Origin of the sequence: Paraflavitalea speifideaquila, assembly GCF_032395985.1 — a bacterium.
In the GTDB taxonomy this organism is placed as follows: domain Bacteria; phylum Bacteroidota; class Bacteroidia; order Chitinophagales; family Chitinophagaceae; genus Paraflavitalea; species Paraflavitalea speifideaquila.
The window spans coordinates 1,346,060-1,459,523 of record NZ_CP135920.1 but is presented as its reverse complement, the minus strand read 5'-3'; the positions used below and the strand labels follow the sequence as shown (position 1 = coordinate 1,459,523).

The window sequence follows — 113,464 nt, the reverse complement described above, 5'->3', positions numbered from 1 at the left end:
GTACTAACAGATGCAGAAACCCATTTAAAAATGATTTAATGGTGGAACTGTCGGCTGTATCCAGGTGCACCACAATAGAGGTAAGTTCTTTCAGCAATTGATCATCTACCTTGGGGCCTGCTGCGCAAGCTACAATTTCACCGAAATGCCGTTTTTTACTTCAGGTATCATCTCGCGGTACTTTTGCAGGTCGCTGGGCTTACCATCCGTCATGATGAATAACAAGGGCATCCAGTCGCCCTTCTGATCCGGGGTGCTTTTCAATACCTCAGCATCCACCAGGGTACACAGTAACTCCAGCGCCTGCCCCAGGTGGGTAGGACCGGATTCGGGTGTAGTTATTTCCGGAAGGATCAGGCTTTCCAGTTCTTTGAGGGGAAGGATATTATTCACTTCGCGGTCAAAGGTGATGATAGAAAGGTGTACAGATTCCAGGGCAAAGGGGTCCTGCCGCAAGAAACCGACGAGTGATTCAAGACCATTTTTCACAGCTTCAATGGGCTCTCCTTTCATGGAACCCGAGGTGTCCAGTAACAAATAAACCGGCAGTCGTCTCATGTTTGTTTTTATCCCTGGCCTAAAGGCCAGGGCAATACAAGTCCAGGGCAATGGTTGTGTCTATTAATTGTATTTGCCTAAAAACTGTTCGAGACCGCCGCTATGACCAATACCTACGGCTTCAAATTTCCAGTTGTCATCCTTTTTATAGATACGTCCAAACTCAACAGCGGTTTCAATAGAGAAATCTTCTCCCAATTCGTATTTCATGATCTCTTCATTGGTAGCAGCGTTAAATACACGAATGAAAGAGTTCCTTACCTGACCAAAGTTTTGTTTTCTGCCGGGGGCATCGTGAATGGTAACCACCACACAAATCTCCCTCGCGCCTGGATTGATCGTTGAAAGGTCGATATGAATGGTTTCATCATCACCATCACCGGCGCCGGTAGTATTATCCCCGGAATGTTGTACGGAACCATCGGGCGATTTTAAGTTATTGTAGAAAACGAAGTATTCATCGGTCAGGAGTTTCCTGTTTTCGCCCAGGATGAAAACAGAAGCATCGAGGTCAAAGCCTTGTCCTGTTTGCCCTTCGTTGGTATCCCAGCCAAGGCCTATGGTAAATTTGGGGAGGTCAAGTTTTGCTCGTTGTCCTTTTTGTAAGTTGATAGCCATATTAGATGGTTTTGATGAGTGATGGTTAATAGGTGCTGGAAGTTTGTTTTGTATTCTTCCATTTCATGATAGCCATTACTGATGGCAAGGTCTACCAATTGTTCGCGGAACAAGGGAGGTTGCTTGTCAATAAAGGCTGTAAAAGCTGTAAACCCGGTATTCAGTATATATTTTACAATACGGGTATTGACCTTAAAGTTTCCAGAATCGATGATGCTGACCAATTGGTGGATTGATTTGACGTAGAAATAGTTCAGGTCATTCTCAATCCTGGGATGGATGGTTTGTGCATCCAACTGTGCGAAGTATAAATAATAAGCCACTTCGTCTTGTAGTGAAAATTGTTTCAACAGGTTACGGATCACCAGTTCATGGCTACCGGTAATTTTAATATCATCAATAAAGATCAACAGCTTACCCTGCAGAAACTGGCTGTCGAGATGATATTTATCATTCAGGATCAGGTTGAGCCTGCTATCGGCATCAAGTTCACCATAATCCAGGCTATAGGTTTTAGAGCGATGGATCTTGGCTTCTTCTGCTACTGGTAAACGGTTGGCGGCCAAAAACGGTTAACGGTTTTCTTAAAGGCTGCAGCCATGGCATAAGAAGCCGTTGGGATGGCAAAATATGGGCTGGGCAGAATGACCAATTGTTTGCCGCTTGCCATCAATTCGCCGGCATGATGTTGGAGAAATCCATTGGCCAATGATTCACCATACGTTTCTGCAATATGACCATCTCCAAATTTGAAACGGCTATATTCGGCGGGATCAAAGGTAAAAGCATCCACCCCGTTATTTTATGCAACGAATACACTGAGCTCATCCTCTATATTTTTAAGGTCATGCTTTGATCGTTGATGAGAAAAGCATTGATCCCAAAATCCTTTGCCCCTCCTACATCAGTAAGTATATTATCGCCAATATGAATTACCTGGCGCCTGGATAAATGGCCTCCATGTAATTCGGTGGCCTGCTTGTACATCACTTCAAAAATGACGGGTGAGGGTTTTGAAGCCGACACCTCATCGGAATAGACCTGAAAATCCATATAGGCTGCTATTCCCGTGTTTTGCATCAGTTTTCGCAAGGTTCTTCCCTTGATATAACCCGTATTACTGGTTATACTGATAGTAAATCCCCTGTCTTTGAGTGCAGCCAGGATGGGGATAACTTCCCCGTTCAGTGGTTGTGCCGGATACTGAAAGAATAATTTTTCGCACTGCCGGTAATACTCCTCCAACTGACCATGTCTTAGTGCCGACATATCAATGCCCAGTTTATCGAGCGCCAGCATATACATTTCGAGAGAGTCGACATTTTTACCCACGGTTTCATTGATACGATTCACCAGGAGGTCTGTTTGCCGGAAAACCTTCACTACCGTATCAGGATCTACCTGGTGCAAGTTGAAATAAGCGCAAAAAAGTTTTGCCTTTTCTTTCTTAAAGTCTTTGTGCGACCTGATCAGTGTCAGCCACAGGTCGAAGGATATATGTTTTGTTTCTTTCAGCATGTTATACTACTACATTTACTTCGGGTGGCGGAGGCGGCAATTCGTTGAGACCAGTCACTTCCTGGCCGCCACTTTCTACTTTCTGGCTACCAGTGCTGATAGAAGCAGAAACCCATTTAAAGAATGCTTTGATGGTGGAAGAATCGGCTGTATCCAATTGTACTACTGTATCTGTAACCTGTTTCAATACATTGGTATTGGCGCCCTGGCCTGCAGCGCAGGCGATGACCATACCAAATCTCCGTTTCTTGTATTCATTCAATCCTTTTTGCCATTCATCGGTGGGTTCACCATCGGTCATGATGAATACCAGCGGTTTCCAGTCGCCTTTTGGTCGGCGGTGGTGCGGGCCACTTCGGCATCCACTCTTTGAGACAGGAGGTTCAGCGCCTCTCCCAGGGAGGTGGTACCTGCGGCCTGAAGATCCGGCATCTGGAACGTTGACAATTCGGTAAGTGGCACCAGTTGTTGAGCCGTTGTACTGAAAGTGATCACACTTAAATAAGCTGTTTCGAGGGCATAGGGATCCTGGCGTAAGGTGGAAATAAGCACCTGAACACCATTTTTCAATGATTCAATCGGCTCTCCGGTCATAGAACCGGAAGTGTCAAGTACCAGATACACAGGTAATCTTCTCATAATAATATTTTGAAAGTTATGCGTTCACGTATTGTTTCAGGACCTCTACAAAAGAGTCCGCTTGGTGCGGCGTACCCAAGGCGCGGAATTTCCAGCTTCCATCCTTGCGATATACTTCGGCAAATGTCATGGAACACATACCATTGAAAGAAGCATCACCGGATAGGTTGAAGCGGGCAATTTCCTTTCCACGGGAGTCAATAGCGCGGATAAAGGCATTTTCAACAAGGCCAAAGTGCTGGTTCTTTGCCGGCCCTGGTAAATAGCCACTACGAATACGATCTTTTCAAAGCGTGCATCGAGTGTATCCAGTTTAAACACCAGTTGCTCATCATCGCCATCACCGGCGCCGGTTCTGTTATCGCCGGTAGACCAGGCTTTACCGGATGGATGTTTGGGGCTGTTGTAAAGATCACATCGCCACCAATGAGTTTATCACCCAGGTTGGCCACCTTTCCATTGCTGTCTAACAAAAAGGCTACAGCATCCAGGTCATAATCCTCTTGTTTGCCGCCCAGGAGCTTGCCGAGGAAACCGCTTTTTTGCTGCTTTATGTCCCATCCAAGTCCGATGGTTACTGTTGCGAGATCAAATTCGGCACCGCCATCGTTTTTCTAAGGTCAATTGTTTGTCCTTTTACCAGGTTAATTGCCATAAATAAGGTTCTTTTTGTTTTATTGTTAGGGTTTAAACGCTGATTGAATCGCTGATTACGCGGATTTTCTGGATTTCGCAGTTTGCGCGTAATAGAAGATAAGCAGGTTTTTATTTAATGATTTGTCCTTTGTAATATTTACCCAGGAAATAGCCCAGGTCTTCCTTGTAACCAATACCAGAGGCTTCAAATTTCCATTTGCCATCTTTTTATAAAGGCGGCCAAATTCAACGCCGGTTTCAATGGAAAAGTCTTCTCCCAGTTCATATTTGGCAATTTCACTGCCATTGGAATTATCTACCAGTCTTATGTAGGAGTCTCTTACCTGACCAAAGTTTTGTCTGCGTGCAGCCGCATCATGAATGGTTACTACAAACAATATTTCAGTAATAGCAGGATCTATTTTTGTAAGATCTACAACCAGGCTTTCATCATCGCCACCTGCGGAATTGCCGCCGGTAGGGTCATCGCCGGTATGATGTACCGCCGCATCAGGCGAATCGGTATTACCATAGAATACAAAGAATCCTTCCGCGGGTATCACCCTTGAAGCATTGATCATAAATGCAGAAGCATCAAGGTCAAAGGCGGAACCAGTTCCTTCATTGGGATTCCAGCCCAGTCCTACACTGATGTTTGAAAGGCCAATGTCTATTTTCTGGCCTTTCTGTAAGTTAATTGCCATTGGTAAGATATTAGTTTAGATATCAGGGAAATTGTTACGGTTTGTCAAGGAAAAAAATGGCTTGCTGCATGACCATGTTCCCGGCAATAAAATATGGCTGCTAATTTCTGAGTATGTAATCGTAAGCGATGGCAGAACTATGGGTTTACACATGGCATCGATCAACAGGATACGCGCAAGCATATTTTACAGGGTTTATGGTGTATCAAAGGGTGAGACAAAATATAAAAAAATGTTACTCACAAGCATTAATATATGAAGAAATTATGGTTTTCAATAGATAAGCTTTTCCTTCCACGAATATTCGGGAGGTTTAGGCGGCGCCTGGGAATTATTAGAAGACAGATCGGTCATTCAGATTTCAACTGCCTGTAATATGAACACATACATAACAGTAAAATAATATTTGACGGGCAAATATGGCTTGAGATCATTGTTGTCATTTTCTACAATCCATGCCCATAAAGGTTTTTAACATTTTTATAAGGGCTTTAGCATCCTGAAATGAAGGATTAGTTGGTTTGTGAAGGGGTATTGCGCGCTGTAAGTTTGCATCATGAAACGAAGGATCTGATGCAGATAGGAAGTAACACAGTCAAGAAATAATAAAATATACGAATTATGAAAATCAAGATGAGGAATTTCGGAATGATGCTGATGGCAGTTATCGCTTTAACCTTAGCCTTTTCCAACAACACTTTAGCTAATGGCGAAAAAAATCCCAAAAGCTCTTCTATAGAACTTAAATTCATTGGTGAATACGAAAGCCAGCCGGTTTTTCAGTTGAACCTGAACAATGTGGAAGAAGATGAGTTCTCCATCACTTTCCGGGATGAGTTTGGTAATGTGTTGTATAGCGGCAAAGTAAAAGGAAGTAATATCTCAAAGAAGTTCATGCTGAATACGGAAGAAATTGGTGATCATGTGCTGCATGTTGAAGTGAAAGCAAAAAGAATGACAAAGCGGAAATATATCAGATCAACCGCAATCGCAGTTATGTTGAAGAAACGGTAGTCAACAAGGTTAAATAATTTCAGTTATAGTTTTCGTTTATGTGTTTGAATACACCGGACTGCACCGGTGTATTTTTTTGTGTATTAGCGTACGATCAGGGGTTGCCTTTTATACACTACATTGGGCGCCTCCTTCATGGTCCAGCTATCGGCCCATCCTTTGAACTGGTTGGCCAGGTATGGATAGGCCATCATGAGGACGGCTTTTCCGGAATGGATATTGACACGGACCTTGCTGTGGTAACGGTATGTTTTTTCTCCATCGGGTGATTGGAGATTTTCAACCCATTGAGGCGTTATATCATTCATGGTACGGGGCACCGAGCTGGATTTCAATTCGGACACAGAAGATGGGTCGTAAGCAAATTGAGCTTTGTAAGCTTCTGTTTCATCATACAGATCTTGCAGGTATGATTTATCGAGTAGCGAGTCGAATATGATCTCACCAGTTTCATACTGACCGCCATGGGTGATCTCGTGTATAAAATTAGCGGTTGAGCCTACGGTTAATACAATACGCTTTCTGTGGGTATCATAAGCAGTTGAACCTTCGGCTTTGGATGAAGGTTTAAGAATGTATTCAACATCACTTTTTCCAGTGTATTGACCAGGTCAAGTACTTTATCCAGGCTAGCCATGCGGGCTTTGAGGGAATTGATCTCATGCTGGATCTTTTCTTTGTTGCGGTTGTACTTTTCTTTTTCGCCGATGACATAGTACAAACTGTCTCTTTTATTTATGATCAATTCCTTATGCCTTGACCATTCATCAAGACACAAGGAATTGATTCCTTTAGGGGCAGGCGATGCCAATGGGTTGGCATCGGAATGATCACTAACAAATCGAGCATTAGCCATTGAGGCAAAGCCGATAAGGTTCATGATTAGTACATGAGCGTGTAGCCTGGACATAGACCAAGGTTTAATGGACATGACAATAAGGTTATTTCACCGTGCTTGGCACGGTATAGCATATAAAATTTAACCGGGAAATGATTTTACAGGTGAGTTTTCAAAGTCTGTACGGGCGGTGTAATACCAAAGGTTGGTTGGTGTGGCTTGTCTGCTACTAAGAAGCTACTATCAGGTGTAAAAAAGCGACTGCAACGTTAATAAGTTTTTTCAGGAAACCCAAATAATATGCATTAAAAATGCCATTTATTTGATCTCAATTAAGTAGGTATTTGGTTTACTAAGGGTAAACATGGAGGGGCAAGGGGCAGGTAGTAAATGGCGAGTGGGGCTTTGGCTTTGAGGGGCGAATGGGTAGTGGTTGCGTATTGAAGACTATTTTATGTCGCCATTGTCTCAGTTTGTATCTTTAAAGCATTCTTAATTAGAAAGTTGTCGTCCGTGAGTAAAGTTATACCCAATTTAAAATATGCTAAGAGAAATTGATCAGTACTTTCTGGAGAAAGAGGAGCCGGTAAAAAGTTATTTACTGGCCTTGCGCGAATACCTGCTGCATTTTGATCCAAAAGTCACGGAAGCCTGGAAATACAAGATGCCTTTCTATTGTTATAAAGGAAAGATGTTTTGTTATCTATGGGTACATAAGAAAAACCAACAACCTTACCTGGGCATTGTAGAAGGTAATAAGATCTATCACCCACAACTGATCATTGAAAAAGAGCGCGTAGGTAGATCCTGTTGTTTGACCCGGAGAAAGATATACCTATCAAAACTATAACGGCTATTTTGAAGCAAGTGTTGGCACTGTATAAGAAGGGGGCGTAATGTATTGTGAATCGTGAATCGGCAATGAATACAGCTGTGAGCTACGAGCTGCGAGCGAATACAGTTGAGGAGTTTCGTGAATCGGCGGTCGGCAGTCGTTTGATTCGAATTGATTGCTTATAGGTGATTGACTTACTTTTCAGAAAAAGAAAACAGGGCAGCAAGCTGTCCTGTTTGTATAATATGCGGGAATGATTGCTGAAAGTAGTGTGTATCCTTATCCGATGATACCTGTTGCACGCTTTTGCACAAAATCCCAGTTAATCGCATTCCACCAGGCGGTAATATAATCCGGACGACGGTTCTGGTATTTGAGGTAATAGGCATGTTCCCATACATCCAATCCCAGTAAGGGGAAGCCCTTTTTCTCGGCCAGGTCCATTAGAGGATTGTCCTGGTTGGCGGTGGATACAATGGATAATTTTTGTCGGAACCCACTATTAACCAGGCCCAACCACTGCCGAAACGGCTTTTGGCAGCATCGGTAAACTGGGTTTTGAAAGCATCGAAAGAATTGAAGTCTTTTTCAATGGCTGCCAATACTTTACCAGTAGGCTTAGCTCCATCTACAGGGGCTTTGAGGGTTTGCCAGAACAACTCATGGTTATAATGGCCACCCGCATTGTTGCGCATTTTGGCGGAATACTTAGAAATACCCGACAGGAGGGTTTCGAGGGAGGTAGTGTTTTTATCAACTTTTTCGGCCACAACAGCATCTGCCAAGTTCTTGGCATAGGTAGCGGCGTGTTTGGTATAATGGATCTCCATGGTGGTAGCGTCAATAGCCGGTTCCAGGGCATTGTAAGCATAAGGCAATGGTTGCTGCTCATACGGTGTTGCCAGGCCCGATCTTACAGCAGGAGGCTGATTGGAGGCGGTAGCCAGGGCATCCAGCACAGGAAGGGACAAGGCTGCTGCCAGCCCTGCCTTACCGGTGGTGAAGAGGAAATCCCGGCGATTATTGGTCTTGTTTGCCATAGTATTAGGTAGTTTTTAAGTTTGAAGGAACAATATTACAATGAATGTAGTTCGGGACGACAAATATATTGCTGGTACTAATACAATTTTAATACCTGATTATCAGCTAAGGTCTGATATTAACCTGATAAATAGCTCCCGTTAACAAGTACTTAATTCGTGAATGGTGGGCCGGCGCCCGACCAGCAGCTATTGCAGCTTGGCGCCAAACTGGCCCATACTGTAATAAAAAGACAGGCGGCACATATTCACCTCTTATCCATGAAAAGCCCAGTGTCGAGGTATAGGTATATACTTCAGCAACACACCTATTTACTACAATCTTTCTCCATTACCGAATTGGCCAGGTACCTTAATTTAAGTAGAGACACTGGGCAGGGCCAGACTGGCGCTAATGAATGAAAGCCGGTCCATTTGTGATTGAGATCACGAATGCAAACAGGCAACTCGTATATTTTTGGTTTCCATCAAAAAACAAGTTATGGTAAGTTCAGCATTTTCCTATTTTGAAAAAGGAAATGGCCGGCCTATGATCCTATTGCATGGGTTAATGGGCAGTCTTAGTAATTGGACCTCCGTTGTGTCGCATTTTCATCAGCGATACAGGATATTGATCCCTTCCTGCCAATACAAAAATATTCCGGATACAAGGCGCTTGAATTTCTGCTTGAATGCCTGGAAAGTTGGATTGAAAATTTAAACCTGTAAGGATTTTGTATTGGTGGGTAATTCCCTGGGGGGACATCTGGCAGCGAGGTACGCACACAAACACCCCAACGTGTAAGAAGCTTAATTCTGACAGGAAGTTCCGGGCTTTATGAAAACAATATCAGCACAGCTTATCCCAAACGGGGTAATTTTCAATACATCAAAGAACGGGTAGAATACACATCTTTGATCCAGCGGAGGCAACGGATGAGTTGATCAGGGAGATATTTACCATAACCACCAATCTGCGCAAATGCCTTTCTGTAATAGAGATGACAAAGGCTACCCAACGCAATTATATTGGTGATCAATGTAAAGAAATCAAAGTACCTACACTCATCCTCTGGGGGAAAAACGACAGAATAACGCCACCAGCTGTTGCGGAAAGTTTCAACCGGCTGATTCCGCATTCAACCTTACAATGGATTGACAAATGTGGACATGCGCCCATGATGGAGCAGCCGGTGCGGTTCAATGCGCTATTGGAAGAATACCTTACAACGTTGCCCTTGTTGGAGCCCGCTGCCACTGCCATGGCCATCAATAGGACATGTTACCGGCCATTTTTCCGGTGAATGTGGCCTATAACCGGCTGGTGATGGTGAAAACCAGTGGAGGAGGTTTTTCAGGAAAAGGAAGGTATTGTGATCAGGCAGACGGTGTTCATAGTCAACAAAGTAGGCTGGCAGCCTTTATTTACCCGGAAACAGTATTTTATTTCCTGGGGAATGTTTTTAGAGTTTGCTATTTGAGATTTTCCTCTTATTTTTGCGATCCCTAAAAGGAGAGGTGCCTGAGTGGCCGAAAGGGCCGGTTTGCTAAACCGTTGTACGAGCTTAAACTTGTACCGAGGGTTCGAATCCCTCCCTCTCCGCTGAATGACTGCTATTTCAAGTAGCAAGCTTTCAAACCGGTAAACAAAGTTTCTCTTACGGTTTAGGCCGGCAGGGTAACAGGAACGGGAAGTAGCGCAGGCCGGTAGCGCACCTGGTTTGGGACCAGGGGGTCGCAGGTTCGAATCCTGTCTTCCCGACTTATGAAGCCTATAATTAATTGATTTTCAATTTTTTATAGGCTTTTTTGTTTTTGGTGTTGTCGTTTTTGTTGTCGAAAATTTTACTTTACTCACTTTGGGGGCTTTTATCGGTTGCAATGTCTGCCACTGATACTTCATAATATTTGCTCAATCGAATTAAGACAGTATGCCTAACGCGCGGGGCTAATCCCCTTTCGATTTTTATAAGGTACTTACGTGAAATTCCCACAGCCGCAGCCACTTCATTTAGGCTTTTGATTTAACTGCCGTAACATATATAAATTCCTGCCAATGGTACTGGATACCATTTTGAGCATATCCTCCTTTCCTTGGTCGCTATTAAAAATCTTACTTACGGTATGTTTAAAATTCAGGTAAGTGATATAGTCAGCATATTTGCGCTCTGCCACTCGCATCAACTCTTTGACCCGGTCAAACAGTATTTGAACTTTGCCAGCAGGTATCTCATAACTTTTGTTAAAGCTGTGGTTTACGTAAGCAGTATTCAGCAAATTAAAAAGTTCAATTTCATCATCATTTATTCGGGGTAAGACGCATGTCAGGTTAATGCTAAAATGTTCTATTAGTGCCAATAGTCTAATAAGGTTATTGGAAATAGAATGATAGCCGGTATATGCCTGTAATAGGGCCATGCAGGAATACCGGGCTGCCTGATGTAACTCAAAAGCGTTTGTTGAGGCTTTCCGCCTTCTATTTTGTTAGTAGCCGAAAGAAAAAAGCGTTGAGCCATACGAAACGATTTATACCAGCTATTTTGTACTTCTTTTATCAGTTCCGCTCCATTGGGTGCTTCCGGGGCACTGCCAATGGCAGGCCCGTACTGTCATACAGTAATACACCCTTATGGTATAAAATGCAAAAAAAAGCGGTTCCCCTGCGCTATCGCTTTGTTTACTGCTCCTACCTTGTGTACTACGCCTAATATCTTATATCCTGATTGAGTAGCCTGCTTTTCAGCCAATTTGATAATTGCCTCTTTGCCTTGTTTTTCGGTTTCTTTCATTATTATCAAAAGATCGTAGGTACATTTTCCGCTTTCCATATATTTACCTTCATTCATAAAACAACGCCAATCCTGGAAAGCTGTACTACGGTGGCCGTAACAAATTATTTTTCCGGTTTAGCAGCCTGCACAATTTTTGTACCAGTTCGTTTAATTGGTTTTGTTGCTTCTTAGGTAAATGACTAAAGGTTGTCAGCATAATGGTTTTTGTTTTTGTACTGTAAATAATATGTGTAAACTGTGCTATTGTGAAACCGGTGGGTTTTCTGCATAAAAGCACCCGCCGTTATACACTACATGCAGGGCGCTAATAATTTCGTGGTAGCTGTGAATGGCTTTTATGATCACCCCTTCAATCCCTATTTGTTGGAGCTTACTAACTGGTATCCTGTGACTAAACTGCGTGTTGATGACCACCTTTATACCTGGGTAATGTTCCTTTATCCAACGGGCAACATCCAGGCTTACCGGCCTGCTTGTTTTGTAGTTAATAATCGCTATATCCGGCAGATTGGTGGGGTTTGCTTCAATCAACGCTATCCCGTTTTGGCCTTCTCCTATAATGACAAACCCGCTTTTTGCAAAACCATGATAAGCGCCTCCCGGTACAGGTCGTGGTAATCCTGTACCAGTACCTTTATCGGGTCGGGTGTATTGGTATCAGGGGTTTTAGTTTCTGGTTGCTGAAGTGTCCGGTGATCTGTTTTGAATATATTACTGCCCATGTGCGTGCTGTTTGGTTAATGCCAAATTATTAGCACAGGTCAGGGATACCTAAGTTTTAAATGTTTATCTTAGCGACTACAGCGTGTTTTTAGCGAGTGTACTACTTTAAAATAAATCTATATTTGTACTATGACAACAACGGATATGCCTAATAAAATACACCACGGTAGGAACATCAAACGTTTCCGGGAAATGTTGGATATGAAACAGGAAGCATTAGCGATAGAATTGGGTGGCGATTGGACACAAAGGAGGGTTTCACTGTTAGAGCAAAAGGAAATTGTTGAACCGGAAATACTGGCAGAAATTGCCAAAGCATTAAAGGTGCCTGTTGAGGCTATAAAGAATTTTAATGAGGAAGCTGCTATCGTAAATATTCAAGCAAACTATGAAGGTTCAAATACTCATGCCGCAAATGTTATTGCCGGAACAGGAAATTATCATAATTGTACCTTCAATCCAATGGATAAGTATGTTGAAGCAATAGAAGAAAATAAAAAACTGTATGAGGCACTGCTAAAAAGCGAACGGGAAAAGATTGCACTACTTGAAAAGATACTAAGCGATAAAAAGTAAAGGAACTGAATGAATAAAAAGCCACTGTTAACCGCTAACAGTGGCTTTTTGTTGTCTGCCCTTACCAGGGTACCCGGTTACACCTTTGAACCGGGTACCCTGGCAGCTTTCAGATAATTGTACACAGTGGAACGACTTACCTTTAAAGCCTTGCTAATTTCGGCATAGGATAAACCCAACTTTTGAAGATCAACCACCCTTTGCTGCATTGTTTTGGGTTTGGCGGTGGCGGCAAACTCATAGGTACTTGTCCAGCGTTGTACTGTCCGTTCGGAAACGTTCAATAGGATAGCCGTTTCTTTGGCCGTTAATCCCTTCAGGTAGTATTGATACGCCTTACCTATCAACCCGCCTTTATCTTCAAAATTTGAGGTTGCTATGTCGTTTTTAAAGGCATTCTGTCTATTGGGCATAATCTTAACCTTAAATGGTACTAAAATGTAGTTATGAACGTCGTAAACGGGTTGCGTCACATTGGCGGTTATACTGTACTGTATTTACTATACACCCCCGTTATAGAAACTAACCGGTTATACCCTTCATGTAGGTGTATTTGTCAATTGTCCTTTCAATTCCTACCAGGGCATTGGATAAATTGTAAATATCCATAGCCGGGGTGTTTTTGTCTTTTGATATAGCCGCCAGTCGTTTTACCATGCTGTCACGTATGAGCAGGTAATGACTGATCGGCAATGACTTTTTCCATTTACAAATTGTTTGAACGGATACCCCTAACTTTTTGGCAATATCCCGTTGTTGCATTCCTTGGCCTTTCAGGATCGCATATTGTCTTTTTAATGGTTCTGTGTTCTTTTTCATTTGTATGATTTTACAGATTAAACAATAAATTTTGAAGATTGGTAAACGATTGTAAATACCCCTTTGCTTGTTCACCTTCCAGGTTTACCGGCAACTCATCCCGGCGTGTTGGCAATATGGCGATACATTGTACCCGGTCAAACCACCCGCGGGGTAAGTTTGGTAGTTCTGACGGGTGTATTGTTTGGGTACTGGTATCCGTACCGTCTGTGTAGGTTACAGCAATAAAGTTGTTTTGCTCCATAGCTTTTTATTTTTCTTTTTAAGTCCCGGCGTTGGTTACTGTTCTTATTCCGGCATGACCGGGCAGCTTTTCCACCTACATAATTGGCAGAACAAAAACGGCTATCCTTTCTTTGATGGCTTATATCCTTTCCGCAGGTACAACAATGACGGATAGGCAAATCTTGCTTATGTGCAATTTTTGCACTTTTATATTATCGTTTGGAGTAATGCAAAAAGTTGTATCCGCATTGCCGGTAATACCCTGTGTACCGGGTAACCTTTTCACCTGACATTCAAGCGGTGAAATAGTGATTATTTTACCTGCTTCGCTTTTCCACCCAGGACGGTGAAAAGGTGTACTGTTTGCTGCTTCCATCCAGGTAGTAAACAAGCTTTCCCAGGTATTGGTAAGTAGCTGCTTCAACACCTGCCGGGTGTCAAATTTTGCGTACCTGTCAAAAGGGTAGCGAGCTTTTGGCGTTGCCGGTAGGCTTTTTCCTTGGGTATATGCTGCCAGTTTTAGGATTGGACAGGTATAGCCATTGTTTTTGCTCCCGGTCGGTCATGGTGTTAAGGTTGGCGCTGGTATCCGTCCAGATAATTGTATCCAGGGCAATAAACAACACTTGCTTTGCGGCGTAGGCTTTGGCTGGTTCGGTAAGGGCTGCCAAAGTGGTTAACTGGTAATCTTTCAGGAACCGCATTTTGTTTACCTTCACTTCCAACCGCAAAACCTGCCCGCAATCCACCCCGCTTTGTGCCGCTTTGTCGTATAGCTTCAGTTCATAGTCATTTAAGGCACAGATAAGCCCTTTATGCACATTGCGCTTATTGATCGCGGTAAATGGTTTCCCCTTATACGAAACGGCATTTTTAAGCACTCGCAAAGCTGGAAAAGGCAGGACTATGTTTACCCCTATTTCCAGGCCATGTAGTTCTGCTTGATCGGGCGGCATTTCAAACACATCGCAAAGGCTGTTTACGGCGGTTTGCACATCTTCCATAGAAAAGCGTCCGGCGTTGTCACTGCCTGCATTGTACCACTTATGCAAACTACCTTTTACGATAAAATTGTAACCGCCGTTTATTGATGGTTTGTAAGCCAGGTTTAACCCTCTTAGATGTGCCGTTTTGCAGTCGTCAACCCTTTTGCCGGTTTGCTCATACACCAACACTTCCCAACACGGCAAAGCCGCAAGGCTGCCGGTTTCGTCGGTTACCCGGAAAAGTGTATTGATGCCGTCAAACATTGGAAAGGGTTAACCAGGTTAAAGGGTTGTTTTTGCTTTTTGCAGGTATTCCAGGGCAATGCCTAATAACTGGCCGATAGTGTAATGATTCATTAGCAGATCGGGCGCAGGTTGAACGGCTACCAGCTTTAAAAGGTTTTCAGCAGCAGCGGCGCAATAATCCGGTACTGATGCCACGAAAGCAAAGCGCCGTATTTTGTAGGTATCGGGGTAGTCCTGCAATACTCAATGGTTTCTTTGATCGCTTCCAATTGGGTGCAATGATCAATTCCCAATTGCATGACCGGTGCATAAGCATCCAGGGCGGTCACAATGATCTGCTCCTTTTTTGCCAGTTGTTTTACAGTGTGCTTACTCATGCCCTTTCCTCCCTTTTCCCTGCCAGGGGTTTACAGGCGGCTAATACTTCCGCTTTTTTGTACCTGGTTTTGTTGGCAATCTTGTAGGCGGTAAGGATACCGGCATTTGTCCAGGCATGAACCGTTGGCAGGGATACACCAAATAATTCACCGATCTGCATACGGGTAAGAAATTCCGGGTCGGTAACCGGTTCCGTCTTGTTGATGGTAGAAAGTTTGCGGCTTACAATATCTTCCACCGCATTTAACAGGGCATTTGCGTTGATGCCTTCAATCTGTACTACGTTTGTTTGTCCTTTCATAAAAAAATCAATTTTATGAGGACAAAGCAACGATGCCGGGAAAAGAAAAGCCCGTAAGTTACGGCGTAACCTACGGGCAAAACATAAGCCGGTAAAGGCTTTTAGCTACATATAATTTTATCTGCTATTTATCCGGCAATAACTTTTGTTGAAAAAATTCATTGATTGCTTTATTCATTTTGAAAGTAAACAGGTCACGGGGTTTCCTGTCCTGCAATTCGTTTTTGTTGATCTCATGCCTGGATAGATCAACTGGCTTTCCCTTGTATTCAATAATGCTTTCAAAGGCTTTGATGATTTCCGTTTCAGGGATACCGGCAAAAGCTGTCAAGGAAAGGGACTTTATCAGTTCGGACAAGTCCTTTTTATCTGCTTTCCAGGCTAACCGTTTTAAGGCATTCCCTGGGTAGTGGCAGCGGTTTCCTCTTTGTGTACCATTTCTGCAATAGTTTCTATTATTTTGGAAAACTCATTTTCTGTGTAGTATGTTGGCCGTCTATACACATTTTTGCTTGTCCTTCTTTGGCATGAAAAAGATAATACCTCCTTTCATTTTCCCCCTGTATTTTGCAATACTCATTTACTATTTTGCCAATAAACAACAAGTCTTCAGTTAACCGTAGTTCGTTTTCGCAATGACTTATTAATTGCTGGTCAGGCTCTACCTTTATGTCCTTTTGTTCTACAGGATGCCATTTACCGTTTATGGTAAAACCCTTAACCAGCGGCTTTGTGTATATATCCGTTGTAGCATACTCTTTTTGTTCAGCTATCAATTTTAATAAATAGCTCTTTCGGTCGTTCAAATCCTTTATATCCCTGGCTTTAAATATTTGGGGCTCAACGGATACTCCCGAAACATCCCCTTCGCCCTCTTTTGACAAAGAGCTTTCCGCTGAAATCTTAGTAACCGTACTTTTAGGCTTTATGCTGTCCGCTACTTTTTCAATATCAATCATAGTAAATACCGTTTAAAGGGCGCTTAAATTATTGGTTCCAGTGTGTAGGTGTTTTTGAAGTATTTCCGCATATTCCAGCGCAGATAGTTTTATATACTTCAGGAATACGCTTTCTTTCTTATGGCCTGTGATCTTCATGATTAACTGTATGGGAATACCCTGTTTTGTCATATTGGTAGCAAATGACCGCCGGGCGGTATGGCTGGTTACCAATTGCCATTTTTCCAAAACACTGGCAACTTTCTCGCCTCCTTTGGTTTGCTGCTTTTCTATCGTTTCGGTGATCTCTGCCAGCTTGCAGATTTCTTTTATGTACTGGTTAATCTTTTGATCGGAAATTTTGGGCGGGGTTTGGCCGCCGTATTTGGCTATGATGGTTTTAACCGTGTTGTGTATGGGTATTACAACCCTTTCCCCTGTTTTACGCTGGTACAAGTCTATATACTTGCCTTTAATGTGGTGCGGTTTGATATTGTTGTAATCACTTACCCGTAAGCCAGTGTAGCAACCGATCATGAATAAATCCCGTACACGGTCTAATGTATGATAATGAACTTTTACCGTCTTTTCTTCGCCGTTCTGTCCTTGTTGTATGGTAATGTATTGGGTTCGGTCAGAAAGATCAATTCCGGCAATGGTCTGTAGTTCATTTTCGGTTAAATAAACATCCTGTGGGATTTCCCTGGCCACTGTAAAACGTTTGGGGTTGATGGTATCCAGGTCAATACTGATTTTTCGGCAGAAGCAGCCCTTAGAAACTGCCGGAAATTATCAATGTGCTTTGCTATGTTATTAAGGGAAAAACTTTTGACCGTAGTTAAATAATCCCGGAAATCTGTTAGGGTAGATACATCTATATTATCAAAATCCAGCTTTTGCCGGTTTTCTTTTTCAAACTCTTTTAAGCAGGTAAAGGTCGTTTTGTATTCCTGTATTGTTCTATGGCTCAACAGGCGGCCTGTTTTGGGGTTTATTCGGGTAGGGCTGGTATCAATGTAGCGTTGCAACCATTGTGAAAAGCTGGGCTTGCCCATATCCGTTTTACCAGTCCATTTATCCAGTTCAGTTTTTAGTAACTGCTTTGTTACCGGCTTACGGTTAGTTATGGTTTGCTCATAGATGCTTTTGGCAGCGGTTTTTAATGTTCTTAGGTAGTTGTTGATAATATCCCGGTTGGGTTCGTCAATAACGTTGCGTACTTCGCCCGCTTTTATATTCCAGTATTTGGGCAACACACTGTATGGAGTAGGATAAACAAACTTTTCAGTATTAAACCGACAGATCAAATATACCTTTTCGGCCTTCTTGCTTTTCTGCTTTCTAAGGTTGTACCGGGTGTTGAACTTCATGGCACTAAATTTAGCCAAAGTTATCCCGACGTAATTAATGTTGTCGTTTTTGTTGTCATTTTATCTTTTCTTCTCTTAATTTGGCTTAATCTAGTTTAATTATAAAAACATGTATTTAATTCATAAACAATTAAATATGAGTGCTATTAGAGCCTGTTTTGGGGGTCTTAAAAAAATGTCAAAAAAGTAGGTTCACGTGCTGTCTTCCCGACTTGACTTGACAGGAGGCCATAATAAGCCTCCTGTCTGTCTTTAATACCTCCTGAAACGCTGTCCAGTTGCGGCGTAGTATTTTTTCTCTATATTATCCAGATACTGCTGGATTTCTATAAGGTTATTTTCCAGCTAAGGTCTATCGGTCATGCCAGGGAATCCGTTGGCTGGCCATATGCTTTTACGCATACAGCCAGGATGGACATCATTACCAGAACTCTCGTGTGACTGAAAATCAATAATTGGGTCAATGCTCCCGCTTTATGAGCACAGTTGTATAGCTATCGGGCTTTATAGCGGGAAATATAGAATCGGTTACTTTAAAGCTGACGACCCTCGTTTCAGGCGGCAGGGTGCCATTGTTATAATCCTGGGGCGGCACCCCGGCGCAAACGAGTGTGGTGTGGGTGCCGTGGGCATTGCTGCTGACAATGGATAGGGTGGCTACCTTCGAATTATTATCTACTACGCCGGTAATGCTGGTTACATTCAGCGCCCCTACTCCATCCTGCAGCCAGGTAAAGGTGCAGGAGCCATTCACAGATATAACCGGATTGGCCGAGGGTGCTTCATTCACAATATTGTCGGACGATACGGTGGTGCCTTCAATACCCACACTGCAAGTGGCCGCATCCGAGTAATCGTAGTTGAAGAGACCTACGCCCAGGGTGCGTTGTATTTTCATGGCAATGCTGAACAATGACTTATCGGTGATCCGTATATTTTTGTTGATGATCATTTTATCGAAGGTCTTATCATCGTAGTGGAAGTGCCGGCCGCCCGTAGGAGTTATTTCTACAGAAACGGTAACAATTTCGGGGAAGGTGACTTATTGGGGGCACGATAGTGGACATCCTTTTCTGCCGGCTTATCGAGGGTCCCTATTGTGGCATTACCCCATAGGCCGCATTCACATACCATTTGACGTTTACCCGGGCATCGGGCAGAGGCAAAGGCACCAGGTCATCGATACCGACATACGGAATTTCCTCGAGCAGATCGCCCACTGTGATCACCTGCATTTCAATTTCTTCTTTGGGTTTGACCGTAATGGTATTGGTGAAGGAATTGCCGGCAGGTTTAATTCTGATCATTTCCACGAGGCTCCAATCGCTGAAATGGTTTGTTTCCACCATAATGGTCTTATGGACAGTATCCAGGGTAAATTGGCGTAAGCGTTTCCAGATACCCGCTTCATCCTGGTAAGCAATACCCAATAGTTCGGGAATACCGTTCATCCCTTGCTCCTGATAATGAAAGCGGAGGTAGACCGGTTTTTGAAAGTGTATGCCTTCCGGCAATAAACGGTAAGCCTGCATACCATTGGGGCAATAATTGCTGATGGGCTGAATGGTTACCGTGGTACTGACGCTCAATGCACCGGGCGGGAAAACAACTTCGAGGCTGCCGCCGGGAGCAGTAAGCATTCCACCACTACCATCTATTGTGGCGCTTACCGGCACACCGGCAGCCACACCTACCGGAGTAGGTATGCCTTTATGGTCTTCAGCAGGAGTAATGTCATTACCTTTATGACAGGCGCACAACAGCCATGCAACACCTGCCATCATAAGGAGGCTGTAATTTATTGTTCGCAACTTCATAGCTATATAGTTTTAAATACATTAAAGACGCACCAGGGGGCAATCAAATGCACCGTTCTCTACCGTCACTTTTGCCGGTAGCATCAAAAGCGATGAAAGAGAAATTACCCTTGATCTGGTAGCTGATGAAACAGTAAGGGTGCCGCTGCTACCGGTAACGGTAGAGCTGAAAGAACCGGAAGTGGTATGGCCAAAATTGGCCCACACGCCGGTGCCAAAAGTAAAAGTGCCGGCATTGGAGAAAGATTGAACAGCGAGGGTGAGCGCGGCACTGTTATCGGCCTTGATGGTAATGCTTAAAGCATTGGCTGAGGTGAGGGTAGCGCCCGCTTCGCCGGAAGTGAAATTCACTGCTGCATTGTTTTGAATGGTGTACTTGCCGGAAGTAGATTGGGAGCCTCCGGTATCATTGCCGGAATCGCCTCCCTTTTGCAGGCAAAAGCTACGGGAAGGATCAGGCCACTGAGCATGATCCTTGTTAAGGACTGTGTAAGTTTCATGATAATTCATTTTATGATAATGATGGTGTTGATGCATGGGTATGAATCATTGAAATACTATTTTCCGGATGGAATTGTTACCGGCATCGGCTACATACAGGTTTCCCTGTGCATCCATCGCTATTCCTTGTGGAGAAATGAATTGTGCCGTAGCACGGGACCGCTGGCCGGACTGATATCATCGGTCTGTGCCGGGCCTGAAGCTGCGCTTTTTCCGCAAGAGGATAAAGTAAAGTCGCCTTCCATCAGTATCAGGGTATAAATTCTCATATTGATCGGTTTGTTTTCATAACGTGATCAGAACCTGTAGCCCAGAAAAACTGCATTACAGCATTCTTTCCTTTCAGGTCCATATTGAAAGGAAATGGCATTGGGGTGGTAGATGAGGGGGTAAGCAGTTTGCTTGTACACATTCCCCAAACTGAGATTGTACCGGCTCCCGATGAGCAGGCCCTTGAAAGGATAGATCTCAAGCCCACCTGCAAAACCATACTCAATGCGGTTATAAAAACTCATCACATCGTTGCTGCCCTGTGCGTCTTTCTTTGTGCTCCTGGCATTCAGCAGAAAGCCTATCTGTGCGCCTGCCTGCAACTGAACAACCCTGGCAATGGTAAAAGTGGTAAGCTGAGGAAGGAAAATGTATTGCTGTTTCACGTTCTCTGTTTTTCCATCGGTCGTAAAAGAAAACCCCTGCTGTGAGAATACCAGCTCTGTTCTGTATCCGAATCCCCGGAAAGATGGCGCATAAAACCCTGCAACCATAAAACCGCTTTGATTGCCCGGTTTGAATGAAGTGGTGGTACCGGTCACTGTAGAAAAGTTGAGTCCGGCCTTCAATCCAATACCCAATCCCTTCTTTGGAGATCCCTTTCCGCCTGTCGCTATGGGGTTCGATTGAGCCCATACACCTGCGTAAAAGCAGTTGTAATGAAGAAGAGCAGGAAGGTTATTTTTTTCATGTTGATCATTATTTAAAGATTACCTGAATTTTTTTCATTAGTGGGCGGCTGCCCTGATCCGCTTTTGCTGCAACAACTGTCGTAATGAAAAAATATGCATGGAATAAGCAATAGGGATCAATATACCTGGCAACAGGATGAACGGGAAAGTGATAAACAGGTTATTGGTCGGCCCGTTGGTAAAATATTGAAAGGGGCCTGGCAAGGACAATACAGCCATGACCAGGAGATTGATGAGCAGTAATAGTCCCAGGATATTCCAGGCCACGGCGACGGCAGCAGGCCAGCTCTTACTATCAAAACAACAATATCCAATCAGCGGTGCGGTGATACCCGCCATGATGTCGAAATCGCTTCCCTCAAAGGTCATTTGCCGAGGCAGATGGTCTTCAATAAGCGCCATCCACAGGATGATGGCTACCCAGATGCGGAACGACTGCATATAGATAAGCCAGGTGGGTGGTATGATATAAAGCATCCTGCTGAAGGACTTTGAAAAAGCGATGATCAACACTGCCGGTAAAGGCAGGAGGAATACCAGCACAGGTAGAGGCACTTGTTCGGACAGGGCGGCAAAAGATCCATTCCAGGACAATATGGACAGCAGCAGCAGCCAGCCGGTTACGATGATCAGCACATTGCGAAATATGGCCTTCCGCCTTCTCTCCTCATAGCTTGTACGCCTGAGCGCCTCATACAATCCCCAAAAAACAGTGATGAGACAAGACATCGTCAATACCAGTACCAGAAAACAAATGATCATCATGTAACATTTATTATATCACTCAGAAAATCAAGTAAGACATGAAATGACAAGACAAAACTACAGGCGCATACGAAGCAAGCCAAATGCATGAAGATGTATAAAAAGCGATACGTTTACTGAAAATACCGCAACCATGTACCACACTGTCACCTGCCCTGCCATAAAAAGAGGGCGTCTTCTATGTAGAATACCAAGCCCTTGTTGGTTATACGGGGCAGAATTACACCTTTTATCCCTTGATAAGATAGTACTTCACCGGGTGTTTGCCAATAATACCATATTCCTGAGATTAGTTGATCATATGGTACTTCTTCAAATGAATCAATAGCGTATCAGCGGGCAATCAAATGCGCCGTTCTCTATCGTTACCTTGCCGCCGCTACCATTGAATACCACGAATGAAAAAGTGCCTTTTATCCTGTTATTGGTAACGGAGGTAACAACCAGGCTGCCATTACTTCCCACACTGGTGGATGTATAATTTCCAGCTGCACTATGTGCAAAACTAACCAACGCGCCTGCACCTATGTTAAAAGTGCCTGAAGTTGTGAAAGGCTGTACACCAATAGTCATAACGGCGCTATTATCTGCCTTAATGGTTAGATTCAGTATCTTATCATTATTGCCAAGCGAAGCGCCGGCTTCGCCCGATGTAAAGTTGACGGCAGAGCTATTTAGTATAGTATATTTGCCGGAAGCGCTTTTAGTACCATCTATATTGGAATCGCCCCCGCCGCTGCTTTTTTACAGGCCAGTGTTGCAGAAAGAACAAATCCGCCAAGGATGATCGCAGTTAAGGAATGCAAAAGTTTCATAATAAATTATTTAAAGTTGATAAAATATGGTGTTGGCAACGCATTATTAATACCTGTCATTGTCTATTTTTCCATGATCATGGCACATCCAATGCGCGGACCGGAATTGCCGGATGGCTGGGTCGTATAATCATCCACGCCACCATGTACAATGATGCCGCGGTGCAGAATGTTGGTAACAGAATCCCCGCCAATACTCCAGAGGTTGGATTCTATCATCAACCTTCCCCGGCCATTGGCATCCAGTGGGATATTACCGATATCACCGGCATGGAAAGCACTGCTGCCCCATTGGCCGTGTGGTTTACCAGTAGGATTCCAATGACCATGTGCACCATTGCCACCATCGCCACAGTCGCCATGTTCATGAATATGTACCGCCACGCTTTGGTCGGCCCTGGCCGGCACAGTGACGGTGAGGTCAAGCATTATCTTTCCATTGGCCAGCTCACTAAAATTGAGTACGCCGGACACTGCCGATCCACTTTGGATGGGAGTGATTACTGCAGTAGCTGTTTTCAGCTTATGGCCGTCTTTTTTACAACGAGTATGTAGTATGACAGACCCCATGACAATACTTGTCAAAATCACCATCCTTGCGGGAAATACGTTTTTCATGTTGATCAAAAATTATAATACAAAACTACAGGCTCATACGAAGCAAGGCAAGCGCATGAAGATGTAAAAACAATACGATTACAGAAAACACCGTAAACATGTGCCACACAGCAACCTGCCCTGCCATAAAAAGACCTCCCACCGGGGAGATCTTTTGGTTACACGGGGCAGAATTACACCCTTTATCCCTTGATAAACTCTTGCGTATAGCAGCGCGCCAGCGTGCTTTATTGTTTTATGAATTTCCCTTTCAGCAGCAATTCACCATCTGAGAGATGAATGATATACATGCCCGGCTTCAGTGCCAGTACATCTATTCTGACGGGCAATTGGTTGTTGACCACCTGGTGCTGTACCAGCTTCCCCAGTGCATCATATATACTAACGGCTACCGATTCTTTTTGCCGGGATATACAATATTGATAAAACCGCCAGCAGGATTGGGTGACAATGAAAAGACCAGTTCTCCAACATTGTTCCTGATGCTTATGATGGGTGATAAAGTAAATCGTCCATCGAGGTCTACCTGCTTCAGCCGGTAATAAGCCATTCTATTCAGCGGCTGCCCGTCAGTAAATGCATATTCATTCCTGCCGGCAAGATTGCGGGCTTCTACCTGGGCTATTTTGGCAAACCTGACCCCATCAGCACTTTTTTCAATATCAAAATGCGCCGTATTGACCTCATTATCCGTTACCCATTTTAGATCAACCCCGTTGTTGGTTCTCCTGCCTGTGAAAGAAAGCAGGTGCAGTGGTAAAGTATTTCCTTTCAGGAAGGAAGCGATTGCCGTGATGCTCCAATCGTCTTTGGAACGAAGGAATAAAGTATGGTTGCCATCCGGTAAGGCAGCTATATTGGCAGAGAATACGAGATCAGCAATGTTAATGCCGGGCGTAAGGGCAACAGGCGTTCCATTTCCAAAACCGGGATCGCTATCGAAGAAGTATTCAGCCAGCACGATATTGCCCGGCGCTGCTGGTAAGGCAGGGTAAACAGGATCCTCATCCACCACAAATTCCTGTATTGCAGTACCTCCCCATCTACCAGCCGCATTGAAGGTGCGCAGGTAGAGCCGGTGATTGCCCACGCTCAGGGCAGCACTGTTTATCCCGGCCACTACGTTGGGCAGGTCAATAGCCGGAGCAACAGGAATAGCGATGCCATTGCCAAAACCGGGATCGGCATCAACAAAGTATTCCGCCTTAATGATATTACCCGGTGTGACCGGTGCAGGATATGGGGATCGTAGTTGACGGTAAACTCACTAATATTGCTGATGCTCCATATTCCTGCTGAATTTGAAGTGCGGATAATCAACTTATGTATGCCAGTGCCTAAGGCAGGAGTATTGACTGTGGTTATCACATCCTGAATATTGGCTGCTGCTGTAACAGGCACGGCCGTACCCTGCCCAAAGCCAGGATCGGTATCGGCAAAGTATTCCGCATAGGTAATGTTGCCAGGTGTTGGGGTTGCAGGGTAAGGAGGATCGAAGTTCACGACAAATTCTTTTACCTGGCAAATGCTCCAGCTACCTGCTGCATTCAAGGTCCGAAAGTATATACGATGCATACCGTTGCCCAATAGGGCGGTATTGACAACAGCCGGCATATTGGCAAGATCCACAGCGGCCGTTACCGGCACTTCTGCCCCATTGCCAAAACCGGGATCGGTATCAATAAAATATTCCGCTTTCACTATATTGACCGGTACACCTGGCGCCGACGGATAAGCAGGGTCCTGCGCCTTGACGAACATTGACGCAGCAAGGAAGACGGAAAGCAACAAAAATAGCTTCATGCAACTCCTGTTTATGGTGGCCGTTAATTATTATTTCTTGTGCTGAAGGTCACATTCATGGAAGAACTGCCGGAAGGAATGCTGGCAGGTACAGTGAGCAGGTAAATAGAGGGAATGGCAGGTATGCCAGATAGCTTATAAGGATCATTGCCTCCAAATGCACCGCAATCGGGCGTCAATCCACCAATGGTTACACCGGCAGCGAAAGCTGGAGAACCCGCTTTAAGCTGGTACTTTCCATCATCGCTGCCGGTAAGTGTAAACACATTGATTCAGCCATTCCCAATTGATTGCCTATAGCGCCACCCGGCAGCGTTTGGGAAGCAAAGGTGAAGAGGTTGTTCTTTACATTACAATTGGTAAGGGTAGCACCGGAGGGTGATACCACAATATTGTTGGCAAAATAGGCATTGGAAGTGTTGACAATGACTTTGAACACATTGTTGCGGACAATGCACCCGGTAGTACTAAAATTTGAAAGGTTTATGGGGTTTCCGGGGAAGATAAAAAGACAGTTCTCAATGACACAGTTGGACAAACTGCCTCCTGTTATGGAGAAACCGGAGGTGCAATAACATTTACGCAGCGCCAATCCATCATGGTTGCCCGCAGCAAAATACATAGCCTGTATTATACAGCTTTCAAATACAAGATCCCAGGCAACTGCACTGGCGCCAATACCATTGCTGCCGGTGAACTGGATGCCCATAAACTTTGATCCATTGGCGCCATTGTTAATGGTCAAACCATTTAACTGGCTGGCATTAGTATTGGCTTGCAATCCTGCGTTACCACCTGCCAGGGGATTGAGCAAGTAGCCCGCACCAATGATGATCAGGCGTTTGGTCAAGGTGGCACTACCATAGTTGGTAGCGCTGGGCTCTATGTGGAGGGTATCGCCATTGACGACAGATGCTGCACTTACAGCAGCCGCAAGGGTGGCAAAATCAGCGGTGACACCGGCATTGTTGTTGACCCGCCATATCTTGGCTTCGGCACACAAAGCACTGATCATAAAAACAGCAAGCGGCAATAGCTTTTTCTTAGTTGGCATGTTAAATCGATTGAAGGATCAATAATTTTTTAGCAGTTGGAGGTCATGCTTTTGATGGTGTAAAACTATACCGGATATTGTATGCCGGCAAGCGCATAAGCATGTATGAGTATTCAAAAGGAGTTGGTATTTGCAGGAAATATGTGACACACGGGGGCAGTGAGCTGTGCGTGCGTTTGCTTCAAAGGCACAAAAGCCAGGCTGCATACTTCCTGCAGGGGGCAGGTTGCACCAGGAAGCGCCTATTGTTTCTCATAACAAATAGCCGTTGAAGCACCGGTATTCCAACATAGGGTGAGCGCCTGGCTATCGGGGTTGGGCCTTAGGGCCCAGGGAAGCTTTCTTTGCGTGGTTTTATCTTTGTTTGCCGGTTGGCGGAAGGGTGGCAGCCATCCTGTATAATGCTGGAGCCAGATTGAATATCGAACACCAGCAGGGCGCCATCGGTGGTAAGCTTCCCTCTTTCTGTTATACCATCCAACTGGCAGCAATTGCCACTGCAATGGTTGTTGACACGGGTATGTATGAACTGCCCGCTGGCGAGGATGGTGATGGAACCACTGTTGGTAAAAGAAGCGCCCACCGGCTGCTGACCTGGTCTTTTTCGGCCAGCACACCATCGGATCTTTCCACGTACCTACAAGGTCGGCAAAGCTCCGAGCACGGGTTGCCGCTATCCTGTCGGGATGAGCCTTGTCATACATTTCTATCAGCAATATACTTACCGCATCTTTGTTTTCCCTGCGCATCGATTCAACAATTACCAGCTGGCTGCTGCTGCGGAGGGATTCGAGCTCATCCTGTTTGCCAAAGTAACCCAGGTTGTCCATAACACGATGAATGGCGGCAGCATCCTTTTTTATCCAATATTCGTTCAGTCCCTTATGCAGGCGATCGAACTGTTCCTTGCCCAACTTTATTTCCAGCATCACTTCGAAGATAGCAGCGTACTGTTTGACCATTTCAGGAGTAAGTGCTGGAGGAAATTTATCGGTATTGGCTGCCTGGCCCCAGGCGTTGGTGCCTGTTATGATGAATGCCAGGAGGTAAATAATATACCGTAGAAAAACAGATGTGTGCATGGCGGTTGTTTTATATCATAAAGTTCACCGATATGACACGACGGTACAATGGCATGAATATGTGTGAATACGGAAATTGGGCGATCTTATCCGGGATTTATGTGGCACACGGGGGCAGCCGGCAATCCGCAGTCGGCAGCCGGCAGTCCTTTGCTTCGAAGTAGCTTACAGCAGCTTATCTTTAAAAGCCTTGGCTACGGCTTCGGATTTAGAATTGACATGGAGCTTTTCGTAGATCTTTTTTTAATGTAGGAGCGAACGGTATCGATCGCAATATACATTTCGGCAGCGATCATTTTATAGGAATACCCATTGACCAGCAGTTGGAGCACATCGCGTTCCTTCTCGGACAGCTTGTACTCTTTGGATGGAGGATGCATTTTGGAAAACATCTGCAATATCTGCGTGGCGATGGAAGATGTCATAGGCGCTCCACCGGCATGTACATCCTGGATGTATTCCAGCAGCTTGGCCGGCGATGTTTCTTTCAGTAAATAGCCATTGGCCCCCGACCGGATAGCGGCAAAAATGTTCTTATCGTCATCAAACACGGTAAGCATGAGTATCTTTACTTCATCGTTTTGTTCACGGATCAGCTGCAAGGCCCGGATGCCATTCGTACCCGGCATGTCGATGTCCAGCAATATTACATCGGGCCTGAGGGCCGCCACTTCGCTTACCACATCATTGCAATTCTTAAAAGCGCCTACCACTTCCAGGTTGGGCGATCCGCCCATGAGAATGGTAAGCCCCTCGCGCAGAGAATTATTGTCTTCATACAATATGATCCTGATCTTTTTCATATCCATACATTTTATGTCACAGGTACTTCTAAAAGCACTTTGGTACCTCTGTTCTTATCGGATGTAATGATCAGGCTGCCCTTGAGTGCAGCGGCCCGTTTTTTCATATTTCCCAATCCGTTGCCATTGTCCATCGTGGCGGCATCAAAACCAATCCCGTCATCCTGAATGGCCAATACAAGGGTAGCATTTTGCAGGCTGATGTCGATACAGGTATTGGAGCAACGGGCGTATTTCACCAGGTTGTTTATGGCTTCTTTGAAGATGAGGAAAAAGTCGCGCCGCGCCTCCATATCGAGCTTTACGTCCTTCACTTCTTCCTGTACCTGGAAGTTGTATTCAATGTTCTTAGGTTCCAGTACGCCTGCGGCAAACTCCCGCATCCTGGCTGTGATCTTTTGCATTGAATCGTTCATAGGATTGATACTCCATACAATATCGCTCATGCTGCGCATGAGCCGGGAACTGTTTTCGCTGATGGTCTCCAGGTACTCATTCTTTTTATTGTCGCGGCCATCAGGCTGCAGGATAGCCATCTCACTGAGTATTTTGATATTGCTGAGGGTAGATCCCATATCATCGTGCAGGTCCCTTGCAATCCGGCTGCGTACTTTTTCCATGGCCAGCAGCCGGTTGACCCTGAAGCGGTGAGCCATGTACAAAGCCATAATGGCACTGCCTCCTACGATGGTATAGAACCACCAGGTGCCCCAGAAAGGAGGTCTGATATAGATATCAAAGGATGTGATGTTCCTGGTGCCTATGCCCTCGCCATTCTCGCATTTTACTTTGAAGGTGTAATGCCCGCCCGGCAAATTGGTATAGGAAGTAAAATGCCAGTTGCCTGCATTGACCCAGTCCTTATCAATGCCCTCCAATTGAAAATAATAAGTGATATTCCCTTGTCGGTATAGCCAAGGGATGCGAAGGAAATGGTTATAAAATTCTGCATATAGCTCAGCCGGACGGGCCGGTGCTGTTCCAGCAGGGAATCGATGATCCAATGCTTATTGAACACCTTGAACCCTGTAATGCGTACATCGGGCGGCACTTGCGGCCCGGCCAGGCTATCGGGATGGAAGCAGATAAAATCACTGCTGGACCCGGCCAGAAGGTTGTTGTTATGCAACCGGTAAGCCACTGTGGCATTGAAAGCACTATTCACAATACCATCTTTCAGCCCATAGGTATTGATCTTCCTGCTTTGCCAGGTGACCTTGATAAGGCCTACCCCAGAGCCTGCCCACAAGTTGCCGTTCTTATCCTTCTGCACACTGACGATGCTGTTTTCAGGCAGCCCGTCCAGGGTGGTAATGGCCTGAAAGGTATTGTGCCGCTTATTGAAGATATTGATCCCAAAGGAGGTTGCCAATACCAGGGTAGAATCATCATATTCTAATATGTCTGCTACACTATTAGCCGTGATGGCCGCCGAGCCTGTATCCTGCGCCTTGTATACGGCCATGACAGCACCATTGCGCTTATTTATTTTAAGCAGGCCACTATTGTTCGTGGCCATCCAAAGCTGGCCCTGCCGGTCTGTCAGCAGCTTATAAATATTACCCCATACTTCCCTTGCCGGGTACAGGCTATCGGTAAAGCGCAGGAACTGGTTTGTGTGCAGATCCCATTTTACGATCACACCATGCTGTGTACCAAACCAAATATTACCTTCCCTGTCCTCTGTCATAGTACGGATGGTACGTTCATCAAAGGCATCCGGCCTCAAACAGACGAATTGTGTTTTACCTGCCCGCTTTATCAGCAGGCGACCCAGTTGGCAGCCCACGAGTATATCTCCCTTGCTAGTCTCGAGCAGACACCAGGGACGCCAGTAATTATCATCTTTGGTAGCGGGCAATGGCAAAGATCCGGTCCTTTTCAAAGTGCTATCGTAGGTAGTAATAAAATGCTCCCAGGAGGCCACCCATATATTCCCATTGCCGAGCTGCAGGAAGGCGGTAATATCACCATCAGCCGGCTGGCCGGTGGATGCCGGGATCAACCGCTGCACAGTGATCTTTTGCCTGTCAGGATTGCATACATACAAGCCGCCGGAAGTGCCCAGCCAGAAATTATGCTCACGGTCCTCCACTATGGAAGTAACGACTACTTCATTCCTTCCTTTTTGCGTGTCCTGTATAGGGGTATTATCCAAAATGAATCCTTTATCGGATCGTACAGATCAAATACATCTCCCCTCAGCCATAGGCGGCCTTTGCCATCCTCAAAGTACTGGTGGTTGAGGCGGGGCTGCGGGTTATAGCCAGTCAATACCCCAGTAAGAAGATCATACCGACTGAAGCCGGGTACGTGCTGCGCCATTGGCCAGGTATTGATCCAGAGGGTCCTCCTTTTGTCGATGTATAATCCATATACGGTACAGTTATAAAGGCTTTTTCATTGAGGACAGGGATGGACCTGGGGTTATAGGCATAACTATATATTTCCTGATGCTGTACATCATACAGCATCAATCCATTGCTGGTACCTAACCAATAATTACCAGTTTGCAGGTCTTCCTGTATATGAAGTATTGTGCACCGGGTAGCAGGCATAAAATGATCGGAGGATACAAAGGCCTGTTGCTTTGGATCGTATCGGAACAACCCCTGCATGGAAACGGATAGCCAGATGGCTCCTTTACTATCCTGAAAAAATCAAATACTTCCGGCAGTGTATAGGGTGGATCAGTCAATACCGTCACCTGTTTAAAAGTAAAAGTTGCAGGGTTCAATATAACCACCCCTGCATTGGTAATGATCCAGATCTGGTGGTCCTTATCTTCCAAGAGTTTGTAAATGATATCTGAAGGCAGGCAATTTTTACAGCCCACACTGGTGCGCCAGTTAACGAAGCCCTCGCCATCGTATCGCTGCAGTCCATTATTGGTACCCAGCCAAATAAAACCTTTGCTATCCTGCATGACAGCACTTACCAAATTGCTCAACAGTCCATCATGGATAGTGAGGTGCTCAAAGATAAAACGGCCGGGTTGGGCAGCAGCTCCAACATTTACCCAAATGAGTAGCATGAATATGAGGCATTTCCGCAAGATTGGCGAGGGTTGATACCCCAAAAGTAGACAGTTCCGGCAGGAATTAAGCCAAACCGGGCGAAATATACATATTTATGTGGGTAGGTCCGCGGCTTTAAATATTTGGCATTTGTAAGTGGTTACTTGCCGGTTAATGTTGAAGTGTTTCATCTTTCTAAATCCCCACGTCACGGATTTTGCACAGCGCGATCGAAATTGATCCCCCATCCCGACCATAAAAATGAACCCTTCAAGTCGTTGGATTTGAAGTGTTTTTAAATTAAAGGGATTTATTACAATTATATTCTGATGACAATTCATTGTTTTATATGACACTATGAAGGCTCGAACTAAGGAGAACATAAGCAAAATAGAGGATAAAGTTCTACGATGCCGAAAATGATCGCGTTCTTGTTTTCCTTTCTAGCAACTTTGAATTGAAGGCTACAGAAATAGCCCAACTTTACAAGCATCGATGGAAAATCGAATTGTTCTTCAAATGGATCAAACAGCATCTAAAAATAAAATCCTTTTGGAGCAGATCGGAGAACGCTGTGAAAATTCAGATTTGGATCGCCATTTCAGTGTACGTCCTAATTGTTATCGCAAAGAAGAAGTTCCAGTTAAAGCAGTCCTTGTATGAAATCATACAGTCAGTAAGCATCTGCATTTTTGATAAGGTGCCATTACATGAACTGTTCGAGAAACCAATACAACAAAATTTCAAATAGCAAAATGACAATCAATTGAAAATGTTCTAATTAAGACGAAACGTTAATGAGTTTAAGTAAAGTGATAAGAAAACAGGCGAAAAGAAATCATAGGTGATTACTGTAAAACTTCCCCATTATAACATGTATTGAGGTATTATAGAACCAGGTGGGTACCTGTCTAGCCTTTGGAAGAGAAATTGCAGGAGCGTTGCTTACCTCAGATTACTGATCATTGAAGCTAATAACATTTTTGTTGCAAACTTACTGGTAAATACGGAATAACAAAATGCTTGCTGGTAGCAGCCTTAATCCTTGAAATAATTGCTGGCGGTTCGTGTTTTGTTTACCCAGCAGCCAGTTTTGACTCGCAATACATATTCGCTTAACCCCACTTCACGGCTATTGGGCGCCCAGTCGAAGGTATAGCCTAACCGGGTCCATGGGTAGTGGAAATCGGTAGCGCCGGTAAGCGTATGGTAATACGCATAAATGATATAATTATTGAACCAGTTGGCATAATAGGGAGAGGCATCGCTGATCAATACCTCATTGGCAGTCGTAGTGCGAATATCCGGATTGCCGGCCGGGCGCTGCAAGCTATCCACCGGCACCCACATTTCAGCAATATGCGTATTCGTACGGCTGTTTACGGGTGGTAAACCCAATAGCTGGCATATACGCGTCAAAGTATCGGCAGCGCTTGCTTTAAAACTACCGGCAATACGCATTTTCATTTGTTGGGGAATAAATAACCAGGCTTCTCCCAGGTGGTGGTGATGGAATCGCCTTCGGGATAGCTGGAGGGGAAACGCATAAAAGTAGCCATCAAAACATATTGCTTACCGTTCACTGTTTTCCATTGTAACCTGCTATTGAATTCGAAATAGGCCACAACGTGTCGATGCTTTCTATGTTTTCGGTAATCATGGCATCAGTAATGGCATTGGCATAAAGCTGGTTCAGGTCTGGCACCGGAGGGAGGATGTCCTTGTCTTTTCTACAACCTTCAAGGGCAATAAGTGATAGAATAGCAAACAAGGTTATTAGGTGTTGGCACGTTAATCGTTTCATTTCTTTGATTAATGTTAAAAGGTTATTGGATGGTTTTTCTTTAAACAAAGACGCCGGTAAGCTGGCCGTCATATAACATTCTATTATAATAACAATGGAATTGGTTAATGGTACTAACGAATGTTGAACTTTATTTTGAAATATCCCCTAAATCATACGCTTACTCGTAGTTGAATAGGTTGTCATTGGCGCAGAAGCAGGCTTTTCGCCAGCCTTAACGATGGTGTGGCAGAAGGGAAGGATATATAGCCCTCTGAAAAGGTGGGCAATTCAAGTAAGAGGAAGGTGATCAAGCTTATCTAACGTTGCATAAAACACTTAAACGGCTATTTTGTTTTACCGAATATACATTTGGAGGGTTGCAACCTATTCAAATAGATTTGTGGCAAAAATCATGGAAACTGTAACAAGCAAGGTTGGAGTAGAAGAGGAAAAGCAATTGATCCAGCTTACTCTTAACGATTATCTTCAAGGCCGTCCGATATTAGACATCGAAAGACTCCGGGGCGCCTTTCACGCCGATGCCTACATCAGGACCGTAATAGAAGGAAAATTGGTTCAGTGGACGCTGCCGCAATACCTGGACCTGGTTGCCCAAGCAACAATACAGGAATGCCAGCCCGAACTCCTTTCGTATAGCTGGGACGGAGACACCGGGTCAGCCCAGGTGCAATTGACTTTTGGTACTTTTCGGTTCATTGACCGGTTTAACCTGGTAAAGCTAGATGGAAAATGGCTGATCATGGATAAGGTCTCCTATCGACAGGAACTGTAAGAGGAATAGCATTTGTGCATATCCTCTATTCTTTGTTGCACACAAACCTTACTCCCAATAGCCATGTTTTAAAAACATAAGAGATTGAAGATTATTGCAATTGCGTAAAGTCCGGTTGGACAATGGCCCAATTGCGCCGACCCCAAAAAAGCGATTTCGTAAGAAGTCGCTTTTTTGTTTTTATATCCCTCCCCATTCAGGGGCTGCCCTCAATGGTACCTTGATGAGTCCACTGTTCTTCCTCTTTGGGTCCTCATTGCTTCCTCGGGGCCCGAGGCTCAATTGAGGAAGCATTGAGGAGGACCCGAGGAAGCAAAGAGAACAAATGATGTTTTTGTGTTGTTCGTCCCTGGATATTTGCTGTTCGTCCCAAGGTTTGGAGATGGTCGTCCCAAATTTCCTGAGTTTTTGAGGAGAAAATGTTGTTCGTCCCAGGTTTTGGAGAAGCCCGTCCCAGGTTTCCGGGGAGACCGACCCAAATTTGAAAAAAAAAAGAGACGGAAGCTGGTGTAGATTTGCTTTATCAGTCACTGCTGTGGCAAAACAACTTTAGAAAATACTATAGGAGATTTATTCTATCTTTTAGCATACCATGATTATCGATCAAGATATCGCCCGATTGCAATTCAGTCTTTCAGATAGCTGCAGGGAAACCGGCAAACTTTCAAGTGCCCGGCAGCATATACTGGAAGCCAGAACGGCTTTTGAAGCGTTGAATGAGCCTTATTATTATGCCAGGTGCTTTGAACGTATTGGGATGATTGACAGCCTGCTTGAAAAACCGATCATGCAGCTGCGATCTTTGAAGAATATTGCCTATTGTCTGAACAGCTTGCAGCATCGGATCACGCTAACCTGAGCTACAAGCGATTGGTAGGTACGGCCTATGAAAAATTAGGTGATATGCATTCGAGTTCCGGAGATAGGGTAAAGTCATTGAATTACTTCGAAAGAATGATTACGGCTTTTTACAGACATCGGAAATGAATATCCCGATGATGAGGAAGCAACCAATGGCCTGGCCGTAGCCTGTTCCAAAGCTGGTTATATCTGCAGACAACTTGGGTGGTTAGAACGTGCAAATGGCCTGTTCAAAAAAGGTCTTCACCTTTTCATACAATTATACAAAAGTGACAAGGGTAATAATTCGTTTACCCATGGGGTGGCAATCCTATGCCAGTATCTTGCAGAACTACATATTACGATGGGACAAATTGACAAGGCATTGCCTTACGCACAACAATTTAACCAGTTAGAAGAAATTCTGCATGAAGCATTCCCGGATATGGTAGAATATACCGCAGCACTCTCCATCTCTTATCAGTACCTCGCCAACATTCATCTTGCACACCATGAGCTGGAAAATGCCAGGATTGCTTATGAAAAACACCTTGCCTTGCAACAGGATATCTATGCTATCGACAACAATAACGTAGACTATAAAAATAGTTTGGCTATTGCCTGTTCTAAATTAGGACAGGTCTATCTTTTATTAGATGACCTACCCAGGGCGCATGATTATTATCAACAGTACCATGATTACGAACAGGAGTTATGTTCGGCCGTTCCTTTGAATATGAACTTTAAAAGAGAACTGGGCGCATCCTATGAAAAGATTGGTACGCTTTACCTCCTGGCGGGAGATGGTAAAAAGCCTTTTCAGCGTATAATAATATGCGGCTTATTTACCGCGAATTACTTGATCGGTTTCCCGGCAGCCTGGCCTACACCCATGGCCTGGCCATTGCCTGGCAATTTGTTGGCAACGTACACCTGGAAAATAGGGCATTAAGCAAAGCGAGGAAAAGTTACCAGGAATTCCATAAGCTTTCCCTGCATACATACCAGGAATCGCCCGATGATGTCAGTTTTAAATATAGTTTAGTCATTGCCTGCGAAAAACTGGCATTGATAGAAACAGCTTTGAAAAAACACGATAAGGCCAGACAATACCTGAAAGAAGGTTTAACATTGATTGAAACACTTTGCAAGTTATCACCGGACAATAAAAACTATAAAAATTCATTGCAGTTATTCACCGACCTTTCAGCTATCCATGGTAATCGATCCTGATATTGCAGCACTACAATTCAAACTTTCGGATAGCTACCGGGAGACGGGGAACCTTTCGGGAGCCTTAAAAAGTACATTGCAAGCACAACAAGTATACGAAGGATTGAAAGACGATTACTTTTTTTTGTGCTGCCTTGAACGTACAGGAATGATAAACAGCCTGATGGGGAATACCGCTAAAGCTGCTGAGAATTATGAAGAATTGAATCATCGCGCTCAGGAACTATGTTTCTCCTATCCTACTGAACAGGGTTACAAAAGGCTGTTGGGGGCCTCATTTGAAAAATTAGGCGAAATGCATGCCCATGCAGGGGATAGAGAAAAGGGGTTGTATAACTTCGAACTCATGCTGCAGGCTTTCAGAGAGCTTACAGCGGCATATCCTGACGATGACGACAATATCGTTCGCCTGGCTACTGGCTGCTCCAAAGTCGGTTATGCTTACAAACAGCTGGACAGGCTGCAGGAAGCCAATGAGCTGTTTGAAGAAGGCCTGTCCCTTTTTGGCAATTGCTTGAAAGGTATAAAGGCAATTACTTTATGACACATGGGCTTGCAATCATGTGTCAGTTCCTTGCAGACCTGCAGTTTACAATGGGAAATATTGAACAGGCGCTCTCGTTTGCGCAAGAGTTTAACCAGTTGGAGCAGTACCTATACCAGGAATGCAGGAATGTGGTTGCTTACATTGATGGCCTGGCCATATCCTATCAGCTCCTCGGTAAAATACACCTAAACCGCAATGAGCTGGAAAATGCCAGGGATGCTTTTGAAAAGCAGCTTGCCTTGCAGGAAGAGGCGTACACTGTGGATAAACAAAATATGGATTACAAAAAAGGCGTGGCAACAGCCTATTCTAATTTAAGCCGGGTATATGAGTCATTAAATGACATGCCCAAGGCGAATTATTATTACCAAAAGCACCTCGATTACGGGCAATAAAATTGTTTTGAATTAGCTGCTGAATTGTAATGCTTAATTTGTCACGCTAAAGTTGCCTGCTGCTTTTAGTTCCCTTTTACTTTTTCAAATACTTCTCCTCGTAATCTTTAAGCTCCACGTCGTATCCTTTCCTGTCTACAAAGACAGAAGGATTATACCTACTGCCAGGTTTGTGTTTAGTATGAAGTCCAAACTGACTGGCATGTGATGCGAGCCAAATGTCGAACGATAAGTTTTTCATAGCTTTTAAGGTATAAGCGTAATCATTGGCAATATGGGGATAGGCCGGTATCTCTGAAAAGTGTTTATCAGTAACTATACTCGGCATATTAGCGATCAATACCCTATAGGCGTGTTTTGAATCTTTTACATCAAACAAAAAGCTACACGATCCTTTGGTATGTCCCGGATGGTTAAGCATCACCAGGTGCATGCCACCCAGCCTTATGGTATCTCCATTGCGTAATACCCGGTCAACCTTTACCGGAGCAAATAGCGGGTCGCTGCCACCCTGTTCGTAATCCGATCGTCCGCCATCAGCTGTTACTGCGGAGTCGCCTTCATTCACCATCATGATGGCGCCTGTCGCTTTTTTTTATGGAGGCCATTGCTCCCAGGTGGTCGTAATGTGCTTGTGTGTTTAAAAGTATCTTGGTATCAGCAAATTTAAAACCCAAGGCCTCGATATTAGCCTTAATCATAGGAGCAGAGGATGCCAATCCTGTGTTGATGAGGATATTTCCCTGGCGCGTTACAATTAGGTAACAAGCCAGATCGTAAGTGCCCACATAATACAGGTTGCCGGCAATTTGAAATGGCTTATAAGGTTTACTCCATTCAGGATTGGTATTGGCTGGTTCAACTATTTTTTGAGCAGATGCCCAACAAATGATACACAATAGCGTGAATAACAGTAGGCTTTTCTTTACAAACATATAGGTACAAGTATTGACGATGAAATTCCAATCTATGTTTTATTATTGAACCAGAGATGGCGGCCGGCACCATTCTATTATAGCTCAAGGTGGTCTACCAAGGTATTATCCCGAACTTGTATAAAATTAATTATTTGACCATCGACGTCATAATCATACGCTACGATAACCTTGTCCAATTGGTAACTGTCTACCAGGAATTTTTGTTTAAGATGTCCAGGTAGCCTTCGTATGTTTTTACCGGCTTACCTGCCTTTTCAATAACATCCTCTCGCTTATACGAGAAATTAATATCCAATGGCAAACGACTAATTAGCTTCAAGGATGTTGGATAAATATTAAAATAAGAAAAGATCGGGTTCCCCTGTCAATAACAACATTGTCATCGCCGTCATATTCTGCCGTATCGTTCGTAAAGCCTAACTCAACTCCCGTTTCTTCAGAAACCATATAATCGCTTTCTAAAACATTGTATTCAGTTAGGTCAGCAAAAGTGTTGGTCAAGAAAGCCAGGAATTCCTGATCAAGCAAACTTGCACCAAACCGGTTTGCAAAATCATTGTAAGTCAACATAGGCGGCCTATTAGTGATATTGTTATTTGAAAAAGAATAAAAGAAAGTAGCTTTCCCCCTTCTCCCTGTAAACCTACTGCTGATTTTCCACATAGGCTTTGAATTTTTCCAGCACACCGGTACAAAATATCCGTTGCTCTTGCTCCGGCAATCCTGCCGTTGGTTCAAAGGTTTCTGTTATGGTGGTTCCTGCCCCTACAGCGGCAAACACATTCACCGTTTTCCTTCCATCCATCAGGGTGTAGCTAATGCTGTGGTGACCCTGTATGGCATCATAAACGCCCTCAAAAGCGAATCCGGCGCTCCCATCCTTGGCCTCCATCATAAACAGGAATCGCCCGCCCACCCGCAGGTCGTTCTCCACCCTGGAATTGGTCCATTCGTCCGATGGCTGGTTCCATTGCATAATATGCCGGGGTTCCGTCCAATAATGCCAAACCGCCTCTACGGGGGCATTCACAAAAATTTCAACAGTAATGACTTGTTTTTCCATAGTACAAAACTAGCCCGGTACGCTTTTGGGCAAAGGGGGAAATGCTACAAACTAAGGGAGGATTTGCGGCAAAAGTGCGACCTTCAGTCATGGATTTCTATTAATTACCCGGGCAAGCAGCCAGGTATTGGGTTAAATATTTCTTATGCCGCTACAGTTCAATATACCCCAGCAAAAAGGGCCTTTTACAATAATCCCCTATCGGATCATGACCTTCATTCCAAAGTATTGGTTGAAAGTACGGAAAGGATCAATCTGGAAAAAGCAGGAATGATATTTCAAAATTGGTGTTTTGAGGGTTTCAGGCTGGCCAATAATACCCTTACACAGGAACAGCCTACTACCTATGCCATCAAAAATGATATTGATGCGGTGAAGCTCTACTTCAACAGAAAAGGTCATAGCAAGATCAAATATCAACAGTTAGCCAAAAGCTTTTCGCTATGGGGTGGGCAACACAATATGCTTTATACAAGTCAACTGGATAGCCAGCTATCACATATCGACAATCAGTCGAATATGTTTTCGTTGCAAATTAGCCGGGACTGTTTCCTAAACCTGATTGAAGAAGGCAGCATCACGCTCGATCCCTTTACCAACCAGGTAGTCAATGGCAGTGCAGCCTTATTTTCCAATGAATGGCTCCCCATGAATGCCGGCATTGAAAGATGTATTGATGATATCCTCCAATGTCCTTTTGCCGGCGATATGAAAAAATTGTACCTGCGTTCAAAGACAGTAGAATTATTCATTTTGTTTATTCAGGCCAGCGCAGGTAAGCAAGACGGTAAAGATCGCTTTGTAACCAATAGTTCGGACAGGGATAAATTGTATTTTGTAAGAGACTACCTGGTAGCACATTATGCGCAGCCGGTTTCGCTTACTGGCCTGTCGAAACTAAGTGGGCTCAATGAATTCAAGCTCAAAAGGGATTCAGGGAATTGTTTAATACCTCGGTCATGGATTTCCTGATCAGCTACCGCCTTGAACAGGCCAGGGAATTATTAAGAAATACCTCCAAAAATATCAATGAAGTGGCTTATGAAACAGGCTACTCCTCCCTTCTTATTTTAGTAAGGCCTTTAAAAAGAAGTATGGTTCCTGTCCTACTAAAAAATAAGCCGTTTCCGGCTACCTGCCATCCTCCCGATTGTACCGGTTTTTATCCCGATCTTACCATGCAGGCAGGGTGAAATAAAGCAGTTTTGCGGCATTATTATTACCGTAAATGTTTAATCAGGCTATGCATGATAAAGATATAGTAAGTGTTGAAAAAGTTAGTATCAGGGAAGCCAGTGAGGCCGATATTCCTGCTTTATCGAAAATGGCCGGTAAGGCGTTCCGGGATGCGTATACCGGAAAAATGCCGGAAGATGACCTGTTGGCTTATATAGGAACGGCCTTTAGTGAGGCACAATTGCTGATCGAGTGGGAAAACAAGCAGTACCTGTTCCTCCTGGCATTTTATGGACAGGAATTGGCCGGGTATGCGAAGATCAGCACCAAGCCAAGGCCGGAAAGAAAGGAAATAGACAGGTATATTGAGTTAGACAGGTTATACCTGCTGGCCACGTACCAGGGCCAGCGAATAGGGACTCTGTTGATGGAGCATTGCATTGACTATGCCAGGGCCCATGATTTTCCATACCTGTGGTTAAATGTATGGGAACACAATACTGAGGCTATTAAATTTTACTACCGGTGGGGTTTTGAACTGGTGGACTGGTCGATCATGATGCGGGGCAATGACCCACAAAAGGCATTGTGGATGAGGAAAAAGATACCTACGAATATGAGCCGGTAGCTTCTAAACAATTATCAGATAAAACTTTTACGTCAAGATCTCCTGCTTTGAAGCTTATGGGGCTGACCAAAAAGGTCGATACCCCCCAAAAGAAGAAAATTATATGGCCCGCCCTGGCGGGCTATATAATTTTTAGAGCCAGTAAGTTTTTCGGGTATTTATGAGCTTGTGTAGAAGATCAGGGAGTAAAGCTACCCTTGAGAGCCTGTTTTTGCAGTCAGGAAGCCTTTTGGCACCATTGAGATATACCTTTCGAAGGTTATGGGCCATGGCTACCAGCGCAATCTCTGTTTTTACTTTGCGCAGGCCACGCAGGTGGAAGCGACGGAAGCCCATATTGTGCTTAATGTCGCCAAAGCAACTTTCGATCTCTGTACCGCGTCGCTTTTTTAATGCCTGTCCCAGTTCTGTGTGAAGATTCTCCCGGGCCTGTTGCTTATAGGCTTCAAGCTTTTCATTCACCTCTATCTTCCGGTTGTACCCTTTGGTGGATTTGCAGCATTGTTGGTATAAGGGACAGCCAGCACAATTGTTACACTCATATAGTCTCACTTCAGACTTGTAACCGGTTCTTTTATGCGTCTTCTGATGTTTGCCTTTAAAAACAAGCAGCTCATTATTGGGACATCCGTAACTGTCGGTTACAGGGTCATAGGAGAAGTTCTCCTTTAGAAAAAGGTTTTTCTGGTACCCCTTTGTTTGTTCCTTATGATAAAGTGGGAACTTCATATAATTCTCTATCTCATTTTTCTGCAACAATTCGTAATTCTGTTCTGTACCAAAGATGCTGTCCGCGATGATCCTGTCCGGTTTGCAGGGCTGTTGTTGCTCTATCTGCTGCAGGTGACCTTCAAAGCAAACACCATCATTGGTTGTCTGGTGAACACTGATACCGGTAATAAACTGCTCTTCACTGCCAGCCATTATATTGTAGGCAGGGAGAACCTCCACTTTGTTTTTCATCATCATGGCGCTGGCATCAGGGTCTGTTTTGTTGTAGCCACTGCGCTTGCCGGCTTTGGTGATCTGGTTGTTATACTTGTCTATTTTATGTTCAGCCTCCTTTAGCTTCTTTTTCAGTGTCATTGCCTTGCGACGCTTTCTTTTGGCTGTAGTTGTACGGATCGTATCATTCAATTCAGCTACTTTCTCTGCAATGGCTTCCCGTGTAATAAAGGACGCCTTTCCATGCTCTTCCAGGTCTGCTGTACCGTAAGTTGTTTCTTCCTGCCTGTTCAACTCATCGATCTGCTTAAACAACGACCGGCAGTTTTCTATATTCTTTGCGCCATAGCGTTCTGCATTCTTCTTCCATACCATTTTGTGTTGATTGGCATCGGCCCGTAAGGTCGTGCCATCACAGAAATAGTTCTCCAGTTTTATGTATTGGTGGGCTACCAGGAATTCCAGCATTTCCTTAAACAGGATCTCTATGACTTCTTTGGCCTTGCTGCTACGGAAATTATTGATTGTCCGGAAGTCAGGCCGGCTCATACCACTGAGCCACATAAAATGTATATCCTGGCCGAGTGCTTTGGCTATTTTACGGCCAGTGTAGATCTTGACGCTGTAGGCATATAATAACACTTTCAGCAGCATCCGGGGATGGTAGGAACTAGTGCCGCCGCCTTTGTACAGATTAATTAAGTCACTGATATCCATAGACTCTACAACTTCGTTGACTACCCGGACAAGGTGCTTTTCGCCAATTAATTCTTCCAGAGAAGGGGTAGCAATAAAGATTGTTGCTGATTGTATTGCTTAAATATTACGGAAGTCTTTACTTTAGCCATTGTAATTTTTGAGTGTGGTAACTTAAAATTACAAAACAGCCCTTACTCTAAAAAGTAAGGGCTGACCTTTTGGGGTCAACCCTTACTTCTTTAAACAAACTGATCTTTTGGGTCAGCCCCTTGACTGTGTTATTTAGCAGGTAATGCTTCCACTATTTTGTCAATCATATCGCCCATAGACCTGTTTTCAATCCAACGTACTACCGCTACCAGGTCATGTTCGGGGTCTACATAAATGAAATTGGTACCATTGCCAATATGGATAAAGGCGCTTGCAGGTGCTTTGGCTGCCATTTTATGATCGGTATTCAGGAACCAGTTCATATAGCCATAAGAGGTATTGGCTGTAGTGGGGGTTAATGCCTGCTTTACCCATTGCTGGGAAATAAGTTGTGCACCATTCCAATTGCCTTTGTGCAAAGTCAGCAATCCAAAACGTGCCATATCATACGCATTGATATACATACCGCCGCCCCAGTGGCCACCACCACTTACTGACTGTACTGGCATCCCATCCAATACAATCCAGGAATTGGTATATCCCATCCAACGCCAGGTAGTGGATGCCCCAATAGGGTCCATCACCAGGTTTTTAAGTACCTGTGGTAAAGGTTGCCGCCAAACGCTGGTAGCAGCCAGGGCCAATGCATTCACGCGTACATCATTGTATTTCCATACTTTGCCAGGCGCATTTCTTGGCCGGGTACGCCAGGTAGTATAATTCCCCTCGGGCCGGTCGGCCCAATCGGGCTTACCCCATAAGGTACCTTCCCAATCACTGGTTTGCCGCAACATCACCTCCCAGGTCAATGTACGGTTATGAGCTGAGGTAAATGGCTGCAGTACTTCCGATGCTCCGCCTGGATGATATACTTCAATGGGAGGCATATAAGGGGCTATAGTATCCAGCACGTTTTTGATGAACCCCCGATCTACGGCCAATCCTACTACTGTTGACAAAAAGCTTTTGGTTACACTATTCGTAATATCAACCCTTGATGGCTCCCCCATTCGGCTACGATATAACCTTTGTAAATGATAATACCACTTGGATCGTCCCGGTCGGCCAGTACTCCTACCGGTTCACTGTAAGGTTCTTTGCCGAATGATTGCTCCTGGGCGGCTAACATATTGCGGAGCTGTTTCGATTCATTGCGCAGAGCAAAGGCGATGGCCGTATCGATCCGGACAGGGTTCAACCCAAGAGCGGCAGGTGCGCGATGTTCCCAGCTTCCAGGAGGAGGGAAATAAGGTTTAATAGTCTTTTGAGCGTGGCTTGCTATCCCCATCAACAGCAGGGCCGCCATTAACAATTGTTTCATAGACTTAAAAATAAACCAATCTTTCAAGGAAGCCACCAACTTTATCCCATGCCCTTGTCACAGGACAAAGCAGCCATTTGTCTGATGTAAAAGTCATACACGATTATAAAAATATAGCCATGAATAACAAAAAAAATCAGGAGAGACAGGATCATTTACTGGACAGCAACAGGCATTGTAAGTGCAGTGATGGTATTCAGCATCATCAATTTTACTTTCTTTGATGGGTATACTTACCCCGAAGGGGCTTTCAATCATTTGCACTTACCGGCCTACTTCAAAACGGAACTCACCATCGCCAAAGTGTTAGGTGTATTGGCTCTGTTGCTGCCAGGCATCCCCAACGGATAAGGGAGTTTGCCTATACAGGATTTGCTATAACGTTGGTATCAGCTGTCATTGCACATTCGGCAGTTGGCGACGGCATCATGTATATTGTTGACCCCTTACTATTTCTGGGTGTTTTGATCCTGTCCTATATTTATTTCGTTAAATTGAAAGGACACACGCATTCATCAAGCTCCCTATTGAATGGCTGTTTTCCAAATAGGTGAAACTAATCCCCGGAAGAGATCATGCTGTATAACCGCAATTAAGGAAGTGTATTATTTTACACGTACGTAGGTCTCTATATTGATCCTGTCTACCCCCAGGTTTTCAATTTTCTCAATTCCTTTTTGGATCAGGGTATCGCCTGAGATAGTAACGGTGAAATGAAAGGTGTTGCCTTCCCATTGTCTTGCCGTACAATAATCCAGGTGTTCGGTATAAAGGCTATCAGTGAGGGTATAGCTGCCGCCGCCGGAAGAATAAATAGCCGCAGAATCTTTACCCTTATGAAGGTCATGGTGTAAAAAAGAGAAATGCGTATTATTAATGATCTTGATAAACTCCTGGCCCTTGGTATAATCAGTCGTCGTCGTGTTACCCTTTTCAACAAGTGTTCCTGAAAGCAATTTCCAGGTGCCGGTGATAGAAGCCGCAGTTGGCTGTTTGGGGTCAGGCACTGCCGTATTTTGACAGGCGATCAGGAGGCTGGTGCCCAGGATAATCCCGGCGCATTTCATAATGGCAGTTCGGTTTAGGTTCATGGCCTAAATTACAAAGTAATATGGATTAAAAAGTAAGCGGAGATAATTAATATGATTGAAATCAGAGGTGGTAGCTTACGCCCAGGGTAGCATAGATATTATAGAGGGGAAAATCCATGCCCTTAAATGAAGACGGGAAGATAGGGCGCAGTCCCCAACTAAGTTGAGCAGTTGCAGACAATCGTTTGCTTAGCCGGTATCCCCCGCGCTATAAATGCCCATATCAAAAGAATTAACTTCCTGACCAAAATCAAAAGTGGCCATATCAATATTTACCTTTTCACCGGTAGGGCCACCGTTGCGAATATAGCCATCAGTAACATTGCCCTCGAAATCGGAACTAAACAACCAAGCAAAATACAAACCTAACCTGGCTTCCCATTTTTTTAAAGCGGTAAACGGCATATACCGGAATGGTTATATAGGCATTGTTTACGCGGGTTTCATTATGGCCAGAGAAGGTTCCGGTAAATTCATTGGTTTGATCACCATCTTTTACCGAAATAATGGTAGGAAAATAGATCACTGTGCTCCGGGTTCCCATTCCTTTGAAATCAAGTTTAAAAGCTGCCCCGATGGCCCATTTCTTAGGGAGGTAATGAATGTACTCATACCCAACGGAAGGACTGAACCGGGGCCAGAAAGCATTTATCTTCCGGATGGTATTGGGAAAAGAAATAGGGGCTGTACCACCAATATTAAATCCTCCCAGGATATTGCTTTCGCCTTTACGCGCATACGTATTTTCATCGGTTGTAGGCTGTGCCGTTGCGCAAAAGGCTGCTACAATAAACAGACAGAGAAGGGTATTCCTTTTCATAATTCGTTTTAATAGATAATATTCAGACTGTCAACAACCAGCCGGCTGCCAATAGCACCCTGGTAAGAATCACCATACTGGCTGGAAGAAACTACAATGGCCAACATGTGCTTGCCGATGAGGGGCAAGGAAGAGTTGTATTCAAAAGGTAGGTCAAAGCGGGTAAACTGTGAGTGGTCGTCAGTTGTTTTTAGCCGGGCAACGGCAACAATACGATCGGAGGTATTGATATTAGTAGCATCGAGCCGGGTATTGCCTTTGAAAAGTACGGCATAGATGGAACAGGAATCACGTATACCGGGAAGGATAACACCTTCTTTGTTTTGGAAGTTCGGGCCAGCAGTATATTTGAAATATCCTGTAAACCGCTGGGGCCTTCCTCCAAAGGGCTGCCCGAATTGAGTAGCCTCCAGTGGTTTTATTAGGGCATTGGTAGAATTAAAAGTACCTGTAAACAAAGAGCCAGCAAACAATTTAATGCCTGCCAGTCCCGACAGCGCCGTTCCCTTCAGGGTTTCTAATTCAGCTGCTTTGGCTCCGAACCGGTGATCGGTAGTCGAGCGGGTAGGATAAGCTGAAGGATCTTTATTCACGCCCGATAAGGCCACACCGGGGTTGCCGGAAGTCCATGGCGAGCTGCCATCTTCTTCAAGCAGGTATTCATATTTGTCTTTATCCTGTAGGCCCCAGTGTTCAAAATCAAACTTCCATTTACCTATAGAAGCAAGTTCTATCCGGTAGGTCTTGGTATGCGCTCCATCTTCGGAGGATACGACATATCGAATGGTATCATCCGTAAAATGGATGGATTCGCCGGAAGCTGGCTGTACACGGGATCCTATGGAGGTGGTGATCACCGGCGCCAGCCCATCGGCATAAGCTTTATCGGTAAGCTGTAAAACAATTCTACCATTCACCTGATCAATGAACACATCACTTAACAGGAGTTGTTTATCCACGGTAAAAGATTCGATATCGGCCTCCGGATTTAGGGGAGGGTCTTTGATACAGGAGGCACAAGCAAGAATAAGCAGGCTGGCTACTATGGTTCGGTACATCAGCATAACAATTTATGTTATCGGAATAAGGACCGGTTGCCAGTTCAGGGGAATACTTGGTATACTAAGTTCAGCTTTTTCTCCATTATTACTGCTTTTGCTCCTAAATTCGGAACCATATATCAAATCCATGATCACTCGCACTACGGTTGTTGCTTTGCTTACCATTCTTATTAGTTTACCGGCCTTAAGCCAGATCAAAGGCACTCTTTGGGATGTACCGGCTATTTATCAAACACCGGCTTATGAAACCATCAGCAATGGCGATTCGGCCAGTGGTATCGTATACAATGGATTAAACTACCAAGGCACCATACAGCGTGTATTTGCTTATTGTGCCACACCTGGCACCATCAGTGGTAATAAAAGCCTCGACCACCAGTTGCCAGGTATTGTATTGGTACATGGCGGAGGTGGAACAGCTTTTAAAGAATGGGCCATTCAATGGGCCTGCAGAGGGTATGCTGCTATTGCAATGGACCTGCGGGGAAATGGCCCTGGCAGGATACACCTGGATAATGGCTTTGAAGAACCAGGAGGTAAAACACCTTACTATACCATTACTACTTCGCTGCAGGAACAATGGATGCACCAGGCTGTAGCCGATGTGATACTGGCGCATAACCTGCTGCGTAACCGGCCCGAGGTAGACAGTAACCGTGCAGCCATTGCAGGCATTAGTTGGGGAGGCATCATTACTTCATTAATGGCAGGGGGTTGATAACCGGTACAAAGCAGCCGTACCGGTGTATGGATGTGGTTACCTGCATGAGAGCAGTGCCATGAAAAAGAGCTGAACCTCTTATCGGCAGCCAACCGGCAAACATGGGTTCACCAATACGATCCTTCCAATTATATCAGCAAAGCAACCATGCCGGTACTATTTGTGAACGGAACGAATGATGGTCATTTTTATTTAGACAGTTATGCCAAAACCCAACAATTGGTAAAGGACAAGAACATTTGTGTGAAAATTGGCCTTAAACACAATCACCGCTATGGTTGGGAAAATGAAGAAATAGCTGCATTCATCAATAGTTACCTGAATGATACACAGCCCCTGGCGCTAATTAAATCCTATCAGGTTACAAAGAAGGGCGTCAGTGCTGCCGTACAGTCAGGTGTACCACTTACCACTGCCTACCTATGTTTTACTACTTTACTACCGATACAACCGCCTTGTTGAAAGATAAGGTATGGCAATCGAAGCAGGTTGTTCTCAACGGGCAAGAGATCCAATCGCCGCTTCCGCCAGTCGGCATTTTGATCTGGTTCCTGGCTGTTACTGACAGCCGGGGGTTGCAAAGCTCGGGTGAGATCCGGTTTCAACGGTACCAACAATAGGATGTCAACACCCCTTTTAAGGCAGAGGCAAATTAAAAAGTCCCGCTTTTGGAAGAGCGGGACTTTTAATAAGCAATTAATATTGTTGTCACATGGCGGCAAGCTGTACCTTTGCTGCAGCTCCATAACGCTTTCGCGGAAAGTACTGTCAGTATCCATGAGGTCTTTAACAGTTTGGCAGGAGTGGATAACCGTGGTATGGTCACGACCACCAAAATGTTCACCAATTGTTTTGAGGGAATTCTTGGTAAAGGCTTTGGCGAGGTACATGGTAATCTGCCTTGCCTGCACAATTTCCCGTTTCCGGTCTTTTGCAGCAATTTGTCGTAGGATACATCGAAGTATTCACAGACCATTTTCTGTATGGTTTCGATGGTGATTTCTTTGCTACTTGTTTTCACAAAATTACGGAGTACGCGTTTAGCAAGATCGAGGTCGATTTCCCGCTTATTTAGCGAAGATTGTGCCAATAATGAGATCAGGGCGCCTTCTAATTCCCGTACGTTGCTATTAATATTATAGGCCAGGTATTTCACTACTTCACGTGGCATTTCGAGGCCATCGTTCTTCATTTTCCTGTCCAGTATTTCTATACGAGTTTCATAATCAGGCACCTGCAGGTCGGCACTGAGGCCCCAGCGGAACCGGCTCAATAAACGTTCCTGTACGCCTTCCAGGTCTTTGGGCGGCTTATCGGATGTCAGGATCAGTTGTTTACCGCTTTGGTGGAGGTGGTTGAAGATGGCAAAAAGGCATCTTGTGACTTTTCGGCCCGGTTAAAGAATTGAACGTCATCAATGATCAGTACATCTACGAGCTGGTAGAAATGGATAAAATCGTTGATGGCATTGTTGCGGCTATGGTCCTGGAACTGATTAATGAATTTTTCGGAGCTTACATATAATACTACTTTATTGGAATGCAAACGTTTAACATCATTTCCAATGGCCTGGGCCAGATGGGTTTTGCCCAAACCTACGCCACCATATATAACAAGTGGGTTAAAGGAACTGGCGCCGGGTTTTTCCCCTACGGTTTTACCCGCACGGCGTGCTACCCGGTTACTATCGCCTTCTACGAAATTTTCAAAAGTATAGATAGGATTCAATTGCGGATCAATCTGCATCTTTTTCAACCCCGGAATCACGAAGGGGTTTTTAACAGGATTGTGTATGATCAGCGGGAAATCCATTTCATTACTGGAGTACGTTTTGTAACCATGAGTAGGGATATCCATAGTTAATGGCTTATTATTGTGATTACCACTATCTACCATGATCCGATACTCCAGTTGTGCTTCTTTACCCAATACCCTGCGTAACGTCTTTGCCAAAAGATTCACATAATGCTCTTCAAGGTATTCATAAAAGAACTGGCTGGGAACCTGTATCACCAACACATTGCCCTTTATTTCCACAGGTTTTATCGGCTCGAACCATGTTTTGAAATGTTGCCACTCAACGATGTCCTTTATTATCTCCAAACAATTGATCCAAACTTTATCAAAAGACTTTGTCATTATGCTAACAGCAGTTTATTATGTTGAGTTAAGATTATTCAGAACTAATCATGCCGCCTTGAACCGTGTTTTTCTATGGATGTTGGATAAAGCTATACTTCCAAAAAAAAGTTATGCAGGGGGCGAATATCAAAATTTTTTATTGAATAAAAATTTTTTATTCCCTTGTTTTTTCAATCTCACATACAGTCACATGCTCTGCAAATATGCTGCCTATATTTTTTAAAAGAATAGGTATGAATCTTACTGTTCGCTATTATATACAACATGCCTGTACCACAATCAGTTCTTAGGGTTTTAATCGTTTTTAGTGCAATTGAATTGCATCAAAAACAAGCGAACAGGTAAAATAAGTAAGTGGTGCCAACTTATTTTATTACACTACACCCATCTATACTATTGCTACTGGCGATACAAGGTTTTAATAACCGGTTACTAGCACCGGTAAAAGGTTGAGCCGACCATTGAATAAAATTTCTACACTGTACTGGTATTAACTTCCGGGTGGTTTTGCAGGAATTCCGTATGAAGAAAGTAAAGGATGCCATATGGGAAAAAAACGCTTTCTTCATATATAAGTTGTGATGCTATTGAAGATACAAATTATTTGATACGGACAGCATATTGTACCAACTTTTTTAGCCCGCTTATTTAAAATATTTTTTTGTCATTTACCCTTCATGTACCAGAAAAAAAGTTAACTTCTTACATACCCACTTCCGGGTATAAGTACTCATTTTTTTCACCGGTATTTCCCCCAGTCATACATCTCCACACAGGTTCTACAACCACACATAGAGCATGCTTGTTATAGTAATGTTTCTATAATTTTCAGGGCTGAACTTATTATATATAGCTATTTTTGCGCTTCAGCTGGAATAGCTGTTTTTTGACAATTTTGTAATCACCAGATTTTTAGGTTAACTGCCTAACATCATGCAACAACAATGTACACTCAAGCTGCTACCCGCCGAAGCAGCCAACTCCTCTATCGTGCAGCAATATGCTGCTTCCCATTTTGGTATTCAGCCTACAACGATCACAGGTTATCATGTACTCAAACAATCGATTGATGCCAGGAGTAAACAACCCTGGATACTGCTCACCATCCGTGTGTTTATTAATGAGCCGTTTCAGGAACGGGCTGTTCAACAACTAGCACTGAAAGATGTGTCTAAAGTTCCCCATAAAGTGATCATTGTGGGAGCAGGGCCCGCGGGCTTATTTGCAGCACTCAAACTCATTGAAGCAGGTATTCAGCCCATCTTATTGGAACGTGGTAAAGATGTACGCTCCCGCCGGAGAGACCTGGCTTTGTTGAATAAGGAAGGGATCATCAACCCCGAAAGCAATTATTGCTTTGGTGAAGGTGGTGCCGGCACCTACAGCGATGGTAAATTATATACGCGCAGCACCAAACGGGGGATGTAAACCGTATCCTGAATATCCTCGTACAATTTGGCGCCGAAGAAAAGATCCTGTATGATGCCCATCCGCATGTAGGCACCAATAAGCTGCCCCAGATCATTACCGCCATGCGGGAAAAGATAACGGATTGTGGCGGCTTGTTTCTCTTTGAAAAAAAAGGTGACTGACCTGGTTATTACGGATAACTATATAAAAGGAGTAAAAACAGCCGATGGGGACCTGTTTGAAGGCGATGCGGTGATCCTGGCCACCGGTCATTCGGCCCGTGACATCTTTGTATTGCTGGAACAAAAGCAGCTATTGATCGAAGCCAAACCTTTTGCATTGGGTGTACGCATTGAACATCCACAGTCATTAATTGACAGCATTCAATACCATTGCGTGGTCAGGGATCATTTGCTGCCACCTGCTTCCTACAGCCTGGTACAACAGGTAAGTGAGCGGGGCGTGTTTTCTTTTGCATGTGTCCCGGTGGTATCATTGCGCCGGCTTCTACAGATGCCGGCGAACTAGTGGTCAATGGATGGTCGCCCTCTAAGCGCAATAATCCCTTTGCCAATTCGGGTATGGTAGCTTCGGTAGAGATGCAGGATATTGCTGCTGCTACCAAAAACATGGATATAAAATCCAAGAGTCACGTGCAAAATCCCTTATCGGCTATGTATTTTCAACAGGCGGTTGAAAAAAGGCTTATGAATATGGTGGTGGCAAATTTGTAGCTCCTGCCCAGCGGATGGCCGATTTTGTTGACCAAAAGGTATCCACTACCTTGCCCGATTGCTCTTACCTGCCCGGCCTGCATAGCGCCCCGCTCAACGAAGTACTCCCCGGCTTTATTCATCATGCACTCAAAAACGCCTTCCGGGAATTTGGCAAAAAAATGAGGGGTTATTTTACCAATGAAGCGGTGGTGGTGGCTACGGAGTCGAGAACTTCTTCGCCGGTACGTATTCCCCGGGACGCTCAAACCCTACAACACCCACAGGTAAAGGGGTTATACCCTTGTGCCGAAGGCGCCGGATATGCGGGCGGTATTGTAAGTGCGGCTATGGATGGGGAGCGGGTAGTTGCCGAAATTGTTAAGGTATTATAACAAATAATTAGTCTTTCTGTAATAAATCGGCCTTTTTGGCTACTAAAGAGCCGGTTCTTTTATCTTTCCGGCCTTTGGGCCCATTCCAACTTAAAAACCGTAATACATGAAAATACTGGAGGTAAAACACCTTAAGAAGTATTATGCTACACAAAAAGCTGTAGACGATATCAGCTTCACCCTAGCTCCCGGCAGCATTTTTGGCCTCTTAGGCCCCAATGGAGCCGGCAAAACCACCCTAATACGGATGCTCACCGGGATCACCTTTCCCGACGAAGGAGAGATCATCTTAAATGGCCGCCCTTTTAATCCAACCAATGACATGCTCCAGATCGGGTACATGCCCGAAGAAAAAGGGTTGTATAAAAGATGAAAATTGGTGAGCAAGCGCTCTACCTGGCCCGCCTGAAAGGCATGGGTAAGTTGGAAGCTATGGAAAAATAAGAGAGTGGTTTACCCGTTTTGAAATGCAAAGCTGGTGGAATAAAAAGGTGGAAGACCTCAGTAAGGGCATGCAACAAAAACTGCAGTTTGTAACCACGGTACTGCATGAGCCCAAACTGATCATCCTGGATGAGCCACTAAGCGGTCTGGATCCGGTGAATGCCAACCTGATCAAAGACGAAATATTCCGCCTGGCACAAAATGGCGCCAGCATCATCTTCAGTACCCACCGTATGAAAGAGGTGGAAGAGATCTGCGATCATATTGTACTGGTCAATAAAGGCAAGAAGATCCTCGACGGTACAGTAAAGGAGGTAAAGCAACTATACAAGGAAAACTTATTCAGCATCAGTCTCGATACCATCCCCGAGCCTATTATTACCAATGCTTTCGAGGTAGTAAAACAAGAAGCCGATCATTTGCTGGTTAAAGTAAAAGAGGGCCATATCCCTAATGAGGTATTGCAATATTTCCTGGCAGCAGGCGTAAACATAACAGCCTTCTCAGAACAATTGCCATCCTTGAATGACATCTTTATCCGGGTGGTACAGGATACCCCCACTGCCAGACAATTTGAAAAATTAACTGCCTAAAATCATTCTATGAATAAGACCTGGATCGTTGCTCAACGCGAATTCAACAGCAGGGTAAAGAAAAAAACCTTCCTGCTGAGTACCATATTATTACCACTCACCATTTTTGGTTTCTATGCTTTCATGATCTATTTCTCTGTACAAGGGAATGACAACCTGGAAATAGCTGTTGCCGACAGGGCCAATATATTCAAAGGCAAACTGGAAAGCGACAAAGAGGTTAAGTTTGTTTTTGTAGATGATAGCAGCAAAGCCAGCCTGGAAGAGAAAGTAACCAATAAAAAATCAGCGGATACATCCTGGTACCTGCTACCTACAGCCTGCTTTCATCGGATACGTTGAATGTTTTTATGGTAAAACAATTGGCATGATCAGCCAGGAACGCATCGAACGGCGTATCAACAAAATATTGGAGCAAAAGCGATTGCTGGCGCTCAATATCACCCAAACACAGCTGGACAGTGCACGACGCAATTCTTCGGTAGAATTCAAGGCCCTTTCGGGAGAAAAGGAAAAAACAAAGCCGGTCTTAGTTATGCAGTTGGATTTATTGCAGGGTTCCTGATCTATATTATACTGTTTATCTATGGCACCATGGTAATGCGTGGTGTAATGGAAGAAAAGGTAAGCCGTGTAGCCGAAGTGATCGTAAGCAGTGTGAAACCATTCCAACTGATGATGGGCAAGATATTTGGTATTGGTGCGGTAGGGTTGGTACAGTTTATTATCTGGATCGTGCTTAGTATTGGGATTACAGCCCTGCTACCCCTGATGATGCCTGGCGCTGATGCCAGCACCATACAAAACGTGCCCGGCGCTCCCGGTGCAATGGGCCAGGCAGCCCAAAGTGGCGCGGCTGCAACCATCATGGCCAACCTGAGCCAGATCAATTTTGCGCTCCTCCTTCCTTGTTTCCTTTTCTATTTCCTGGGTGGCTACCTGCTTTATTCCTCTCTCTTTGCTGCTGTGGGCAGTGCCGTTAACGAAGACCCGCAAGATGCACAAAGCCTGATGCTACCCATCACTATGCCCATCATTTTTGCTATTGTGATTATGACCAAAGCGGTCAACGATCCCACCAGCAACCTGGCGATATTTGGCAGCCTGTTCCCTCTCACCTCTCCCGTAGTCATGATTGCCCGGATTGCCCATGGCGTTCCGGATGGTGTAACAGTGCTTGAACTGATATTAAGTATGGTGTTCCTCATTGCAGGATTCGTATGTACCACCTGGCTGGCCGGTAAGATCTACCGCACCGGTATCCTGATGTATGGTAAAAACCTACCTGGAAGGAAATGTGGAAATGGGCTTTTAGAAAAGCATAAACCGGTAAATGGTTAATAGCAAGTGGTAAGTAGTGAGTGGCAACTGGTGTGTAATACACCCTGCCTCCTTACTTACCACTTTTTTTTATCCATGCAAGGCAGACCATTCAACCTTAACTCATAATTCAAGGCCCCACTGGCCAACTACACCAACCACTCACTTTTTCGGCTATCTAAAACAAGTCAGGACATGGAATAACGTCTATTTACCTTTATTGCTCAACCCAATTCATTCCTCATGAGAAAATGGCCCTTCCTTTTTGTTATTAACTGCCTTTGGCAGCCCCCTGCTGGCCCAAACCACGGTACAACGCGACCCCGTTATTGAAAAGATGGTAGGGGAAGTAAATGCTGATAGCCTTAAATCTTATATCACGCGTATGGTGGCTTTTGGCACGCGCAATACCCTTAGCAACCAAACCGATCCCAAACGAGGTATCGGCGCCGCCCGCTTATGGGTATTGAATAAGTTCAATGAGTTTGCCCGGCAATCCGGAGGCCGGTTTAGCGCCCTGATCGATACCACTACCCTGCCACCCGATGGCCGCCGGGTAGATGCCCCATTGTTATTGGGCAATGTTGTGGCCACCTTAAAAGGTACGGACCCGCAAGATGACCGGCTCTTTATCATCAGCGGACACCTCGATAATATGCGCACCAATGTGATGGATCGCACCGGCGATGCGCCAGGCGCCAATGACGATGCCAGTGGCGTAGCCGCCGTTATTGAATGCGCCCGCATTATGAGCCAGCGCAGCTTTCCCGCTACCATTATCTTTATTGCAGTGAGTGGCGAAGAGCAGGGCCTGCTGGGGCCAAATTCATGGCTGATAAGAAAAAGAAAGACAGCTCCTATATTGAAGCGGTACTCAACAATGATATTATGGGCAGCAATAACAGCAGTGAGACCAATATCATCAACAATACCAAAATACGGGTATTCAGTGAGGGGTTGCCCGCCTATGAATTGGATAAAACAGCCAACAATATCCGCAACCTTGGATTGGAAAATGATGGAAAGGCCCGTCAATTGGCCCGCTATGTAAAAGAAACGGGTGAGCGGTATGTAGACAATCTTGAATTAGTACTCATTTACCGCAATGACCGTTTCCTGCGGGGCGGCGATCATACCCCCTACGTACAAAATGGCTATGCAGCCGTGCGCATTACCGAAATGAATGAGAATTTCTTTCACCAACACCAGGATGTACGGGTGGAAAATGGCATTCAATACGGAGACCTGATTGAATTCATCGATTTTGAATACCTCCGCAAAAACACGGCGATGAACCTTAGTAACCTGGCCAACCTGGCCAAATCGGCCGGTATGCCCCAGGAGGTAAAAATAGAAGTGCGCCGGCTTACGAACTATACGCTGCTCAATTGGAAAACGCCCAAATACGGAAAACCCAGGGGGTACTATATATTAATGCGGGAAACCAACTGGCCCTTTTGGCAAAAGAAGATCTATACTACCCAAACGAATATCCAGCTCCCTTACTCTAAAGACAATTACTTCTTTGCCGTTCAATCCGTTAGTGAAGATGGCAACGAAAGCCTGCCGGTAGTACCGGGGTTGAGAGATAGTCCGGAAGTCAGTAAAGTCGGAAAGTCCGTAAGCACCTTTGATTTAGTTGAAGTTACTTACGGACTTTTTATTTTCCTGTCTTTCAGACTTCCGGTCTTCCGGCTTCCGTCTTCCGGACTTCCGGACTTCCGGACTTTCCTTATTTGTTAAAAATTTCTTGCTGCCCGTCGTCCCATGCAACAATTTACGAAACTCGTCGTATATTTATACGAAGCATCTCGTATTTCATAACCCGCCAAAATATTGTATACCATGCGACGCTTTAGAAAACATTTGCATTGGGCAATTCCAACACTGGGATTAATGGCTGTTATTGCCCTGGTAGCCTGGAAAGGCAATCCCCAACAGCCTATAGCCGGTCAGCAACCCACCGCCGACACCATCCCTGCACAAAGAAAAAAAGCCATCCGTGAAACCGATGAAAAGGACCTTGACAAAGAGATCCGTAAGTTGGACGAAGCCAAAGAAAAATGAAGGATGTGAACTGGGATCAGATCAAGGAGAGCATGGAACAGGTGCGTAAAAACATCAACACCGAACAAATTCAGCAGCAGATAGAGCAGGCCATGAAGCAGGTTGATATGGAAAAGATTAGCCGGGAAGTGCAGGAATCATTGAAGAAAATTGATTTTGAAAAGATCCAGCAGGAAATCAATGAATCAACCAAACAGGCTTATGCCAGTATAGATAAAGAAGGCCTTAAAAACAAATGGAAGAAGTGAGGAAGGAGGTAGAAAAGGAAGTAAACAGCATAGACTGGAAAAAGAAATAGAAGAGACCCAAAAGCTCAACAAGAAGGAGCTACAAAAGAATTGGAAGCCTCCAATAAGGCCATCAAGAAAGCCATGAAAGAATTGGACGAGGAAAAACTGGACTTAAGGAAAACGATGGACGAGGCACTGGAAGGAATAGATAAAGCAAAAGTGGAGTTCAAAGGCTACCAGGAAATGATCTATAGCATGGAAAAAGAAGGATTATTAAGCACCAAGGGTGACTATACGATCAAGTACAAAGAAGGCAACCTGACGATAAATGGTGAAAAGCAACCGCAGGATGTTGTAGACAAATACAAGAAGTATTTCAGCCATGAAAAAGTAACCATCCGGAAAGAAGATGGTGATATGGACATTGATTTCGATTAAGCGCATACAATCGCGCGTGAAGGTAACGGGGCTGCTAAGGCCCCGTTTTTTATTTGTATAGGCTTGGGGCAAAAAAGCGGCCCCGCTAATGGCGGGGCCGCTTGAATATATTTATTTAAGGTTGGATCTATTCACTGTCCATCATACGCAGGGGATGGAAAACATCGCTTTCATCATCCGCTCCCTCATTGCTGATATCAAAATTCAACTTCAGGGGAACGCCTTCTTTCAGCGTAACACCCTCTTTTCTATAGGTTTTATACCCTTTCTTCTCCAGGATGATGATTAGTTCGCCTGCTGGCATTTGGGGCACTTTAAAATTACCAGTAGCATCGGTAACAAATTCCTTCTTATCCTGACCTTTGCCGGATATAGAAACAGTTACGCCCTGTACTGGTTTTTGCTGCCCGATTCAGAGACCATGCCGGAGATGGCAGGTTCAGGTTTTCCACGGTCGTCATTGCCGTTATTAGCTTTGGTTAACAAGGCAAGAGGAAGTATTGCTATAAGCAACAGAAGTTTTTCTTTCCTCTCATAAATTAGCATTTAAAAGGTTGGCAAAGTTTGGTTGTGCCACTCATCACAGGATTCAGGTGCCCATCCTTTATAAAGACACGTAGCCCATAAAGAATGTTGCATATTTCTCTAGAAAGTTACTCATTCTTTGCCAGACCTATTTGCCGGTCATGTAAAATAATACAGTAAACTTATCAAGATTCGCCCAGGTCAATTTCCGTATTGTCGCCAATATTCAGGCTGCGGCTTTCCCCTTTCACTTCTGTATCACTGCCAATGAGGGAAGTAGTCAATACAATATCATACAGATCAGCAAAAGACCCTATGATAGAATCCTTGATAATGGAGTAATTGATGGTCGTTTTTTCACCAATGGTTACATTGGGGCCAATGATGGAATTTTTGATATTACACCCTTTAGCTATACTTACTGGTGGGATGATGATGGTATTATCGAGGCTGTGCTCGGGGGCAATGATACCACCAAACTTTTTAAGCAGGGTAGCGTTCGATTCCAGCAGGGTTTCTTTCCGGCCACAGTCGAACCAGTTTTGCACCTTGAAAGCCTGGAATTTGGCACCTTGGGTGATCATACATTCCAGGGCGTCGGTAATACTGAACTCGCCCCGGCTCATCACCTGGTTGCGGATATTATTTTCGAGGCAATTAAACAGCAGGTTGGTTTCTTTGATGCGGTAGATGCCAACCAGGGCCATATTGATTTGGGTATCTGTGGCTTTTCCACAACCCGGCTGATAAAGCCATCCTCGCCCATTTCGGCTACACCAAAGTTTCGCGGGTCATCCACCCGCTTTACGCCCAGGGCGGATCCCGGCATGTCCAGCACCTGCTGTACATCGTATTCGGCAATGGTATCGCCCAATACTACAAATATCTCATCATCGGCTACAATGTTGCGTGTAAGCGTAATGGCATGGCCAATACCATGGCGTTCGCTTTGGTACACAAAATGGGCTTGTAATCCGGGATATTTTTCCTTTACGTAATCCTGTATCTTCTCACCCAGGTAGCCTACAATGAAAATGAATTCATTGATACCGGCTTCTGTCAACTGATCAACAATTATACTCAGAATTGTTTTTCCTGCAAGAGGAATCAGTGCCTTGGGTTGTGTGTATGTATGGGGACGTAACTTAGTGCCTGCACCAGCTACGGGGATGATCGCTTTCATTTAAAAACAAGTAGTTTGTTTTTACCAAGCCGTGAAAATAGGGAAAATTCTTCGTACACCTATTTTTGTATAAATGCCGCCTAACAATTGGCAATTTATTTTCCCTTTCTGGCAATTTTTATCTATCAATCTCTTTACCTCATTTATGGCAATTGAATTACTTTTGCGCCATGCAAAAGATACCTTAGTTTTTGACCTCATCAACCAGGAACTTGACCGTCAACGCAATGGCATAGAACTCATCGCCTCCGAAAACTTTACTTCCTTACAAGTAATGCAGGCCATGGGTACCGTACCCACCAATAAATATGCTGAGGGATACCCCGGCAAGCGTTATTATGGTGGCTGCGAGATCGTTGACCAAATAGAGCAGCTGGCGATTGACCGGCTGAAAAAGATATTTAATGCAAGCTGGGCCAATGTGCAGCCTCATAGCGGCGCACAAGCCAATACGGCGGTATTTGTAGCCTGCCTGAAGCCCGGTGATAAGATCCTGGGCCTCGACCTGAGCATGGGCGGCCACCTGACCCACGGAAGCCCTGCCAACTTCAGCGGCAAAAATTACGTAGCCCTGCATTATGGGGTGAAAAAGACACCGGCCTGGTAGATTATGACCAGCTGGAATCTATTGCCCGTAAAGAAAAGCCCAAAATGATCATTTGTGGTGCTTCGGCCTATAGCCGCGACTGGGATTATGCCCGCATCCGCGCTGTAGCCGATGAGATCGGCGCCCTGGTGCTGGCTGATATTGCCCATCCTGCCGGCCTGATAGCCAAGGGTTTACTCAACGATCCGTTTGATCATTGCCATATCGTAACTTCTACTACCCATAAAACTTTGCGCGGTCCCCGTGGCGGTATCATCATGGTACGTCATGATTTTGATAACCCCTTCGGTATCAAGGATCCCAAGGGCAATACCCGTTCCATTACTTCTCTGCTCGACCTGGCGGTATTCCCCGGCATCCAGGGCGGACCGCTGGAACACGTGATCGCAGCCAAAGCGGTTTCCTTTGGAGAGATCCTCACTGATGAGTTCCTGACCTATGGCAAACAGATACTGACCAATGCGCAGGCAATGGCCAAATCATTGGTGAACCGTGGTTATGACCTGATTAGCCAGGGCACCGATAACCACCTGATGCTGATTGATCTGCGTAATAAAAACCTTACTGGTAAAAAAGCACAGGAAACCCTGGATAAAGCGCATATTACGCTCAATAAGAATGCAGTTCCTTTCGACGACAAGAGCCCCTTTGTAACCAGCGGTATCCGTGTAGGCGTACCAGCCATCACAACCCGTGGTATGAAGGAATCGGATATGGAAACTGTGGTGGGATTGATTGATAAGGTATTGACAAATGCCGATGATGAAAACGTCATCAAGTCCGTAAAAGGCGATGTTCAGGCATTTATGAAGCAATTTCCGCTCTATCCCGAATTAGGATAAACTTACAAAAAACTACAAAGGTGAGCCCCAGCCTGGCTGCACGACAGCCCCACAGGGCGCCCCACCTTTGACATATTACTACCAATGGCAGGTTGCTTTCCTAAGCGGCCCGCCATTGCTCTTTTAGGGAAACCACCTATTTTGTAATATTCATTTTGATTACCCGACTAATGAATAAAATCTTACAACTATGTTCTCGTTTGGATTGATCGGTTTATTATGTCTCGTATTATGGATATGGGCACTGGTAGATATTATCAATAGCCGTTTCCGTGAGGATAGCACCAAATTAGTCTGGGCACTTATCGTTATTTTCATTCCCTTCATTGGAACCATCTTGTATTATATCATTGGCAGGGAGCAAAAAATATCTTAAGGCATTTCAGGCTGTTCCAGGTTTCGTATGGGTTTTCATGTTGTTCCAACTTCACATATCTACCACCTTCAGAAAGCCCTGCTTATAACTTCTACCCAGGGGTAATTCGTGTCCCTCAATATTGATCAGGTCATTATTATAGCCCGATATTCGATCGATGGCGATGATATAGGACTTATGGATGCGCAGGAATTTATTCTCGGGCAGTTTTTCTTCCATGTAACTCAACCGCTGATAGGTGATCACGGGCTTATCATTAGTTACGATCTTCACATAATCCTTGATGCTTTCAATGTATATGATATCCTTCAGGAATACTTTCTTCACCTGCTTATTCTCTTTAAAATACATATAGGCTTTATCAAAAGCATCAGGCTGTTGTTGTCCAGGCATTTCAGTTTGCCTGAATAAAATATATTGATTGTACTTGGCAATGGCTTTCAGGAATCGTTCAAAAGAAACAGGCTTTACAATATAATCCAATACGTCCAGGTCAAACCCATCGGCTGCAAACTCGCGGTAAGCGGTAATAACAATCATCTTGGGGCGGTCGTGTAGTGAGCGGATCAGGTCAAGTCCGGTCATTTTAGGCATTTGAATATCCAGGAACAGGAGGTCTACTTTTGTTTTTTGTAAAACCCAAATGCCTCAATGGCATTGCTGCACCGGCCCACTACTTCAAGGTCGCCTACCCTTTCAATATAGGTGGTCATCAGGTCTATAGCCGGTGGTTCATCATCTACCAACAGGCACTTTATCTTCATGAGCAATCGTTTTTATTTTAAGCACCGCTAAAAAGGTTTGGTCTTCTTCTATACATTTAAACTCATGTTTGCCAGGATATAATATCTCCAATCTTCTTTTAACGTTTTCCAAACCAATACCATTTCGGGTTCCATTGTACTTCCCGTTCGATGACTTGCTGTTCTCGGCCTTGATGATGAGCCAGCCATCATTGGCCAAAATATCCAATCGTATCCAACAGGTATCAATTTCATTGCTTACCCCATGTTTAAAACAGTTCTCCACCAGGGGTAACAGCAGAAAAGGAGAAATACCTAAATGCCGGGTATCATTCAGCACATTCACTGCAATATCCAACCGCTCGCCATACCGTATCTTCTCCAATTCAATATAATTATTAATGTATTCAAGCTCCTGTTCCAGGGGATAATGGTTTTACGGCTATCATACAACGTATAGCTCAACAGAGAGGAAAGTCGGTAGATCAGATCGGATGTTTTGGGGCTGTTCTGAGTAGAAAGGGAATAGATATTATTCAGTGTATTGAATATAAAATGTGGCTGTACTTGCGATTTAAGCAGTTCCAGTTGCGCCTCTACCTTATCCTGTTTATACTCCTGCGCCAGTTGCTGCTCCTTATACCATTTCTGGATGAAGTAAAACATGCTATAGAGGGCAACAATGAGGTAAGTACCTACAATTTCAAACAATATTTTGACGGGCAGCAGAAAAGGCTGCATTTTCATCCAATTGGGCGTATAGGTAGCGTAAAGAATGTAATAATTAATATATCTCCTCGTAAGTCCAAATACCAGCATACTGACAATGAGCCATAGCCAGAATGCTGCTTTCCTGCCCTTGAGGTATAGTTTTTCGATCAACACAAATAGGGTGAACAGGGTGGCGCACAATACCAGTGGGGTTAATAAAGCTGCCGAAACCAGGTTTCTTTCATACATACTATCATAAGCAGCATTGGCCAGCCATTCGTACAAGAAGAAGCAGGTCCAGAAAATGATATTCGTCTTGAGCATTTTATTCTTAAACATCCTGGGGCTTTACTTGCTTAAAGTTACCAAATTGTCAAGCCCTTGTTCCACTTTATTCGACAAACGGCGTACATCGAAAAATAAGACAGGAAGCCGCTTATTATCTGGTAATCCTGTAATACATCTAAAACCTGCAGAAGACGGCAAAAAGATGTTGTTATTTTATCTAGTCAAATTTTTAACATCGGTTACAGTGCAACATAAGTATGAGATGCGCGTCATACTAACAATTATCAAAGTATAGCCATGAAACACAACACCCTCACCGGCACGCTGCTGCCGGTCATTCTTATCTTGCTACAGGCTTGCGCCGCTAGCAAGGTAAACAGCAGCCACCAGCTTGTTAGTTCGGCGACAGGCTCGTCGGACATTGTTACTACGCCTGCGGGCGATGCCATTTACCGCAATGATATACATATCAGAGCAGTAAGGCATTTCAAACAGACTTTTCCCGAAGCACAGGATGAACGATGGTATATCATTCAAAATGGATTTATGGCGAAGTACAAAGTAGGCGATACGCAGGTGCGCCTTGACTATGATCGCCGGGGCAATTGGTTGTATACCATCCGCTACCTAACGGAGAAAAAGCTTCCCCGCGAAGTAAGGGCACTCGTTAAAAGTACCTGGTACGACCATACGATATGCAGTGCCGAGGAGATCCAAACGAGTAACCAGTTCATTTATATCCTGCACCTTAACCAGGGCGACGACTGGAAACTAATCCGTGTAGCCGACGGCGAAATGAGCGAGATCATTCCTCCGGGCAAGGGAGAATAATACCGGTTTTTTGTTTGTATTATAAAATGGCGAAAAAAAAAGTGGCAGGAGTAGTTACCTGCCACTTGTCATTTTTGGATACCCCTCCGCGAAAGAGGGGGCCGCTATTAAAGTGTTTACTAATAAGAGGTTATTTATACCAAACGGATTACTTATTTTTGAGATAATAATATTTTCCCAAATGATCCAACGTATACAATCTATTTGGTTATTACTGGCGGCAGCGGCCACTTTTTTTTACCCTGAAAATTTCTTTTTACAGCGGTAATATTATTAAGGAAGGACAGCCCAGCCAGCGTGCCGAGTTGGTCGGTACCGACAATATACTGTTGACCATTTCAATTGTAGCAACAGGGCTCCTGGCTCTGGTGGCCATTTTCCTTTTCAAAGACAGGAAACTTCAAATGCGGCTTGGACTGTTGGCCCTCCTGCTTTCCTGTATAAACCTCGTACTTTTTATATACAGGTAAAGAAGTTTGTTCCCGGAGAAGGAAACTATAGCCTGACTGCTGTGGTAGCCATTGTGGTACCCATCTTGCTGATCCTGGCTATCCGTGGTATTTACCGTGACCAGAAACTGGTTAAAAGCCTTGATCGCCTCAGGTAATCACTTCCCCAGCTCTATCTCGTAAGCCGTAAAGGTCCTTTTGTCTTTAATGGTGGTAATGACTTTCAGCCGTAATTCGCGGGAGCCATTGCTATAGAGTGTATGTTTGGCTTCATCAAAGGCAAACTCGTTCGTTTTGTGGTAATTATTGGCTAATAAATAGGAAGAAATATCGCGGTATTCATTCTTATCATACGTGCGGTAAGAGATCATGCGACCCTGGATATTACCAACTGTGGCATCCATTAAACTAAGGGAGCGCACCGTTGTAGGGGCATCATCCAGGCGGCTAACGTTGGAATATTGGAAGAGGGAACTGGCAGAGTCGACCTCTTTCTGCATAAGGAGGTAGCCCTTTTCTTCAAGGTAGTATCAATTTGCCAGGTGCTCCAGTCGAGCATCTCAATTAAGTCCGCTACCCCCACCTGCGGGCCTTTTACCTTGGGCACAGTGGTAGAGGCGCCAGCCTTTTTCTGGCCAAAAGGCACCCTAATCTGGGCATCCAGGCTACCCACAGCTCCCAGTACAATTACCAATAAAAGTAAGTAACGCATAAGCGATCAACTTTGCTGCAAAGAACGGTGATGAAATGTTAAAGCAGTATGAAAGTGCGGAAGGCAAGACCGGCTGTCGGGAAGTCCGAATGCCAAATACAAGTCCGTAAGACCGAAAGCCTGGAAGTCGGTAAGGGAAACTGCTTTTTAGGGGTTGTTCTTTCGGACTTCCGTACTTTCCCGACTCTACAAAAACCTTCCCGTATAGCTCACTTTCACCTTTTTCAGGCCAGCGGGCACACCGGTATACACCAAATTACCGCCCCCATCTCCCGCCTCGGGGCCCAGGTCGATGATCCAATCGGCACTTTTGATCACATCTATATTGTGTTCAATAACGATGATGGAATGTCCCTGGTCTATCAGTGCATTGAAAGAAGTCAATAACTTTTTGATATCATGGAAATGCAACCCGGTGGTAGGCTCATCAAAAATGAACAAGATATGTCCTTGTGCTCTCCCCTTACCCAGGAAGGAGGCCAACTTTACCCGTTGCGCTTCACCACCCGATAAAGTATCGGACGACTGGCCCAGTTTTACATAACCCAGGCCCACATCGCTCAGCGGCTTTATTTTCTGTATGATATCTTTTTCAGCTTTAAAAAACTCCAGCGATTCATCCACACTCATCTCCAGCACATCATAGATGTTCTTGCCATTGTATTGCACTTCCAGCACCTCTTCCTTGAACTTCTTTCCGCCACATACTTCACATGTAAGGTGTACATCGGCCAGGAATTGCATCTCTACTACTTGCTCTCCTTCTCCTTTACAGGTATCGCAACGGCCGCCATCCACATTGAACGAAAAATGCTTGGGCTGAAAGCCGCGCATCTTACTCAAAGGCTGTTTGGCATAAAGGTCCCTGATCTCGTCATACGCTTTGATATAAGTAACCGGGTTACTGCGCGATGATTTGCCGATGGGATTCTGGTCTATCATTTCTATCTGCGACAGATAATCTACATCACCCGTGATCGCTTTGTGCAACCCTACTTTATCAGCAAATTCACCTTTGATCTTTTGTAAACCGGGATACAGTATTTGTTTTACCAACGTGGTTTTACCACTGCCGCTTACACCACTTACCACACAAAGGGTATTCAGCGGAAACTCGACTGTTAGGTCCTGCAGGTTATTCTGCCGCGCCCCATCTACCTTAAGAGAGCGGTTCCAGGTACGTAGCTTTTTAGGTACTTCAATTTGTAGATCACCTTTCAGGTATTGGCCTGTAAGGCTTTTAGGATTGCTGATCAGCGCATCATAATTACCGGCGGCCACTACTTCGCCACCCAGGTGCGAAGCCAGCGGGCCCATATCAATAATATGATCTGCCTCCCGCATCATCATTTCATCATGCTCTACCACTACCACTGTATTACCCAGGTCACGCAGCTCTTTCAATACGCGGATCAGTCGCTCCGTATCCCTCGAATGCAACCCAATAGATGGTTCATCCAGGATGTACAAAGAATCGGTGAGGTTACTTCCCAGTGAACGGGTAAGCTGGATGCGCTGACTTTCGCCACCACTTAATGAATTGGCCAGGCGATTCATCGTTAAATACCCAAGCCCTACATCCATTAATGTCTTTAACCGGTGGTTGATCTCAATCAGCACCCGTTTAGCTACCTGCTGGTCATACTCACTAAGCTTCAACTGGTCGAACCACTGTATCAAGTCCTTTACGGGCATTTCACACAGCTCTCAATATGCTTGCCGCCTACCTGCACATACAGGGCTTCTTTGCGCAGGCGATATCCTTTACAATCAGGACATTCCGTGCGGCCCCGGTAACGCGACAGGAGTACGCGGTATTGTACCTTATATAAGTTCTGCTCTACCTCTTTGAAAAAATCATTGATACCCTGTACACCGCCGCTACCTTCCCACAACATTTTGTATTGTGCCTTGGTGAGGTCTATGATCGGTTTATGGATAGGGAAATCAATCTTTTTGCGCCCTTAATGAATTGCTCTTTCCACCAGCCCAGTTTCTCCCCTTTCCAGGGAGCCACTCCTCCTTCATATACACTCAGGCGTTTGTCGGGAATAACCAGGTCGCTATCAATGCCCAATACCTGGCTAAAACCTTCGCAGGTAGGGCAGGCGCCAAATGGATTATTAAAGGAGAACAGATTGGGAACTGGTTCTTCAAACTGGATACCATCCAGTTCAAACTTATTGGAAAAGGAAAGCTTTTTAGTGCCATTCACTTCCAACTGAAGAGCGCCTTCGCCTTCATAAAACGCTGTACCCACCGAATCCGCTATCCGATGCTGATCGTCCTCATCAAAATCCTTTACCACCAACCGGTCTATTAATACATAAGTGTCCTTGGCAGCTTTCCATTTGGGGTCTTCCAGTAGGTCCTCAATCCGCAACACCGTACCATCATAGAGACGCGAGAATCCTTTCTGCATGAGGATGTTCAATTCTTCCTGGGCATTGCGGTGGGTATGCTGCCTGAAAGGTATCAGGATCAATACCTTGTCGCCTATGGTAAGTTTCGACATGGCTTCTACCACGTCTTTTACATCATCTTTCTTGACTTCCCGGCCCGACACGGGTGAGATGGTTTTACCTGCCCGGGCATACAGTAACCGCAGGTAATCATACACCTCTGTCATACTGCCTACCGTAGAACGGGGGTGCGGGTTATTACCTTTTGCTCAATAGCGATGGCAGGACAGAGGCCTTTAATAAAGTCCACATCCGGCTTCACCATGCGGGCCATAAACTGGCGGGCATAAGCACTAAGGCTTTCGGCATACCGGCGCTGCCCTTCGGCAAACAGGGTATCGATGGTCAGGGAAGATTTTCCCGATCCCGAAACGCCGGTTACTACCACCAGTTTATTACGTGGAATTTCAACAGAAACATTCTTCAGGTTATGCACCCGGGCACCTTTGATAAAAATGTTATCAAAGGCTTTCAATGGCCGGATGGATTTTACGGTGTCGTTTTTTTGCTGTATCAGGCATAAGAAAGATCACAAAATTATTGCAATGTGGGGAACTATTTCAGATAACTTATTACAGTTATATCAGAATACTGTAATATATATTTTCTCTAATAAAATCACTTGAGAAATGTCAATAAGTATAACCATTTACCAATGAGTCCATAAAAAGTTTAAAAATTCTCTTAAAGTTTTGTTTTTTGAAAAAGGCTTTATCTTTAGTTGGTTATTTGTACAATAAATTGGAAAACTAAAATTTTACTGCCTATTGACGTTGTCACTTCTACACAGAAAAGCCGTTCAAAAATAAAATCCATTCAATTTAAATATCCTATCACCTTCAAAACCGTAGAAGTTTATGAATTTACTACGCAAAAGACCGACCATGAACTCATCCAGGATTTCCAGGATGGAGACCTGTATGCACTAGAGACCCTCGTCCTTCGTCATAAGGACAAAATGTACACTTCAATTTTATTCCTGGTAAAAGACAAATATCTGGCCGAAGATATTTTCCAGGATGTTCTCATCAAGATTATCGACACAATTCGTGGAGGCCGTTACACAGAGGAAGGTAAATTTTTACCCTGGGCAATGCGTATTGCTCACAACCTGTGCGTAGATCATTTCCGTAAGGTGAAGCGTACCCCATCCATTCGTACGAGTGATGACCGCGACATTTTTGAAGTGATCAACTTCACTGAAGAAGGTGCTGATATGAAAATGATGAAGAAACAAAGTCATGACCGCGTTCGCCAAATGCTCGATCTTTTACCCGAAGATCAACGCGAAGTCATTATTCTCCGTCATTACGCAGATCTGAGCTTTAAGGAAATCGCTTCCCTCACCAATTGCAGCATCAATACTGCACTGGGAAGAATGCGCTATGGGCTCATTAATCTGCGCAAAATGATGATGCAGAAGAAAATCGCCTTATAATATTAATCCTCGTCTCTTGGCAAAAGTTTAACGGTGACCGTAAAAATGGGAACGGATAACTAATTAGCTTTGTACCCAACCAAAATAGAGACTGGAAAGATATTGTCATTCTGGCCCTCCCTCCGACCTTTGTATGATGACATTGCTTGCTAGCCGGAAGGCTGGAACAGAATGACGCCTAATTGAAATCCCCGCTGGTAGAAGAGCGGGGATTTTATTTTTACCCCCCTCAAAACAAGTCAAATTTGTCTCATTTTTTTCAATCCGGAACCCTGTATTCTTCGTACTTTAGTGCATGGAAAACGAAGTAAAAGAACCCGCTGTGGACTACAGCAAAAGAAAATATACCATCGGGGAGTATCTGGAATCAGAAGCCCGCTCTGATATTAAACGAGAGTACTATCAGGGTGAGCTATTTGCTATGGCAGGGGCTGCTGTTCAACATAATATGATCGCCTCCAACCTGTTGATCGCACTAGGAATACGACTTAAAGGCAAATCCTGCCGCCCTTTAACAGCGACCAACGTATCCATATACCACAAAATACCCTGTTTACTTACCCGGATATTTCCATCGTTTGTGGAGAGATCATAACCCTGAACGACGACAAATACAATGTACTTAATCCTTCCATCATTATAGAGATACTTTCTCCCACTACCAAAAGTTATGACAGAGGAAACAAATTCAATCTTTACCGGGATATACCATCACTAAAAGAATACATCCTGATAGATTCAGAGTCAGTAAAAATAGAGTCCTGGTACATTAATCAAACCAGCCATTGGGAACTCCAGGAGTATCAACAACCAGTCGAACACCTGCCCATAAAAACAATAGAACTATCCATACCCCTCGTGGATATTTATGAAAGTACCGGCCTTCTCTAAAATAGCAAAGGGCTCCGAAGAGCCCTTTATTCATTGATACTATCACAATAACTTTCTAACCTTTTCAACCAGGATACACAGCTACAATACCTTACCCGGTACAACAACTATGCTTAATCCAATGGCTTTTACCGTTGCACTACCACAGGCCGCTGTACCTTCCGAAACGCTTCCAGTCCGGCCTTTAGCCACTCAGCATATTCCTCTTCATCGGGCGTATATCCCACCGGCCTGGTCAACAACTTTTCATCGGGCGAAATAGCCACATACAACGGCTGGGAAACACTGGTAAAGTTGACACTCTGTAAAGTGGCAAAATAATCGCCCACCGTTTTGATCTCCTTCTTCGAGCTATCGGGGAAGGTGTGAACAAACCGATCATCAGCCGGCAACTTGGCCCGGTCATCTACATATAATGACACCAGTACATAATCCTTTTCAATCAGCTCCTTGATCTCGGGTACTGGCCATACATTCTCTTCCATCTTACGGCAGTTCACACAAGCCCATCCCGTAAAGTCAAGCAGCAAAGGTTTGTTTTGCGCTTTGGCCAGTTGTAATCCCTTCTGGTAATCATTAACCACCTGGGCTTCTACTCCTTTAAAAGCATGCTTGCCATAAATACTATAGGTAAGCGGTGGTGGAAAGCCACTGATCAAAGCGCGGTTGGCATATTTGGTGGTGGTCAATCCCGGTATCAGGTAAAGTGTGAATACAGCTACAATGCCTCCCAGTGCCAGGCGGACCTTAGTGAGTTTCGGCTTCCCTTCGTGTTTGAATTTCAGGATGCCAAACAGGTATAAGGAGAGTAGGATGCCAATGATGATCCAAATGGCAAGGAAGGTTTCTCTTTTAAGGATACCCCAATGCTCAACCAGGTCCGCGTTGGAAAGGAATTTCACGGCCAATGCCAGCTCCAAAAAGCCCAATACGATCTTCACCGAAGTGAGCCAGCCCCCGAGCGGGGCAATGATTTTAATAAACTGGGGAATAATGCAAATACCGTAAAGGGTAAAGCCAACGCCAATCCAAAACCTGCCATCCCCATGGTAAGCTGCATAGCACCGCCATCCGTAGACAAGGAACCCGCCAGCAAGGAACCTAATATCGGCCCCGTACAGGAGAAGGATACCAGCGCCAGCGTAAGTGCCATAAAGAAAATACCCACCAGGCCTCCTGTGCCTGCCTTTGAATCTGTTTTATTGGCCAATCCACCGGGTACCCCAATTTCAAACAACCCAAAGAAAGACAAAGCAAACACCACAAATACCACAAAGAAGAATAAGTTTAACCAGATATTGGTAGAGATCGTATTCAATATTTCCGGGTTATTGGAATCCAGGAAGTGAAAGGGAATACTCAGGATCACATAGATCAGTAGGATGAAAACCCCATACATCACCGCATTGAAAATGCCTTTTGAACGGGTAGGCGATTGTTTGGTAAAGAAGGATACCGTGAGTGGTATCATCGGAAACACACACGGCGTCAACAAACCGATCAAGCCACCCAGGAACCCCAGGATAAAAATGCCCATCAGGCTTTTGGAACGATCATCTTCAATACCGGTTCCTCCTACCGGGCTTACCGGATTGTTTAGATCAATCGCGGTTCGTTTTAATTTTTGGAAGCTTCGGCAGAGGCCAAAATGCCTCCTGTTTGTACAGCGATATTACCCGTTGCATCAACCACAAACAAGAAGGGAGCATCTATCGGGCTGGGAATCTCCTCTCCTTTCATGATCGTATACGTAACCGCTCCGCGTATCTTTTCAAACCCTTCCTTCATAGTAATATTCACCACAATTTCAGCCTCCTGCTCCAGGAATTTGATCTCCATATTGTCCAGCAAGGGTTCTTTCAGCTGCTGTAGTTTTCCATTCTCTGTCACAGATTGAACGGTAACATTGGCAGTAGTAGCACTATCAAAAACGATCCTCGTATTCAGTTCATCATCCTTGGCCGTAGTGGAAAAAAGCCGCCAGCCGGGTGTAACCAATCCTTTAAACGACAACACATATTCATGAGCTCCTTTTTAGAAGCATTGAATTGCCATTGTACATGAGCAACTGATGTGGAATCCTGGGCAAACAATCCATTTAAAGAAAGGAGGATAAATAGCAGGGGCAGGTAAAATGTCTTTATCATGTGTTTCACTGTGGGAGAAAAAAAACAAACGAGTTCCTATAGCAGGAACCCGTTTGTCTTGATCAATTATATTAGATTATCATATACTAATTATCCGCCGATGTTAACAGAGAAATCAACTTCTACAGGGGGCAAACATTTCTCATCATTACATACCATAAACTCCACTTTGCCAACCAGGTTGGTTTTTGCACTTCCTTTCACTTTCACCTTTTGTACAAAACTCACATTCTTTTCATAGTAATTCACTACGCCATCCCACACATCTTCTTTCTTCTTAATGAGCTTACCTACTTCTTTGGGAGTGCCGTCTACAACAAGAAGCGGGTTCTTGTTAAATTTTATGGCGGTTGGTACAGGGCCATCTACACCTACATTCTGCGAATACATATGCCAATCGCCATTGATATTGGCGGTGATATAAACTTCGTAGGTCTTATCTGCGATTTTCTTAGCACTGAAATTCCAACTAACAGGCTTCTCCTGTGCCCAGGCACCCGCAAAACCAATAATAGCCAAAGTGAGTAATAAGTATTTCTTCATGATGAGCATTTCTTAATAAAACACAAAATACGGAAGAAACGACTAAACTGATCTGCTAATTATTATTTAAAAATTAACTGGAGCAGCGGCTGTTTTGGCCGCATTGGCTTTGGAATGTATTAATAATGAGTTTATTATAATACGTCCATCAAGATTGCCGAGCGCTTCGCTCGTTGCCCTTTCGGGGTGAGGCATCATACCAATTACATTACCGTTGGCATTACGAATACCAGCAATATTACGTATAGCTCCATTGGGATTGGAAGCAGACGTAAAAGCACCTGTTTCATCGCAATATTTATAGATCACCTGGTAATTGGCTTCCAGTTGATCCAGTACATGGGCTTCGGCATAATAGCGGCCTTCGCCATGCGCGATGGGTATTTTCAACGCTTTATCAGGCGATCCTACGCCTTTGATGAAGATGTTTTTGCTTATAAACTGTTGATTGGCATTCCTTAATAATACACCGGGCAGTAAATGCGCTTCGCACAATACCTGGAAGCCATTGCACACTCCCAACACCTTACCGCCTCTATTGGCAAAATCAATAACACTCTGCATCATGGGGCTAAAGCGTGCAATAGCGCCGCAACGCAAATAATCCCCATAAGAGAAACCGCCAGGCAGTACGATACAATCATCTGTAGAGAACATGCTAAGGTCTTTCTCTTTGTGCCAAAGCATGATAACTTCCTGATTCAGATCATTTTGCAGTGCATCCTGCATATCACGATCACAATTGGAGCCGGGGAAAACTACTACACCAAACTTCATTATAGGTATAAATTTGAGGAAGGACAAAGATACAAAAGAATAGGGAACTGATTGACGATTCACGCCCCTACTGCGTCCAATACCCAATATACATCGCCCATCCAAAGATGATCCAATGCATTACCAGGGGGAAGATCTTTCCGGAAGGATAAAAATAAGCAGCAGCATGAAAGGCCGTGAGCGGCACTGCACACAATAACCAGTTTACATAGTTATTACCGCCATTAGCAACAATGATCAGCATCGAAACGATTAGGAATACCAACAACAGGCTCCAGCTTTTACGCACCTGGATCAACATTTTGGTAAGGTTATTCTGAACGAAGAAACCACCGATGATAAAAGGCAGGATCAACAATACGATACTCACCGTAACCGTGATAGAAGAAGGCATGGCCGGCAGGTTAAAAGAGATATTCGGCTGTAGCTTTTTCCAGTCCCACTTATTGGTGAGGTACAGCAGAATAGCCAGGAAATAGTAGGGGGTAGTAAGCCCCAGCAACCCTATCAGCCATTCCCTCACCCGCAAGGGACGCATGATAAATAAAGACATCAGCAGGAATAAGGAAAACACGATGGCCGGTTGATACATCAACGTCACAATGCCCATAATAAGACCCACATTAAAAATGGCCGCCCCCGGCTTGCTGGCATTGTATAGGATGCTTACCCGGTAAAATACCCAGATCAACAGAGAATTGATGAGCAAAGGAGCCGAAAAATGGTTCCATTCAATAAACAGCGAAGTGATTAGCATATAGGCCATTCCAGCCAGGTAGTTGGGCTTGGCCATCATTTTTGCTCACTGCATATCCGGTTGAACATTATGGCCTGGCTATACAGCAGGAAAAAAAGCGATCAGGGAGTAAATAATGGGTGGCAAATGCAAAGGCGCCAGGAAATCAAGTAACCATATATACAGGAAATGATCATCTGGCTGCCGCAGCGGTGGCATGGGATGCAATAACATCCCGAATTTGAGTATAAGTCCGTAAATCAGCAACACCAATATGTTGCCGGTATTCTTCTGTTTAAAAAGGCCTGTCACTGGATATGGATATAGAAGGGTTTAGAAATCAACTTTGGCAAACGTAAGATAATTACGGTATTGACATGGTATTATAATAGAACGTGCACTGATCTGTTTGCCATAACGGGGCATAAATTCAATGGCCCTGTCGAGCCCCTTCAGCGTAGGCCGCCGGGTGATCTGTCCGTCGGGCGCTATGCTCTGATCGTTTAACAACAGCGTGCGACGTTCATACAGGTTAAACAAGAAATGCAGCTCCCCGCCCGTATTCATTACCTGGTGCGACACCAGGCCTTCACTCTCGTCGTCAAACTGGCTCTTGGGTATCACATTGTTCCACTCCATATTTCCATCCTTATCAAAGGAAAGGATCATAATATTTTCTGCATGATAGCGTGTAGCCTGCGAATTACCCCACCGGTTCCAGGGCGATCCCCAGGAATTATAATACGGCGAATAGTAATAATAATCCATCGGCGAAGACCAGGGGTTATTCCAGGAATAGTAGTCCCAACGGTTAAACGCCCCTCCGCGGGAAGTGGTGTACATCGACTCCGCCACCATGATATACCCTCCATCCTTCTTAACGATCATATTCTTGATGAAATAATCATTAAAAGCCAGTCGCAGGTTGGCGTCAGGTCCTTTGGCCAGCCTGCGCAGGTCATCTGAAAAAGATAGCATCGACTCCCTTAACAGGGCATCCGTTTGCTTATCCCAGATCACCGTATACAAACCTTCTACATTACCCCGTTTCTGTTTATAATACAATGCCGTAAATAAATAACGCCGGTTTGTATTATCTATTTTGATCTTCACCTCATCCAACACTTTTTCCCCTGTTTTAAGGTCCGTAATGCTGAATTTTTCCTCATCGGCTTTTTCCGGATCAGCCGCACATCAGAAATATTATCGCTCCCATTCTTGCGGATAAACTTGCCAAATACCATATCCCCGTCATTATCTACCAGGAAGTCCGTAAAGTAGTCATTGCGCTCTTCCATCGCCAGCTGCATCCGGTGCTTTTGCAACATTTTCAGGTCACTATTGAACAACATGGTGGTAAACAGGAAGTTATTGGGGTTACGGCTATTGATCTTGAATACCATGATCTTTTGCTTGTCATCACTAAAAACCGTGGTATAGATCTTATTACTGGCCGACCAGCCAATGCGGGTAGTATCCAATTCAATGGGATCAGTAAGCCTTTTGGCTTCTGAATTCAACTTTACCCCCATACAATAAACAATACCCCGGCGCTGTAACTGGTAGATCATCCACACATGATCGGGATAAGGCACAAAATCAACATTGATCCAGCGATCGTCCATATAATCCAACTTTACCCGCTCTACCAGCTTCATATCGTTATCATATACACTGATAGCATTATCCGACCGGTTATTCTTAAATACCAGCATATTAGCGCCTACCTTACCTATAATTTCAAAATTGGTACGGCGGCTATCGTCCCGCTCCGACTCCGAATACGAAATTTTCTGTGCTGAAGATACCAGCGGAAGCCATGCTACGATCAGGACAACGGCCAGCAACCTGCCTATAAGTGGATATTTCATCATGGTGCTGCAATGCATTAATACATTCTTACATGCCAAATTAAGCATTGTAATACGCTCACCCAAACTTTCCATACAATTTTAAATATTTGGTTATCGTGGCAACTGTTAGTGAATGAAAGCCTTTGGAAATCCCTAAAAATCCGGCCCTCCCTTACTAAGACGAGTCCCCGGCCCAAAAAAGCTGTCAGCAATTCCCCGTCCGGGAAATTGATCTTAAACAAATGATGAGCAAGTTAAGTTTATTGCACAAAGCCCTACAATAAAACATTACCTCAATTCATTTTTTTACGTATACCTTTGTTCTGCCGGGTTCCTGTAACCCGGCATTGTAATTGATGATATTGTTAAACCCTTTGAAACGGGATAAGCTACTCAGACGTGGGCAAATTAGATAAAGTTACCGCCGCAACCTTACTCATTGCGTTAGGAATCATCTACGGAGATATCGGCACCTCTCCTCTCTATGTATTGAATGCGATTACCGGAGACAGGATGATCAACGATAAGCTGATACTGGGTTCATTATCCTGTATCATCTGGACTTTGACCCTCCAAACCACCATTAAGTATGTAATCCTGACATTAAAGGCCGATAACCGGGGAAGGAGGCATTTTTTCCTTATACGCCCTCGTACGGCGGCAAAAAAATGGCTCGTTATCCCCGCCATGATAGGAGGCGCTGCCCTCCTGGCCGATGGCATGATCACCCCTCCTATCTCCGTTACCTCCTCTATTGAAGGTTTACGCAATATCGATGCACTGGGAGTAATACCCGATTCCACCATCGTTTATATCGTACTGGGCATCATTACCGCCCTGTTTTTCCTACAACAATTTGGCACCGCCTCCATCGGCAAAATGTTTGGCCCCATCATGTTCTGCTGGTTCCTCATGCTGGCCGTACTCGGCGCTGCCCACCTGTTTGATGATTTACATATTTTCCGGGCATTCAGCCCCCATTATGCCATAGAACTTCTCACCACCTACGAAGACGGTAGAGGCTTCTGGATATTGGGTGCCGTTTTCCTTTGTACTACCGGGGCCGAAGCCTTGTATTCCGACCTGGGCCACTGCGGCAGGGCCAATATCCGGTATTCCTGGATCTTTGTGAAAACCTGCCTGATCGTTAACTACCTCGGACAAGGCGCCTACCTCTTATCCACCTATGGAGGCCAAAAGATCACCCGCGACATGATCAGCCAGGGATTTAATCCCTTTTACGCCATCATGCCCCATTGGTTCCTCATTCCCGGTATCATCATAGCCACCGCTGCAGCTATTATTGCCAGCCAGGCCCTCATCAGCGGTTCCTTTACCCTTATCAGCGAAGCCATGCGCCTTAACCTTTGGCCCAAAATGCGCATCAACTATCCAACAGAGGAAAAGGCCAATTGTATGTGCCAGGTATTAATACCATTTTATTCCTGGGCTGTTGTGGTATCGTACTCTATTTCAAGAAATCATCTGCCATGGAAGCCGCCTATGGATTGGCCATTACCATGTGTATGATCGCTACTACCATCCTATTTGCTAATTTCCTGGTATCTAAACGCGCCAAACCCATTCTAATCTATCTATTCCTGATCGTATACCTCAGTATCGAACTATCTTTCCTTTTTGCTAACCTCGATAAATTTCCCCACGGAGGTTTTGTAACCCTCATCGTGGGCGGCGGGTTATTTGCCGTTATGTATATCTGGTACCGCAGTCGTAAGATCAAAAACCGCTATGTGGAATTCGTACGGCTCGAACATTATATCCCACAGATCCAGGAATTGAGCAACGATAAAACCGTACCCAAATACGCTACCCACCTGGTATACCTTACCAGCGCCAATAACCCCAAGGAAATTGAGCATAAGATCATCTATTCCATCCTGAATAAAAACCCAAACGTGCCGATATCTACTGGTTTGTACACGTAGATACACTGGATGACCCCTATACTTGTGAATACAAGGTAGACCATATCATCCCCAACGATATCATCCGCGTGGAATTCAGGCTCGGTTTCCGGATGGAACCCCGCATCAACCTCATGTTCCGCAAAGTAGTGGCCGACCTCGTTGCCAATAAAGAAGTAAACATTACCAGCCGCTATGAAAGCCTGGAAAGAAACAATGTAGTAGGCGACTTCCAGTTTGTCGTCATGGAAAAATTCCTTAGTCAGGATAATGAGCTACCCATTTTTGAGCGGTTCATCATGAAACTACATTTCTGGATCAAAGAATGGAGCCTTTCTGAAGAACGTGGCTTTGGGCTGGACGTGTCCAATGTAACCGTCGAAAAATTCCCACTGATCGTGGCGCCTATTGAGAACCCCGGCCTCAGAAGGATACACGACCCCGAAGAACAGTAATAACAGGATGATCCTTCCTGATTGATGATGAAAGGCTTTAGCTCGAATCCCCCAGCTAAAAGCTCGTAGCTTTATTGTATCTTCAGGTAAGGCTACTATTATCAATAAACCAAAGCAACCAACTATATTGCCTGCTTTTATATGGTATATACTCATTGCTATTGCTACCCTCACCATTGCTGCCTGGTTGCTGCAGGATAAATTTATCTTTAAGCCCGAACGCTTACCAGCCGATTTTAAGTTTAAATACGATGTTCCCTTCCACGAATTGTTTTTTGATATAGCGCCCGGCATACGGATCAATGGATTGCATTTCTTTCGCAATAACCCCAAAGGCTTGATCCTTTACTTTCATGGCAATAGCCGCAGCATTAAGGGATGGGCAAGGTATGCCCGTGATTTCTATCGCTATGATTATGACGTGGTCATGGTCGATTACCGGGGCTTTGGCAAAAGCACCGGCAAACGCAGCGAAAAAGAAATGCTTTCCGACATGCAGTTCGTTTACAATACCTTACTGCAAGAATACCCCGAAGGCCATATCATTGTATATGGGCGCAGTATTGGCAGCGGCTTTGCCTGTAAAATAGCCGCTGATAATAAACCCCGCTACCTCATACTCGATGCTCCCTATTATAATTTTCGCAAAGTTGTCACCCGATTCTTGCCCATCCTGCCTGTAAGATTGGTGTTAAGGTACCACCTGCGCACCGACAAATGGATAAAGTATGTAAACTGCCATACCTATATCCTGCATGGCACCAGAGACTGGCTCATCCCCATTCGCCATAGTGAAAGACTGCAGGCCATCAATCCTTCCAAAATCACCCTCATCCGCATTCATGGCGGAATGCATAATAACCTACCTTCGTTTCCCGAATACCACAATTTCATCCGTGATATCCTGCAATATTGATTATCAGCGGTAGAACAAAAAAGGAAACCAGGAACGTTCCGGGAGCCATTCACTAATGACCATTCACAGTTTTCATGAAGAAAAAAATCACACGCTGGTTAAGCATCCTGTTAATGATCTATTGCATCATAGGCATCGCCTTGTACTATGGCCAGGATAAAGCCATGTTTCATCCCGAACCACTGGACCCCAATTACAACTACAATTTCCATGCACCGTATAAAGAGGTCAATATTCCCTATGCCACCGGCGTAAATATGAATGTGGTACAGTTCACCACCTCCGATTCCCTACCCAAGGGTGTCGTATTGTATTTTCACGGTAATAGGCAAAACATAGGCCGCTACGCACAATACGCGCCTGCCTTTACCAAACAGGGATATGAGCTATGGATGATTGACTATCCGGGCTATGGCAAAAGTACCGGCAAATTCACCGAGCAACATTTATACGACTGGGCCCTTACTTTCTATAAATTGGCCCGCGCCCGTTTTAGCCCCGATAGCATTATACTGTATGGCAAATCAATGGGTACCGGTATTGCCACCCAGTTAGCAGCTGTGCGCGATTGCAAAAGCCTGGTTTTGGAATGCCCATATTACAGTTTTCCTTCTATTGCCGGCGCCTACTTTCCCATTTATCCCGTTGAGCGGATCATTTGGCTCAAAATACCCACCTGGCAATATATGCAGCAAGTAACAGCCCCCGTAACTATTTTTCATGGCACCGATGATGGCGTTATCCGCTACAGCAATGCCGAAAAATTGAAACCCTATCTCAAACCTATTGACCAGTTCATCACCATCGATGGCGGGAGCCACAATAATCTTAGTGAGAATCCTGTTTACCAGCAAAAGCTCGATTCCTTGTTGAAGTAAGGCAAGAATAGCATACAAAGTTGAATACCTGTTTACAAGCCTCCAAAAGAATACAAAACCCGGCCTGTACTTTCTGTATTCTGTCTCCTGTATTCTGTATTCTCTATACTGTATTCTCTAAATGGGCACCACATTTGAGCTCTTGTTCTTTCGCACCTTCTCTGGAATAGCATTGATGATCTCTTCTTTCAACACTTCGATCAATCGCTTTTTCACAAAATCACGATGTACCACAATACTTACTTCCCGCATGGGTGCCGGCTTTTGAAAATGACGTATTAGTTGTAAACGTTTGCTATCCATATCCAGCGTGGTCAGTTCTGGCAGGATGGTAATACCATCATTCAACTCTACCATGCGGCGCAGCGCTTCTATACTTCCCGCCTCATACTCAAAATGAGCGCTCATTTCACTCGACTTGCGCAACTCACACAGGTTCACGATCTGTGAGCGGAAACAATGCCCTTCCTCCATCAGCCACAATTTCTCGGGGTCAATATCCTGAGCCAGTACATAGGTTTTCTTATAAGCTACATTTTTACGCGCCACATAGGCCAGCAGTTCTTCATAAAACAACACATGCTCTTTGATACCTTTTTCCTGCAAAGGCGTTACTACAATACCCACATCAATACGCCCTTCCCTAAGCCTCGTAATAATATACTCCGTAAGCATTTCCTGCACGATCAGCTTTACATGCGGATACTTTTTGCTGAAGCTTTGTACAAACAAAGGCAAAAGATAGGGCGCCAAAGTGGGTATGATACCAATCCTCAATTCACCCCTTAGTATCCCCTTCTTGTTTTGTACAATTTCCTGGATCACATTCTTTTCCGCCAGTATTTTACGGGCCTGCTCAATGATCTCCATCCCCGCTTCTGTAGGAACTACTGGTTGCTTGCTGCGATCGAAGATCTTAACCCCCAATTCCTCCTCCAATTTCTGTATCTGCATACTAAGCGTGGGCTGCGTCACAAAACAACGATTGGCAGCCATGGCAAAATGCCGGCACGCATCCACAGCTACCACATATTCCAACTGAACAAAAGTCATAAATATAGAAGCTCTCTATGAAAGAGAATTTATTGATCAATAGGATTGATCAGCAAAGTAAGTAAAAGGTCATACCGAACCAAAGCATCCGGTATGACCTTTACAAATATTAACAGCCAACATTTGTTTGAACACGCCATTAATCCCACCAATCCCAATCACCCCAACGATGCAATATGCTGTATGCTTTATGCTTTATCCAATATCCTCCTACTCCTCCAACATCACTTTCGTTTTGCCCACTTTCAGCTTATAACCCACACCCACCTTCAGCGCATAATTTTCTTTTTCGTGACTCACCGGGAAATTATAACAGATGGGATAATCGTATTCTTTTACCAGGTCGTGAATAATTTCATAGACCGTCTCGCCAAAAGGCCTCTCAGTATCTTTGTTCTCTGAAAAACCACCAACAATAAGGCCCGCCAGCTTATCCAGCTTGCCATTTCGCTTTAACTGGTACAGCATCCGGTCAATATTGTACAGGTATTCTCCAATATCTTCCAGGAATAAGATCCGGCCCTTGGTTTTGATATCCGAAGGTGTGCCAATGCTATGGGCCACTAGCGATAAATTGCCGCCTACCAGTTCCCCTATCGCTTCTCCTCGATGATTAAATTCATGTACATCACTATGATACCGCGCCGTTTTGCCCTCCAGCGCTTGCTTCAACGATTGAACATACTCATTGTTAAACCCTTCATCATTGAAAGCTGCCGCCATCGGCGCATGCAACGAAGCTATCTTATAATTGCTATACACGTGCGAATGCAATACCGTAATATCACTGAACCCCACGATCCATTTGGGTTCTTTTTTAAATACTTTGAAGTCAATCCTGTCAATGATCCGGCCCATACCATAACCTCCCCGGCCACACAAGATGGCTTTTACTTCCACATCATCCAACATGGCCTGAAAATCACGTAAGCGTTCTTTATCTGTACCCGAAAAATAAGTAGCAGAATCACTGCCCAGGGTTCTGCCTACCTTTACCCGGTAGCCCCATTGTTGCAGCGTATCAATACAAGTTTGCGCTTTGGCCGCAGCCATATAACCCGATGGGCAGGTGATGCCAATCGTATCACCGGGTTCAAGATAGGGAGGAGTTTTAATCATAAATCGTAGCTTTTAGCAAATACACTTTATTTCGACTTCAAAAATACTTCACTTAAAAATACTCCGTCTGTATTTACCGTCAACTCATGCACCACCCCACACTTCAGCGCAAAATTATTCTTCTGATGCCCTACCGGAAAATCAAAGCACACCGGGTAATTAAACCCTTTTACTTTTTCCAGAACAATATCCTGTAGGGCCCGGCCAAACTCATCACCCGGATCATCCGGCTTTATTTTAAACCCACCTACGATCAACCCTTTCAGGTTCTCCAGTTTGCCTGTACGCAGCAGGTTCCAGAACATCCGGTCAATACTATACAGGTATTCCCCGTATCTTCTACAAACAAGATCTTGCCATCTGTTTGAAGGTCCGATTTACTGCCCGCCAGCGTTTCAATCGTCTTCAGGTTACCGCCCACCAATACGCCTGTAGCAGCACCCTGTTTATTAAAATCCGAAGGCCCTATCGTATATTTCATCGTTTCACCCGAAAGCGCCTTTTTAATAGAAAGGATTGTCTCCATCTGTACCGGCTCCGCTTTGGCCCAATCATCAGGAAAACTATTGCACATCTTGGAATGGATCGAAGCAATGCCATAATTGCGGTTCAGGTGGCCATGCAATACCGTAATATCACTAAAGCCAATGATCCACTTGGGTTTGTTTGCCAGCCTTGAAAAATCAAGTCGGTCAACAATCCGTACAAAACCATAACCTCCCCTGGCGCACATGATGGCTTGTACACCCGGATCATCCATCATTTGTTGAAAATCGGCCGCCCGGTCAACATCACTGCCGCCAAACGTAAAATCACGCTTCCCTACCGTATCCCCCACCTTCACATTGAACCCCCAGCTTTTCATGAGCTGCATGGCAGGTTCAATATCCTTCAATAGAATATAACCGGCCGGACAAGTAATACCAATCGTGTCGCCAACCTTTAAGTAAGGCGGTATTACAGGTTTTTGGATAATTCATCGGCATAATTGCCCAAAGTCAAACCTGGTACAGCAGGTAATACCGTTCCCGCAGCCAGCATAGAAGAAAGAAAATGTTTACGATTCATGTAGGTGGTTTTATACCGGTTGCCCCAAAATGACAATAATAGCCATTGTTGCCCGTTTTTTCCATTTGAGACCGGGAGGCACAATTTACAGCCAGATAAAATATTTTTTAACAATTAAGAAGGATTGTTGTTACCCCAGTTGTCTTGCCATACGTCAACCGAAAGGATGTATCCATCACATTTTTGCTATCGGCTGGTTAATACATCTTTTCTATTATCATATTTCGCATAGCTTTGCGGCCCAAAACCTTTTAGCAAGGAATAGTTTAGTTTATGACAAGGAAATTTTGTTTCGGCCTTTTGGCATCTTATCTTTTAAGCCAATCCGTACACGCCCAGAAGGGCAATTGGTCTTTTGTAAAGAATGGCAGCTTTTACATTAGCTGGGGATACAATACCGAATGGTATACCCGCTCCACCGTACATATAAAGCAGCCCTCCCTGGGAAATGACTACAAATTAGTACGCGTAAAAGGCCATGACCGGCCAGGCTGGGACGATGGTTTGTTCTCCAAACCCATGACCATCCCCAGTACAATTACCGCATTGGGTACTTCTTCAATGAAAAACAGGACCTGGCCCTGGAGATCAACTTCGACCATACCAAATATATTATTGCCGATGAACAGGATGTGAACATTAAAGGCCAGTTCAATGGTCAAAAGATCAACACTACCAAGCGTTTTTCAGAAAAAGAAGGGTCCTATTACTACCTGAATAATGGCGCCAACTTCCTGTTGTTTAACCTGGTAAAGCGTTTCCGACTGGTTCAGCCTGGCCCGAATAATAACCTGAAACTGGATATGCTGGCCAAGGCGGGAATAGGACCTGTGATCCCCACGTGGAAAATAGCTTTTTTGGCCAGGCCAATAAACCCGGCTTTCAGATCGGTGGATGGAATACCGGTATTGAAACCGCCTTCCGCCTTACCGCTTGGAAGTATGCCTACCTCGAATTTTCACAGAAGTTTGACTATGCCCGGTACAGCAACCTGAAAGTATATGAAGGCAAAGCCCGTCAGGCCTTTGGCAGTTATCAACTGATCCTCAACCTGGGCTTCACCATTCCAACAGGCAAAAACAACAGGGAATTTGCAAAGTATACCGTTCCAGTTGCAACCACTGATAAACATTAACCTGCACTTTATATTGGCAAGGGGCTATCTTCCAGGAAGATGGCCCTTTTTAATGTCCAGCCAGCCGGCCGCATTTGCCAAGATGATAGTTTGCCCAATCCACCCTTGCACTCCTCGCAAACGATCAGCGAAATCGAAAAACTGTGTAATCTGCGATTCTCCCCAACCATTCCCTTCCTGCACCTCGTCAATAAAGTAAGTGTTCCGGAATCAGTGCAGCCTGCCTAACCAGATACTGTCACCAACTATTTTAAACCCATCGTGCCAACTAACCGGGAGGATCTTATTGAAGGTTGTAAAAACAACATCTGCAAAGCCAGGAAGCCCTTTACCGTGCCTGTTATCCCGGCATGATAAAATTGTGCGCCCGTTATGCCCGCGATGCTGACGAAGCAGCCTCCCTGTACAATGAAGGCATGCTAAAGGTTTTCAATACCCTACACCAATATGAAGGACGGGGCGACTGGATGGGGTGGGTACGGCGCATCATCGTCAACACCTGTATAGACCATTGCCGCCGACAGGCAAAGTTCAATCACCAGCCCCTTGAAATAGTAACCAACGACAACAATTCAACCCATCCGGATATCTATAACCGGCTTTCGGCCAATGATGTCATGCGCCTCCTGCAGGAATTGCCCCGCAATACCGCCCTTGTCTTTAACCTCTTTGCCTTGGAAGGCTATAAACATGAAGAGATTGGTCAGGCACTCGGTATCGCCATAGGTACCTCCAAATGGCATGTTAATGAAGCCAGGCGCCTCTTAAAACATAAACTGGACAACTTATTGAAAAAGAAATTTACTCTAATGCGATCTGAACAACACCATATTGATGACTTCTTCCGTAAAAAGGAAGAAGAGTACCAGCAGGATGCCGGCAATGCCGATACCCACTGGGAGCAAATGAGAGGATTGCTGAAACCTACCACTGTTCCCCCGGCACCCAAAGGATATCGTCTCCTGTCAACCCGGCATATCATCAAATACCTGGGAGGCTTTACCGTGGTTACCGTGATCACCCTGGTGGCCCTTACCACCATCAAGTCAAAAAAGAAAGCAGCCACAGCAAAAGTGTTGGCTCAAAAACAGCCACCACACAACCCCAAAAACAATCCCTATCAGCTACTACCCTATTGGGAACCACCTCAAAACCACGGCCCATACGCGTTAAAATGGCTGATCATACTCATACATCGAAAAAGGCCACACCCAATAACCCTGTTCGCAATCCAACGGAACTTCCAAAACCTCAAAACCCAATAACCAACGAACCAAACAGGGTATCTCTCCCTACCAACAATGAGCAATCAATCGAAAACATAGAAAGGGCACCTAGACTAGAACCCCGGCAGGAAAGAGAAACCACCGCCGCCACAATTACCCTTAGCCCCCGGGAAGCGGAAGCCCGCATCAACGAGTTTTATAATATGCTCGACAAACCCGTCAACCGGTTTAACATTCCACCCGATCAGGATACCGTACTTATTGGTAAAGAAGGCACCCGCCTGGTTATTCCGGCTTTTGCCTTTGCCAACAAAAAAGGCGTCGTAAGCAACGATGTCATAACCATTGTATTGCGGGAATATTATACCTATGATGATATCATCGCGGCCAAGTTGAGTACCACCTCCGGTGGAGAACAGTTGATCTCTGGCGGTATGGTAAATATAACCGCTACCATAAACGGCGAAAATGCCCGACTTGGTGCAGGCAAAAACATCAAACTCCAAATGCCTGCTACTAAAGTCGACGAGCAAATGCAATTGTTCCGGGGAGTCAGGAGCAGCCTTAAAAATGCAGCGGTAGCCAAATTCCTGGACAACCGCATGATCGATACCGTTCATTACCTCAAAAGAATAACCGATGAAAAAGGCGATATCGACTGGATATCCGAAGGACAAGAACAAAAATTCAGCGATCCCCTCAATCGCCGCATCATCGTATTGGATCCTTATGGTGATCCCTATCATGTAGAACGCCGCCGGAAAGTAAAAGCCTGGTTCTATGTTGCCAAGAACTGCCCCTTGTCCAACGATGAAATGAAGACCAAACTTAGAGCACACTCCAATGAATATTTTGAAATAATCAAAATAAAACGCGTTCATGTAGTACCCACCGCCCGTTACCGTATCCGTGCAGAAAGACTATCCATTGCCGGCGATTCAGTTGAAATGACCTTCCGCCAAGCCCTGCGTAAGAAACTATTGTCGCCAGCAGACAGTATTCGCGTACTGGAAAGATTCCGCACAGATAGCATCGCCCTGGATGAACGTCACCAGCTTATGGACAAATACAATTTCACCATTACCAACCTGGGCTGGTTCAATTGTGATAAATTCAACAATACCCGGGGTCCTGGAGTATTATTCACCTTCAAGCCCGGTACCGGATTTGATCCCGGCAGCATGGTGTCCCATATTGTTTTCACCCGGTACAAATCGGTCATGCCTGGTGCTTATAAAGACGATCGGATCAGTTTCGGCAAGGTACCAAAGGGAGAAAATGTCAAAATTGTATGCATTGGCATCAAAAACGGAAAGTCATGGCCTGTATTCAGGAATTGAATACCGACAAAGAGGAGATTGGTAACCTGGCCTTTGAAGAAACCACACCCCAGCAATTCCGCCAAAAATTGCAAGCACTTAGCCTTTCTCTTCCATAAAGTACCTGCTTTATATGCAGGTTAAGCAGGTGAGTTGTCCTTCTGGGCGGCTCATTCCTTTTATGTGTGCCCCTAATTAGCTATTTTTGCTATCCTTTGCCGCCCTGGTTCATAAAAGTGCTTACAGACTTAATGTCCGCCCGGCGCTACCCTTCCCGGCAAGGTTTTTCAAGCTAAATAGACGATTTGACAATGACAGATTATAAACGATACCTGGTAACAGCAGCCCTCCCCTATGCCAATGGCCCTGTGCACATCGGACACCTGGCAGGCTGTTATATTCCAGCCGACATTTACGTACGCTACCAGCGTGCACGCAAACAGGATATTAAATTCATCTGCGGCAGTGATGAACATGGTGTACCCATCACCATTCGCGCTATGAAAGAAGGCATCACCCCCAACAGGTAGTAGATAAATACCATGCCCTGATGAAAGACAGTTTTGAGCAAATGGGCATCTCTTTCGACATTTATTCCCGAACCTCCAATAAGATCCACCACGAAACAGCCGCCGGCTTCTTTAAAAAGCTGTACGATGATGGACTGTTTGAAGAAAAGGAAACAGAACAATACTTCGACGAGAAAACCAATACCTTTCTCGCCGACCGTTATATTGTAGGCACCTGCCCTGTATGTGGCAATGAAAATGCTTATGGTGATCAGTGCGAACGCTGTGGATCTTCCCTCAGCCCCGAGCAACTCATCAACCCACGCAGCGCCTTAAGCGATGCTGTTCCCATTAAGAAGAAAACCAAACACTGGTATTTACCCTTACAAAACTATGAGCCCTGGCTCAAGGAATGGATACTGGAAGGTCACAAGGAATGGAAAAACAACGTATACGGTCAATGCAAAAGCTGGATTGATGGTGGTTTGCAAAGCCGCGCCATGACCCGGGATAGCAGCTGGGGTGTAAAAGTACCCCTGCCCAATACCGAGGGCAAAGTGCTGTACGTGTGGTTTGATGCCCCCATTGGGTACATCAGTGCTACCAAAGAACTAACCGATCAGTGGGCCGACTACTGGCAAAAAGAGGATACCAAACTGGTGCACTTTATCGGCAAGGACAATATCGTTTTCCATTGTATCGTATTCCCTGCCATGCTCAAAGCCCATGGCAGCTTTATAGTGCCCGATAATGTACCTGCCAATGAGTTCCTGAATCTGGAAGGCGAGAAAGTATCCACCAGCCGCAATTGGGCCGTATGGATAGATGAATACCTGAAAGATTTTCCCGATCAACAAGACCTTCTTCGGTATGTACTTTGTGCCAATGCACCGGAAACAAAAGACAATGACTTTACCTGGAAAGACTTCCAGACAAGAGTGAACAGCGAATTGGTAGATATATTCGGCAACTTCGAGAATCGTGCCTTTGTACTCATGCACAAACTTTGCAATGGCAAAGTACCTCCATTACATGCCAATATTGCAGACAAAGAAGATGAAGATATGCTAGCCGCGTTTGCAGTTACCAAATCAAAGGTAGAAGACTTGCTGGAACAATATAAATTCCGTGATGCCCTGTTTGAGATCATCAGACTGGCCAGTGATGGTAATAAATATTTACAAAAGAAAGAGCCCTGGATAGTAGCCAAATCATTAACTACTAACCCTGAAAGCCAAAAGCGCATCGATAACTGTTTGCATGTTTGTTTGCAATTAACAGCCAACCTCGCCATATTGATCAATCCATTTCTGCCTTTCACTGCCCAGAAAATGATCCATAAAATGAAGGTGGTTGATAAAATACTGGATTGGGAAAATGCCGGTAAAACCAAATTATTAAGTGTAGGCTATAGTTTGCGTGAACCACAATTGTTGTTCCCTAAAAAAATAGAAGACTCAGAAATACAGGCCCAGATAGATAAACTGAAAGCCAATGCCGTAAAACCAAACACGGCTAAGCAAACAACAACCGCCGAAGCAAAAGAGGCTGACATACTAAATACCAAAGCAGAAATCGTCTACGACGATTTCGCCAGGATAGATCTCAAGGTAGGCACCATCCTGGCCGCAGAGAAAGTAGCCAAGGCCGATAAGTTGCTGAAGCTGGAAGTAGACCTGGGTTTTGAAAAACGTACCATTGTATCCGGTATCGCCCTGCACTTCAAACCCGAAGAGATATTGGGAAAACAAGTTGTAGTTGTTACCAACCTGGCCCCCGGAAAATGAAAGGCATTGAAAGCAATGGCATGATCCTGATGGCCGAAGACAAATCAGGTAAGTTACATTTCGTCAATCCCGATAACAAAGTAGATGAAGGATCAGGCGTAAGCTAAGTTTAGTTCACACAACCTGGTAACAATAATATCACGAAGCCCCTGCCAACAATGGAAGGGGCTTTTTGTTATTGATACCAATCTGTGAACTCCCAGTTCGAAGCAGTCGATTCACACACCTAAAAACTCTTTTTACATGAAATACGGATTCATTGGCCTCGGAAGCCTCGGTACCCCCATCGCACTTAATTTATTGGAAAGCCATCAACAACTATTTGTCTACAACCGCACCATTGCCAAAGCCCAACCACTGGCCGATAAAGGAGCTATTGTATGCACAACAGTAGAAGAACTCGCTAAAGCCACTGATATCGTGTTTACCATGGTAGCCGATGATGCAGCCCTGCAAACCATCACAACAGGTCCAGGTGGCCTGTTGCAACACCTCAAACCCGGCAGCTTGCATATTTCTATGAGCACCATCCTGGCCAAAACTGCTGCCGAACTCGCAGCCCTGCACCAGGAAAAAGGCCAACATTATTTATCAGCTCCCGTTTTCGGCCGACCCGAAGCTGCGGTTGCCAGGAAACTCAACTTCGTAATATCTGGAGAACAAACAGTGCGTGAACAAGCTACGCCCCTTTTAAAGGAGGCTGGTGGTGTAGGCGTATGGGACTTTGGCGATGATATCCTCACTGCCAACACCGTTAAACTATGCGGTAATTTCTTGATTGCCGCCGCCCTCGAAGCCATGGGAGAAAGCATACAACTGGCACAGCAAAGCGGTGTAGATGCCCATAAAATGTGGGATATGTTTGGCCAAACTATCTTTAATGCGCCCATTTATCAAAACTATAGCAAGATCATCCTGAACCAACAGTTTGAACCCGCTGCTTTTACCGCTAAACTGGGCCTTAAGGACCTGAACCTGGTGCTGGAGCAAGGAGCTGCCGCCAACCAATCCCTGCCCCTGGCCGATCTGCTGAAAGGCCACCTGACCCAACTGGTAAACAATGGAAAAGAAACCATTGATTGGAGTGCAGTTTCCCTGGCTGCAAAACAATGATTATCAATAACACCTTTGGCTGGTTCGGTTATCGATACAGAGACCTTTCAGAGACATTTTAGAGACCTTATAGAGACTTTTCAGAGACCTGGTCCCCGGGCAATCTCCTGCCTCTATCAGGGCATGCATCCCCCTGTCCAGTCTTTCTAGGGTTTCCAAACAAGCTGTCCGCCCTGGTGTTAAGCTATACCAGGGCGGGCTTTTTTATTCCGTCTTTTTATTACCTTCGGGTTAAATAGTTGTTTAACTAACTAATTATTCTATGTCAAAACGCCTCATCAGGAAAGTTGCCGTACTGGGTAGTGGGGTCATGGGATCACGTATCGCTTGCCATTTTGCGGGAATAGGTTTACAGGTGTTGCTATTGGACATGGCGCCTAAGGAGTTGACCGACGCAGAAAAGGCCAAAGGATTACCCATCGATCACCTGGCCGTTAAGAACCGCATCGTTAACGATGCCCTGGCCGCAGCCATCAAATCCAACCCCTCCCCCGTATATACAAAGGAAGCTGTAAAGAAAATAAAGACCGGCAATTTCACCGACAATATGAAAGATATTGCCGACTGCGACTGGATCATTGAGGTTGTAGTGGAAAGGCTTGACATCAAACAACAGATCTTTACTGAAGTAGAAAAATACCGGAAAGCCGGCACCCTCATCACCTCCAATACCTCTGGCATTCCCATTCACCTGATGGCCGAAGGCAGGAACGAGGATTTCAAAAAACATTTCTGCGGAACACACTTCTTCAATCCGCCCCGCTACTTACGTTTACTGGAAATAATACCCACCCCGCATACCGATCCCGAAGTCATTGAATTCCTTTTACATTATGGCGATCTGTACCTGGGCAAAACCACCGTACTGTGTAAAGATACTCCAGCCTTTATTGCCAACCGCATTGGCGTATACGGCATCATGGCCATCTTTGGCCTGGTAGCAAAAATGGGGTTAACCATTGATGAGATCGACGCCTTAACAGGCCCCATCATTGGCCGTCCCAAATCGGCCACCTTTCGCACCGCCGATGTAGTGGGCATTGATACCCTCGTAAAAGTAGCCAAAGGCGTACACGATAACTGTCCTGATGACGAAGCTAAAAACACATTTGCCATACCCGCCTGGCTCGATAAAATAGTTGAGAACAAATGGCTGGGCGATAAAACCGGGCAGGGTTTCTTCAAAAGACCAAAGGCGGCGGTGGTGAAAAAGAGATCCTGGTACTGAATCTCAAAACACTGGAATATGAGCCCCGTAAGAAGCCAAAATTTGCTTCTGTAGAGGCTGCTAAACCCATTGATGACCTCAAAACAAGGTTAAAAGCCTTATATACAGGCATGGATAAAGCAGGCGATTTTTACCGCCATTTCCATTATGGCCTGTTCTCCTATATATCCCACCGCATCCCCGGGATCAGTGACGATATTTACCGTGTAGACGATGCCATGATGGCCGGCTTTGGATGGGAAATAGGCGCCTTTGAAAGTTGGGATGTGCTGGGTGTGGGAAGCTCCGTCAAGAAAATGAAAGACGCAGGCTATACAGTAGCCCCCTGGGTAGAGGAAATGCTGGCTGCCGGTATAAAAACCTTCTTCAAAGTTGAGAATGGACAAAAGCAATACTATGATCTGGCGTCTAAGTCATATAAGTCACTCCCTGGTGGCGAAGCCTTCATAGTGATGAAGAACTTTGAAAATCAAACAGTATGGAAGAACGGCTCCTGTCGTACTTACCACCTGGGCGAAGATGTGATCGGGTTGGAATGGTATACCAAAATGGGAAGCATTGGCGGCGACGTACTGGAAGGCATTCAAAAATCCATATCACTCGCCGAAAATAAGTATAAGGGTTTGGTGGTTGCCAATGAAGGTACTAACTTCAGCGCTGGCGCCAATGTGGGGATGATCTTTATGCTGGCCATCGAACAGGAATATGATGAACTGGATATGGCCATCCGATTGTTCCAGAATACCATGATGCGTGCACGTTATTCTTCCGTACCTGTTGTAGTAGCTCCACATGCCTTATCTTTAGGAGGTGCCTGCGAATTAAGTCTCCACGCCGATAAAGTATGTCCCGCTGCTGAAACTTATATCGGGCTGGTGGAATTGGGTGTAGGTCTTATTCCCGGCGGTGGTGGCACCAAAGAATTTGCTCTCCGTGCTGCCGATGAAATGCACGAAGATGAACCCGAGACCATTACCTTGAAAAACCGCTTTCTCACGATCGCTACAGCCAAAGTAGCTACCTCTGCTGCCGAAGCCTTCGACCTCGGCATCCTGCGTAAAGGCCATGATGAAGTAATTTTGAACCAGGGTCGCCGTATAGCAGAAGCGAAAAAAAGTGTATTGGAAATTTATGATAGTGGCTATATAACACCCGTACAACGTACCGATGTAAAAGTATTGGGCCGTTCAGCACTAGGAGCCTTATTTGCCGGTATCAACGGAATGTGGAGAGCAGGCTATGCTACCGATCATGATGTGGTAGTAGCTAAAAAGCTGGCTTACGTTATGTGTGGAGGCGATCTGAGCGAACAATCAACCGTTTCAGAACAATACCTCCTGGACCTCGAAAGAGAAGCTTTCCTGAGCCTCTGTGGAGAAAAAGAAGACCCTGAAAGGATCCAAAGCGTACTGAAAGGCGGAAAGCCCGTACGCAACTAAAACCAAGTCTGTTACACGTTTACTGATAAAAGGGTCACATGAGAAAACCCTGGGCGCAACATTCACCGTTGCGCCCTTTTTTGTCCCAATTAATCAATATCTTGATCATCCTAACCACCAACCATTTCATGGGAGAAGCCGAACTCAATAAATCGTCGGGAGAACTCATCATTCATTCCCTATTCTTTTTTTACGGAGATGCCGCTTCCCCGAACTGGCCGGTAAAATTGCTGAAGACATCAGCAACTGCTGGAATGAACCCCGGGCCATCATTAACCTTAAACACCATACCTATACCATCCGATTTAATATTGAAGGCTATTATGTGGCCGATCTTCCACCCGAAAAAGTATGGTACAATGATCAGCCCCGCCACAACTACTTCCGCATTGAAGAATTTGTTACCGGCAATATTTCCTTTGTAGATGAAATAGCCTGCAACACAGGCTACTTTAAATTGGACAACCTATTACAAACACCCACCACCGCAGCCCACGAATACGGTCATACCCTCGGGTTGGTGCATCCTAAAAACCTCGATATTCGGGGAGGTGGTATTCCTGGTATTATGTACCCGCGTGGCACCATCGTTGATCCACCTTTTCAATACTCGCCCACCGCCTTACCAGGACAAGATGGCGGCACCCTCGATCCCCGGCATCGAAAAGTGTTGACAACCGATATCGAAGCCCTGAAACTACATAAGCTGGATTTTAACCAACAAGGCTTGGCAATGGTAGGTGAGTTTTCCAGCATGTACCACGAAAAACATCTCCCCGGGAACTTTTAACAGTAAAAGAAATTACCATCTTTATAGCATAAACCTGCTTACATGCCCATTCTCTCTGTCGATAATCTTCATAAAAATTACGGTATTATCCAGGCCCTCAAAGGTGTATCCTTTACCGTTCCCAAGGGAGCTGTATATGGTATACTGGGCCCCAATGGGAGTGGAAAAACCACCATGCTGGGCATTATCATGGATATCCTGCGCCCCACCTCAGGGTCCATTAAACTCTTTGATGAAAAGCCCACCAACCAGCATCGCAGCCAAATAGGTACTTTCCTGGAAACACCTAACTTTTACCACTACCTCAATGCCGTGCAGAACCTCGAAATTGCCGCCCGCATCAAAGGCCGTGGCCGCGAAGATATAGACCATGTATTGAAAGTGGTAAAACTGGACCAGCGCAAGCTGTCCAAATTCAGTACCTATTCCCTGGGTATGAAACAACGCCTGGCCATCGCTTCCTGCCTGCTGGGCAATCCGGAAGTGATGATCTTTGATGAACCTACCAATGGCCTCGATCCCGAAGGCATAGCTGAAACAAGGGAACTGATCAAAAAACTGAACCGCGAAGGTAAGACCATAATTATGGCCAGTCACCTCCTGGATGAAGTAGAGAAAGTTTGTACCCATGTTGCCATCCTGCAAAAGGCACCCTCATCACCCATGGTCATGTAGATGAAATACTGATACAGGAAGATATTGTAGAAGCCGGAGCCGTTAATACGCAACAATTACTCGTAGCCTTGCAACCCTTCCCGGGCGCTAGTAGGGTGGCTATGAATGAACTCCATGTAGATATGTCTTTCCCTACAGGTACCGCTAACCTGGAAGCGGTGAATAAATTTTGCTTTGACAAAGGCATTACCCTCAATCACCTGCGCCTGCGCAAAAGAGCCTCGAAGCCAAATTCTTTGAACTTACCCAAAACAACAAATGATCATGCTGCAACGTCTATCCATAGAATGGCTCAAACTCAAGAACTACCGCACTTTCTGGATCCTGTCCATCCTGTACATCGTGAGCATATTTGGGGCAAACTATATTGTATTTCGTATTCAACAGGCCATTTACGAAGAAAAGCAAGCCAAAGGAATGGCAGAAATGATCATTGGTGCGCCACCCTTTGCATTTCCCCAGGTATGGCATATGACCACCTATATCAGTAGCTTTCTCCTGTTCCTGCCCGGCCTGCTCATGATCATATTTGTAACCAATGAGTACAGCTTCAAAACACACCGCCAGAATGTGATCGATGGCTGGAGCCGCCGTGAATTCATTTCCCTTAAATTGGTGATGGCTGTTATAGGCGCCCTGATCTCCACTATAGTAGTGTCCATAACCGCCTGTATATTTGGTCTGACACAAGGTGAACCATTCAGCACTGAAAAAATGGTGTACCTATTTTACTTCTTTATCCAGGCTTTAAGCTATTCCTTAGTGGCTTTATTATTTGCTATACTCTTCAAGAGAGGAGGATTGGCTATTGGTATATTTTTCCTGTATGCATTGGTTTTGGAAAACCTGATAGGCGGATTGATGAACCGCTACCTCGATTATACAGGTCGCTACCTCCCATTGAGTCAACCGATACCCTCATACCTTTCCCTTTATTTGAAAATGCCCAACGCCAGATACTAAGAGCACCCAATTACACCGCCCTCTTAATAACAGCCTTGCTGTACCTGGTAGCTTATTTTGTTTTTATCAGTCGCAAATTTGAGCGGGACGATTTATAAGGTCAGCCTGAACCTATCGCAGGGTGGGTTGCCCTTCCAGGGGCAGCTCTTAAGTCTCCAGCCTCTGGGTGGTGACGTCTATTTCAAAGCCTCCGGCTTTATAGTTATCGTGGAGCCGCCCCCGTTGCCTCAATGCCTTGCTCCCTCGTTGCCTTACTCCTTTGTAAGATCACTCAGGGCTGCCTCAATAGTAGGATACAGGAACTGGAATCCAGCCTGCCCTATTTTGTTATTGCTTACCGTAGCACTTTTCAGCAATTCAATGCTAAGGCCACCCACTACGATTTTTAATACGAAAGAAGGAACATAAAAGGGGATATTGAAACGGCCTTTGATCTTTTCCGCCAATAAAAGCGTAAAATTCTTGTTGGTAACCGGTTGCGACGCCACCGCATTGTAAACACCCTGCACCTGTTCATGCTCAATGGCATATAAGAACAGCCTTGCCAGGTCATCCATATGTATCCAACTGATCACTTGTTTACCATTTCCAAGAATGGCAGCTACTCCAAAACGAACCGGCTTACAGAATTCTTTCAAGGCCCCGCCTTCTTTACTCAACGCCACACCTATCCGGAATTTTACCAGCCTTTTGCCCAATACGTCCTGGATAGGATCAACACTTGCTTCCCATACCCGGCAGGTCTCACCCAAAAATTCAGTACCTGCCGGATCATCTTCAGTAAAAGCATGTTTGCCACGTGCCTTCTTCAAATCATCGCCATACCAGCCAATGCCAGAGGCGCTAATTACAGCCTTAACTTTATTGCTATTTTCTGTCAACGCTTTTACCAGCAGCGCTCCACTTTTCACCCGGCTATCAACAATCTCCTGCTTTCTCTTTTTGACCATCGCTTATCTGCCACGCCAGCACCCGCCAGGTTAATAATATAATCTGCCTGCTGGATAGCCACCACATCAATTACTTGTTGATCAGGATCCCAATGCGCTTTGGAATAATTGCTATTACCCGCAGCAGAAGCGCCCCGCGTTAATACAATAACCTGGTGACCTTTACTGATCAATAACTTGAGACCGCCTTCCCTACCAATCCTGTACCACCAGTAATGAGAATGGTTGACATAAGGAGAGTTATTTATATGAAAAGATTCGCCGTTCAAGGTACAAAAAAACTTACTCGCTTGTAACCCGTTATTCCATCCCGCACAATTCAACAGGATCCACACATTACAGGTATAAATGATCAGCGAAATCCATAAAATCCGTATCATCTGCGATTCAATCAGCGATCAAAAAAATCCCTCCTGAGGAATCAGGAGGGAAACAACTAAAAACAACAATCGCTGCATGTTTAAATAGACTTCATTTTTGCAGGGACTTGAGGTACAGAACTATCTTAATCGGGATTCTTACCATCCAGGAACGTATTGATGGTAGAGATCTGCCCGTTATTATTTTCGTCCGCCTTGACTTCGTAATTGCTGTAGAAATTCTCTACATTGGTGATGGTATTGTACAATTCCAAATTGCGGCGGATGTAAGCCGGCACAGTTTCAAACTCATTGTTAGGATCGGCAGCATTGATGTTGAATGACAGATTACGTAATTTCTGTATCCGCTCTGCTGCCCGGCGTTTTTGTTCCTCTGCTTCGTCCTGCAAAGCAGGTTCCTCAACAGAAGCATTCGCCATAACAATAGGGTGAGGTTGATGGGCCCCAGGCTCCTCCGCCGCTGGAATATCGTCTTTGAATACGAGTTGCATATCGTTGGAAGCATCATCTTCCTGGATTGTTTTTGCACTCGTATGCAAGACTGGTTCCTTCACAGGAGAATGGTCAGGAATGGATTCTTCTGATTTCGGTTCTGCATAAATATTGGTAGGCCTGGCCAGGTATCCTCCGGACGCTGCAGACGTCGAAGAATTATTTTTACTCGATTGAGTGGCTGATGTTGTTGACTGGTTGGATACGTTCGCGGGCGTTTCGGCAGGTATGGATGGCTGCGAAAGTACCCATTCAATCTTTTCCTCCTCCGTCTTTTTGTCCACAGTATTTTTACTATCGTCCTCATTCGTAAAAAGAACCAATGGAGTAAACTTAGGAGCAGGCTCTGTATCCACCAGTTTGGGCGCCAGTTCCTCTTTAATTGGAGGTTCTACCACCGCCGGTTTTTCCTTCTTAGGCTCCGGTGCTGTTGCTTTCACCTCCTTAGCCATAGTAGCTTTAGGCGCTGGCTCAGGATTTAAGGACAATACGATCTTTTCCTCCTTCTTAGGGGCTACTTTTTTCTCTTCCTTCTTGGTAAATGGATCTTTATACTCAAAACCCGTAGCAATCAGCGTAATACCTATCTGATCGCCCAGCGAATTATCATAGCCCATACCCAATATCACATCAGTTCCTTCACCGGCCGAGCTCAACAAATAATTCTGAATAATATCCACTTCATCCATTGTAAACTCATGTTCACCTTCGGCAGAGTTGATATTGATCAGTATCCATTTAGCACCGCTGATCTCATTATCATTCAGCAACGGAGAGTTCATGGCTTCTTCAATAGCTCGCTGTGCCCTTCCTTCACCACCCACCGAAGCATTGCCCAATATAGCTACACCACCATTCCGCATAACAGTGCATACATCGGCAAAGTCAACGTTGATCTGTCCAGTACTGTTGATCACATCAGTAATACACTTGGCGGCTGTTGCCAGTACATTATCTGCTTTCGCAAATGCTTCTTTCATTTTAAGGTTGCCAAACTGGTGACGCAATTTATCGTTGCTGATCACCAGCAGCGTATCCACATATTGTTTCAGTATCCGGATACCTTCCTCAGCTTGCAACTGACGCTTCTTTCCCTCATAAGAGAAAGGAGTCGTAACAATACCCACTGTGAGGATACCCAGGTCCTTACATATTTTAGAGATGATTGGCGCACCGCCTGTTCCCGTTCCACCGCCCATACCAGCAGTAATAAATGCCATTTTGGTATTTACTTCCAGTATACGGCGAATCTCCTCCAGGCTCTCTTCAGTAGCCTGGCGGCCAATATCGGGATTGGCGCCTGCACCCAGCCCTTGCGTAAGGTGTGGTCCTAACTGCACCTTATTGGGCACTTTGCTCGTAGCAATAGCCTGTGCATCTGTATTGCAGATAATGAAGTTAACGCCGTCAATCTGCTGATCGAACATGTGGTTTACTGCATTGCTGCCACCACCACCTACACCAATAACCTTGATGATAGATGATTTTTCTTTCGGTAAATCAAAATGAATCATAGCTTTCTTTTTTGTCTCACCAAGGCCTTACTCTCCTTGAAAGCCCATCAAGAGACTATTAAAAATAACAGGTTAGTAAATTAACAAGGAACCATAAACCAATAACCAATCCAGTTTTTCAATAGGTTGAATGTTTAACACTAAATGCAAAAAGCTCCATGCTAAATACTATATCCAATCTTCTGTCTCCCGTATTCTGTATTCTAAATTATTTCCTTACAACGCATGATCCTCTTCTTCCTTAAACAGATCAATAATGCCATCCTTAAACTTGCCCCAGAAATCTTTAATACCCTTTCTATTCTTAACTCTTTCCAAGGGCATTTCTTCTGTTGCTGTATGCATCACCTCTTCTGTATCAGCATTTTTTCTTTAACCCTTCAGGCACTTCTACTTTCCTGAAGCGGTGCTCAAACTGCTTGCGGTTATGCTCATAATCACTGTATCCTTTTAAGATCAGACCGATACAGGTAGCATAGGTTGGCTTGGCCAATTCCTCAATATGACCGCCTGCCAGGTGTTCCGTCGGGAAACCAATACGTGCATTCAGGCCCGTCACATATTCAGTAAGCTGTATCAGGTGCCGTAGTTGCGAACCTCCACCCGTTAATACCACACCGCCATTCAGCGTGCGGTTATCCAGCCCTACCTGCTTCAAGTGGTAAGTCACAAAATCCATGATCTCACTCATACGCGCCTGGATAATATTGGCCAGGTTTTTCACACTGATCTCTTTGGCCGGCATACCACGCAATCCCGGGATCGTAATAAAGGCATTGCCACGGGCTTCATTGGCCAGTGCACTACCAAACTGCACCTTCATTTGCTCCGCCTGCGTTTTTAATACCCCTAAACCAGTTTTGATATCATTGGTAATATTCTCACCACCAAATGGAATTACTGCCGTATGCTTCAGAATACCTTCATAAAATACAGCCAGGTCCGTAGTACCACCACCAATATCAACAATAGCCACGCCCGCTTCCAGGTCTTCATGCCCCATTACAGCAGCAGCCGAAGCCAGCGGTTGCAATACCAGGTCCTTCGTGATCAGGCCGCTCTTTTCTACCGAGCGACTGATATTACGGATCGCATTCTTATCGCCCGTGATGATGTGAAAATTAGCACCCACCTTTACCCCACCATATCCAATGGGATTGGGGATATTCTGAAAATTATCTACCGTAAACTCCTGCGGTATCACATCAATGATCTGATCGCCGGCAGGGATATACGTTTTATATTGATCAGCGATCAGCTGGTCTATTTCACGCTGTGTAATTTCTTCATCCGTTTGGTGGCGTACAATATCGCCACGGGTTTGAAGGCTCTTGATATGATGACCTGCAATACCTACATACACCTCGCTGATCTCCAGGTTGGGGTTGGAAGTATAACAATTGTCCAAAGCCATCTGGATGGCCTTGATCGTTTCATCAATGTTCAATACCTGTCCATGCTTCACCCCATTGGAATTGGCCCGGCCAAAACCAATGATCTCCAGTTTGCCGAATTCATTCTTTCGGCCGGCAATAGCTGCGATCTTTGTCGTACCAATGTCCAGTCCGACAATGATGGGTTGTTGCTCGTTGTTCATGCTATCCTGTTTTTAGTTGTTGGTATGATTGATTAGGTGCTTTCTGTTTTTCTGTATTCTACATGCTATTTTCTCTCCTTTGTCCCCTACTTCCCTTCCAAACTTCAATCCTGTATTCCTTCTGTATTCTGTCTCCTGTATTCTGTTTTCTATGTTTTCCTCGGCATCACCGCCTTTGGCTGAGGCCTCTTCACAGGAGCCGCTTTCTTCACTGGTTTTCGGGTGGTTTCATAGGAAAGGCCTTTCAAGGATGAATTTTTACGCACGTTGTTCGTCCCCTTCGGGGCGGTCACTACGGATATGGGAGGTTTTTCAGTCGTCGTTTTTAGCCGGTGAAGCATTCACCGAAGTCAATACCTGTGCTGCCCGCGCATCTTGCTTATTGGCCGAATCGATCATGGCCTTTTGTGCCGACGCCACCAGGTCTTGCATATTCCGGGCAGCCTGTGCCGAATCAACCCTGCTTACATAACTACCTTTCTTAATCCCAATCACCTGACGGTCATATTGCACATTCAACCGCTCATAAACATCCATCCCTGTCTTACTCAATACCAGCTTGTAGAATTGTAGCAACCGCGCAAACTTCTTATCATAGTTGGCACCATCGCCAAACTCGATGATATGATTGCCCACCATGGGTATCATTTCGAATTTCCTATCAGGTAGAATATCCGTTTGAGCTACCTGCGCCATCCAAAATGAATCCTGCTGAATGAACAGACTCACTTGTTTGATATGCTGCAATAAGGTACTGTCGGCACTATTCACCCGCAACTTATCAGATGGGAATCCAGTAAATACCGGTAGCTTGGCCGACAACTTATCCGATAAAGGAAGTTTTTCACAACTGCTATCTATATAAAAACTATTGCCCGTAGCCGTAAAAATGCGCGCAATAGGTTCCCGCTCTGCAATCTTTACCTGCAGCACCTCGTTGTTGTCAAAGTACAATTCAGCATCCCTGATCCATACATTCTTTTGCAACCGTTCCTCCATACCACGCAGGTCAAACCTTTTCAGCGACCGGCCTTTCAGCGCAACCGATCCATTACCTGTCAGGATATCAACCACCTCCTTCTTATTCATAAACCATTGCCCCCCTCACCCGTCAGGCTGATCTCATAACCCGCACAGGTTTTATCCTTTCTATTCCTGATCGCCGCCACCAGCAATACCAGCACACCAGCCCCAATGATGGACCAGAGGCCGACAAACAACAACTTCCTGATATGACGGTTCAATTTCATGTTCAATTCAAGACGCCCATCCACCAGTCCCCGACCTTCAGATGGGTACAACAGACCTTGGAATCCAGGGTAATGATTAATACTTTTGTTCAATGATATTTTTGATTGGTTGAACCAGCGCATCAATATCACCTGCGCCTGCGGTTATCAACAACCAGCCTTTTCGCCCTGCGTGCTCCCTGCCTGTTTCTCCAACAGCTTCTTTTCTTTTATTTACTTCTCCTTCCACCCAACTCAATAAAGCTTGCTTATCCAATATTTGTCGATCCCTATTCTTCATGCGTTCCAGGATCATCTGACTGCTTACTCCTTCCATCGGCAATTCCCTGGCCGGGTAGATGGGTAAAAGCACCACCTCATCGGCCATATCCAGTGTAGCAGCAAATTCATCCGCAAAATCCCGCGTCCTGCTAAACAGGTGCGGTTGAAACAGTACCGTACATTGCATTTCAGGAAACAGGTTCTTAGCTCCTGTGATCAATGCCCTCAACTCTTCCGGATGGTGCGCATAATCATCTACAAAAACCAACGCCTCATTACTTTTCTCCATTGATGCTGGCAGCTTTACAATGTATTCAAATCGCCGCTTCACTCCCGTAAACCGTTCCACCGCTGCCTTTATCTTATCATCGTCAATACCCAGGTGATGCGCCACCGTAATACCCACGATCACATTTTCAATATTGTGCAGCCCCCATATTCAACACCACATCCTTCAACTGCCAGTCTTTCATGACCACATCAAAATGTAACTGCCGTACTGGTTACGGATATTGGCAGCATAAACAGACGCGCCCTGATCAGTCAAACTATAAGTAAGGTGGTTTACCGCCTTCAGGTCTTTCGATCTGGGCAAACCATATTTACTCAGCAGCCAACCGCCTGGTTTCACCTTACCGGAAAACTCGATAAAGGCTTCTTCCATCGCTTCCGGCGTACCGTAGATGTCCAGGTGATCCGCATCCATGGAAGTGATCACGGCTATATCAGGGCTAAGGCGCAAAAGCTCCGGTCGTACTCATCCGCTTCCACCACACATACATTCCGCTCATTACTCCAGTAATTACTGTTATAATTCACAGCAATGCCTCCCAAAAAGCATTACAACCGTAACCACTATCACGCAACAGGTGCGCTGTCATGGTGCTGACCGTAGTTTTGCCATGCGTACCCGCCACACAAATATTAAAGAACTATTGGTGATCAAACCCAGTACTTCACTGCGTTTGAGCAGCGTATAATTATTTTCCCGATAATACACCAGCTCCTTATGGGTCTTGGGTACAGCCGGTGTATATACTACCAACTGCACATCCTGCGGGGCTTTTGACAGATCCTCCTCATAATGCACCGGTATCCCTTCTTCCGTCAACTTCCGGGTAAGTGGGGTTTCCGTTTTGTCGTACCCACTTACGGCACGACCATGAAACTTGAAATACCTTGCTAATGCACTCATGCCAATTCCGCCTATCCCAATAAAGTAAACCTTCTGTATATCTTTTAACTCGATCATAAATGTCAATCAATTACTTGCCCACGTTTGCATTCACGACCATTAATATCTCCCTTGCAATGACATCATCCGCATCTGTGATCGCCAACTTTCCTATATTCTCTTTCAGCTGGGCTTGCTTTTGCTCATCCTTCACCAACGCAATTACGGTACTTACCAACTTGTCTTTCGCTTCACTGTCTTTTACCATGATGGCCGCCTGCTTATCTACCAGGTGTTGGGCATTGACCGTTTGGTGGTCTTCCGCTGCAAAGGATAGGGTACCAGCACAGCTGGCTTTTTTACTACACACAATTCAGCAATGGCCATGGCGCCCGACCGGGAAATCACCACATCAGCAGCGGCATAGGCCAGGCCCATTTGAGTAATAAAACTATTTACCCAGATATTCTTATGCTCTACCGCCCGCTCACTGGCTTTTTCCACATAGGGTTTACCCGTTTGCCAGATCAGTTGAATATCATTTTTACAAACAACTCAATTTGTGCGTCCAGGGCTTCATTGATCCCCTTGGCTCCCAGGCTGCCGCCGGTAGCCAATACCGTTTTCTTCGTTTTATCCAATCCAAAGAACTCCATACCCTGTTCACGGCTGCTGGAATTGGTAACAATAGCACTGCGAACCGGATTACCGGTGATCATTAACTTTTCGGCCGGAAAGAACTTCTCCATTCCATCACCAGCCACAAACACACGAGTGGCTTTCTTTCCCAACATCATGTTCGACTTACCGGCAAAGGAGTTCGACTCATGAATGAATGTAGGGATACCCCTTGCTTGTGCATAACGCAAAACCGGGAAACTGGAATAACCGCCTACCCCTACCACTGCATCAGGCATAAAATCAGTAACGATCTTTCTTACCTGGAAAAACTCTTGATCAATTTAAAGGGCAAACTGAAATTCTTCAGCAATGAGTTCCTGTTGAAACCGGCAATATCCAGTCCTTGAATGGGATAACCAGCCTGCGGCACTTTCTCCATTTCCATCTTCCCCTTGGCGCCGATAAACAATATCTCTACCGACGAATCTATTTTCCGCAGTGCATTGGCAATGGCAATGGCCGGGAAAATATGCCCGCCTGTTCCACCTCCAGCTATGATGATCTTTTGTTCAAGCTTATATCTGTCTAATATTTTTACTACCTTGTCCGGCTCTAATTTTTACTCACCACTCACCACTCACCACTCACCACTCACCACTCACCACTCACCACTCACCACTCACCACTCACCACTCACCACTCACCACTCCTTTCACTGGCGCAAGTATGCAGCCCGGCTCAGCGTGCAATCGTACTTGTGCCCCTCGAAGCAAACGAATTGCCGATTCACGATTGCCGATTCCACACTCACTATTCCTCTTCCGACTCTTCTTCTTCAGCTGCCTTGGCTTTCGCTTTCGGCTTCGGCTTTGCCCCTACTTGCGCTGCCGCCAACTGCCCTTCCGACTGCTCCACATTCCTCGCTACACTTAGAATAATACCAATCGACAAACAGGTAAAGAGAAAGGAGCTGCCACCCATACTCACCAGCGGCAAAGTCACCCCCGTTACCGGGAACAAATTCACCGTTACAGCCATATTGATCAATGCCTGGATCACCAGTGTAAAACTCAGCCCCAATGCCAGGAAAGCCCCAAAGGCATAAGGGCATTTCCGGAATACCCTGATACTCCGCAACAGGAATAACAGGTAGATCAATATGATAAAGGCTCCGCCGATGATACCATACTCCTCAATAATGATCGCAAAGATGAAATCAGAGTAAGGGTGTGGCAGAAAATTCCTCGTTTCACTATTCCCTGGCCCCAGTCCCAACATCCCCTTTGCAATGGCGATCTTAGCCTGGTTGATCTGGTAATTCTCATCTTTATCCGCCAGCTTACTGTCGTATACAAAGTTCTGTACCCGTTTGATCCAGGTAGGCAAACGCCCTGCTTCCAGAATGGCGGGCAGGTCTTTTGTTTTTCCCTCGTCTTTATCGTAATAAGCTACCGCAATGGTAACAAGGATCACTACCGGAATGGCCAGCAACCCGATGGTCATCATCAAATGCTTCGTACTTACCCGTCCTATAAACATCAACAACATACTGGTAGCACCTACCAGCAAGGCGGTCGACAGGTTAGCCGGTGCAATCAGAATACAAATAACAACAACTGGCAACATGACCGGTATAAACCCCTGCCTGAAATCTTTGATCTTATCCTGCTTCTTGCTCAAGAGCCTGCTCAGATACATGAACAAGGCCAGCTTGGCGAGGTCGGAAGTTTGAAAGGTAAGATTGATAATAGGCAGCCTTATCCAACGGCTACCCTCATTCAGTCGAACCCCAAAGAATAATGTATATATCAAGAGCGGAATGGATATTAAAAACAATATCCTTGCCACTCTTGAATACAAAGAATAATTTACCCGGTGCGAAAAGTAGATCACCGCCATACCTACGATGATGAACATGATCTGCTTGAACAGATAGATCTCTGTATTGCCCCGGTTGTATTTATAAGCCAGCAAGCCGGTAGAGCTATACACTACCAGCATAGATACCAGCGCCAAAACCAATACGATGGCCCAAATCGCTTTATCCCCTTCGTCCTGCTCAAAAGACTGCCAGGGCTTCTTCCAATAGAAGCCATCTCATCAAAACGCATATCTTTTGAGTTACTCATCTCTTTTTATACTCATCCATCCCTTTACTCTATTCAGAGGTGCCACCTTTCCCTTACTACGAAAACGAAAGGTATCGCCGCTTCGTCTTCAAATCACTCCCCAATCAAAGCCCCTTTTTCACGCCTCCCATTTCACCTCTCACCCATTACAAAAACATTCTCTGGTTTTCAAATTCCCACATTCCCAAATCAACTACAAATCCCTTACCGCCTGCTTAAACTGCTCGCCCCTGTCTTCATAATTCTTGAACAGGTCAAAACTGGCACAGGCAGGACTTAACAATACAATATCTCCTTTATTGGCCAGGTGAAAGGCAGCCTGCACTGCTTCCCGGGCACTGCTTGTATTCACCATTACTGAAACTTCATGCTGAAATGCCTCATGGATCTTGCGGTTATCCAATCCCATACAAACAATTGCCTTTACCTTTTCCTTGACCAGTTCACTCAATAATGAATAATCATTGCCCTTATCTACCCCACCCAGGATCAGGATCGTAGGTTTTTCCATACTTTCCAGCGCATACCAGGTGCTGTTCACATTAGTAGCCTTACTGTCGTTGATAAAGGTCACCCCACGTACCGTTGACACTGGTTCCATCCGGTGCTCAAGGCTTTCAAATGTCTGTACAGCATCACGGATCTTTTCCTTACGGATACCGATCGTTGAGCCGGCAATACCTGCAGCCATGGTGTTATATTGATTGTGTTTCCCTTTCAGGGCAAAATCATAAATACTCATCTGTATCTTCTCATCACTTGCTGCGATCGTCATTTTCCCATTTTGAATAAAAGCGCCGCGGTTAATTTCTCTGCTCATAGTGAATGGTAGTGGGTTAGATTTAATAGTAAAATGCCCCAGGTTCTGCATGGTCACAGGGTCATCCTCACAATAAATAAAAAAATCATTTGCTGTTTGATTCTCCACGATCCGGAACTTACTGTTGATGTAGTTCCTGAACTGGTAATCATACCTGTCTAAATGGTCTTCAGTGATATTGGTCAATATGGCGATGTCCGGTCTAAAAGTCTGTATATCGTCTAATTGAAAACTGCTGATCTCGGCTACATAGAGTGGCTTGGGATCCAGCGCCACTTGTTTAGCAAATGAATAACCGATATTGCCTACTAACGCCGCATCCATACCTCCCACTTTACAGATATGGAATACAAGCGATGTAGTAGTCGTCTTTCCATTGCTGCCCGTAATTCCAATGATCCTGCTATCGCCTTTATACCGGTACGCCAATTCTATTTCACTGATCACCGGTATACCCTTTTGCCTGATCTTTTGCACCAACTCATTCTTCTCGGGTATGCCCGGGCTCTTCATCACCTCATCGGCATTTAATATCTTATCTTCTGTATGCTGCCCAGCTTCATAAGAAATGTCATAAGACTCCAGCTCATCCCGGTAATTGTCTTTGATTCCTTTTCCGTCAGATACAAAAACATCATAGCCTTGCTGCTTGCCCAATATGGCTGCACCAACTCCACTTTCACCAGCTCCCAGTATGACCAAACGTTTACTCATGTATCTGCCAAAATCATTTACGGATCATTGGCCTGCATGATTATCAGGCCAGTTCATTGGAAATATCCACGAATCGGATTAGGGGTTTTTCGGTAGTTTGAACTTTACTCCAACTACGCTAACTACTATGTTGGTTTTCGTAAGAGGAACTTTTGTACTTACTGATCAGAGGCAGAACCTATTAACTACTATCTATGATACTAACTTACCTGATCTTCAAGGTTACTATCGCAAACACGATGCACAATATGGTCACAATCCAAAACCTCGTCACAATCTTCGATTCATGGTATCCCAGTTTCTGGTAGTGGTGATGCAAGGGACTCATCAGGAATATCCGTCGCCCCTCTCCATACTTCTTTTTCGTGTATTTAAAATAACTTACCTGCAGCGTCACACTCAATATCTCCACCAGAAACACACCGCAGAATATGGGTATCAACAATTCTTTTCTCACTATGATGGCCAGGGCGGCTATGATACCACCCAGCGTAAGGCTGCCCGTATCGCCCATAAACACCTGTGCCGGATAGGCATTGTACCATAAAAACCCTACACAGGCCCCGATTAGCGCACCAATGAATATCGAGAGCTCACCCAGATTGGGTATGTACATGATATTCAGGTATTCCGCAAACCGGAGGTTACCACTGGCATAGGCAAAGATGCCCAAACAGGCGCCTATAATGGCGCTTACACCCGCCGCCAGTCCATCCACTCCATCCGTAATATTGGCGCCGTTAGAAACAGCCGTTATGATGAATATTACTACAATCACATACAATATCCAGGTAAGCCCCCTGGCCGCTTCCGGCAACAACTTGGAATAGTTGAACTCGTGCGATTTTACAAAAGGAATAGTTGTGATGGGCTCATTGGCTTCTACAAAGTATTTGGGCGTCCCGTCAAGCGTCCTTTTAATAATCGAACTGTCACCTGGTTTCACCACCCCTGTATATTCCCGCCACACCTTCGTATTGTCATTAAACATCAAAACCGTTCCCACCACAATACCTAAAACAACCTGGCCTAATATTTTAAACCATCCTGCCAAACCGTCCTTATCACCTTTCTTATATGGTATCCCTTGTTGCTGGGCAATCTTTTTGGCCCTCAACTTGAGGTAATCATCAATAAAACCTACAATACCCAACCAAATGGTAGTAAAGATCATTACCCGGATATAGGCTTTGTGCAGATCAGCCAGTAAAAGCGTGGGTACCAGTATCGCCAGGATAATGATCAACCCGCCCATGGTAGGCGTTCCTTTCTTCTGCTGCTCACCTGCCAGTCCCAGGTCACGAACCGTTTCTCCCACCTGCCTTTTAAGCAGGTAATTAATTAACTTTTTACCAAACACAGCCGAGATCACCAACGATAAGATCACCGCAATCAATACCCGGGAAGTAATGAACTGAAACAGCGCACTACCCGGAAATTTCACCCCATTTCTTTGAACCATTCGAATAATGAATACAGCATGTTGGCTTGTTTGACTAAGAGTTAAAGAACAGAAAGAGAGAAAGAGGTAAGCTACTTTCGTTCAGGGTTTCTTCGATCTTCTTGCATCTCTTTTTCTACATGTCGTCTCTTAACTACTCCTCTGCTCTTTTTTACTCTTAGCTATTGGGAACCGTCCGTGATTTTTTAGTCCGTAAGTCAGTAAGTCCGCAAAGTCCGAAAGCATTTCACTACTACTGGGTTTTACTTCCCCTCTTCCCCTCTTCCCGTCTTCCCGTCTTTCGGTCTTTCGGTCTTTCGGTCTTTCGGTCTTTCCTACCTAACCTATTTTTCGTATAACTTAAATACTGCTATCAGCACCTGCTTGTCATCAAATGGATGTTTCACCCCTTTGCTCTCCTGGTATTTTTCATGCCCCTTGCCTGCTATCAGCACAATGTCTTCCGGTCCTGCCAGGTTTACGGCTGTTTTGATGGCTTCTTTCCTATCCACAATGGCGATGAATTTTCTTTTGGCCGCCGTATTCAATCCCGTTTCCATATCCCGGAGTATCTGTTCAGGGTCTTCACTGCGGGGGTTATCGGAGGTAAAGATCACCCGGTCACTGTGCTCACAGGCTACTTCTCCCATTACTGGTCGTTTTGTTTTATCCCGGTCACCACCACAGCCTACCACAGTAATGATCTGCTCATGCCCTTTCCGCAATCCTTTGATAGTGGCCAGTACATTGAGCAACGCATCCGGCGTATGCGCATAATCCACAATACCGATCACCCTATCTTTAGCAGAGATGATATAATCAAAACGCCCTTCAGCCCCGCTAAGCTCACTTAATACCCGCAGCACTTCAAACTTGTCTTCCCCCAGGCATATAGCAGCGCCATATACGGCCAGCAGGTTATAAGCATTGAACTCACCGATCAACCGGAAATGCACTTCCTGGTCATTGATCGTCATCACCAGCCCCGTCAGTCCATTCTCCAGTATCTTTCCCTTAAACTCTGCCATGGTACGCAAACTATAATAGTACTTGTGCGCCGGCGTATTCTGCAACATCACGGGGCCTCTTTTGTCATCCGCATTGGATATGGCAAATGCCTCAGAAGAGAGCGAATCAAAAATGACTTCTTTACCCGTATATACTCGTCAAACGTTTTATGATAATCCAGGTGGTCATGGGTAATATTACTGAACAGACCGCCTGCATATTTCAATCCCGCTATCCGGTGCTGGTGAATGGCATGGGAGCTCGTTTCCATGAACACATGTGTGCATCCTGCCTCCACCATTTGTTTCAACAAGGCATTCAGGCTGATGGCATCGGGGGTAGTATGGGTAGCTTCTACAACTTCATTCCCAATATGGTTCTGAACCGTACTCAATAAGCCGCACTTATATCCCAATCCTGAAAACAATTTGAACAACAGGGTAGCAATGGTGGTTTTTCCATTGGTACCTGTAACTCCTACCAGCTTTACATGCTCCGAAGGCTGGCCATAGAAATTATGCGCCATAAATCCGGCAGCCGCACCACTGTTCTCTACCTGCACATAAGTAATCCCTTCCTGCAGATTTTGGGGCATCTCTTCACATACAATGGCCACAGCCCCTTTTTCTATTACAGGGTCAATATACTGGTGCCCATCGGCAGCTACGCCTTTGATGGCAATGAATACATCACCTGTAGTCACTTTACGGGAATCTATATGTAGGGCATTCACCGGCACCGAAACGTTTCCGTGTACCGAGCGTATCCTTACCTTATATAATATGTCCTGTAAAACTGCCATACAATTTTATTACCCTGGTTGCCCAAAGGGTGCGATCAGCATTATGGTTGATTAATTCAATTCAATGGTGACGGGCTGGTTCTTTACAAAGAGCGCCCCTGGTTCTACACTTTGCGTTTTCACTTTACCCCTGCCTTTTACCACCACTTTTGCCTGCATATTTTCCAGCAGGAATAAAGCATCTTTCAATCCCATACCCCGTACATCGGGCATATTCTTTTTAGATACCGGCTGGCCGTTCAATACCGGAGCATAGTTCACAGCATATAACCTTGTCCATTCATTGGCGCCCACAGAATCTTTATACTTCCACTGCAGGGTATTCATTACCTGCTGCATGTCTTCAGCGCCACCTGCATATAAATAAAAGAGCTGTCTTTTTTGGGTGCACTGCAGGGAAGCACCTTTTTGTCCTTATCTGCATTGACTGCATACAGTTTATCAGCCAGTTCCTTGAATACCGGGCCTGCTATTTTGGCCCCATAGTAGAACCTGGCAAAGGGCTTATTCCGTACTACCACAATGCAGCTGTATTGTGGATTATCGGCCGGAAAATAACCTGCAAAAGATGACTGGTAAATATGATCCGCATATCCCCTGCTTCCGTTGGCCATTAAGGAAGTACCTGTTTTACCAGCTACTGCATAAGGCGCTCCTTTGAATAAAGTAAAACCAGTTCCATGTGGATCGTTACACACCCCCTTTAAAACGCCCTGCAACAACCTCAATGTTTGCTCACTGCAAACAGCCTGCTCCAACACTTCGGGCTGATTTTCCTTGATCACCAGTCCATTTTCTTTTATCGCATGTACCAGGTAAGGCTTCATCATTTTACCATCATTGGCAATGGCATTGTACAACATCAATGATTGCAGCGGACTTACCAGCACCTCATATCCAAAACTCATCCAGGGCAGCGAGGTAGCACTCCAGGTTCTCGATTTTGGCGTTTTAATAACTGGCGCCGATTCCCCCATCAAGCCAATACCCGAGCGCTTATCAAACCGCATCCGCCTTAGGTGGTCTACAAACTGTAGGGGCTTTTTTGAGTAGTTAGCCACCACCATCTTAGCCATCCCCACATTGGAGCTCATTTCAAAAGCCTCTCTTATCGACACTTCATATCCATGGTTCTCACTGTCATATACCGTCCGGCCATTGATATTCCAGGCCCCACCGTCCAAATTTATCCGCTGATCCAATGAGATATACTTGTCTTCCAACAGCGCCAGCAAACCCGCCAGCTTGAAAGTTGATCCCGGTTCCGACGCGAGGATAGCGTAATTCATATCCTCCCAGTAACTGCCATCACTTCTACGACCCAGATTGGCTATCGCTTTGATCTTACCTGTTTTTACTTCCATTACCAGGCAGGTTCCATACTCACATTGATTCTCTGTCAATACCTTGAGCAAGGCGTTTTCAGCAATATCCTGTATATTCACATCCAGCGTAGTAATGATATCCTTTCCATTTTGCGGTTCAATTTCAGAGCCATCTACCGGAACCAATACCCCTGCCGCTATCTTCCGCATCAGCCGCTTGCCACTCTCTCCTTTCAACACCGTATCATAGGTATTCTCTAAACCGACATTCGTATTCTTGATCTTCCCATCACTGTCAATGTATTCTCTCGACAATCCGATCGTTCTATTAGCCAGCAACACATATGGGTTCAGGCGCTTATCTTTACTTCAGGAATAAAACCGCTTTTATCCCTTCCCTGCTTAACCAATGGCATCGTACGCAAGGCCTTATATTGTTGGAACGAAAGATTCTTTTTGAACAGGAAATAGCGGTCCTTTTTACGATATCCATTCTGTAATAAGGTCCTGTACTCCACCGCTGTCTTGTCTTTAAAATATTCAGCCAGGCTGATCGACAGGGAATCTATATTGTCTTTAAACCGCTTACCGCTCTTTTCCCTCAGCCCCTCGGCCATGAAATCAATGTATATATTAAAGAACGGTATCGAGGTACTAAGCATGGCCCCATCTTCACTGTAGATCGTTCCCCGCTCGGCATCTATTTCCACAAAACGTTGTTGCTGATCTTTGGCCTGTTCTATCCAGTAACTGCCTTGTACCTGCTGAATGTATACGGCGCGTCCTAAAATCACCACACTAAACACTACTATGCCGATAAAGCATAGGTACACCCTCCATAATATATCGCGTTTGACTTCCACTTGCTATTGCTGTTACTCACTTTTTGCTTTATCGATTGAATCTGTCAGAATGATCGGAGGTACTACCAACTCCTTCAATCCCAATGGCGCTACTGCTTTGGCCAGCTCACTTTGCTTACTCCGGAACATCACTTCACTTTTCAGTGTTTTGTATTCATACTGCATCTCCTTCAACTCCTTACTCACTTTATTGATATTGCGGATGGTTTTATCCGCGTAGTGTCCATTATAAATGTATACTACCGCCAGGGCCGAGAGGAACAGGAAGAAAGGAATGTTTTTACGATCCAGCGATAGCTGAACAAACGCTTCCGCTCCCGTTTGGGCCTCTTTTCTTTTACACCTGCTTGTTCTTTTTCTTCACTCATGATTTTAAGACTAGCGGTTGAGCAGCTACTAACCACCCAACCGCTAATGAAATTGCTGAATGTTCACTCGGTTTTCATACAGACATTGGAAATTATACCCTTTATTTTGATGATAAGAACTCACACTTTTTCAGCTACGCGCAACTTGGCGCTCCTCGAACGCGGGTTGCGCTTTAACTCTTCCGGTGCAGCTGTGATTGGTTTTTGGTAATTACTTTCAACGGAGATGCGGGAACATTCCGTCCAAACGGATCGGCCGACTCATCCTCATCCATGTCACCTTTCCGGAAAAAGTTTTTACAATCCTGTCTTCCAGCGAATGAAAGGTAATAATGGCTACACGGCCTCCGGGCTTTAATAGCGAAGGAATTTGTTGCAGCATTTCTTTCAAAGCCCCCAATTCATCATTCACTTCAATGCGCAAAGCCTGAAATACCTGGGCAAAGTACTTGTTGGGATTCCCTTTCACCACCGCCTGGACAGCTTGTTTAAAATTGGCAATTGTTTTCAGCGACACTGTTTGCCGCGCCTGTACAATGGCCCGGGCCAGTGTTTTGGAATTGGTCACCTCACCGTATTGCTCAAACAACTTGTGCAATTTTTGCTCGTCGTAAGTATCTACCACTTCAAAAGCTGTCAACTCCTGCCGCTTGTCCATTCGCATATCCATATCACCTTCAAAACGAATAGAGAAACCGCGGTCAGCCTCATCAAACTGGTGGCTACTTACGCCAAGATCGGCCATGATACCATCTACCTGTGCAATCTTATGAAGACGCAGGAACCTTTGCAGGTGCCGGAAATTATGCGGCACAAAGATGATCCGGGGATCATCCGGCATATTCCGTTTTGCATCTGCATCCTGGTCAAATGCCAGCAATTGTCCATTCCTACCAAGCCTTTTCAGTATCTCTCCGGAATGACCGCCTCCACCAAATGTGCAATCCACATAAATGCCATCGGGTTGAACTTGCAGCCCATCTACCGTCTCCTTCAACAATACCGGAATATGATAATCCGGATTGCCGGAGGCAGCGGAGGGATCAGCGTTATGGTTTTCATTTTCACTCATCATCTTAATGCTGATTTCCCGGCAGGCTGCTGGCCGTCATCA

General features: G+C 44.9%; 137 protein-coding genes, 2 tRNA genes and 16 pseudogenes (1 of these 155 only partly in view). 52 read left to right on the top strand and 103 right to left on the bottom strand.

The genetic code is table 11. From position 1 onward, the window contains the following. Positions 1–129 precede the first annotated feature (129 nt). The 9 genes and pseudogenes from RS881_RS10305 to RS881_RS10270 all read right to left on the bottom strand — a co-directional run bounded on the left by RS881_RS10305 (position 130) and on the right by RS881_RS10270 (position 4,673). On the bottom strand, positions 130–558 hold the full coding sequence (locus RS881_RS10305; protein WP_315821004.1) for a vWA domain-containing protein: 429 nt from the start codon (positions 556–558) through the stop codon (positions 130–132). Between the two features lie 63 nt (positions 559–621). Continuing rightward, positions 622–1,176 (bottom strand): TerD family protein, encoded by a 555-nt coding sequence (locus tag RS881_RS10300; protein ID WP_315821003.1) that lies wholly within the window; start codon positions 1,174–1,176, stop codon positions 622–624. Beyond that, a pseudogene (locus tag RS881_RS10295) lies at positions 1,116–1,969 on the bottom strand (phosphoribosyltransferase family protein). Before RS881_RS10295 ends, RS881_RS10300 begins: the two are co-directional and overlap by 61 nt. Before the next feature lie 38 nt (positions 1,970–2,007). Beyond that, positions 2,008–2,694, bottom strand: a complete 687-nt coding sequence (locus tag RS881_RS10290; protein ID WP_315821002.1) for an HAD family hydrolase — start codon at positions 2,692–2,694, stop codon at positions 2,008–2,010. 1 nt (position 2,695) lies between these two features. Further along, a complete protein-coding gene (locus RS881_RS10285) occupies positions 2,696–2,995 on the bottom strand; it encodes a vWA domain-containing protein (RefSeq protein ID WP_315821001.1) in 300 nt (99 codons plus the stop codon). After that, positions 2,992–3,333 carry a vWA domain-containing protein gene (locus tag RS881_RS10280; RefSeq protein WP_315821000.1) on the bottom strand — a complete coding sequence of 114 codons (342 nt, stop codon included), beginning with the start codon at positions 3,331–3,333 and terminating at the stop codon, positions 2,992–2,994. Before RS881_RS10280 ends, RS881_RS10285 begins: the two co-directional genes overlap by 4 nt. A 16-nt stretch (positions 3,334–3,349) precedes the next feature. Next, positions 3,350–3,681, bottom strand: a pseudogene (locus RS881_RS59265) (TerD family protein); the annotation flags it as partial. Then, entirely contained in the window at positions 3,603–3,887 is a 285-nt protein-coding gene (locus RS881_RS59260) for a hypothetical protein (RefSeq protein WP_350340204.1), read from the bottom strand. The gene RS881_RS59260 and the pseudogene RS881_RS59265, both read right to left, overlap by 79 nt. 156 nt (positions 3,888–4,043) lie before the next feature. Then, on the bottom strand, positions 4,044–4,673 hold the full coding sequence (locus RS881_RS10270; protein WP_315820998.1) for a TerD family protein: 630 nt from the start codon (positions 4,671–4,673) through the stop codon (positions 4,044–4,046). Positions 4,674–5,294: 621 nt separating this feature from the next. Here RS881_RS10270 and RS881_RS10265 point away from each other — a divergent pair. Next, positions 5,295–5,687: a hypothetical protein gene (locus RS881_RS10265; RefSeq protein WP_315820997.1), complete on the top strand. Its 393-nt coding sequence runs from the start codon at positions 5,295–5,297 to the stop codon at positions 5,685–5,687. A gap of 83 nt (positions 5,688–5,770) precedes the next feature. Here RS881_RS10265 and RS881_RS10260 read toward each other — a convergent pair whose 3' ends face one another. Further along, the gene (locus tag RS881_RS10260; RefSeq protein ID WP_315820996.1) at positions 5,771–6,007 is read right to left on the bottom strand and encodes a hypothetical protein; all 237 of its coding nucleotides are present in this window, start codon (positions 6,005–6,007) and stop codon (positions 5,771–5,773) included. A gap of 185 nt (positions 6,008–6,192) precedes the next feature. Beyond that, complete coding sequence (locus RS881_RS10255) at positions 6,193–6,408, bottom strand: hypothetical protein (RefSeq protein ID WP_315820995.1); 216 nt, start codon at positions 6,406–6,408, stop codon at positions 6,193–6,195. A 658-nt stretch (positions 6,409–7,066) separates the two neighbouring features. On the opposite strand from RS881_RS10255, the gene RS881_RS10250 reads away from it, so the two are divergent. After that, complete coding sequence (locus RS881_RS10250; protein WP_315820994.1) at positions 7,067–7,375, top strand: DUF1801 domain-containing protein; 309 nt, start codon at positions 7,067–7,069, stop codon at positions 7,373–7,375. A gap of 264 nt (positions 7,376–7,639) precedes the next feature. Here the strand turns inward: RS881_RS10250 and RS881_RS10245 are convergent. Further along, positions 7,640–8,400: pseudogene (locus tag RS881_RS10245) on the bottom strand (superoxide dismutase). Between the two features lie 920 nt (positions 8,401–9,320). Here RS881_RS10245 and RS881_RS10240 point away from each other — a divergent pair. From RS881_RS10240 to RS881_RS10225, 4 genes are all read left to right on the top strand, one after another. Beyond that, the gene (locus RS881_RS10240) at positions 9,321–9,683 is read left to right on the top strand and encodes an alpha/beta fold hydrolase (protein WP_315820993.1); all 363 of its coding nucleotides are present in this window, start codon (positions 9,321–9,323) and stop codon (positions 9,681–9,683) included. Positions 9,684–9,719: 36 nt separating this feature from the next. Then, complete coding sequence (locus tag RS881_RS10235; protein ID WP_315820992.1) at positions 9,720–9,860, top strand: hypothetical protein; 141 nt, start codon at positions 9,720–9,722, stop codon at positions 9,858–9,860. 31 nt (positions 9,861–9,891) lie between these two features. Further along, a tRNA-Ser gene (locus RS881_RS10230) sits at positions 9,892–9,982 on the top strand. Positions 9,983–10,067: 85 nt separating this feature from the next. Next, a tRNA-Pro gene (locus RS881_RS10225) sits at positions 10,068–10,141 on the top strand. A gap of 88 nt (positions 10,142–10,229) precedes the next feature. Here the strand turns inward: RS881_RS10225 and RS881_RS59255 are convergent. From RS881_RS59255 to RS881_RS10210, 4 genes are all read right to left on the bottom strand, one after another. Beyond that, the gene (locus RS881_RS59255; RefSeq protein ID WP_350340107.1) at positions 10,230–10,385 is read right to left on the bottom strand and encodes a helix-turn-helix domain-containing protein; all 156 of its coding nucleotides are present in this window, start codon (positions 10,383–10,385) and stop codon (positions 10,230–10,232) included. Between the two features lie 621 nt (positions 10,386–11,006). Further along, on the bottom strand, positions 11,007–11,225 hold the full coding sequence (locus RS881_RS10220; RefSeq protein WP_315820991.1) for a hypothetical protein: 219 nt from the start codon (positions 11,223–11,225) through the stop codon (positions 11,007–11,009). 186 nt (positions 11,226–11,411) lie between these two features. After that, entirely contained in the window at positions 11,412–11,702 is a 291-nt protein-coding gene (locus RS881_RS10215; protein ID WP_315820990.1) for a response regulator, read from the bottom strand. A 23-nt stretch (positions 11,703–11,725) separates the two neighbouring features. Next, positions 11,726–11,893 (bottom strand): hypothetical protein, encoded by a 168-nt coding sequence (locus RS881_RS10210; protein ID WP_315820989.1) that lies wholly within the window; start codon positions 11,891–11,893, stop codon positions 11,726–11,728. Between the two features lie 130 nt (positions 11,894–12,023). On the opposite strand from RS881_RS10210, the gene RS881_RS10205 reads away from it, so the two are divergent. Beyond that, on the top strand, positions 12,024–12,470 hold the full coding sequence (locus tag RS881_RS10205; protein WP_315820988.1) for a helix-turn-helix transcriptional regulator: 447 nt from the start codon (positions 12,024–12,026) through the stop codon (positions 12,468–12,470). A 77-nt stretch (positions 12,471–12,547) separates the two neighbouring features. On the opposite strand, the gene RS881_RS10200 is transcribed toward RS881_RS10205, so the two are convergent. The 30 genes from RS881_RS10200 to RS881_RS10065 all read right to left on the bottom strand — a co-directional run bounded on the left by RS881_RS10200 (position 12,548) and on the right by RS881_RS10065 (position 30,987). Next, the gene (locus RS881_RS10200) at positions 12,548–12,883 is read right to left on the bottom strand and encodes a helix-turn-helix domain-containing protein (RefSeq protein ID WP_315820987.1); all 336 of its coding nucleotides are present in this window, start codon (positions 12,881–12,883) and stop codon (positions 12,548–12,550) included. A gap of 109 nt (positions 12,884–12,992) precedes the next feature. Next, positions 12,993–13,289, bottom strand: coding sequence for a helix-turn-helix domain-containing protein (locus tag RS881_RS10195; protein WP_315820986.1), 297 nt, complete (start codon positions 13,287–13,289; stop codon positions 12,993–12,995). 10 nt (positions 13,290–13,299) lie between these two features. Next, complete coding sequence (locus RS881_RS10190) at positions 13,300–13,533, bottom strand: hypothetical protein (RefSeq protein WP_315820985.1); 234 nt, start codon at positions 13,531–13,533, stop codon at positions 13,300–13,302. Between the two features lie 436 nt (positions 13,534–13,969). Beyond that, positions 13,970–14,764, bottom strand: coding sequence for a hypothetical protein (locus RS881_RS10185; protein ID WP_315820984.1), 795 nt, complete (start codon positions 14,762–14,764; stop codon positions 13,970–13,972). A 128-nt stretch (positions 14,765–14,892) separates the two neighbouring features. Next, positions 14,893–15,123: a hypothetical protein gene (locus tag RS881_RS10180; protein WP_315820983.1), complete on the bottom strand. Its 231-nt coding sequence runs from the start codon at positions 15,121–15,123 to the stop codon at positions 14,893–14,895. Beyond that, positions 15,120–15,425: a helix-turn-helix domain-containing protein gene (locus RS881_RS10175; protein ID WP_315820982.1), complete on the bottom strand. Its 306-nt coding sequence runs from the start codon at positions 15,423–15,425 to the stop codon at positions 15,120–15,122. Before RS881_RS10175 ends, RS881_RS10180 begins: the two co-directional genes overlap by 4 nt. A 124-nt stretch (positions 15,426–15,549) precedes the next feature. After that, on the bottom strand, positions 15,550–15,756 hold the full coding sequence (locus tag RS881_RS10170) for a hypothetical protein (RefSeq protein ID WP_315820981.1): 207 nt from the start codon (positions 15,754–15,756) through the stop codon (positions 15,550–15,552). Between the two features lie 124 nt (positions 15,757–15,880). Continuing rightward, positions 15,881–16,384, bottom strand: coding sequence for a hypothetical protein (locus tag RS881_RS10165; RefSeq protein WP_315820980.1), 504 nt, complete (start codon positions 16,382–16,384; stop codon positions 15,881–15,883). A gap of 12 nt (positions 16,385–16,396) precedes the next feature. Continuing rightward, positions 16,397–17,074, bottom strand: a complete 678-nt coding sequence (locus RS881_RS10160) for a site-specific integrase (RefSeq protein WP_315820979.1) — start codon at positions 17,072–17,074, stop codon at positions 16,397–16,399. After that, positions 17,041–17,733, bottom strand: coding sequence for a phage integrase SAM-like domain-containing protein (locus tag RS881_RS10155; RefSeq protein WP_315820978.1), 693 nt, complete (start codon positions 17,731–17,733; stop codon positions 17,041–17,043). The genes RS881_RS10160 and RS881_RS10155 overlap by 34 nt, the downstream gene beginning before the upstream one ends. 460 nt (positions 17,734–18,193) lie before the next feature. Next, on the bottom strand, positions 18,194–18,685 hold the full coding sequence (locus RS881_RS10150) for a GPI anchored serine-threonine rich family protein (RefSeq protein WP_315820977.1): 492 nt from the start codon (positions 18,683–18,685) through the stop codon (positions 18,194–18,196). A gap of 142 nt (positions 18,686–18,827) precedes the next feature. Continuing rightward, positions 18,828–19,517, bottom strand: coding sequence for a hypothetical protein (locus RS881_RS10145; protein ID WP_315820976.1), 690 nt, complete (start codon positions 19,515–19,517; stop codon positions 18,828–18,830). A gap of 54 nt (positions 19,518–19,571) precedes the next feature. Continuing rightward, positions 19,572–20,060, bottom strand: a complete 489-nt coding sequence (locus RS881_RS10140) for a hypothetical protein (protein ID WP_315820975.1) — start codon at positions 20,058–20,060, stop codon at positions 19,572–19,574. Positions 20,061–20,096: 36 nt separating this feature from the next. Then, a complete protein-coding gene (locus RS881_RS59250; RefSeq protein WP_350340203.1) occupies positions 20,097–20,168 on the bottom strand; it encodes a hypothetical protein in 72 nt (23 codons plus the stop codon). Between the two features lie 2 nt (positions 20,169–20,170). Then, positions 20,171–20,320 carry a hypothetical protein gene (locus RS881_RS10135; RefSeq protein WP_315820974.1) on the bottom strand — a complete coding sequence of 50 codons (150 nt, stop codon included), beginning with the start codon at positions 20,318–20,320 and terminating at the stop codon, positions 20,171–20,173. 27 nt (positions 20,321–20,347) lie between these two features. Next, positions 20,348–20,902 (bottom strand): outer membrane beta-barrel protein, encoded by a 555-nt coding sequence (locus tag RS881_RS10130; RefSeq protein ID WP_315820973.1) that lies wholly within the window; start codon positions 20,900–20,902, stop codon positions 20,348–20,350. Between the two features lie 147 nt (positions 20,903–21,049). Beyond that, positions 21,050–21,778 (bottom strand): DUF8737 domain-containing protein, encoded by a 729-nt coding sequence (locus tag RS881_RS10125; protein WP_315820972.1) that lies wholly within the window; start codon positions 21,776–21,778, stop codon positions 21,050–21,052. A 321-nt stretch (positions 21,779–22,099) separates the two neighbouring features. Next, a complete protein-coding gene (locus RS881_RS10120; RefSeq protein ID WP_350340202.1) occupies positions 22,100–22,375 on the bottom strand; it encodes a DUF6252 domain-containing protein in 276 nt (91 codons plus the stop codon). 281 nt (positions 22,376–22,656) lie between these two features. Next, positions 22,657–23,187 (bottom strand): superoxide dismutase family protein, encoded by a 531-nt coding sequence (locus tag RS881_RS10115; RefSeq protein ID WP_315820970.1) that lies wholly within the window; start codon positions 23,185–23,187, stop codon positions 22,657–22,659. 251 nt (positions 23,188–23,438) lie between these two features. Beyond that, the gene (locus RS881_RS59245; RefSeq protein WP_527250425.1) at positions 23,439–23,570 is read right to left on the bottom strand and encodes a T9SS type A sorting domain-containing protein; all 132 of its coding nucleotides are present in this window, start codon (positions 23,568–23,570) and stop codon (positions 23,439–23,441) included. A gap of 29 nt (positions 23,571–23,599) precedes the next feature. Continuing rightward, positions 23,600–24,331 carry a hypothetical protein gene (locus RS881_RS10110; protein ID WP_315820969.1) on the bottom strand — a complete coding sequence of 244 codons (732 nt, stop codon included), beginning with the start codon at positions 24,329–24,331 and terminating at the stop codon, positions 23,600–23,602. After that, entirely contained in the window at positions 24,331–25,014 is a 684-nt protein-coding gene (locus RS881_RS10105; RefSeq protein ID WP_315820968.1) for a hypothetical protein, read from the bottom strand. Before RS881_RS10105 ends, RS881_RS10110 begins: the two co-directional genes overlap by 1 nt. A 23-nt stretch (positions 25,015–25,037) precedes the next feature. Then, a complete protein-coding gene (locus RS881_RS10100; protein WP_315820967.1) occupies positions 25,038–25,193 on the bottom strand; it encodes a hypothetical protein in 156 nt (51 codons plus the stop codon). Between the two features lie 11 nt (positions 25,194–25,204). Further along, complete coding sequence (locus RS881_RS10095) at positions 25,205–26,068, bottom strand: hypothetical protein (protein ID WP_315820966.1); 864 nt, start codon at positions 26,066–26,068, stop codon at positions 25,205–25,207. 242 nt (positions 26,069–26,310) lie between these two features. Next, positions 26,311–27,150: a hypothetical protein gene (locus tag RS881_RS10090; RefSeq protein ID WP_315820965.1), complete on the bottom strand. Its 840-nt coding sequence runs from the start codon at positions 27,148–27,150 to the stop codon at positions 26,311–26,313. 194 nt (positions 27,151–27,344) lie between these two features. After that, positions 27,345–27,953 carry a response regulator gene (locus RS881_RS10085; RefSeq protein WP_315820964.1) on the bottom strand — a complete coding sequence of 203 codons (609 nt, stop codon included), beginning with the start codon at positions 27,951–27,953 and terminating at the stop codon, positions 27,345–27,347. A gap of 11 nt (positions 27,954–27,964) precedes the next feature. After that, a complete protein-coding gene (locus tag RS881_RS10080; RefSeq protein WP_315820963.1) occupies positions 27,965–28,831 on the bottom strand; it encodes an ATP-binding protein in 867 nt (288 codons plus the stop codon). After that, complete coding sequence (locus RS881_RS10075) at positions 28,738–30,111, bottom strand: ligand-binding sensor domain-containing protein (RefSeq protein WP_315820962.1); 1,374 nt, start codon at positions 30,109–30,111, stop codon at positions 28,738–28,740. Before RS881_RS10075 ends, RS881_RS10080 begins: the two co-directional genes overlap by 94 nt. After that, on the bottom strand, positions 30,063–30,278 hold the full coding sequence (locus tag RS881_RS10070) for a hypothetical protein (protein WP_315820961.1): 216 nt from the start codon (positions 30,276–30,278) through the stop codon (positions 30,063–30,065). Before RS881_RS10070 ends, RS881_RS10075 begins: the two co-directional genes overlap by 49 nt. 166 nt (positions 30,279–30,444) lie before the next feature. Continuing rightward, positions 30,445–30,987 (bottom strand): ligand-binding sensor domain-containing protein, encoded by a 543-nt coding sequence (locus tag RS881_RS10065; protein ID WP_315820960.1) that lies wholly within the window; start codon positions 30,985–30,987, stop codon positions 30,445–30,447. A gap of 437 nt (positions 30,988–31,424) precedes the next feature. On the opposite strand from RS881_RS10065, the pseudogene RS881_RS61585 reads away from it, so the two are divergent. After that, positions 31,425–31,581 (top strand): annotated as a pseudogene (locus tag RS881_RS61585) (transposase); the annotation flags it as partial. Between the two features lie 427 nt (positions 31,582–32,008). Here RS881_RS61585 and RS881_RS10060 read toward each other — a convergent pair. Then, positions 32,009–32,437, bottom strand: coding sequence for a hypothetical protein (locus RS881_RS10060; RefSeq protein WP_315820959.1), 429 nt, complete (start codon positions 32,435–32,437; stop codon positions 32,009–32,011). 112 nt (positions 32,438–32,549) lie between these two features. Next, a complete protein-coding gene (locus RS881_RS10055; protein ID WP_315820958.1) occupies positions 32,550–32,774 on the bottom strand; it encodes a hypothetical protein in 225 nt (74 codons plus the stop codon). Positions 32,775–33,168: 394 nt separating this feature from the next. On the opposite strand from RS881_RS10055, the gene RS881_RS10050 reads away from it, so the two are divergent. The 5 genes from RS881_RS10050 to RS881_RS10030 all read left to right on the top strand — a co-directional run bounded on the left by RS881_RS10050 (position 33,169) and on the right by RS881_RS10030 (position 36,564). Next, positions 33,169–33,549: a nuclear transport factor 2 family protein gene (locus RS881_RS10050; protein ID WP_315820957.1), complete on the top strand. Its 381-nt coding sequence runs from the start codon at positions 33,169–33,171 to the stop codon at positions 33,547–33,549. 592 nt (positions 33,550–34,141) lie between these two features. After that, on the top strand, positions 34,142–34,408 hold the full coding sequence (locus RS881_RS10045) for a hypothetical protein (protein WP_315820956.1): 267 nt from the start codon (positions 34,142–34,144) through the stop codon (positions 34,406–34,408). A gap of 345 nt (positions 34,409–34,753) precedes the next feature. Then, positions 34,754–35,341 (top strand): tetratricopeptide repeat protein, encoded by a 588-nt coding sequence (locus RS881_RS10040; protein ID WP_315820955.1) that lies wholly within the window; start codon positions 34,754–34,756, stop codon positions 35,339–35,341. Positions 35,342–35,605: 264 nt separating this feature from the next. Beyond that, positions 35,606–36,166 carry a tetratricopeptide repeat protein gene (locus RS881_RS10035; protein ID WP_315820954.1) on the top strand — a complete coding sequence of 187 codons (561 nt, stop codon included), beginning with the start codon at positions 35,606–35,608 and terminating at the stop codon, positions 36,164–36,166. Next, positions 36,163–36,564 (top strand): tetratricopeptide repeat protein, encoded by a 402-nt coding sequence (locus RS881_RS10030; RefSeq protein WP_315820953.1) that lies wholly within the window; start codon positions 36,163–36,165, stop codon positions 36,562–36,564. The genes RS881_RS10035 and RS881_RS10030 overlap by 4 nt, the downstream gene beginning before the upstream one ends. Before the next feature lie 76 nt (positions 36,565–36,640). On the opposite strand, the pseudogene bla reads toward RS881_RS10030, so the two are convergent. From bla to RS881_RS10010, 3 genes and pseudogenes are all read right to left on the bottom strand, one after another. Further along, positions 36,641–37,499, bottom strand: a pseudogene (gene bla / locus RS881_RS61580) (subclass B3 metallo-beta-lactamase). A 318-nt stretch (positions 37,500–37,817) separates the two neighbouring features. Continuing rightward, a complete protein-coding gene (locus RS881_RS10015; RefSeq protein WP_315820950.1) occupies positions 37,818–38,165 on the bottom strand; it encodes a hypothetical protein in 348 nt (115 codons plus the stop codon). Beyond that, the gene (locus tag RS881_RS10010) at positions 38,146–38,565 is read right to left on the bottom strand and encodes an SRPBCC domain-containing protein (RefSeq protein ID WP_315820949.1); all 420 of its coding nucleotides are present in this window, start codon (positions 38,563–38,565) and stop codon (positions 38,146–38,148) included. The genes RS881_RS10015 and RS881_RS10010 overlap by 20 nt, the downstream gene beginning before the upstream one ends. Before the next feature lie 63 nt (positions 38,566–38,628). Between RS881_RS10010 and RS881_RS10005 the strand changes: the two genes are divergently transcribed. From RS881_RS10005 to RS881_RS09995, 3 genes are read left to right on the top strand one after another with little or no spacing between them, the layout of a single operon-like run. Then, a complete protein-coding gene (locus tag RS881_RS10005) occupies positions 38,629–39,537 on the top strand; it encodes a hypothetical protein (protein WP_315820948.1) in 909 nt (302 codons plus the stop codon). After that, entirely contained in the window at positions 39,525–39,758 is a 234-nt protein-coding gene (locus RS881_RS10000; protein ID WP_315820947.1) for a helix-turn-helix transcriptional regulator, read from the top strand. Before RS881_RS10005 ends, RS881_RS10000 begins: the two co-directional genes overlap by 13 nt. 50 nt (positions 39,759–39,808) lie before the next feature. Then, positions 39,809–40,369, top strand: coding sequence for a GNAT family N-acetyltransferase (locus RS881_RS09995; RefSeq protein WP_315820946.1), 561 nt, complete (start codon positions 39,809–39,811; stop codon positions 40,367–40,369). A gap of 132 nt (positions 40,370–40,501) precedes the next feature. Here RS881_RS09995 and RS881_RS09990 read toward each other — a convergent pair whose 3' ends face one another. The 3 genes from RS881_RS09990 to RS881_RS09980 form a co-directional block, all read right to left on the bottom strand. Next, the gene (locus tag RS881_RS09990; protein WP_315824420.1) at positions 40,502–42,079 is read right to left on the bottom strand and encodes an IS1182 family transposase; all 1,578 of its coding nucleotides are present in this window, start codon (positions 42,077–42,079) and stop codon (positions 40,502–40,504) included. A 212-nt stretch (positions 42,080–42,291) separates the two neighbouring features. Next, positions 42,292–43,122: a serine hydrolase domain-containing protein gene (locus tag RS881_RS09985; protein WP_315820945.1), complete on the bottom strand. Its 831-nt coding sequence runs from the start codon at positions 43,120–43,122 to the stop codon at positions 42,292–42,294. Between the two features lie 11 nt (positions 43,123–43,133). After that, positions 43,134–43,484, bottom strand: coding sequence for a hypothetical protein (locus tag RS881_RS09980; RefSeq protein WP_315820944.1), 351 nt, complete (start codon positions 43,482–43,484; stop codon positions 43,134–43,136). Positions 43,485–43,670: 186 nt separating this feature from the next. On the opposite strand from RS881_RS09980, the gene RS881_RS09975 reads away from it, so the two are divergent. Next, a complete protein-coding gene (locus RS881_RS09975) occupies positions 43,671–43,835 on the top strand; it encodes a hypothetical protein (RefSeq protein ID WP_315820943.1) in 165 nt (54 codons plus the stop codon). Positions 43,836–44,089: 254 nt separating this feature from the next. Here RS881_RS09975 and RS881_RS09970 read toward each other — a convergent pair whose 3' ends face one another. The 3 genes from RS881_RS09970 to RS881_RS09960 form a co-directional block, all read right to left on the bottom strand. Beyond that, the gene (locus RS881_RS09970; RefSeq protein WP_315820942.1) at positions 44,090–44,551 is read right to left on the bottom strand and encodes a hypothetical protein; all 462 of its coding nucleotides are present in this window, start codon (positions 44,549–44,551) and stop codon (positions 44,090–44,092) included. A gap of 364 nt (positions 44,552–44,915) precedes the next feature. After that, entirely contained in the window at positions 44,916–45,395 is a 480-nt protein-coding gene (locus RS881_RS09965) for an outer membrane beta-barrel protein (RefSeq protein WP_315820941.1), read from the bottom strand. Positions 45,396–45,403: 8 nt separating this feature from the next. Further along, positions 45,404–46,453 carry a PCMD domain-containing protein gene (locus RS881_RS09960; RefSeq protein WP_315820940.1) on the bottom strand — a complete coding sequence of 350 codons (1,050 nt, stop codon included), beginning with the start codon at positions 46,451–46,453 and terminating at the stop codon, positions 45,404–45,406. Between the two features lie 130 nt (positions 46,454–46,583). On the opposite strand from RS881_RS09960, the gene RS881_RS09955 reads away from it, so the two are divergent. Both RS881_RS09955 and RS881_RS09950 read left to right on the top strand, forming a co-directional pair. Beyond that, the gene (locus RS881_RS09955; RefSeq protein ID WP_315820939.1) at positions 46,584–47,174 is read left to right on the top strand and encodes an alpha/beta hydrolase family protein; all 591 of its coding nucleotides are present in this window, start codon (positions 46,584–46,586) and stop codon (positions 47,172–47,174) included. Positions 47,175–47,324: 150 nt separating this feature from the next. Beyond that, a complete protein-coding gene (locus RS881_RS09950; RefSeq protein ID WP_315820938.1) occupies positions 47,325–47,639 on the top strand; it encodes a hypothetical protein in 315 nt (104 codons plus the stop codon). Here RS881_RS09950 and RS881_RS09945 read toward each other — a convergent pair. Both RS881_RS09945 and RS881_RS09940 read right to left on the bottom strand, forming a co-directional pair. Beyond that, positions 47,594–48,067, bottom strand: a complete 474-nt coding sequence (locus tag RS881_RS09945) for a helix-turn-helix domain-containing protein (protein WP_315820937.1) — start codon at positions 48,065–48,067, stop codon at positions 47,594–47,596. The two genes, RS881_RS09950 and RS881_RS09945, sit on opposite strands and share 46 nt — an antisense overlap. A gap of 413 nt (positions 48,068–48,480) precedes the next feature. Beyond that, positions 48,481–49,316 (bottom strand): annotated as a pseudogene (locus tag RS881_RS09940) (DnaA ATPase domain-containing protein); the annotation flags it as partial. A gap of 936 nt (positions 49,317–50,252) precedes the next feature. Here RS881_RS09940 and RS881_RS09935 point away from each other — a divergent pair. The 11 genes and pseudogenes from RS881_RS09935 to RS881_RS09875 all read left to right on the top strand — a co-directional run bounded on the left by RS881_RS09935 (position 50,253) and on the right by RS881_RS09875 (position 56,929). Further along, the gene (locus RS881_RS09935) at positions 50,253–50,747 is read left to right on the top strand and encodes an FAD-dependent monooxygenase (protein ID WP_315820936.1); all 495 of its coding nucleotides are present in this window, start codon (positions 50,253–50,255) and stop codon (positions 50,745–50,747) included. Between the two features lie 126 nt (positions 50,748–50,873). Further along, a pseudogene (locus RS881_RS59235) lies at positions 50,874–51,837 on the top strand (NAD(P)/FAD-dependent oxidoreductase). Between the two features lie 106 nt (positions 51,838–51,943). Then, complete coding sequence (locus tag RS881_RS09920; protein ID WP_315820933.1) at positions 51,944–52,210, top strand: ATP-binding cassette domain-containing protein; 267 nt, start codon at positions 51,944–51,946, stop codon at positions 52,208–52,210. Between the two features lie 94 nt (positions 52,211–52,304). After that, complete coding sequence (locus RS881_RS09915) at positions 52,305–52,874, top strand: ABC transporter ATP-binding protein (protein ID WP_315820932.1); 570 nt, start codon at positions 52,305–52,307, stop codon at positions 52,872–52,874. A gap of 9 nt (positions 52,875–52,883) precedes the next feature. Next, positions 52,884–53,216: an ABC transporter permease family protein gene (locus RS881_RS09910; protein ID WP_315820931.1), complete on the top strand. Its 333-nt coding sequence runs from the start codon at positions 52,884–52,886 to the stop codon at positions 53,214–53,216. A gap of 25 nt (positions 53,217–53,241) precedes the next feature. After that, on the top strand, positions 53,242–53,439 hold the full coding sequence (locus RS881_RS09905) for a hypothetical protein (RefSeq protein ID WP_315820930.1): 198 nt from the start codon (positions 53,242–53,244) through the stop codon (positions 53,437–53,439). Beyond that, positions 53,361–54,215, top strand: coding sequence for an ABC transporter permease (locus tag RS881_RS09900; protein WP_315824419.1), 855 nt, complete (start codon positions 53,361–53,363; stop codon positions 54,213–54,215). Before RS881_RS09905 ends, RS881_RS09900 begins: the two co-directional genes overlap by 79 nt. A 316-nt stretch (positions 54,216–54,531) precedes the next feature. Further along, a pseudogene (locus RS881_RS09890) lies at positions 54,532–55,937 on the top strand (M28 family peptidase). 153 nt (positions 55,938–56,090) lie between these two features. After that, complete coding sequence (locus RS881_RS09885) at positions 56,091–56,261, top strand: hypothetical protein (protein ID WP_315820928.1); 171 nt, start codon at positions 56,091–56,093, stop codon at positions 56,259–56,261. Between the two features lie 5 nt (positions 56,262–56,266). Next, positions 56,267–56,509 carry a hypothetical protein gene (locus RS881_RS09880; RefSeq protein ID WP_315820927.1) on the top strand — a complete coding sequence of 81 codons (243 nt, stop codon included), beginning with the start codon at positions 56,267–56,269 and terminating at the stop codon, positions 56,507–56,509. A gap of 90 nt (positions 56,510–56,599) precedes the next feature. Beyond that, positions 56,600–56,929: a hypothetical protein gene (locus tag RS881_RS09875; protein ID WP_315820926.1), complete on the top strand. Its 330-nt coding sequence runs from the start codon at positions 56,600–56,602 to the stop codon at positions 56,927–56,929. A 127-nt stretch (positions 56,930–57,056) separates the two neighbouring features. Here RS881_RS09875 and RS881_RS09870 read toward each other — a convergent pair whose 3' ends face one another. The 3 genes from RS881_RS09870 to RS881_RS09860 all read right to left on the bottom strand — a co-directional run bounded on the left by RS881_RS09870 (position 57,057) and on the right by RS881_RS09860 (position 58,637). Continuing rightward, entirely contained in the window at positions 57,057–57,341 is a 285-nt protein-coding gene (locus tag RS881_RS09870) for a carboxypeptidase-like regulatory domain-containing protein (RefSeq protein WP_315824418.1), read from the bottom strand. A gap of 298 nt (positions 57,342–57,639) precedes the next feature. After that, a complete protein-coding gene (locus RS881_RS09865) occupies positions 57,640–58,161 on the bottom strand; it encodes a GlgC family sugar phosphate nucleotidyltransferase (protein WP_315820925.1) in 522 nt (173 codons plus the stop codon). Further along, complete coding sequence (locus RS881_RS09860) at positions 58,080–58,637, bottom strand: sugar phosphate nucleotidyltransferase (protein WP_315820924.1); 558 nt, start codon at positions 58,635–58,637, stop codon at positions 58,080–58,082. Before RS881_RS09860 ends, RS881_RS09865 begins: the two co-directional genes overlap by 82 nt. Positions 58,638–58,710: 73 nt before the next feature. Between RS881_RS09860 and glyA the strand changes: the two are divergent. Further along, positions 58,711–60,086, top strand: a pseudogene (glyA, locus tag RS881_RS09850) (serine hydroxymethyltransferase). 190 nt (positions 60,087–60,276) lie between these two features. Next, on the top strand, positions 60,277–60,462 hold the full coding sequence (locus tag RS881_RS09845; RefSeq protein ID WP_315820922.1) for a PLD nuclease N-terminal domain-containing protein: 186 nt from the start codon (positions 60,277–60,279) through the stop codon (positions 60,460–60,462). A 51-nt stretch (positions 60,463–60,513) separates the two neighbouring features. On the opposite strand, the gene RS881_RS09840 is transcribed toward RS881_RS09845, so the two are convergent. Genes RS881_RS09840 through RS881_RS09825 form a run of 4 tightly spaced genes read right to left on the bottom strand, consistent with a single transcriptional unit; the run spans position 60,514 to position 62,255 of the window. Then, positions 60,514–61,047 carry a LytR/AlgR family response regulator transcription factor gene (locus RS881_RS09840; protein ID WP_315820921.1) on the bottom strand — a complete coding sequence of 178 codons (534 nt, stop codon included), beginning with the start codon at positions 61,045–61,047 and terminating at the stop codon, positions 60,514–60,516. Positions 61,048–61,079: 32 nt separating this feature from the next. Continuing rightward, entirely contained in the window at positions 61,080–61,226 is a 147-nt protein-coding gene (locus tag RS881_RS09835; RefSeq protein ID WP_315820920.1) for a hypothetical protein, read from the bottom strand. Continuing rightward, a complete protein-coding gene (locus RS881_RS09830) occupies positions 61,198–61,590 on the bottom strand; it encodes a LytS family sensor histidine kinase (RefSeq protein WP_315820919.1) in 393 nt (130 codons plus the stop codon). The genes RS881_RS09835 and RS881_RS09830 overlap by 29 nt, the downstream gene beginning before the upstream one ends. Then, positions 61,548–62,255, bottom strand: coding sequence for a histidine kinase (locus RS881_RS09825; protein WP_315820918.1), 708 nt, complete (start codon positions 62,253–62,255; stop codon positions 61,548–61,550). The genes RS881_RS09830 and RS881_RS09825 overlap by 43 nt, the downstream gene beginning before the upstream one ends. Positions 62,256–62,501: 246 nt before the next feature. Here RS881_RS09825 and RS881_RS09820 point away from each other — a divergent pair, with 246 nt between their 5' ends. From RS881_RS09820 to RS881_RS62240, 3 genes are all read left to right on the top strand, one after another. After that, complete coding sequence (locus RS881_RS09820; protein ID WP_315820917.1) at positions 62,502–63,035, top strand: hypothetical protein; 534 nt, start codon at positions 62,502–62,504, stop codon at positions 63,033–63,035. 305 nt (positions 63,036–63,340) lie between these two features. Continuing rightward, on the top strand, positions 63,341–63,505 hold the full coding sequence (locus tag RS881_RS62245; protein ID WP_484557619.1) for a DUF4293 family protein: 165 nt from the start codon (positions 63,341–63,343) through the stop codon (positions 63,503–63,505). Between the two features lie 41 nt (positions 63,506–63,546). Next, positions 63,547–63,642 (top strand): DUF4293 family protein, encoded by a 96-nt coding sequence (locus RS881_RS62240; RefSeq protein WP_484557618.1) that lies wholly within the window; start codon positions 63,547–63,549, stop codon positions 63,640–63,642. Here RS881_RS62240 and RS881_RS09815 read toward each other — a convergent pair whose 3' ends face one another. Continuing rightward, entirely contained in the window at positions 63,643–63,984 is a 342-nt protein-coding gene (locus RS881_RS09815) for a hypothetical protein (protein ID WP_315820916.1), read from the bottom strand. It abuts the gene before it with no gap. A gap of 398 nt (positions 63,985–64,382) precedes the next feature. Beyond that, positions 64,383–67,142: pseudogene (gene uvrA / locus RS881_RS61575) on the bottom strand (excinuclease ABC subunit UvrA). 348 nt (positions 67,143–67,490) lie between these two features. Between uvrA and RS881_RS09790 the strand changes: the two are divergent. Further along, on the top strand, positions 67,491–68,096 hold the full coding sequence (locus tag RS881_RS09790; protein WP_484557631.1) for an RNA polymerase sigma factor: 606 nt from the start codon (positions 67,491–67,493) through the stop codon (positions 68,094–68,096). 498 nt (positions 68,097–68,594) lie between these two features. Beyond that, positions 68,595–68,987: a Uma2 family endonuclease gene (locus RS881_RS59225; protein WP_350340201.1), complete on the top strand. Its 393-nt coding sequence runs from the start codon at positions 68,595–68,597 to the stop codon at positions 68,985–68,987. A gap of 128 nt (positions 68,988–69,115) precedes the next feature. On the opposite strand, the gene RS881_RS09785 is transcribed toward RS881_RS59225, so the two are convergent. From RS881_RS09785 to RS881_RS09750, 8 genes are all read right to left on the bottom strand, one after another. Continuing rightward, a complete protein-coding gene (locus tag RS881_RS09785; RefSeq protein WP_315820910.1) occupies positions 69,116–69,928 on the bottom strand; it encodes a thioredoxin family protein in 813 nt (270 codons plus the stop codon). Further along, positions 69,925–70,524: a cytochrome c biogenesis protein CcdA gene (locus tag RS881_RS09780; protein ID WP_315820909.1), complete on the bottom strand. Its 600-nt coding sequence runs from the start codon at positions 70,522–70,524 to the stop codon at positions 69,925–69,927. Before RS881_RS09780 ends, RS881_RS09785 begins: the two co-directional genes overlap by 4 nt. A gap of 80 nt (positions 70,525–70,604) precedes the next feature. Continuing rightward, the gene (locus RS881_RS09775; protein WP_315820908.1) at positions 70,605–71,003 is read right to left on the bottom strand and encodes a hypothetical protein; all 399 of its coding nucleotides are present in this window, start codon (positions 71,001–71,003) and stop codon (positions 70,605–70,607) included. A 221-nt stretch (positions 71,004–71,224) separates the two neighbouring features. Beyond that, a complete protein-coding gene (locus RS881_RS09770; RefSeq protein ID WP_315820907.1) occupies positions 71,225–71,677 on the bottom strand; it encodes a protein-disulfide reductase DsbD domain-containing protein in 453 nt (150 codons plus the stop codon). Positions 71,678–71,743: 66 nt separating this feature from the next. After that, positions 71,744–72,454 carry a phosphoribosylformylglycinamidine synthase subunit PurQ gene (gene purQ, locus RS881_RS09765; RefSeq protein ID WP_315820906.1) on the bottom strand — a complete coding sequence of 237 codons (711 nt, stop codon included), beginning with the start codon at positions 72,452–72,454 and terminating at the stop codon, positions 71,744–71,746. Between the two features lie 67 nt (positions 72,455–72,521). Beyond that, positions 72,522–73,250: a DUF6427 family protein gene (locus RS881_RS09760; RefSeq protein ID WP_315820905.1), complete on the bottom strand. Its 729-nt coding sequence runs from the start codon at positions 73,248–73,250 to the stop codon at positions 72,522–72,524. Positions 73,251–73,523: 273 nt separating this feature from the next. After that, positions 73,524–74,315, bottom strand: a complete 792-nt coding sequence (locus RS881_RS09755; RefSeq protein ID WP_315820904.1) for a hypothetical protein — start codon at positions 74,313–74,315, stop codon at positions 73,524–73,526. Further along, positions 74,300–75,136 carry a hypothetical protein gene (locus RS881_RS09750; protein ID WP_315820903.1) on the bottom strand — a complete coding sequence of 279 codons (837 nt, stop codon included), beginning with the start codon at positions 75,134–75,136 and terminating at the stop codon, positions 74,300–74,302. Before RS881_RS09750 ends, RS881_RS09755 begins: the two co-directional genes overlap by 16 nt. A gap of 306 nt (positions 75,137–75,442) precedes the next feature. Between RS881_RS09750 and RS881_RS09745 the strand changes: the two are divergent. The 4 genes and pseudogenes from RS881_RS09745 to RS881_RS09725 all read left to right on the top strand — a co-directional run bounded on the left by RS881_RS09745 (position 75,443) and on the right by RS881_RS09725 (position 79,217). Beyond that, positions 75,443–76,989 (top strand): annotated as a pseudogene (locus tag RS881_RS09745) (KUP/HAK/KT family potassium transporter). After that, a complete protein-coding gene (locus tag RS881_RS09735) occupies positions 76,968–77,423 on the top strand; it encodes a KUP/HAK/KT family potassium transporter (RefSeq protein WP_425476377.1) in 456 nt (151 codons plus the stop codon). Before RS881_RS09745 ends, RS881_RS09735 begins: the two are co-directional and overlap by 22 nt. Positions 77,424–77,550: 127 nt before the next feature. Then, positions 77,551–78,339: an alpha/beta hydrolase gene (locus RS881_RS09730; RefSeq protein ID WP_315820899.1), complete on the top strand. Its 789-nt coding sequence runs from the start codon at positions 77,551–77,553 to the stop codon at positions 78,337–78,339. Between the two features lie 74 nt (positions 78,340–78,413). Beyond that, entirely contained in the window at positions 78,414–79,217 is an 804-nt protein-coding gene (locus tag RS881_RS09725; protein WP_315820898.1) for an alpha/beta hydrolase, read from the top strand. Positions 79,218–79,334: 117 nt separating this feature from the next. Here the strand turns inward: RS881_RS09725 and RS881_RS09720 are convergent, their stop codons facing one another. From RS881_RS09720 to RS881_RS09710, 3 genes and pseudogenes are all read right to left on the bottom strand, one after another. Further along, complete coding sequence (locus RS881_RS09720) at positions 79,335–80,270, bottom strand: hydrogen peroxide-inducible genes activator (RefSeq protein WP_315820897.1); 936 nt, start codon at positions 80,268–80,270, stop codon at positions 79,335–79,337. 210 nt (positions 80,271–80,480) lie between these two features. Beyond that, positions 80,481–81,389: a S66 peptidase family protein gene (locus tag RS881_RS09715; RefSeq protein ID WP_315820896.1), complete on the bottom strand. Its 909-nt coding sequence runs from the start codon at positions 81,387–81,389 to the stop codon at positions 80,481–80,483. A gap of 26 nt (positions 81,390–81,415) precedes the next feature. Further along, positions 81,416–82,263, bottom strand: a pseudogene (locus RS881_RS09710) (S66 peptidase family protein). Between the two features lie 494 nt (positions 82,264–82,757). Here RS881_RS09710 and RS881_RS09705 point away from each other — a divergent pair. The 11 genes and pseudogenes from RS881_RS09705 (at position 82,758) to RS881_RS09645 (ending at position 94,641) form a co-directional block, all read left to right on the top strand. Then, on the top strand, positions 82,758–83,093 hold the full coding sequence (locus tag RS881_RS09705) for a hypothetical protein (RefSeq protein ID WP_315820895.1): 336 nt from the start codon (positions 82,758–82,760) through the stop codon (positions 83,091–83,093). Positions 83,094–83,298: 205 nt separating this feature from the next. Further along, a complete protein-coding gene (locus RS881_RS09700; protein ID WP_315820894.1) occupies positions 83,299–83,592 on the top strand; it encodes a hypothetical protein in 294 nt (97 codons plus the stop codon). A 350-nt stretch (positions 83,593–83,942) separates the two neighbouring features. Next, the gene (locus RS881_RS09695) at positions 83,943–84,857 is read left to right on the top strand and encodes an RNA polymerase sigma factor (RefSeq protein WP_315820893.1); all 915 of its coding nucleotides are present in this window, start codon (positions 83,943–83,945) and stop codon (positions 84,855–84,857) included. After that, a complete protein-coding gene (locus tag RS881_RS09690; protein WP_315820892.1) occupies positions 84,767–86,158 on the top strand; it encodes a hypothetical protein in 1,392 nt (463 codons plus the stop codon). The genes RS881_RS09695 and RS881_RS09690 overlap by 91 nt, the downstream gene beginning before the upstream one ends. 359 nt (positions 86,159–86,517) lie before the next feature. Further along, positions 86,518–88,540 (top strand): annotated as a pseudogene (metG, locus tag RS881_RS09680) (methionine--tRNA ligase); the annotation flags it as partial. Positions 88,541–88,676: 136 nt separating this feature from the next. Beyond that, positions 88,677–89,546, top strand: a complete 870-nt coding sequence (locus RS881_RS09670) for an NAD(P)-dependent oxidoreductase (protein WP_315820888.1) — start codon at positions 88,677–88,679, stop codon at positions 89,544–89,546. A 262-nt stretch (positions 89,547–89,808) separates the two neighbouring features. Next, positions 89,809–90,774: a 3-hydroxyacyl-CoA dehydrogenase family protein gene (locus tag RS881_RS09665; RefSeq protein ID WP_315820887.1), complete on the top strand. Its 966-nt coding sequence runs from the start codon at positions 89,809–89,811 to the stop codon at positions 90,772–90,774. 110 nt (positions 90,775–90,884) lie between these two features. Next, complete coding sequence (locus RS881_RS09660; RefSeq protein WP_315820886.1) at positions 90,885–92,213, top strand: enoyl-CoA hydratase/isomerase family protein; 1,329 nt, start codon at positions 90,885–90,887, stop codon at positions 92,211–92,213. A gap of 325 nt (positions 92,214–92,538) precedes the next feature. Then, on the top strand, positions 92,539–93,003 hold the full coding sequence (locus RS881_RS09655; RefSeq protein WP_315820885.1) for a hypothetical protein: 465 nt from the start codon (positions 92,539–92,541) through the stop codon (positions 93,001–93,003). Between the two features lie 42 nt (positions 93,004–93,045). Beyond that, positions 93,046–93,678, top strand: coding sequence for an ABC transporter ATP-binding protein (locus RS881_RS09650; RefSeq protein WP_315820884.1), 633 nt, complete (start codon positions 93,046–93,048; stop codon positions 93,676–93,678). A 258-nt stretch (positions 93,679–93,936) separates the two neighbouring features. Then, positions 93,937–94,641: a hypothetical protein gene (locus tag RS881_RS09645; protein WP_315820883.1), complete on the top strand. Its 705-nt coding sequence runs from the start codon at positions 93,937–93,939 to the stop codon at positions 94,639–94,641. A gap of 251 nt (positions 94,642–94,892) precedes the next feature. On the opposite strand, the gene RS881_RS09640 is transcribed toward RS881_RS09645, so the two are convergent. From RS881_RS09640 to mraZ, 24 genes and pseudogenes are all read right to left on the bottom strand, one after another. After that, positions 94,893–95,591: an epimerase gene (locus tag RS881_RS09640; RefSeq protein ID WP_315820882.1), complete on the bottom strand. Its 699-nt coding sequence runs from the start codon at positions 95,589–95,591 to the stop codon at positions 94,893–94,895. After that, entirely contained in the window at positions 95,549–95,971 is a 423-nt protein-coding gene (locus RS881_RS09635; RefSeq protein WP_315820881.1) for a hypothetical protein, read from the bottom strand. The genes RS881_RS09640 and RS881_RS09635 overlap by 43 nt, the downstream gene beginning before the upstream one ends. 125 nt (positions 95,972–96,096) lie before the next feature. Then, entirely contained in the window at positions 96,097–97,977 is a 1,881-nt protein-coding gene (ftsZ, locus tag RS881_RS09630) for a cell division protein FtsZ (RefSeq protein WP_315820880.1), read from the bottom strand. 216 nt (positions 97,978–98,193) lie between these two features. Further along, positions 98,194–98,325 (bottom strand): hypothetical protein, encoded by a 132-nt coding sequence (locus RS881_RS09625; protein WP_315820879.1) that lies wholly within the window; start codon positions 98,323–98,325, stop codon positions 98,194–98,196. A gap of 10 nt (positions 98,326–98,335) precedes the next feature. Further along, a complete protein-coding gene (gene ftsA, locus RS881_RS09620; RefSeq protein WP_315820878.1) occupies positions 98,336–99,574 on the bottom strand; it encodes a cell division protein FtsA in 1,239 nt (412 codons plus the stop codon). A 312-nt stretch (positions 99,575–99,886) separates the two neighbouring features. Beyond that, positions 99,887–100,663, bottom strand: coding sequence for a cell division protein FtsQ/DivIB (locus tag RS881_RS09615; RefSeq protein WP_315820877.1), 777 nt, complete (start codon positions 100,661–100,663; stop codon positions 99,887–99,889). Continuing rightward, positions 100,660–100,875: a hypothetical protein gene (locus tag RS881_RS09610; protein ID WP_315820876.1), complete on the bottom strand. Its 216-nt coding sequence runs from the start codon at positions 100,873–100,875 to the stop codon at positions 100,660–100,662. Before RS881_RS09610 ends, RS881_RS09615 begins: the two co-directional genes overlap by 4 nt. A gap of 25 nt (positions 100,876–100,900) precedes the next feature. Beyond that, positions 100,901–101,497, bottom strand: a complete 597-nt coding sequence (locus RS881_RS09605; RefSeq protein ID WP_315820875.1) for a glutamate ligase domain-containing protein — start codon at positions 101,495–101,497, stop codon at positions 100,901–100,903. 57 nt (positions 101,498–101,554) lie between these two features. Continuing rightward, the gene (locus RS881_RS09600; protein ID WP_315820874.1) at positions 101,555–101,827 is read right to left on the bottom strand and encodes a Mur ligase family protein; all 273 of its coding nucleotides are present in this window, start codon (positions 101,825–101,827) and stop codon (positions 101,555–101,557) included. Positions 101,828–101,962: 135 nt separating this feature from the next. Further along, positions 101,963–102,337, bottom strand: a complete 375-nt coding sequence (locus RS881_RS09595; protein ID WP_315820873.1) for a Mur ligase domain-containing protein — start codon at positions 102,335–102,337, stop codon at positions 101,963–101,965. A 13-nt stretch (positions 102,338–102,350) separates the two neighbouring features. Further along, a pseudogene (locus RS881_RS09590) lies at positions 102,351–102,763 on the bottom strand (UDP-N-acetylglucosamine--N-acetylmuramyl-(pentapeptide) pyrophosphoryl-undecaprenol N-acetylglucosamine transferase). A gap of 23 nt (positions 102,764–102,786) precedes the next feature. After that, positions 102,787–103,391, bottom strand: a pseudogene (locus RS881_RS09585) (UDP-N-acetylglucosamine--N-acetylmuramyl-(pentapeptide) pyrophosphoryl-undecaprenol N-acetylglucosamine transferase). Between the two features lie 299 nt (positions 103,392–103,690). Beyond that, positions 103,691–104,896 carry an FtsW/RodA/SpoVE family cell cycle protein gene (locus RS881_RS09580; RefSeq protein WP_315820872.1) on the bottom strand — a complete coding sequence of 402 codons (1,206 nt, stop codon included), beginning with the start codon at positions 104,894–104,896 and terminating at the stop codon, positions 103,691–103,693. A gap of 306 nt (positions 104,897–105,202) precedes the next feature. Then, positions 105,203–106,543, bottom strand: a complete 1,341-nt coding sequence (gene murD, locus RS881_RS09575; protein WP_315820871.1) for a UDP-N-acetylmuramoyl-L-alanine--D-glutamate ligase — start codon at positions 106,541–106,543, stop codon at positions 105,203–105,205. Between the two features lie 205 nt (positions 106,544–106,748). Further along, positions 106,749–107,987 (bottom strand): phospho-N-acetylmuramoyl-pentapeptide-transferase, encoded by a 1,239-nt coding sequence (gene mraY / locus RS881_RS09570; protein ID WP_315820870.1) that lies wholly within the window; start codon positions 107,985–107,987, stop codon positions 106,749–106,751. Between the two features lie 344 nt (positions 107,988–108,331). Beyond that, positions 108,332–109,678 (bottom strand): annotated as a pseudogene (locus RS881_RS59220) (Mur ligase family protein); the annotation flags it as partial. A gap of 167 nt (positions 109,679–109,845) precedes the next feature. Then, positions 109,846–110,121, bottom strand: a complete 276-nt coding sequence (locus RS881_RS09555; protein WP_315820869.1) for a PASTA domain-containing protein — start codon at positions 110,119–110,121, stop codon at positions 109,846–109,848. After that, complete coding sequence (locus RS881_RS09550) at positions 110,121–111,461, bottom strand: peptidoglycan D,D-transpeptidase FtsI family protein (RefSeq protein ID WP_315820868.1); 1,341 nt, start codon at positions 111,459–111,461, stop codon at positions 110,121–110,123. Before RS881_RS09550 ends, RS881_RS09555 begins: the two co-directional genes overlap by 1 nt. A gap of 8 nt (positions 111,462–111,469) precedes the next feature. Then, positions 111,470–111,982, bottom strand: coding sequence for a penicillin-binding protein 2 (locus RS881_RS09545; RefSeq protein ID WP_315820867.1), 513 nt, complete (start codon positions 111,980–111,982; stop codon positions 111,470–111,472). A gap of 12 nt (positions 111,983–111,994) precedes the next feature. Continuing rightward, on the bottom strand, positions 111,995–112,216 hold the full coding sequence (locus tag RS881_RS09540) for an FtsL-like putative cell division protein (protein ID WP_315824415.1): 222 nt from the start codon (positions 112,214–112,216) through the stop codon (positions 111,995–111,997). A gap of 5 nt (positions 112,217–112,221) precedes the next feature. After that, complete coding sequence (locus RS881_RS09535; protein WP_315820866.1) at positions 112,222–112,350, bottom strand: hypothetical protein; 129 nt, start codon at positions 112,348–112,350, stop codon at positions 112,222–112,224. 120 nt (positions 112,351–112,470) lie between these two features. Then, positions 112,471–112,548: a hypothetical protein gene (locus RS881_RS09530; RefSeq protein ID WP_315824414.1), complete on the bottom strand. Its 78-nt coding sequence runs from the start codon at positions 112,546–112,548 to the stop codon at positions 112,471–112,473. Between the two features lie 19 nt (positions 112,549–112,567). Further along, positions 112,568–113,425, bottom strand: a complete 858-nt coding sequence (rsmH, locus tag RS881_RS09525) for a 16S rRNA (cytosine(1402)-N(4))-methyltransferase RsmH (RefSeq protein WP_315820865.1) — start codon at positions 113,423–113,425, stop codon at positions 112,568–112,570. A gap of 1 nt (position 113,426) precedes the next feature. Further along, positions 113,427–113,464, bottom strand: partial view of a division/cell wall cluster transcriptional repressor MraZ gene (mraZ, locus tag RS881_RS09520; RefSeq protein ID WP_315820864.1) — the final stretch only. It continues 352 nt past the right edge of the window; the window shows 38 of its 390 coding nt (coding positions 353–390); its start codon lies beyond the right edge, outside the window — the gene reads right to left on this strand; the stop codon is at positions 113,427–113,429.

Excerpts from the sequence above, each read along its gene's own strand:
- RS881_RS10305 (WP_315821004.1), bottom strand. The coding sequence starts at position 558 with ATGAGACGACTGCCGGTTTATTTGTTACTGGACACCTCGGGTTCCATG.
- RS881_RS10300 (WP_315821003.1), bottom strand. The coding sequence starts at position 1,176 with ATGGCTATCAACTTACAAAAAGGACAACGAGCAAAACTTGACCTCCCC.
- RS881_RS10290 (WP_315821002.1), bottom strand. The coding sequence starts at position 2,694 with ATGCTGAAAGAAACAAAACATATATCCTTCGACCTGTGGCTGACACTG.
- RS881_RS10285 (WP_315821001.1), bottom strand. The coding sequence starts at position 2,995 with ATGACCGATGGTGAACCCACCGATGAATGGCAAAAAGGATTGAATGAA.
- RS881_RS10280 (WP_315821000.1), bottom strand. The coding sequence starts at position 3,333 with ATGAGAAGATTACCTGTGTATCTGGTACTTGACACTTCCGGTTCTATG.
- RS881_RS10270 (WP_315820998.1), bottom strand. The coding sequence starts at position 4,673 with ATGGCAATTAACTTACAGAAAGGCCAGAAAATAGACATTGGCCTTTCA.
- RS881_RS10265 (WP_315820997.1), top strand. The coding sequence starts at position 5,295 with ATGAAAATCAAGATGAGGAATTTCGGAATGATGCTGATGGCAGTTATC.
- RS881_RS10250 (WP_315820994.1), top strand. The coding sequence starts at position 7,067 with ATGCTAAGAGAAATTGATCAGTACTTTCTGGAGAAAGAGGAGCCGGTA.
- RS881_RS10220 (WP_315820991.1), bottom strand. The coding sequence starts at position 11,225 with ATGAATGAAGGTAAATATATGGAAAGCGGAAAATGTACCTACGATCTT.
- RS881_RS10210 (WP_315820989.1), bottom strand. The coding sequence starts at position 11,893 with ATGGGCAGTAATATATTCAAAACAGATCACCGGACACTTCAGCAACCA.
- RS881_RS10205 (WP_315820988.1), top strand. The coding sequence starts at position 12,024 with ATGACAACAACGGATATGCCTAATAAAATACACCACGGTAGGAACATC.
- RS881_RS10200 (WP_315820987.1), bottom strand. The coding sequence starts at position 12,883 with ATGCCCAATAGACAGAATGCCTTTAAAAACGACATAGCAACCTCAAAT.
- RS881_RS10195 (WP_315820986.1), bottom strand. The coding sequence starts at position 13,289 with ATGAAAAAGAACACAGAACCATTAAAAAGACAATATGCGATCCTGAAA.
- RS881_RS10190 (WP_315820985.1), bottom strand. The coding sequence starts at position 13,533 with ATGGAGCAAAACAACTTTATTGCTGTAACCTACACAGACGGTACGGAT.
- RS881_RS10185 (WP_315820984.1), bottom strand. The coding sequence starts at position 14,764 with ATGTTTGACGGCATCAATACACTTTTCCGGGTAACCGACGAAACCGGC.
- RS881_RS10180 (WP_315820983.1), bottom strand. The coding sequence starts at position 15,123 with ATGAGTAAGCACACTGTAAAACAACTGGCAAAAAAGGAGCAGATCATT.
- RS881_RS10175 (WP_315820982.1), bottom strand. The coding sequence starts at position 15,425 with ATGAAAGGACAAACAAACGTAGTACAGATTGAAGGCATCAACGCAAAT.
- RS881_RS10165 (WP_315820980.1), bottom strand. The coding sequence starts at position 16,384 with ATGATTGATATTGAAAAAGTAGCGGACAGCATAAAGCCTAAAAGTACG.
- RS881_RS10155 (WP_315820978.1), bottom strand. The coding sequence starts at position 17,733 with ATGAAGTTCAACACCCGGTACAACCTTAGAAAGCAGAAAAGCAAGAAG.
- RS881_RS10150 (WP_315820977.1), bottom strand. The coding sequence starts at position 18,685 with ATGATCATCAACAAAAATATACGGATCACCGATAAGTCATTGTTCAGC.
- RS881_RS10145 (WP_315820976.1), bottom strand. The coding sequence starts at position 19,517 with ATGATGGCAGGTGTTGCATGGCTGTTGTGCGCCTGTCATAAAGGTAAT.
- RS881_RS10140 (WP_315820975.1), bottom strand. The coding sequence starts at position 20,060 with ATGAATTATCATGAAACTTACACAGTCCTTAACAAGGATCATGCTCAG.
- RS881_RS10135 (WP_315820974.1), bottom strand. The coding sequence starts at position 20,320 with ATGAGAATTTATACCCTGATACTGATGGAAGGCGACTTTACTTTATCC.
- RS881_RS10125 (WP_315820972.1), bottom strand. The coding sequence starts at position 21,778 with ATGATGATCATTTGTTTTCTGGTACTGGTATTGACGATGTCTTGTCTC.
- RS881_RS10115 (WP_315820970.1), bottom strand. The coding sequence starts at position 23,187 with ATGGTGATTTTGACAAGTATTGTCATGGGGTCTGTCATACTACATACT.
- RS881_RS10105 (WP_315820968.1), bottom strand. The coding sequence starts at position 25,014 with ATGAAGCTATTTTTGTTGCTTTCCGTCTTCCTTGCTGCGTCAATGTTC.
- RS881_RS10095 (WP_315820966.1), bottom strand. The coding sequence starts at position 26,068 with ATGCCAACTAAGAAAAAGCTATTGCCGCTTGCTGTTTTTATGATCAGT.
- RS881_RS10090 (WP_315820965.1), bottom strand. The coding sequence starts at position 27,150 with ATGCACACATCTGTTTTTCTACGGTATATTATTTACCTCCTGGCATTC.
- RS881_RS10085 (WP_315820964.1), bottom strand. The coding sequence starts at position 27,953 with ATGAAAAAGATCAGGATCATATTGTATGAAGACAATAATTCTCTGCGC.
- RS881_RS10070 (WP_315820961.1), bottom strand. The coding sequence starts at position 30,278 with ATGGCGCAGCACGTACCCGGCTTCAGTCGGTATGATCTTCTTACTGGG.
- RS881_RS10065 (WP_315820960.1), bottom strand. The coding sequence starts at position 30,987 with ATGCTACTCATTTGGGTAAATGTTGGAGCTGCTGCCCAACCCGGCCGT.
- RS881_RS10060 (WP_315820959.1), bottom strand. The coding sequence starts at position 32,437 with ATGAAAATGCGTATTGCCGGTAGTTTTAAAGCAAGCGCTGCCGATACT.
- RS881_RS10055 (WP_315820958.1), bottom strand. The coding sequence starts at position 32,774 with ATGAAACGATTAACGTGCCAACACCTAATAACCTTGTTTGCTATTCTA.
- RS881_RS10050 (WP_315820957.1), top strand. The coding sequence starts at position 33,169 with ATGGAAACTGTAACAAGCAAGGTTGGAGTAGAAGAGGAAAAGCAATTG.
- RS881_RS10045 (WP_315820956.1), top strand. The coding sequence starts at position 34,142 with ATGATTATCGATCAAGATATCGCCCGATTGCAATTCAGTCTTTCAGAT.
- RS881_RS10040 (WP_315820955.1), top strand. The coding sequence starts at position 34,754 with ATGGGACAAATTGACAAGGCATTGCCTTACGCACAACAATTTAACCAG.
- RS881_RS10035 (WP_315820954.1), top strand. The coding sequence starts at position 35,606 with ATGGTAATCGATCCTGATATTGCAGCACTACAATTCAAACTTTCGGAT.
- RS881_RS10030 (WP_315820953.1), top strand. The coding sequence starts at position 36,163 with ATGACACATGGGCTTGCAATCATGTGTCAGTTCCTTGCAGACCTGCAG.
- RS881_RS10015 (WP_315820950.1), bottom strand. The coding sequence starts at position 38,165 with ATGTGGAAAATCAGCAGTAGGTTTACAGGGAGAAGGGGGAAAGCTACT.
- RS881_RS10010 (WP_315820949.1), bottom strand. The coding sequence starts at position 38,565 with ATGGAAAAACAAGTCATTACTGTTGAAATTTTTGTGAATGCCCCCGTA.
- RS881_RS10000 (WP_315820947.1), top strand. The coding sequence starts at position 39,525 with ATGGATTTCCTGATCAGCTACCGCCTTGAACAGGCCAGGGAATTATTA.
- RS881_RS09995 (WP_315820946.1), top strand. The coding sequence starts at position 39,809 with ATGCATGATAAAGATATAGTAAGTGTTGAAAAAGTTAGTATCAGGGAA.
- RS881_RS09980 (WP_315820944.1), bottom strand. The coding sequence starts at position 43,484 with ATGAAACAATTGTTAATGGCGGCCCTGCTGTTGATGGGGATAGCAAGC.
- RS881_RS09970 (WP_315820942.1), bottom strand. The coding sequence starts at position 44,551 with ATGAAATGCGCCGGGATTATCCTGGGCACCAGCCTCCTGATCGCCTGT.
- RS881_RS09965 (WP_315820941.1), bottom strand. The coding sequence starts at position 45,395 with ATGAAAAGGAATACCCTTCTCTGTCTGTTTATTGTAGCAGCCTTTTGC.
- RS881_RS09960 (WP_315820940.1), bottom strand. The coding sequence starts at position 46,453 with ATGTACCGAACCATAGTAGCCAGCCTGCTTATTCTTGCTTGTGCCTCC.
- RS881_RS09955 (WP_315820939.1), top strand. The coding sequence starts at position 46,584 with ATGATCACTCGCACTACGGTTGTTGCTTTGCTTACCATTCTTATTAGT.
- RS881_RS09950 (WP_315820938.1), top strand. The coding sequence starts at position 47,325 with ATGCCGGTACTATTTGTGAACGGAACGAATGATGGTCATTTTTATTTA.
- RS881_RS09945 (WP_315820937.1), bottom strand. The coding sequence starts at position 48,067 with ATGTACCTCGCCAAAGCCTTTACCAAGAATTCCCTCAAAACAATTGGT.
- RS881_RS09935 (WP_315820936.1), top strand. The coding sequence starts at position 50,253 with ATGCAACAACAATGTACACTCAAGCTGCTACCCGCCGAAGCAGCCAAC.
- RS881_RS09920 (WP_315820933.1), top strand. The coding sequence starts at position 51,944 with ATGAAAATACTGGAGGTAAAACACCTTAAGAAGTATTATGCTACACAA.
- RS881_RS09915 (WP_315820932.1), top strand. The coding sequence starts at position 52,305 with ATGCAAAGCTGGTGGAATAAAAAGGTGGAAGACCTCAGTAAGGGCATG.
- RS881_RS09910 (WP_315820931.1), top strand. The coding sequence starts at position 52,884 with ATGAATAAGACCTGGATCGTTGCTCAACGCGAATTCAACAGCAGGGTA.
- RS881_RS09905 (WP_315820930.1), top strand. The coding sequence starts at position 53,242 with ATGATCAGCCAGGAACGCATCGAACGGCGTATCAACAAAATATTGGAG.
- RS881_RS09885 (WP_315820928.1), top strand. The coding sequence starts at position 56,091 with ATGGCTGTTATTGCCCTGGTAGCCTGGAAAGGCAATCCCCAACAGCCT.
- RS881_RS09865 (WP_315820925.1), bottom strand. The coding sequence starts at position 58,161 with ATGGCCCTGGTTGGCATCTACCGCATCAAAGAAACCAACCTGCTGTTT.
- RS881_RS09860 (WP_315820924.1), bottom strand. The coding sequence starts at position 58,637 with ATGAAAGCGATCATCCCCGTAGCTGGTGCAGGCACTAAGTTACGTCCC.
- RS881_RS09845 (WP_315820922.1), top strand. The coding sequence starts at position 60,277 with ATGTTCTCGTTTGGATTGATCGGTTTATTATGTCTCGTATTATGGATA.
- RS881_RS09840 (WP_315820921.1), bottom strand. The coding sequence starts at position 61,047 with ATGACCGGACTTGACCTGATCCGCTCACTACACGACCGCCCCAAGATG.
- RS881_RS09835 (WP_315820920.1), bottom strand. The coding sequence starts at position 61,226 with ATGAAGATAAAGTGCCTGTTGGTAGATGATGAACCACCGGCTATAGAC.
- RS881_RS09825 (WP_315820918.1), bottom strand. The coding sequence starts at position 62,255 with ATGTTTAAGAATAAAATGCTCAAGACGAATATCATTTTCTGGACCTGC.
- RS881_RS09820 (WP_315820917.1), top strand. The coding sequence starts at position 62,502 with ATGAAACACAACACCCTCACCGGCACGCTGCTGCCGGTCATTCTTATC.
- RS881_RS09815 (WP_315820916.1), bottom strand. The coding sequence starts at position 63,984 with ATGCAGAAAGAGGTCGACTCTGCCAGTTCCCTCTTCCAATATTCCAAC.
- RS881_RS09780 (WP_315820909.1), bottom strand. The coding sequence starts at position 70,524 with ATGGGCATTTTTATCCTGGGGTTCCTGGGTGGCTTGATCGGTTTGTTG.
- RS881_RS09770 (WP_315820907.1), bottom strand. The coding sequence starts at position 71,677 with ATGAAGAAATACTTATTACTCACTTTGGCTATTATTGGTTTTGCGGGT.
- purQ (WP_315820906.1), bottom strand. The coding sequence starts at position 72,454 with ATGAAGTTTGGTGTAGTAGTTTTCCCCGGCTCCAATTGTGATCGTGAT.
- RS881_RS09760 (WP_315820905.1), bottom strand. The coding sequence starts at position 73,250 with ATGATGGCCAAGCCCAACTACCTGGCTGGAATGGCCTATATGCTAATC.
- RS881_RS09750 (WP_315820903.1), bottom strand. The coding sequence starts at position 75,136 with ATGGAAAGTTTGGGTGAGCGTATTACAATGCTTAATTTGGCATGTAAG.
- RS881_RS09725 (WP_315820898.1), top strand. The coding sequence starts at position 78,414 with ATGAAGAAAAAAATCACACGCTGGTTAAGCATCCTGTTAATGATCTAT.
- RS881_RS09720 (WP_315820897.1), bottom strand. The coding sequence starts at position 80,270 with ATGACTTTTGTTCAGTTGGAATATGTGGTAGCTGTGGATGCGTGCCGG.
- RS881_RS09715 (WP_315820896.1), bottom strand. The coding sequence starts at position 81,389 with ATGATTAAAACTCCTCCCTATCTTGAACCCGGTGATACGATTGGCATC.
- RS881_RS09695 (WP_315820893.1), top strand. The coding sequence starts at position 83,943 with ATGATAAAATTGTGCGCCCGTTATGCCCGCGATGCTGACGAAGCAGCC.
- RS881_RS09690 (WP_315820892.1), top strand. The coding sequence starts at position 84,767 with ATGGCTGATCATACTCATACATCGAAAAAGGCCACACCCAATAACCCT.
- RS881_RS09670 (WP_315820888.1), top strand. The coding sequence starts at position 88,677 with ATGAAATACGGATTCATTGGCCTCGGAAGCCTCGGTACCCCCATCGCA.
- RS881_RS09665 (WP_315820887.1), top strand. The coding sequence starts at position 89,809 with ATGTCAAAACGCCTCATCAGGAAAGTTGCCGTACTGGGTAGTGGGGTC.
- RS881_RS09660 (WP_315820886.1), top strand. The coding sequence starts at position 90,885 with ATGGATAAAGCAGGCGATTTTTACCGCCATTTCCATTATGGCCTGTTC.
- RS881_RS09650 (WP_315820884.1), top strand. The coding sequence starts at position 93,046 with ATGCCCATTCTCTCTGTCGATAATCTTCATAAAAATTACGGTATTATC.
- RS881_RS09645 (WP_315820883.1), top strand. The coding sequence starts at position 93,937 with ATGATCATGCTGCAACGTCTATCCATAGAATGGCTCAAACTCAAGAAC.
- RS881_RS09640 (WP_315820882.1), bottom strand. The coding sequence starts at position 95,591 with ATGGTCAAAAAGAGAAAGCAGGAGATTGTTGATAGCCGGGTGAAAAGT.
- RS881_RS09635 (WP_315820881.1), bottom strand. The coding sequence starts at position 95,971 with ATGATACGGATTTTATGGATTTCGCTGATCATTTATACCTGTAATGTG.
- ftsZ (WP_315820880.1), bottom strand. The coding sequence starts at position 97,977 with ATGATTCATTTTGATTTACCGAAAGAAAAATCATCTATCATCAAGGTT.
- ftsA (WP_315820878.1), bottom strand. The coding sequence starts at position 99,574 with ATGAACAACGAGCAACAACCCATCATTGTCGGACTGGACATTGGTACG.
- RS881_RS09615 (WP_315820877.1), bottom strand. The coding sequence starts at position 100,663 with ATGAATAAGAAGGAGGTGGTTGATATCCTGACAGGTAATGGATCGGTT.
- RS881_RS09595 (WP_315820873.1), bottom strand. The coding sequence starts at position 102,337 with ATGATCGAGTTAAAAGATATACAGAAGGTTTACTTTATTGGGATAGGC.
- murD (WP_315820871.1), bottom strand. The coding sequence starts at position 106,543 with ATGAGTAAACGTTTGGTCATACTGGGAGCTGGTGAAAGTGGAGTTGGT.
- RS881_RS09555 (WP_315820869.1), bottom strand. The coding sequence starts at position 110,121 with ATGAATACCCTGCAGTGGAAGTATAAAGATTCTGTGGGCGCCAATGAA.
- RS881_RS09535 (WP_315820866.1), bottom strand. The coding sequence starts at position 112,350 with ATGAGTGAAGAAAAAGAACAAGCAGGTGTAAAAGAAAAGAGGCCCAAA.
- rsmH (WP_315820865.1), bottom strand. The coding sequence starts at position 113,425 with ATGATGAGTGAAAATGAAAACCATAACGCTGATCCCTCCGCTGCCTCC.